Here is an 84,440-nt window from a genome sequence, read left to right as displayed (position 1 = left end):
GGCACTGTTGCAAAGTTAGCGATGAGGCAGCCTTTTGTCTTATTCAAAGGCCTTACATTTCAAAAACTCTGCTTACCAGGCGCATTTCGCCCAGGGGATCACCATAATAAAATGCTGAGGCCTGGCCTTTGCGTAGTGCACGCATCACCTCAATACCTTTGATGGTGGCGTAAGCCGTCTTCATGGATTTAAATCCCAGCGTGGCGCCGATTATCCGTTTCAGTTTGCCATGATCGCATTCAATCACGTTGTTCCGGTACTTAATCTGTCGGTGTTCAACGTCAGACGGGCACCGGCCTTCGCGTTTGAGCAGAGCAAGCGCGCGACCATAGGCGGGCGCTTTATCCGTGTTGATGAATCGCGGGATCTGCCACTTCTTCACGTTGTTGAGGATTTTACCCAGAAACCGGTATGCAGCTTTGCTGTTACGACGGGAGGAGAGATAAAAATCGACAGTGCGGCCCCGGCTGTCGACGGCCCGGTACAGATACGCCCAGCGGCCATTGACCTTCACGTAGGTTTCATCCATGTGCCACGGGCAAAGATCGGAAGGGTTACGCCAGTACCAGCGCAGCCGTTTTTCCATTTCAGGCGCATAACGCTGAACCCAGCGGTAAATCGTGGAGTGATCGACATTCACTCCGCGTTCAGCCAGCATCTCCTGCAGCTCACGGTAACTGATGCCGTATTTGCAGTACCAGCGTACGGCCCACAGAATGATGTCACGCTGAAAATGCCGGCCTTTGAATGGGTTCATGTGCAGCTCCATCAGCAAAAGGGGATGATAAGTTTATCACCACCGACTATTTGCAACAGTGCCCAAAAAATTAACTACCTGAGGAAAATTGATCCTTTTGTGTTTGAAGAACTGTTGCTGGAAGGATTTGAAGCGCATGGCTTCAGAACCATCAGAAACAAACGCTATACCGGCGATGGAGGCATTGACGGCCAGGTAATAATAGGAAAATATCGCTATCTTATTCAGGCTAAACGCTATCGCGGCCATATTGCTTTACAGCACGTACAGGAGTTCGAGAAGTTGCTTAAACGTCATAACTGTCGCGGTCTGTTTTGCCATACCGGGAAAACCGGCGCAGGTTCAAAATCTGTCAGTATTGCCAGTGAACGGATGGAGATTATCAGCGGCCAGCGCCTGATAGATTTGCTCACGCCCGGCAGCTCCTTCACTATCGCAACCGCCCCGCAGACGATGATGAAGCGTACCGCAGCAACACTAGAAACGAGCACCATTGTTAAAGATGCCGGTAAAGAAAATCGATACCATGAGAGTTAATTAAATGAAGTCAGTAACTATAGAAGCAAAAACATTTGCTGAAATGTTAGGAATAACAGAAGGTGAGTTAATCTTTGCCATTAAGAAAACTGGCACATTCAAAAACAAGACCATCCCACAACCTCATGAGCCACATAAATCAAATAATAGATTTTTATATTCAGACGTAATGAGGTTTATAGAATCACTAAAAGACAAAGAGAACCGGTAATGACTCCAACTTACTGATAGTGTTTTATGTTCAGATAATGCCCGATGACCTTGTCATGCAGCTCCACCGATTTTGAGAACGACAGTGACTTCCGTCCCAGCCTTGCCAGATGTTGTCTCAGATTCAGGTTATGTCGCTCAATGCGCTGAGTGTAACGCTTGCTGATAACGTGCAGCTTTCCCTTCAGGCGGGATTCATACAGCGGCCAGCCATCCGTCATCCATACCACGACCTCAAAGGCCGACAGCAGGCCCAGAAGACGCTCCAGCGTGGCCAACGTGCGTTACCTAACAATAAACCTGTTTAAATATCCAGATAAAAACATTCAATCTGGGTCAAATGAGTGATACAGTTTCACCCATAAGACCCAATGGAGGCAATATGTCTGAATTTGAATTACTGGCGCAGGATCTGCTTGAGAAAGCAGAAGCGGAAGAACAACTGCGACAGGAAAATGATAAAAAGCTGCTCGGGCAGGTGCTGGAAATCTATGACCAGAAGTACGTGGCTGAACTGCTTAGAAAAGTTGGTAAAAATGAGTGGAGTCGCGAGACTCTTAATCGCTGGATTAATGGTAAGTGCTCACCTAAGACGCTGACGTTAGCCGAAGAGGAACTTCTACGAAAAATGCTTCCGGAAGCGCCTGCACATCACCCTGACTATGCCTTCCGGTTTATTGACCTGTTTGCTGGGATTGGAGGTATACGGAAGGGCTTCGAAACCATCGGTGGCCAGTGCGTTTTTACCAGTGAATGGAATAAAGAGGCTGTGCGCACATATAAAGCTAACTGGTTTAACGATGCTCAGGAACACACTTTCAATCTAGATATTCGGGAAGTCACGCTCAGTGATAAACCTGAAGTACCTGAAAACGATGCCTATGCTTACATTAATGAGCATGTGCCGGATCATGATGTACTTCTAGCAGGTTTCCCCTGTCAACCGTTCAGCCTTGCGGGCGTAAGCAAGAAAAACTCGCTCGGGCGCGCGCATGGTTTCGAATGTGAGGCTCAGGGAACGCTTTTCTTCGATGTGGCGCGTATTATCCGCGCAAAAAAACCTGCCATCTTTGTTCTTGAAAACGTTAAAAACCTGAAGAGCCATGACAAGGGTAAAACCTTTAAAGTCATCATGGATACCCTCGACGAACTTGGCTATGAAGTTGCGGATGCAGCTGAGATGGGCAAAAACGATCCTAAAGTTATCGACGGAAAACACTTTTTACCTCAGCACCGAGAACGTATCGTTTTGGTCGGTTTCCGCCGTGATCTGAACATTCACCAGGGCTTTACCCTGCGCGATATTAGTCGTTTTTATCCGGAACAGCGTCCGTCATTTGGCGAACTGCTGGAACCCGTGGTTGACAGCAAATATATACTGACGCCGAAACTCTGGGAGTATCTCTATAACTACGCCAAAAAGCACGCAGCTAAGGGTAACGGATTCGGTTTTGGCCTCGTTAATCCTGAAAATAAAGAAAGCATTGCCCGTACGCTTTCTGCTCGCTATCACAAAGACGGGTCTGAAATTCTGATAGACCGTGGCTGGGATATGGCCACAGGTGAAACAGACTTCGCGAACGAAGAAAATCAGGCGCATCGGCCCCGCAGGCTGACTCCGCGAGAGTGCGCGCGCCTTATGGGTTTTGAAAAAGTAGATGGCAGGCCTTTTCGCATTCCTGTGTCAGACACTCAGTCGTACAGGCAGTTCGGTAACTCCGTAGTGGTGCCCGTGTTTGAAGCCGTAGCCAAACTGCTTGAACCTTATATCCTGAAAGCGGTTAATGCCGATTCGTGCAAGGTTGAACGAATCTGATCGCTCCTCCCGGTATTTATGCCGGGAGATAATCTATGGAATATCTGCGTAAAGCCCTGTCAGCTCAGCAATAAACGCACCTAGCGTCATTAGCTCAGCTCTCACCGCCTCCGGGTATTTTTTGTGCAGAGATGATGGCACGACCAATCTGACACCCGACTCCCGCATCTCCCGATATTGAGCCAGAGAAACTCCCTCCTGGAGTGTAAACAGATGCACCTGATGAATTTTATCGGCCTCATTCAGTATCTGACGCCAGCGATCCTTACAGGTAGTCTTGACTGCCAGCATGCGCAGATTTTCTACGGGAAACTCAGTATCGTGGTAAGCCCCTGCGGAAGGGAAAAGGAAATCGGGTTTTTTATTACCTTCTGTGATGGCCTGCGTCGCAAAGTGTCGCAGGCCGTGCTCAATGAATAGATGCTCCAGGTGCAGTTCCAGCGACTTCCCGGCTCTGGATTTACGGCGATTGCTGACAGAATTGGCCAGCGCAATAAATTCATCCACAGAGCCAAATCCTTTCCGGATGATATCCAGAACATGCAGTTCCTCAACCAATAGAAATATGTCGTACTCCACGCGCCGGCGGTCAAGAAGTTGCTCATCCGGATCAAGGGAATTTTTCACATAATGGCTGGCTGCATACTGAATAATTTCACTTCCCGACGGAAAGCGCAGGTGCCAGTCTTCAGGTAGAATATATTTATGATTTACTGGCGCTTGCTGTAGAGATAGTCCGCCTAGAATCTGTCCTGCGGGGCCGGATATAAGCGCTCCGGGTATAACTTCACCAATAGCGGTCTCAATGACGTCCTCTTCATCAGTGCTGGCGCATACCCAAATATTTACTTCCTTACAGTCCCCCCCTTGCTCATCAAGCTTGAAAGCCAGGAGCGTCAGAGCCCCTGTATTTTCAGGATCCTGAAGTGGGCTGCCTCTACCCCAGCGGGTAATCCTTTTTTCATTCCGGGTTTTACCAAAATGACGGCTGTTATAATAAATTGCCCTGGCTTCGCTGTCAGGGCAATCATGCGATGACACATGTGCGGTGAGAAAAACCGAAGGGTTCAGTTCACGGGTATGGTTGATAGACGGAAAGAGTTTTTCAACGATACCTGAAGGGATATAAAGCCCTACCTGGTGACCACCTGTTGCGCCGGTATCGTTGGCGGAAAGGCGTTTGATGTAGACGAAGTAATTCTCACATGCGATCTCAAGTAGCCAGTTGTGGAAAACCGACATAAGCATCCCCTGTTACCCTGAAACTCTACTCACCATTTTTTCATGATTATATACAAACAGTGTCATTTTCAGAAGACGACTGCACCAGTTGATTGGGCGTAATGGCTGTTGTGCAGCCAGCTCCTGACAGTTCAATATCAGAAGTGATCTGCACCAATCTCGACTATGCTCAATACTCGTGTGCACCAAAGCGAGGTGAGCATGGCGACGGAGGCTCTGTTGCAAAGATTGGCGGCAGTCAGAGGTAGGCTGTCGCTCTGCGCCGATCAGGCGGCTGCTGCGAAATGGTGGTTGAGCATGCCCATGGCCTCCGTCAGCGCCGAGGGCCCAATGCCAAAAGCTCTCTCCACAAGGCGCACCTCGCCCCTGATGCCGGGCTGCAGGCACCAGGGGCGAGCCTGTCCTTTGCGCAGGGCTCGCATGACTTCGAATCCCTTGATCGTGGCATAGGCCGTGGGGATCGATTTGAAACCGCGCACCGGCTTGATCAGTATCTTGAGCTTTCCGTGATCGGCCTCGATCACGTTATTGAGATACTTCACCTGCCGGTGGGCCGTCTCCCGGTCCAGCTTTCCTTCGCGCTTCAATTCGGTGATCGCTGCACCATAGCTCGGCGCTTTGTCGGTATTGAGCGTGGCAGGCTTTTCCCAGTGCTTCAGGCCTCGCAGGGCCTTGCCCAGGAACCGCTTCGCTGCCTTGGCGCTGCGGGTCGGCGACAGGTAGAAATCGATCGTGTCGCCCCGCTTGTCGACTGCCCGGTACAGGTAGGTCCACTTGCCCCGCACCTTGACGTAGGTTTCATCCAGGCGCCAGCTCGGATCAAAGCCACGCCGCCAGAACCAGCGCAGCCGCTTCTCCATCTCCGGGGCGTAGCACTGGACCCAGCGATAGATCGTCGTATGGTCGACCGAAATGCCGCGTTCCGCCAGCATTTCCTCAAGGTCGCGATAGCTGATCGGATAGCGACAATACCAGCGCACCGCCCACAGGATCACATCACCCTGGAAATGGCGCCACTTGAAATCCGTCATCGTTCCGTCCGTCCAATCTCCGCCAAGCATGCTCAAGCTTCACGATTTTTGCAACAGAGCCCACACGAGTATTGAGCATAGTCGAGATTGGTGCAGATCACTTCTGATATTGAACTGTCAGGAGCTGGCTGCACAACAGCCATTACGCCCAATCAACTGGTGCAGTCGTCTTCTGAAAATGACATTTGGTATCTCTCATAAACGGATGTTTTTGAGAGAACTATCTTCGGCCTTCACACGCACGAAAGGCGGCGAAGCTCCGCCGTTAATCCGTCCGCCGGAGATCTCGCCCAGGCAGGCTGAAGGCCGAGCAAGCCTGACAGGCCCGAAAAGCCCGGCACGGGCGTCGGCGGCGATGACGGCGGCGGCATTATCCAGGGTTGATGATGGAAGTGGAGGATATCGACAACCTCTCGCGCAACCAAGACATCGCGGTCGGACTGCAAGTGATCTTGAAGCCACGGGCCCGTCCCACCCCGACATGGACCTCGATGCCCGAACGGACGTTAGATTTCGAGTTCTAGGCGTTCTGCGATGAAGGTTGGATCCCAGCCGGGATTGAAAGTGTCGACGTGGGTGAATCCGAGCCGCTCGTATAGGCCACGCAGGTTCGGGTGGCAGTCGAGCCGCAGCTTGGCGCACCCCTGCGTTCGCGCGGCATGGCGGCAAGCCTCGATCAGCGCGGAGCTGACACCCCGGCCCGCATGTGTCCGTCGCACCGCGAGCTTGTGCAGATATGCGGCCTCCCCCTTGAGGGCGTCGGGCCAGAACTCGGGATCCTCGGCCGACAAGGTGCAACAGCCGACGATGCCGTCGCTGCAACTCGCGACTAGGAGCTCGGATCTCAGGACGAAGGTCTCCGCGAATGTCCGGTCGATCCGCGCGACGTCCCAGGCGGGCGTTCCCTTGGCGGACATCCACGCCGCAGCGTCGTGCATCAGCCGCACAACCTCGTCGATATCACCCGAGCAGGCGACCCGAACGTTCGGAGGCTCCTCGCTGTCCATTCGCTCCCCTGGCGCGGTATGAACCGCCGCCTCATAGTGCAGTTTGATCCTGACGAGCCCAGCATGTCTGCGCCCACCTTCGCGGAACCTGACCAGGGTCCGCTAGCGGGCGGCCGGAAGGTGAATGCTAGGCATGATCTAACCCTCGGTCTCTGGCGTCGCGACTGCGAAATTTCGCGAGGGTTTCCGAGAAGGTGATTGCGCTTCGCAGATCTCCAGGCGCGTGGGTGCGGACGTAGTCAGCGCCATTGCCGATCGCGTGAAGTTCCGCCGCAAGGCTCGCTGGACCCAGATCCTTTACAGGAAGGCCAACGGTGGCGCCCAAGAAGGATTTCCGCGACACCGAGACCAATAGCGGAAGCCCCAACGCCGACTTCAGCTTTTGAAGGTTCGACAGCACGTGCAGCGATGTTTCCGGTGCGGGGCTCAAGAAAAATCCCATCCCCGGATCGAGGATGAGCCGGTCGGCAGCGACCCCGCTCCGTCGCAAGGCGGAAACCCGCGCCTCGAAGAACCGCACAATCTCGTCGAGCGCGTCTTCGGGTCGAAGGTGACCGGTGCGGGTGGCGATGCCATCCCGCTGCGCTGAGTGCATAACCACCAGCCTGCAGTCCGCCTCAGCAATATCGGGATAGAGCGCAGGGTCAGGAAATCCTTGGATATCGTTCAGGTAGCCCACGCCGCGCTTGAGCGCATAGCGCTGGGTTTCCGGTTGGAAGCTGTCGATTGAAACACGGTGCATCTGATCGGACAGGGCGTCTAAGAGCGGCGCAATACGTCTGATCTCATCGGCCGGCGATACAGGCCTCGCGTCCGGATGGCTGGCGGCCGGTCCGACATCCACGACGTCTGATCCGACTCGCAGCATTTCGATCGCCGCGGTGACAGCGCCGGCGGGGTCTAGCCGCCGGCTCTCATCGAAGAAGGAGTCCTCGGTGAGATTCAGAATGCCGAACACCGTCACCATGGCGTCGGCCTCCGCAGCGACTTCCACGATGGGGATCGGGCGAGCAAAAAGGCAGCAATTATGAGCCCCATACCTACAAAGCCCCACGCATCAAGCTTTTGCCCATGAAGCAACCAGGCAATGGCTGTAATTATGACGACGCCGAGTCCCGACCAGACTGCATAAGCAACACCGACAGGGATGGATTTCAGAACCAGAGAAAGAAAATAAAATGCGATGCCATAACCGATTATGACAACGGCGGAAGGGGCAAGCTTAGTAAAGCCCTCGCTAGATTTTAATGCGGATGTTGCGATTACTTCGCCAACTATTGCGATAACAAGAAAAAGCCAGCCTTTCATGATATATCTCCCAATTTGTGTAGGGCTTATTATGCACGGCTTACAGCAGGCAAAATTTAACCAGAAAAAAGCCGCTGAATTACTGGGGCTGACTTACCATCAGCTTCGCGCTTTGCTGAAAAAACACCAGATTTAACGCACATTTGCAGATGTCATATTGGCGGATTTGACGCATAACCCCATCAGGGTTTACCATGACGCCATTACTGTATAAAAAAACAGGTACAAATATGGCTCTGGCACTCGTTGGCGAAAAAATTGACAGAAACCGTTTCACCGGTGAGAAAATTGAAAATAGTACATTTTTTAACTGTGATTTTTCAGGTGCCGACCTGAGCGGCACTGAATTTATCGGCTGTCAGTTCTATGATCGTGAAAGCCAGAAAGGGTGCAATTTTAGTCGTGCGATGCTGAAAGATGCCATTTTTAAAAGCTGTGATTTATCCATGGCGGATTTTCGCAATGCCAGTGCGCTGGGCATTGAAATTCGCCACTGCCGCGCACAAGGCGCAGATTTCCGCGGCGCAAGCTTTATGAATATGATCACCACGCGCACCTGGTTTTGTAGCGCATATATCACGAATACCAATCTAAGCTACGCCAATTTTTCGAAAGTCGTGTTGGAAAAGTGTGAGCTGTGGGAAAACCGTTGGATGGGTGCCCAGGTACTGGGCGCGACGTTCAGTGGTTCAGATCTCTCCGGCGGCGAGTTTTCGACTTTCGACTGGCGAGCAGCGAACTTCACACATTGCGATCTGACCAATTCGGAGTTGGGTGACTTAGATATTCGGGGCGTTGATTTACAAGGCGTTAAGCTGGACAACTACCAGGCGTCGTTGCTCATGGAGCGGCTTGGCATCGCGGTGATTGGTTAGCATTCACGGAGCGGTAAGTACCGCTCCCGCCCTTATACAATAGTGTCCGCCCTTGCCTTAAAAGTCACTTTCGACGCACAGAGCGTAAACGTTAGAGGGTTCCGGTCCCCCCATCAGAACACCAGACCTGACCAGACGTATAGCTGTTCTCCCGAGCGGCCAGGGTGACATAAAGCGGCGCGATTTCCACCGGTTGACCAGGGCGTCCCAGCGGCGCATTTGCCCCAAATTTCTCCACCTTTTCCTGCGGTTGACCACCACAGCACTGCAGTACAGTCCAGTATGGACCCGGCGCGACGGCATTGACACGGATCCCTTTCGGGGCCAGCTGTTTCGCCAGCGATTTAGTAAATGCCACGATAGCTGCTTTAGTCTGAGCATAATCAAGCAAGATTTCACTTGGCTCATAAGCCTGTACGGAGGAGGTATTAATTATCACGCTGTCTGGTGAAAGATGGGGTATGGCCGCTTTGGTGATCCAAAACATAGCGTAAACATTGGTTTTGAATGTTGCGTCGAAGTCTTCTGTGGTGAGTTCCTCAATTGACTCACAAAATTGCTGACGACCCGCATTATTGACGAGGATATCCAACCCTCCCAGTCCTTTTACCGCCTGTGTTACCAGATGACCGCAAAAAGCCTCATCACGGATATCGCCGGGGATGGCCAAAACATTTCTGCCTGCTTTTTTTATCAGATCGACCACTTCACGCGCATCGTCTTCTTCTTCAGGTAAATAGTTAATCGCAACATCAGCGCCTTCACGAGCATAGGCAATAGCAACAGCACGACCAATCCCTGAATCCCCACCGGTAATTAATACCTTGCGCCCATTCAGGCGACCGCTTCCCTGATAGCTGTCTTCTCCATGATCGGGGCGCGGTTGCATTTTCCCCGCCAGCCCGGGAAAGGGCTGCTGCTGCTGTTGAAAAGGCGGCGCCGGAAAACGCGCAGAATTGGTTTTATTGATGGTCTTTTTTTCCTTGTTTAAGCCAGCCATTCAATTACCTCTCATTATTTATCACAAAGACTAATAATCGTAGACCAAAATGAATGGTATGACCTATATTATCCAGCTACACTTAATTTTCTCGGAATATTACCCTCCCTACTTTCCTCTACCGTTGCGCTTATATCCCCACCAACGTTAGATTTAATTTAAAAAATATTATTTGAGACTTATCCAGTTCGCAGTGTTAATAAATAGCAACCACACTTAACATCTCAATCTGGGGTATAGGAAGTATAAACCACCTTTTTGCTCCTCATCCGAAGTATCTTACCTGAAATTCCCTCACTCGTTTACCGCTCAAGCCCCAATTTTAACTGCCGGTCCAGCCTAAACCGCTCTAATAAGGTTCGATTTGGCGGTAAAATCTCTAGCCTGATAGCTCGAGAGATACAAACTGCCCCACCGCCCCGTTTAAAAGTTGGCAGTGTTGAGCAGTGTTGGATTTGGGGTCGTCAGTCAAAGAGACGACTCTGTGATGGATCGAACAGGCTGGGAGTCAGTGGCGGCGCTCGTTCTGGTGGCAGCTCACGCTGCTTGGCGGCATTCGCCTTGGCTGTTTTCTGTTTCAGATGCTTGAGAATCTGCTCAATGACCTTCGGATCTTCGATGCTGGCAATCACTTTGACGTGACCGCCGCAGTGTTCGCAGACTTCAATATCAATATTGAAGACTCGCTTGAGGCGTTGCATCCAGGTCATGGCGCGGTGGCGCTCTGCAGGACTCTTGTCACGCCAGTTAGTATCGAGACCTTCCGATTTGTCGGGCTTCTTGCCCCGCTTGGCGGGTGTTACTTGAACTCGGTGTTTGCTGTTCGGTGCAAAGACGCCGTGGAAGCGTGTGAGGTTGACTCGCGGCTTAGGTACCAACGCAGCGAGTTTGGCGATGAAGTCCAGCGGCTCGAAGATCACATGGGTGGTGCCATTGCGGTACGGAGTTTTGAGCTCGTAACGCACCTGCCCATTGGCGGTTAATGCCAGACGTTTTTCTGAAACCGCTGGCCGACTAATGTAGCGACACAAGCGCTCAAGCTTATCCCGCTGATGCGCTTCGGCCATCACACCGGCGTGTAGCGAGAAACCAGCATGGTTGGCTACTCGACTGCTTGAGTCGGCTTTATCCTCACGCCCTGGCAAGGTTTGCAGGGTGAAGACTTTGCGCCCTTGCTGGGGGCCGACGGCAATGCGATACGTAACCGAAGCACCATGTAATTGAGTCAGCGTATCGTCTTCGCCCTCTTCCAGTGTCAACCACGTATTCTCGGCATCACGCTCCAAAATCCCACGCTTTTCCATGCAGCGAGCGATGCGATGGCTGAGGGTGTGAGCGAGCGTATTCAGCTCATCGTAAGTGGGTGCCTTGACACGATGGAAGCGTTGCTTGCCATAGTCATCTTCGGCATAGACACCATCGAGAAACAGCATGTGGTAGTGGACATTGAGATTTAGCGCGGAGCCAAAGCGTTGGATAAGAGTCACTGAGCCAGTTTGTGCAGAGGCTTTGGTGTAACCGGCTTTTTTGATCAGATGAGTTGAGAGTGTACGATAGACGATACTCAAGACCTGGCCCATCAGCTGGGGATGGCGAGCCAGCAAAAAGCGTAGCTGGAAAGGAAAGCTGAGCACCCACTGGCGAATGGGCTCCTTGGGGAAGACTTCGTCTATCAGCAGCGCCGCACTCTCGGCCATCCGGCGGGCACCGCAGCTAGGGCAAAAGCCGCGTCGTTTACAGCTGAAGGCGACCAGACGCTCGTGATGACAATCCTCGCAGCGAACCCGCATGAAACCATACTCCAGACGGCCACATTGGAGGAGGTCGTTGAATTCTTGTTGGATGTAGCGAGGCAGGTGTTGACCTTGGGCTTCGAGTGAGGCTTTGAAGGCTGGGTAGTGCTGCTCAACCAGCTGGTAGAGCAGCGTCTGGTCGGGTTGGTGGCGTTCGTAACCGTTTGTTTGAGTGGGCGATTGACTCGCCGTGGCGTTCCTTGCCAGCGACATGGGTATCCTCCGCTGATACTGTGGTTATGTACAGTATCAGCGGCTTGCGTTCAGACGTCCAGTCTGGCCCTAGACATCGCTAAATGCTTAACCCGCAATAGCCCTCACGAGTTGTTATCAGCCACTACCGGTTGAGCGAGAAGGTTTTGGGTTCAGGGTGCTATTGCTCCACCAATCACAATACTGAAGCCCCAACTGTTATCAGTTGGGGCTTTTTCTTGTCTGTTTGCGGCGGTTGCGTTTTATCGGTAGTCGTCGAGCTCTGCACCATCCCACATAAGAGCTTAACGGTGCGATCTTCAACGCCATCACACAAAACTTTCTTTTTCACGCACAGTCAACTTATTGGATGTTTTATTAACAACCCAAAAGGAGATATTTAGCGGGCGGCCGGAAGGTGAATGCTAGGCATGATCTAACCCTCGGTCTCTGGCGTCGCGACTGCGAAATTTCGCGAGGGTTTCCGAGAAGGTGATTGCGCTTCGCAGATCTCCAGGCGCGTGGGTGCGGACGTAGTCAGCGCCATTGCCGATCGCGTGAAGTTCCGCCGCAAGGCTCGCTGGACCCAGATCCTTTACAGGAAGGCCAACGGTGGCGCCCAAGAAGGATTTCCGCGACACCGAGACCAATAGCGGAAGCCCCAACGCCGACTTCAGCTTTTGAAGGTTCGACAGCACGTGCAGCGATGTTTCCGGTGCGGGGCTCAAGAAAAATCCCATCCCCGGATCGAGGATGAGCCGGTCGGCAGCGACCCCGCTCCGTCGCAAGGCGGAAACCCGCGCCTCGAAGAACCGCACAATCTCGTCGAGCGCGTCTTCGGGTCGAAGGTGACCGGTGCGGGTGGCGATGCCATCCCGCTGCGCTGAGTGCATAACCACCAGCCTGCAGTCCGCCTCAGCAATATCGGGATAGAGCGCAGGGTCAGGAAATCCTTGGATATCGTTCAGGTAGCCCACGCCGCGCTTGAGCGCATAGCGCTGGGTTTCCGGTTGGAAGCTGTCGATTGAAACACGGTGCATCTGATCGGACAGGGCGTCTAAGAGCGGCGCAATACGTCTGATCTCATCGGCCGGCGATACAGGCCTCGCGTCCGGATGGCTGGCGGCCGGTCCGACATCCACGACGTCTGATCCGACTCGCAGCATTTCGATCGCCGCGGTGACAGCGCCGGCGGGGTCTAGCCGCCGGCTCTCATCGAAGAAGGAGTCCTCGGTGAGATTCAGAATGCCGAACACCGTCACCATGGCGTCGGCCTCCGCAGCGACTTCCACGATGGGGATCGGGCGAGCAAAAAGGCAGCAATTATGAGCCCCATACCTACAAAGCCCCACGCATCAAGCTTTTGCCCATGAAGCAACCAGGCAATGGCTGTAATTATGACGACGCCGAGTCCCGACCAGACTGCATAAGCAACACCGACAGGGATGGATTTCAGAACCAGAGAAAGAAAATAAAATGCGATGCCATAACCGATTATGACAACGGCGGAAGGGGCAAGCTTAGTAAAGCCCTCGCTAGATTTTAATGCGGATGTTGCGATTACTTCGCCAACTATTGCGATAACAAGAAAAAGCCAGCCTTTCATGATATATCTCCCAATTTGTGTAGGGCTTATTATGCACGCTTAAAAATAATAAAAGCAGACTTGACCTGATAGTTTGGCTGTGAGCAATTATGTGCTTAGTGCATCTAACGCCTGAATTAAGCTGCGCCGCGAAGCGGCGTCGGCTTGAATGAACTGTTAGACATCATTGGCGTGGAGCCGAGCAGACTGGCGGCTTCGTGCTTCACAAAGTAAATGAACGCAGTCAACTGATCAGCGCGTGAGGCCAAGCAATCCATCCCTTGTCCAAGGTAAGCCTGCTGGGCTTCAAGCAGCACGGGCTGATGTTGGACGGGCAGGCGTTCCATTACCCAGTTGGCAGCTACATCCTTCGGCGCGATCTTGCCGGTTGCTGCGCTGTACCAAATGCGAGACAAAGTAAGCACTACATTCCGCTCGTCGCCTGCCCAATCCGGTTGTGAGTTCCATAGTTTCAAGGTGTCGGCCAGTGCTTTGAATAGATCGCTTTCCGGGACTGAGTTGAAGAAATCTTCCGCGGCCGAACCTGCCAAGGCAAGGCTGTGTTGCCTTGCTTTAGTTAGCAGAATAGCCAGATCAACATCGGTTGTCGCGGGCTCGAAGATGCCCGCAAGAATGTCCTTGCGCTGCCACTCCCCGAATTGCAGTTCCCGTCTGGCTGGATAACGCCAAGGAACAACATCGCCGTACACGACGATGGTAACTTCCAAGGCACGGAGAGCTTCACTTTGGCCGGGAGAAGCGGAAACTTCCAGGAAATCTACGAACAGAGCCTGCCGCACAGTCTCATCGAGCTGTGCAGTCACAGTAACCAGCAAATCAATATCACTGCATGGCTTCAGGCCACCGTCGAGTGCAGAGCCGTACAAATGCACGGCCAGCAACGTCGATCCCAGATGATGCTCGATGACGTTGAGTGCCTGTGATAGCTGTACCGAAATCTCGGCGGGCACTGCGTTGCTCATGATGTCTAACTCCCAATTTGTGTAGGGCTTATTATGCACGCTTAAAAATAATAAAAGCAGACTTGACCTGATAGTTTGGCTGTGAGCAATTATGTGCTTAGTGCATCTAACGCCGCTAAGCAGCGGCACATTTTGCGTTTTGAGCGCAGCGAAGCAAAATGTGTCCGATGGCTTGGATGGTTAACCCCTTTGCCAGATTTGATAGCGATAATTTATATTTGAATGAAATTCCTGCTCGAACACCACATTGAACTCTTTGGGGATTTCCGGAAAGAAAACATTGCCCTCTGGCTCGGAATCTATTGTCGAGATATGTAGCGTGTCGGCATGGGCGATCAGACTCTTGTAGATCTCTCCACCACCAGAAACAACAACATGGTTCGTAAGAGTCTTTAGCTCCCTCATTGCTGCTTCTATAGATGGAAACACAACCACATCATCGTTAGTAGCTACCGATCCTGAGCGGCTGACAACTGCATACTTTCTATTTGGGAGAGCCCCCATTGCCTCAAATGTTTTACGGCCGACTAAGAGCCATTGATTGTAAGTTATTGCTTTAAAAAGCAGCTGCTCACCTTTAGCGTTCCACGGGATATCCGAGCCGCAGCCAATAACCCCATTTCTTGCTTTTGCAGCCATTAGTGATATTTTCACGATACTCCTTTGGGTTAACGCCGCCATAAACGGCGACAGGGTGGCGCGCCTATTGCGCATAAAATGGCGAAGCCATGCGCAACAGGCGCGGAATCTCTGGCGTCCGGTTTGATGGCTTTGTTATGCAAAGGACTAGTCTTCAATGACGTGTAAACCACGGCGCTTTAAGTCCTCCAACGAATCCAACATTCCCCTTATTAATTCAACAGGATGCCCCTCCCAGTCTTCAACAACGCCAACAATTCTCAAGGGTTCGCAGGTTCTATAGGACTGTGTTGGATTACCGGGAAATCTTTTGTTCGTAAGATTCGGATCGTCTTCGAACGGTCCTGTTGGCTCAACTATGTATATGTAGCCGCGACCCTCGAGGCCAGACAGTGACATAGCAAGTTCAGCTCCCCAAACTGCTGGCTCCATCAAGGCTGAAAAGTAGATGTGCTTAAGAATACGACCGTCCTCGAAATGAGAGATGAACCCTGTGGTTAGCAAGTCACCAATCGCCAAATTGGCTTTGGTTCCATGATAGAACGGTCCTTGCACCTGCTTGTAATTATCATGAGAGATGGGAATCCAATCTTTTACCATTTTAAGACCCTTAATTGTTGGGATTTGGCTGCATAACGTTTGACATGAGGGGCGGCCAAGGGCGCCAGCCCTTGGACGTCCCCCTCGATGGAAGGGTTAGGCATCACTGCGTGTTCGCTCGAATGCCTGGCGTGTTTGAACCATGTACACGGCTGGACCATATGGGGTGGTTACGGTACCTTGCCTCTCAAACCCCGCTTTCTCGTAGCATCGGATCGCTCGCAAGTTGCTCGGCGACGGGTCCGTTTGGATCTTGGTGACCTCGGGATCATTGAACAGCAACTCAACCAGAGCTCGAACCAGCTTGGTTCCCAAGCCTTTGCCCAGTTGTGATGCATTCGCCAGTAACTGGTCTATTCCGCGTACTCCTGGATCGGTTTCTTCTTCCCACCGTCCGTCCCCGCTTCCAAGAGCAACGTACGACTGGGCATACCCAATCGGCTCTCCATTCAGCATTGCAATGTATGGAGTGACGGACTCTTGCGCTAAAACGCTTGGCAAGTACTGTTCCTGTACGTCAGCAAGTGTCGGGCGTGCTTCTTCTCCGCCCCACCACTCGACGATATGAGATCGATTTAGCCACTCATAGAGCATCGCAAGGTCATGCTCAGTCATGAGGCGCAGTGTGACGGAATCGTTGCTGTTGGTCACGATGCTGTACTTTGTGATGCCTAACTTTGTTTTTGCGTTGCTCATGATGTCTAACTCCCAATTTGTGTAGGGCTTATTATGCACGCTTAAAAATAATAAAAGCAGACTTGACCTGATAGTTTGGCTGTGAGCAATTATGTGCTTAGTGCATCTAACTTTGTTTTAGGGCGACTGCCCTGCTGCGTAACATCGTTGCTGCTCCATAACATCAAACATCGACCCACGGCGTAACGCGCTTGCTGCTTGGATGCCCGAGGCATAGACTGTACAAAAAAACAGTCATAACAAGCCATGAAAACCGCCACTGCGCCGTTACCACCGCTGCGTTCGGTCAAGGTTCTGGACCAGTTGCGTGAGCGCATACGCTACTTGCATTACAGCTTACGAACCGAACAGGCTTATGTCCACTGGGTTCGTGCCTTCATCCGTTTCCACGGTGTGCGTCACCCGGCAACCTTGGGCAGCAGCGAAGTCGAGGCATTTCTGTCCTGGCTGGCGAACGAGCGCAAGGTTTCGGTCTCCACGCATCGTCAGGCATTGGCGGCCTTGCTGTTCTTCTACGGCAAGGTGCTGTGCACGGATCTGCCCTGGCTTCAGGAGATCGGAAGACCTCGGCCGTCGCGGCGCTTGCCGGTGGTGCTGACCCCGGATGAAGTGGTTCGCATCCTCGGTTTTCTGGAAGGCGAGCATCGTTTGTTCGCCCAGCTTCTGTATGGAACGGGCATGCGGATCAGTGAGGGTTTGCAACTGCGGGTCAAGGATCTGGATTTCGATCACGGCACGATCATCGTGCGGGAGGGCAAGGGCTCCAAGGATCGGGCCTTGATGTTACCCGAGAGCTTGGCACCCAGCCTGCGCGAGCAGCTGTCGCGTGCACGGGCATGGTGGCTGAAGGACCAGGCCGAGGGCCGCAGCGGCGTTGCGCTTCCCGACGCCCTTGAGCGGAAGTATCCGCGCGCCGGGCATTCCTGGCCGTGGTTCTGGGTTTTTGCGCAGCACACGCATTCGACCGATCCACGGAGCGGTGTCGTGCGTCGCCATCACATGTATGACCAGACCTTTCAGCGCGCCTTCAAACGTGCCGTAGAACAAGCAGGCATCACGAAGCCCGCCACACCGCACACCCTCCGCCACTCGTTCGCGACGGCCTTGCTCCGCAGCGGTTACGACATTCGAACCGTGCAGGATCTGCTCGGCCATTCCGACGTCTCTACGACGATGATTTACACGCATGTGCTGAAAGTTGGCGGTGCCGGAGTGCGCTCACCGCTTGATGCGCTGCCGCCCCTCACTAGTGAGAGGTAGGGCAGCGCAAGTCAATCCTGGCGGATTCACTACCCCTGCGCGAAGGCCATCGGTGCCGCATCGAACGGCCGGTTGCGGAAAGTCCTCCCTGCGTCCGCTGATGGCCGGCAGCAGCCCGTCGTTGCCTGATGGATCCAACCCCTCCGCTGCTATAGTGCAGTCGGCTTCTGACGTTCAGTGCAGCCGTCTTCTGAAAACGACAAACAGCCAGAAAGGCTGTTACAGGCGATTTGATCTGCAACCTATTGGTTAAATTAATGTATCAAAAACGATGGTTTTTGTGACAGTCTTGAAAAGTCCTGACTTCTCCCGAAAAATGACTCCCCTCATGTAACAAAACTCGTTACTGTATCAACATAACAATAACCCCATAACTAATTAGCGAGAAAAGAATGAAAATCGGCTATGCACGTAAATCTACGCATCTTCAGGATGTGGCGCACCAGGTTGACGAACTAACAAAAGCTGGATGTGAGCAAATCTATCAGGATCAGACCTCACGTAGCGGCCCCAAGCGCGACAAAAAAGGTGCGCCGGAACTGGAGAACTGCCTGAAAGCATTGCGCGAGGGAGATACCCTAGTAGTTTGGGCACTAGATCGGCTCGGCGGTTCATTGGGTCAAGTCATTACTTTACTCGACGACCTGAAGAAACGCGGAATAACTTTCATAGCCATCAAGGACAGAATAGACACAAATGCGCCAGTTATAGGGGAAATCTATACTCATCTGATGGCGATATTCTCTAGCTTTGAACGCAACCGCAATATTGAAAGAACGCGCTCAGGCCTTGCAGCTGCACGCGCAAGGGGCCGTGTGGGAGGGAGAAAACCGTCACTTTCTGAAGAAGATGTTAAACAAATTAGAATCTTACTTGCTGATCCTGAAATGACAGTTGGTGCAGTTGCTAAGCGCTTCAACGTTTCTCGCATGACTATTTATCGCTACACCACAAAATCATGAATGACCGCAGCATGGCGGTTTTATTTTCTTATGCCCGTCAGGGCATGGAAGGCGACCACGCCGGACTTAAACGGGCACCGGCCGCAAATCGCCGGAAACCGCAACGCTGACCGTATCGCCCGGCCCAGCCCCTCCCTGCAAAGCCATAACCCAGCCCGCCGCCACGCAGCTGCCGCACGTCCCCCACGGTGGTGCGCAGTGGGCGCCGCGCGCCTGCGCGCGGGAACGGCGGCCCGCCTTCGGGTCGCGGCGCCGTACTGCGCGTTAGCGGCCGCACGCGGCCGGTTACGGGGGACACTACGCCATACGACCAGCGACCCGCTGAGCTGCACAATCCACGGATAACACAAGCTACATACATGTCGATATGGGAATCGGCCCACCTTGCCGGGCTGCGTAATTGCATCGGACTTGACTACCCATTTGCATTTTACTTGGTGACCGTTTGCAGATGGCACTGTTGCAAATAGTCGGTGGTGATAAACTTATCATCCCCTTTTGCTGATGGAGCTGCACATGAACCCATTCAAAGGCCGGCATTTTCAGCGTGACATCATTCTGTGGGCCGTACGCTGGTACTGCAAATACGGCATCAGTTACCGTGAGCTGCAGGAGATGCTGGCTGAACGCGGAGTGAATGTCGATCACTCCACGATTTACCGCTGGGTTCAGCGTTATGCGCCTGAAATGGAAAAACGGCTGCGCTGGTACTGGCGTAACCCTTCCGATCTTTGCCCGTGGCACATGGATGAAACCTACGTGAAGGTCAATGGCCGCTGGGCGTATCTGTACCGGGCCGTCGACAGCCGGGGCCGCACTGTCGATTTTTATCTCTCCTCCCGTCGTAACAGCAAAGCTGCATACCGGTTTCTGGGTAAAATCCTCAACAACGTGAAGAAGTGGCAGATCCCGCGATTCATCAACACGGATAAAGCGCCCGCCTATGGTCGCGCGCTTGCTCTGCTCAAACGCGAAGGCCGGTGCCCGTCTGACGTTGAACACCGACAGATTAAGTACCGGAACAACGTGATTGAATGCGATCATGGCAAACTGAAACGGATAATCGGCGCCACGCTGGGATTTAAATCCATGAAGACGGCTTACGCCACCATCAAAGGTATTGAGGTGATGCGTGCACTACGCAAAGGCCAGGCCTCAGCATTTTATTATGGTGATCCCCTGGGCGAAATGCGCCTGGTAAGCAGAGTTTTTGAAATGTAAGGCCTTTGAATAAGACAAAACGCTGCCTCATCGCTAACTTTGCAACAGTGCCCGCTCAGCTGGTTGGTAACTATTTTCAACCCGGACTCCAGATCACCTGGGCCAGCTTCAAGGCAGCGCCGCAGATACTCTGACCGATTACCACCTGAAACCAGGTCTATATAGGCCAAAAGTTCATCTGATACTTTTGCGGTTATTGTTGGCATTCAGTCCTCACTTTGTGCATTTTTTAAACGAAAAAAGGGTGTCTAATACGGTGAAATCATAGTATTACCAAAGTAATAAATAAAAAATGTTTTAAATCAGTAAGTTAGATTAGATTTGTAATACCTGGGTAATACCGCAGCATGGTTAAATTTGGTTTTTTTTCTTTTAAATCAGTGAGATAGCGTGATTTATCACGCTGCGTTAGGTGTATAGCAGGTTAAGGGATAAAAAATCATCTTTTTTTGGTAGGGCGATCTCCGTAGGTTAAGGGTCATTTGGCTAAAAAGCGTCCTATTCTTTGATGGTCATGCTTGCATGACCATCTGAGCAACCAAAAACTACAGATAAACTACAGATAAACTACAAAAAACGTTTTGCCTTAGTGTTGGAAGACTACAAATAGACTACAATAAAACTACAAAGAAACTACAAAAAACGTGACAGACTACAAATAGACTACAAGAAAACTACAGATAAACTACAAAACTCGATTGACCCCTTCTTACGAGTGTTGTAGAGTCATTTTCATACAACGGAGGGGGTTATGAATAAACCAGCAGATCTGAAACCCCGCAACTTATCGGCTGCTGTCAGATTGCGCCTAAATGAAATCGAGAACTGGCTGGACAGAGGGCTAACGCGGCATGAAATTGCTGAAATCCTCGACAGCGAATACAGCTTTTCGGTAACAGCCAAAGGGCTTGAGATGGCACTGTATAGAACGCGGCAAAACCGAAAAAATGTATTGCACAATACACATGATAAGAGTAGCGCGAAGGGTGCAGCGGAAAGTGTATTGCACAATACACAACCGTCTGAGCCTGAAGCGCAGGAAAGTGAAAAAGCAGAGAGTCCCGGCATTATTGATAAAGAATTCTTCAATAAAATCGGTGAGAATTTCGACCCTAAGAAGTTCAACAAAAAATTCTGAGGTGATTTATGAAAGTAGCGGTAATTAATTACAGTGGCAGTGTTCGTAAAACCTTAATTTCATCTTACCTGTTAGCCCCGCGGCTGACTGGTGCAAAGTTCTATGCGGTAGAGACTATCAACCAGTCTGCTTCCGATCTGGGTATTGAAAATGTGACCAGTTTTAAAGGTGACGACTTCTCACGTTTGATTGAGGGGTAATGACTCCAACTTACTGGTAGTGTTTTATGTTCAGATAATGTCCAATGACTTTGTCATGCAGTTCTCCCTTCAGGCGTGATTCATAAAGCGGCCAGTCATCCGTCATCCATACCACGACCTCAAAGGCCGACAGCAGGCCCGGAAGACGCTCCAGCGTGGCCAGAGTGCGTTCACCGAAGACGTGCGCCACAACCGTCCTCCGTATCCTGTCATACGCGTAAAACAACCAGCGCTGGCGTGATTTAGCGCCGACGAACCCCACTGTTCGTCTATTTCCGCGCAAACAATGACGTCACTGCCCGGTTGTATGCGTGAGTTTACCGACTGCGGCCTGAGAGGCGGTGTAAGTGAACTGTAGCTGCCATGTTTTACGGCAGTGAGAGCAGAGATAGCGCTGATGTCCGGCAGTACTTTTACCGTTACGCACCACGCCTTCAGTAGCTGAGCAGGAGGGACAAGTGATGGAGATGGAAGCCACTGGAGCACCTCAAAACCACCATCATACACTAAATCAGCAAGTTGGTAGCATTACCCAGAACTGGACAGAATAGGCTGTATGTCTAACTTCTGGCCACAGATATAATCGAGCCAGCAGTGCTCGCCGCAGCCGAGCGACAGGGCGAAGCCCCGAGTGAGCGAGGAAGCACCATGGAACAGTACTCATAAATTCTGCATACGCTCAATGCCTGCAAAATCACCTCCCATAGGGGTTATCCACTTATCCACGGGGATATTTTTATAAGATCTTTTTAAATAGTTGTTAGATTTTTATTTTTAGAATGCCCACAGGCCTTTATCCATGCGGGTTCCAGAGAGGGATCTGTGACAAAACGCCCTTTCAGTGTGACAAATCACCCTCAAATAGCCGCCATTTCTGTGACAAGTTGCCCTTAACCCTGTGACAAATTGCCCTCAGGAAGCGTTGCTTTTCACAAAGTTATCCATCCCTGTTGACTCTGTTTTATGAAGTGTGACAATCTTAAAGTCTGTCACACTTCGCATGGACCTGTCATGGCGGAAATAGCGGTTATAAACCATAAAAAACGTAAAAATAGCCCGCGGATTGTCCAGTCTAACGAGCTGACTGAGGCGGCATATAGTCTCTCCAGGGATCAAAAGCGTATGCTGTATCTGTTCGTTGACCAGATCAGAAAATCCGACGGCTCCCTGCAGGAACATGACGGCATCTGCGAAATTCACGTTGCTAAATACGCTGAAACATTCGGGCTGACCTCCGCTGAAGCCAGTAAGGATATACGACAGGCTTTAAAAGGTTTTGCGGGTAAGGAAGTGGTTTTCTATCGCCCTGAAGAGGATGCCGGCGATGAAAAAGGGTATGAATCCTTTCCCTGGTTTATTAAACGTGCGCACAGCCCATCCAGAGGGCTTTACAGCGTACATATCAACCCATATCTGATTCCCTTCTTCATCGGGTTACAGAACCGGTTTACGCAGTTCCGGCTCAGTGAAACAAAAGAGATTACCAATCCGTACGCCATGCGTTTATACGAATCTCTGTGCCAGTACCGTAAACCTGATGGCTCAGGTGTCGTGTCCCTGAAAATCGACTGGATCATGGAACGCTACCAGCTACCTCAAAGTTACCAGCGTATGCCGGACTTTCGCCGCCGTTTCCTGCAGGCAAGTGTTGACGAGATCAACAGCCGGACACCAATGCGCCTTTCTTACATCGAGAAAAAGAAAGGCCGCCAGACGACGCATATCGTATTTTCCTTCCGTGATATAACCTCCATGACGATTGAATAGTTGAGGGCTATCTGTCACAGATTTAAGGGTGGTTCGTCACATTTGATCTGGAAAGTTGAGGGTGATTTGTCACAGTTTTGCTGTTCCCTCCCTGGCATCCTGCGCTTACTCATAGTTTTTTTGGCTGTAACCGGTAGTGGAGCCAGAATTGAGGGCAATTTGTCACCCTATCCTGAGGGTAGTTTGTCACACTAGATTTTCTCCCTCTTCCCGGGTAATGGTGCCAACTTACTGATTTAGTGTATGATGGTGTTTTTGAGGTGCTCCCGTGGCTTCCATCTCCATCACTTGTCCCTCCTGCTCAGCTACTGAAGGCGTGGTGCGTAACGGTAAAAGTACTGCCGGACATCAGCGCTATCTCTGCTCTCACTGCCGTAAAACATGGCAGCTACAGTTCACTTACACCGCCTCTCAGGCCGCAGTCGGTAAACTCACGCATACAACCGGGCAGTGACGTCATTGTTTGCGCGGAAATAGACGAACAGTGGGGTTCGTCGGCGCTAAATCACGCCAGCGCTGGTTGTTTTACGCGTATGACAGGATACGGAGGACGGTTGTTGCACACGTCTTCGGTGAACGTACTATGGCCACGCTGGAGCATCTTCTGAGCCTGCCGTCGGACTTTCAGGGCGCGTGGTTCCTTTTAAACACCAGCTCTGTATCTCTTTTAAAGATCCTTCAATAAATCCTGTAAACACATAACCTGTTCATCGCCTGCCCTGTGGACAGGCTCGGGAGAATGCCCGCCCTTGCAGCGACCTGACGGTCGCGCCGGTTCGGCAACACCTGAGAGAGCTCCCATCGCTCCGCGACGGGCCCCGACCGGAGAATTAAATTAGTTACAGCATTCAAAAAACAAATCATCATAAAACCAGCGCCGGTTTGCCAGCCAGGAGCCCCTCCCCACCACTGAAAAGCGCCGCCGCCCCCGGCCGAAGGCCGGGAGTAGTGTCGCTTTTAATGATGGGTGTTGTAACTACTCTTCTTCATCGCTGTCGGTGGAGCTGCGGTCAGTTGTCTGGTACACGCTCGTAAGCGGCCCTGCGGCCCGCTAACGCGGAGATACGCCCAGGCTGCGGCTGTCCTTGCCGGGACCACTCCGACCGCGTACAGAGGCATCTGAGACGTTTTTAGCGGGTATAGCTTTGCAGCTACCGTGTTAAGTTCCCTGGTGTCGCTGAGATAGTTGATGAACATCCCCCTAAGCGTCAGCAGCAAGCTGCCGCCGCTAAGGCCCCGGAAATCACGCCCTTTACGTCGTAAACGCCGTAAAGCCCGCTCACCGGGGTTAAAAGGGATTACTTTGACTTCTTCATTGCTGTTAGCGGGTTAAGGCTAATCAGGGCAGGGGGTAGGGTGGCAGAATTTATAGCCCGGCAACCGGCTACGCCGGGCTTTCGGCGCCATTTCACTCCACAGACACATGTAACCTCATCTGGCGCCTCCATGCCGCTGACGCGGCATCCAGAAGTTTCCCGATGCTGTAAGTCTTAACGTCTGCTTTGTGCCAGGAGCGGACATTGACTTGCTCCCGTGTTGCTGAGGCATTTACTTTTTCGGCGAAATTTTGCGGCGCAGGTAATTCGCCGACAGCGCCGCAATAAGGCCACACAGGCTCATCAGCAGCCAGGCTGCATGGAAGGATTCGGGTGCAGCAGCTTTACCGCTTAGAGCAACAAAAAGCGCAATGCCGATCGCCGCACCAATCTGGCGTGAGGTGTTGATCAGCCCTGTTCCTGTCGAATACATATGGGCCGGAAGCCCGGAAACCGCACCTGCCATAAAGCCCGTCTGCGCGATACCCGCACCGAGTCCGGTCATAATCAGTCCGGGCAAATAGTTCAGTAACCAGGCATTATCGGTATGGTCGCTGAGCGTTAAAAACCACCAGAGTCCACTCAGGAAGTACAGTACGGAGCCTGCGACAGCAAGGTTCTGTGGAGTGGCCTTTACCCTCCCGATAAGCAGCGAGGCGACAACGGCGGTGCCGGGTCCCGCAGCAAAAGCAAGACCTGCCTGTGCGGCGGTCAGGTGCCATGCCTGGGTCAGAAACATCGTGCCGCCAAGTAACATAACGGCAAAACTCATATAAAAACATCCCATGCCTATTGTTGCCGTTGTGAAAGTCCGGGAATGGAACAGACTCAGGTCGAGAAGAGGACGGGAGGATTTCAGGCAGTGGTACACAAATACCGTCAGAACGACGATGGCTCCCATACTTCCCGCGAAAATAGCGGCTTTGTGGGTGGCCCATTCCGAAGTATGAGCTATGGTGGCGGTGAGGAGAGCTATTCCTGACGTCAGGAGTACGCTTCCAGCAATATCGGGGGCAGGCCCGGTATGCGGTGCACTTTCTTTCAGGTATCGAGTACAGATGAGAGCCCCAATCGGGGAGCCCGCAGAATTCGGAAAAAATCGTACGCTAAGGTTTTCCGGGCATCCGTAAGGGCCGAAACTTCCCGTCTTCCAGTCTGCGGCTCTGCCGCCAGACGTAATCGCCGGTTAGGTTGATGTGCTCCCAGCCCAGCGGCGACAGGAATTGCAGCAGCTCGCCGTCCACCGGCTTGCCGGCCTCGACCAACCCCTGGGTGGCGCGTTCCAGGTACACCGTGTTCCACAGCACGATAGCCGCCGTCACCAGGTTGAGGCCGCTGGCCCGGTAGCGCTGCTGCTCGAAGCTCCGATCCCTGATTTCCCCAAGGCGGTTGAAGAACACCGCCCTGGCCAGCGAGTTGCGCGCCTCACCTTTGTTCAGGCCGGCATGCACGCGGCGGCGCAGTTCAACACTTTGCAGCCAGTCCAGGATGAACAGCGTGCGCTCGATCCGGCCCAGCTCGCGCAGGGCCACGGCCAGTCCGTTCTGGCGCGGGTAGCTGCCGAGCTTGCGCAGCATCAGCGAGGCGGTGACGGTGCCCTGCTTGATCGAGCTGGCCAGGCGCAGGATGTCGTCCCAGTGGGCACGCACGTGCTTGATGTTCAGGGTGCCGCCGATCAGCGGGCGCAACGTCGGGTAGGCTTGCACGCCCTGCGGCACGTACAGCTTGGTTTCGCCGAGGTCGCGGATGCGCGGCGCGAAGCGGAAGCCTAGCAGGTGCATCAGGGCAAAGACGTGATCGGTGAAGCCGGCCGTGTCGGTGTAGTGCTCCTCGATCCGCAGGTCGGACTCGTGGTACAGCAGGCCGTCGAGCACATAGGTGGAATCGCGGACGCCGACATTCACCACGCGGGTGCTGAACGGCGCGTACTGGTCGGAGATATGGGTATAGAACAGCCGTCCCGGCTCGCTACCGTACTTCGGGTTGACGTGCCCGGTGCTCTCGCCCCGGCCACCCGCGCGGAAGCGCTGGCCATCGGAGGATGAGGTCGTGCCGTCGCCCCAGTGGGCGGCAAAGGCGTGGCGATACTGGTGGTTGACCAGCTCGGCCAAGGCCGCCGAATAGGTTTCGTCGCGGATGTGCCAGGCTTGCAGCCAGGACAGCTTGGCGTAGGTCAGGCCGGGGCTCGACTCGGCCATCTTGGTCAGCCCGAGGTTGATCGCATCACCGAGGATTGCGGACAGCAGCAACGTCCTGTCTTTGGCCTCGGCCCCGTCCTTCAAGTGGGTGAAGTGGCGGCTGAAGCCCGTCCAGTCGTCCACGTCCATCAGCAGTTCGGTGATCTTGATGCGCGGCAGTAACTGGCTGGTTTGGTCGATCAGCGCCTGCGCCCGATCCGGCACCGCCGCATCCAGCGGGGTGATTTTCAGCCCTGACTCGGTGAGGATGGCATCGGGCAGCTCGTTGTCCTTGGCCAGGCGGGTGACGGTGGCCAACTGCTCGTCCAGCAGCTGCAAACGCTCTTCCAGGTACTGGTCGCTGTTCGGGTTGATCGCCAGGGGCAGGGCCTGCTCGCGCTTGAGTGCGGCGAACTTCTCGGCCGGCAGCAGGTAGTCGTCGAAGTCGCGGAACTGCCGCGAGCCCTTGACCCAGATGTCGCCGGAGCGCAGGGCGTTCTTCAGCTCGGACAGGGCGCAGATTTCGTAGAATTTCCGGTCGAGGCCTTCCGGGGTGATCACCAGCGGCTTCCAGCGCGGCTTGATGAAGGCCGTGGGTGCATCGGCCGGCACCTTGCGCAGGTTGTCGGCGTTCATCTCACGCAGGGTCTGCACGGCTGCCAGCACGCCTTGCGCGGCCGGCCCGTGCTGTTCCCCAACTTTTCGCTCGGCGAAGAGTATGAACATGCGCCGCCGGCGACGAATCGCCAAATCTCACCGTATCTCCCGAGCGGACGATTTCGCACCGGTCTGCCCGTCGAAGGGCTTGCGATCGAACGGGGCGACCTTTTCTATGCATGTCCGCGAGCCAGCGTCTTTTATGGCACGGCGCTCGACGCCGACCTTCGGACGCGCGGCGTAAGCACGCTTGTCATGGCCGGGATAAGCACCACCGGCGTTGTTCTTTCAAGCGTCGCCTGGGCTAGTGATGCGGACTACGACGTGCGTTTGGTCCAGGACTGCTGCTACGACCCGGATCGGGATGCCCACGAAGCTCTGTTGCGTTCCGGGTTCGGCGGACGTGTACAGGTCGTGTAATTTTCGGGCCTCGCATGATCGCGGCCATAGCCGCAGGTGGATTGGTGCGAGGCAGGGCCAGTCCAAGTCAGGGTGCGGTCATCGCGGCGCCTGCAACTCTCAAAAACCCATCGCCGTAGCGGAGGTCTTGTAATCGCATGTCATTACGCACGCCCGATTTATTGTTCACAGCGATAGCACCTGCCATTTGGGGCAGCACCTACATTGTCACCACCCAATACCTGCCGAACTTCTCACCGATGACGGTCGCGATGCTGCGGGCGTTGCCGGCGGGTTTATTGCTCGTGATGATCGTCCGACAGATTCCAACGGGAATCTGGTGGATGCGCATCTTCATCCTCGGCGCACTTAATATTTCGCTATTCTGGAGCTTGTTGTTTATTTCGGTCTACCGCCTGCCGGGCGGGGTCGCGGCGACGGTAGGCGCTGTGCAGCCGCTGATGGTCGTGTTCATCTCTGCCGCTCTGCTAGGTAGCCCGATACGATTGATGGCGGTCCTGGGGGCTATTTGCGGAACTGCGGGCGTGGCGCTGTTGGTGTTGACACCAAACGCAGCGCTAGATCCTGTCGGCGTCGCAGCGGGCCTGGCGGGGGCGGTTTCCATGGCGTTCGGAACCGTGCTGACCCGCAAGTGGCAACCTCCCGTGCCTCTGCTCACCTTTACCGCCTGGCAACTGGCGGCCGGAGGACTTCTGCTCGTTCCAGTAGCTTTAGTGTTTGATCCGCCAATCCCGATGCCTACAGGAACCAATGTTCTCGGCCTGGCGTGGCTCGGCCTGATCGGAGCGGGTTTAACCTACTTCCTTTGGTTCCGGGGGATCTCGCGACTCGAACCTACAGTTGTTTCCTTACTGGGCTTTCTCAGCCCGGGGACCGCCGTGTTGCTAGGATGGTTGTTCTTGGATCAGACGCTGAGTGCGCTTCAAATCATCGGCGTCCTGCTCGTGATCGGGAGTATCTGGCTGGGCCAACGTTCCAACCGCACTCCTAGGGCGCGTATAGCTTGCCGGAAGTCGCCTTGACCCGCATGGCATAGGCCTATCGTTTCCACGATCAGCGATCGGCTCGTTGCCCTGCGCCGCTCCAAAGCCCGCGACGCAGCGCCGGCAGGCAGAGCAAGTAGAGGGCAGCGCCTGCAATCCATGCCCACCCGTTCCACGTTGTTATAGAAGCCGCATAGATCGCCGTGAAGAGGAGGGGTCCGACGATCGAGGTCAGGCTGGTGAGCGCCGCCAGTGAGCCTTGCAGCTGCCCCTGACGTTCCTCATCCACCTGCCTGGACAACATTGCTTGCAGCGCCGGCATTCCGATGCCACCCGAAGCAAGCAGGACCATGATCGGGAACGCCATCCATCCCCGTGTCGCGAAGGCAAGCAGGATGTAGCCTGTGCCGTCGGCAATCATTCCGAGCATGAGTGCCCGCCTTTCGCCGAGCCGGGCGGCTACAGGGCCGGTGATCATTGCCTGGGCGAGTGAATGCAGAATGCCAAATGCGGCAAGCGAAATGCCGATCGTGGTCGCGTCCCAGTGAAAGCGATCCTCGCCGAAAATGACCCAAAGCGCGGCCGGCACCTGTCCGACAAGTTGCATGATGAAGAAGACCGCCATCAGGGCGGCGACGACGGTCATGCCCCGGGCCCACCGGAACGAAGCGAGCGGGTTGAGAGCCTCCCGGCGTAACGGCCGGCGTTCGCCTTTGTGCGACTCCGGCAAAAGGAAACAGCCCGTCAGGAAATTGAGGCCGTTCAAGGCTGCCGCGGCGAAGAACGGAGCGTGGGGGGAGAAACCGCCCATCAGCCCACCGAGCACAGGTCCCGCGACCATCCCGAACCCGAAACAGGCGCTCATGAAGCCGAAGTGCCGCGCGCGCTCATCGCCATCAGTGATATCGGCAATATAAGCGCCGGCTACCGCCCCAGTCGCCCCGGTGATGCCGGCCACGATCCGCCCGATATAGAGAACCCAAAGGAAAGGCGCCGTCGCCATGATGGCGTAGTCGACAGCAGCGCCGGCCAGCGAGACGAGCAAGACCGGCCGCCGCCCGAAACGATCCGACAGCGCGCCCAGCACAGGTGCGCAGGCAAATTGCATCAACGCATACAGCGCCAGCAGAATGCCATAGTGGGCGGTGACGTCGTTCGAGTGAACCAGATCGCGCAGGAGGCCCGGCAGCACCGGCATAATCAGGCCGATGCCGACAGCGTCGAGCGCGACAGTGCTCAGAATTACGATCAGGGGTCTGTTGGGTTTCACGTCTGGCCTCCGGACCAGCCTCCGCTGGTCCGATTGAACGCGCGGATTCTTTATCACTGATAAGTTGGTGGACATATTATGTTTATCAGTGATAAAGTGTCAAGCATGACAAAGTTGCAGCCGAATACAGTGATCCGTGCCGCCCTGGACCTGTTGAACGAGGTCGGCGTAGACGGTCTGACGACACGCAAACTGGCGGAACGGTTGGGGGTTCAGCAGCCGGCGCTTTACTGGCACTTCAGGAACAAGCGGGCGCTGCTCGACGCACTGGCCGAAGCCATGCTGGCGGAGAATCATACGCATTCGGTGCCGAGAGCCGACGACGACTGGCGCTCATTTCTGATCGGGAATGCCCGCAGCTTCAGGCAGGCGCTGCTCGCCTACCGCGATGGCGCGCGCATCCATGCCGGCACGCGACCGGGCGCACCGCAGATGGAAACGGCCGACGCGCAGCTTCGCTTCCTCTGCGAGGCGGGTTTTTCGGCCGGGGACGCCGTCAATGCGCTGATGACAATCAGCTACTTCACTGTTGGGGCCGTGCTTGAGGAGCAGGCCGGCGACAGCGATGCCGGCGAGCGCGGCGGCACCGTTGAACAGGCTCCGCTCTCGCCGCTGTTGCGGGCCGCGATAGACGCCTTCGACGAAGCCGGTCCGGACGCAGCGTTCGAGCAGGGACTCGCGGTGATTGTCGATGGATTGGCGAAAAGGAGGCTCGTTGTCAGGAACGTTGAAGGACCGAGAAAGGGTGACGATTGATCAGGACCGCTGCCGGAGCGCAACCCACTCACTACAGCAGAGCCATGTAGAGGGGTCTGACGCTCAGTGGAACGAAAACTCACGTTAAGCAACGTTTTCTGCCTCTGACGCCTCTTTTAATGGTCTCAGATGTCCTTTGGTCACCAGTTCTGCCAGCGTGAAGGAATAATGGCCGAGCATATTGATATGTCCGTGGCAAAGCGGGGAGAGGCGTGCGATATCTTCATCATTCAGTGTTTCACCCTGCGCCCGGAGATGATCCAGGGCTGCCTGCATATAAATAGTGTTCCATAACACGACGGCGTTAGTGACCAGCCCCAGTGTGCCCAGTTGATCTTCCTGACCGTCGGTATATCGTTTTCTTATCTCACCTTTTTGACCGTGACAGATGGCTCTGGCAACGGCATGGCGACTTTCTCCCCGATTAAGCTGGGTCAGAATGCGCCGGCGGTAATCTTCATCATCAATATAATTAAGCAGATACAGCGTTTTGTTGATGCGCCCCACTTCAATGATTGCCTGAGTCAGTCCGGAAGGACGTTCACTTTTCAGCAATGAACGGACCAGCACTGAAACCTGTACTTTGCCCAGCTTCAGGGAGCCAGCGGTCCGGATCATTTCGTCCCACTGAAGGACTATTTTTCGGGGATCTGATTGCCCTCTGGCAATATCATTCAGCACGCCATAGTCGGCATCATGGTCCATTCGCCAGAAAACCGAAGCACCGGCATCAGCCAGGCGTGGAGAAAACTGGTATCCCAGCAGCCAGAAAAGGCCAAAGACAAGTTCGCTGGCACCTGCTGTATCGGTCATAATTTCGGTTGGATTCAGCCCGGTCTCCTGTTCCAGAAGACCTTCCAGCACAAAGATAGAGTCCCTCAGCGTCCCCGGTATAACGATGCCATGAAAGCCGGAATACTGATCGGACACAAAGTTGTACCAGGTGATCCCTCTGTTATTACCAAAGTATTTGCGGTTCGGTCCGGCATTGATTGTTCTGACTGGCGTAACAAAGCGCATTCCATCTGCAGATGCCACTTCTCCTCCACCCCATATCTGTGCCAGTGGCAGCGTTGCCTGAAAATCAACCAGTCTGGCATTAGCGCTGGTGATAGTTTCAGCCCGCAGATAGTTCGCTTTTGTCCAGTTCAGCCGGTGTCGGGTCAGTGCAGGAACATTTGATCTGATCAGTGGTTCCAGACCGATATTGCAGGCTTCAGCCATCAGCACGGCGCTGATGCTGACGGGCAGATCATCAACTCTGGCACTGGCTTCACTAGCATGGAAAAACTCATCAGCAAATCCGGTATGGGCGTTAATTTCGAGCAGCAACTCCGTTAAATCCACCGGAGGGAGTAGATCACTGATCATTTTGCTCAGTCGTTTCAGACTGTCCGGCTCATCAAGACTGGCGAGGGGAGAAATTGTCAACCGGGGCTTCGGGCCAGAAACATCGAGTTCGACAGCCTCATTTTCGCAAAGACGTGCAGCAACCTGTCTGTAACGACTATCAAGCTGATGACCCAGAGATTTTATTGCTTCCTGCGGGTCTGTCGGGTGCCCCAAAGAACGATAAACCTTAATCCGGTTTGCCTGCCAGTCAGCACCCTGTAGTAATCTTGCACGAGGATCTCCCCACCGGTTACTGCCGGTAACGTAGACATCCCTCCGCCTCAGACTATCCTGCAGTTTACTGAGAAAGCAGAGCGTGTATCCCCTGCGGGTGATATGTTTTTCCTTGTTAATCACCAGCCGTTTCCATGACCGACTGATAATTTCCGTTGGTGCGTCGTCAAAAAACTGCCGCCGTGAGCTGAACTCCCGGCTGAGGTAGTCACAGGCATTCAGAGTGGTAACCCCGGCAGGTGCGGATGAAAATTTAACGGTATTCAGCAGATGGGGCAGGAAACGACGAACGCGCCCGTACTGCTCCACCATTTCTTCATGAAAATTATCGTCTGAGGGCCGGGCAATTTCACGGACAAGCGTGATGATTTCAGCCAGCTTTTGCCTTGGGATGTAGCTGAACACCTCAGCACGAATCGATTCGTCCGGTGTTTCTTCTTTCAGCAGGTACGAACATGCGCTGGCGAGCGCCAATGCAGATTTATCCAGATCCTTCAGCGAGCGGAGCCGTTTTTTCTGCCCAATCTTTCTGGCGTCACGGATGATAACGGCCAGCATGGCGTCCAGAACGTCCAATGCATCATCCAGCGCCAGCGTTTCCCATGCAAGGACAAAGGCAACCAGAACCGCCATCCTTTTCTGCGGTGACATCCTGGCAATATTGAACACCGAAGTCATACCAGCATAACGTGCGAGATTTTTCAGGCGCACAGCCGGGAGTGTACTCAGGTTTTCAGCATGCAGGCCAAAATCGTTCAGAGTTTTCCAGCGTTCAATTGCTTCATTAAACGCCGGACCACTGATGGTCACAGGGCCCTTTTTCAGTGATTCCAGTAAAGACAGGCGGCTGCAATCAGTTGGCCCCAGCAGCATCTCCAGCTGTGAACGCTGTTCGGCTGACGGTATCAGTGCCAGTTTGTTCCACAGGCGCAACGTCGCCTTTTCCCTTACCTCTGAAATCAACCGGGTCAGCGTAGTGGCTCCGGGGAGAATAATACGATGTTGCATAAGCCACCCTGTCGCCAGATCGAAAAGCAGGCCAGGACGTTCGTTGCTTATCCAGCTCCGGGTATATAAAAGACGGGTAAGGCGAAATGTCCAGGGCCAGGCAAATTCACGATACTGATAGTGCTGACGTATCAGCGCTGCATGCTCACGGCGGGTATTTTCCCTCTGACCGTATTCTGCAAGAACGGTGATATCACGAATCCCGAGCTGTCTGGCGGTAAAATGCCGGACGCCGGAAGGAATATGACCTGGGACCTACGTGCGCCCGCACCGACACCCTCACACCTTCGAGCTACTGTTGCCATTAAGGGGTCGTTTCGTGGTGCTGAATTTTGACGATCGGGGTACCGTCACCCATCGGGCGATATTGGGGGAAACCTGTACGGTGCTGGAGATGGCCGCAGGAACCTGGCATGCCGTGCTGTCGCTGGATACCGGTGGCATAATTTTTGAAGTAAAACACGGTGGCTATCAACCCGTGGCTGCCGATGACTATGCGCACTGGGCTCCAGCGGAAGGAGAACCAGGAACCACGGAGCTTATGGCCTGGTATGCGCAAGCGCAGGTGGGCGACAGCACTTTTGCCGTCTAAGGCGATAAACAAAAACGGAATGAGTTTCCCCATTCCGTTTCCGCTATTACAAACCGTCGGTGACGATTTTAGCCGCCGACGCTAATACATCGCGACGGCTTTCTGCCTTAGGTTGAGGCTGGGTGAAGTAAGTGACCAGAATCAGCGGCGCACGATCTTTTGGCCAGATCACCGCGATATCGTTGGTGGTGCCATAGCCACCGCTGCCGGTTTTATCCCCCACAACCCAGGAAGCAGGCAGTCCAGCCTGAATGCTCGCTGCACCGGTGGTATTGCCTTTCATCCATGTCACCAGCTGCGCCCGTTGGCTGTCGCCCAATGCTTTACCCAGCGTCAGATTCCGCAGAGTTTGCGCCATTGCCCGAGGTGAAGTGGTATCACGCGGATCGCCCGGAATGGCGGTGTTTAACGTCGGCTCGGTACGGTCGAGACGGAACGTTTCGTCTCCCAGCTGTCGGGCGAACGCGGTGACGCTAGCCGGGCCGCCAACGTGAGCAATCAGCTTATTCATCGCCACGTTATCGCTGTACTGTAGCGCGGCCGCGCTAAGCTCAGCCAGTGACATCGTCCCATTGACGTGCTTTTCCGCAATCGGATTATAGTTAACAAGGTCAGATTTTTTGATCTCAACTCGCTGATTTAACAGATTCGGTTCGCTTTCACTTTTCTTCAGCACCGCGGCCGCGGCCATCACTTTACTGGTGCTGCACATCGCAAAGCGCTCATCAGCACGATAAAGTATTTGCGAATTATCTGCTGTGTTAATCAATGCCACACCCAGTCTGCCTCCCGACTGCCGCTCTAATTCGGCAAGTTTTTGCTGTACGTCCGCCGTTTGCGCATACAGCGGCACACTTCCTAACAACAGCGTGACGGTTGCCGTCGCCATCAGCGTGAACTGGCGCAGTGATTTTTTAACCATGGGATTCCTTATTCTGGAAGATACGAAATAACAACAACATGAATAGTCCCTAAATTCCACGTGTGTTTTTTATTAGCTTCAAAAATCACTATTTCACGAAGAATTTAGACTGCTTCTCACACATTGTAACATTATTTACAACCACCTTTCAATCATTTTTGATAAATCATTGATTTCATCTTTGCTGCAATGATACTTAATAAACTCTGCAAGTTATCCACAGAGCAACACTCAATTTTATTGATGATATTCTTATTATACCAGACATTTTTCATACACTCCCTTGTACGGATAGTTTTCCGACAACTTCATGATTACATATCTTGCGGTTTTGATTATTTTTGCTGCAAGAAATACATACTTCAAACGAAAGGTCTTTATTTGCTGTCTGTATTCTGAAGAGTCCAAGGAATCAAACTTGAACAACAAAAATAGGTTATATGAAAGCATCATCATTTGAAACACGGCTTCATTCGCCCAAAATGACTTTAGCAAGAGATGACCCACCGCCATGTCGTATTTGGCTTCTTTGATATAGTTTTCAGCATTACCACGCTTTTCATAGTATATAACTACTTTTTCAGAAAGCAAGGTAGTATTTGTTACAAAGAAAAAGTAGTCGTATTCGGAACCTTCTAAAAGTGATAATTGTGCTCTTTCTTTTTCTGGTTTCAGTACGCGAGATACGACAAATCTTCTGTCTTTTTCCCATTTAACTAATTTTGTATACAGTTCTGTAGTTTCTCTACCTTCTTCTCCTTTAACGAATACAATTGATGAATTCGTTGCTTGTGAGGTGAGTGTAGAATAACTTTTGGCTTTAATTAAATATTTGCATCCAAGAGATTCTATCGTTTCGATAATTTTTTCATCAAAGTAGCCACTATCCATTCGAAATAAAATTTCTAAATCGTCTGATTTGATGTTAGCAACAATTTCTTTGATCATTTCCGCAGCACCGTTTGCAGTGTAAGTATTGCCACTTCTTACAAATCCGGTAACATATGCTTTTAATTCGTCGCAAAATGCAAATTGGATATTGTAGCATCGGTTTCCCAGTTTCTTAGGATTATATCCTTTTGACGCACCTTCTTGATGACCTTCTACGTTAATTACACTACTATCAATATCAATCGTAATGGATGTCAATTTACTTTTAGTGAGCAGTTTTTTAAAGACTTTAAAATTAATGTCTCTAAACATTTGGGTTGTCTTGAAGTTGAAGTTTCCTAGAAACCGTGACACTGTTTCAGGTTCTTTTACGGAAATATCAAACTCGTTGACGAGGGGATCATTTTGAAGTAGCTTTAGACGTTCTAACTTATCAATGCCAATGAAGTGACCGCAGAGCATGGTCTTTATATGATTCATCTTGATTTTATTTGTTGAGTCATTATCAAATACGAGGTCATTTTCAATAAAATCAAAAATCCCATTGCTTTTTGCATTCTCAAGGAGCAGAAAAAGACCTGCATTTGATGTTAGATTCTTAGCTTTGAAATCAATTTTATTAATCATAATTAGAACCCCTTTTTACTACTTTTCTTACTATTATTTTACCATATATCGAGTCATAAAAGCTGATAATTTAACATATTTTTGAGCACTTTTCTTTCACCCAATGGGTGAAAGCTGAATTTCGAAGGAATGCATATTTATCAAGGCTTTGATTATGCTTTTTGAAGTACTGACGTAGAATCTAGGTATGATTCATATCGGTGAGGAAGGTGCCCAGAAAACGGACACATCCAATTTGCAGGGCAATGCCCAGACGGTTGTGATCACCTCTGCTTTTTCCGATAAATTCCTTGTCTGCTTCATCAAGGTGAAAATATCGTGCCAGCTGAAGCTCATCCGGTTCACCGGTGAATCTGCCATAGCTTTCAGTCTGCTCAGTGGTCAGAAAGTCAACGGGCATATCGGCCTCCCTGCCTGACGGGCATTTAGTAACATTTTTCCAACCGTACGAAATGTTATAAATTATCGGACATCGTAAAACTGTTACATTAATATGTCTATTAAATCGTAAATTTGTAATAATAGACATGAGTTGTCCGATATTCGATTTAAGGTACATTTTTATGCGACTTTTTGGTTACGCTCGGGTCTCAACCAGTCAGCAGTCTCTTGATCTTCAGGTCAGAGCACTCAAAGACGCAGGTGTGAAAGCAAACCGTATATTTACCGATAAGGCATCCGGCAGTTCAACAGACCGGGAAGGGCTGGATTTGCTGAGGATGAAGGTGGAGGAAGGTGATGTCATTCTGGTTAAGAAGCTCGACCGTCTTGGCCGCGACACTGCCGATATGATCCAACTGATAAAGGAATTTGACGCTCAGGGCGTGGCAGTCCGGTTCATTGATGACGGGATCAGTACCGACGGTGATATGGGGCAAATGGTGGTCACCATCCTGTCGGCTGTGGCACAGGCTGAACGCCGGAGGATCCTAGAACGCACGAATGAGGGCCGACAGGAAGCAAAGCTGAAAGGAATCAAATTTGGCCGCAGGCGTACCGTGGACAGGAACGTCGTGCTGACGCTTCATCAGAAGGGCACTGGTGCAACGGAAATTGCTCATCAGCTCAGTATTGCCCGCTCCACGGTTTATAAAATTCTTGAAGACGAAAGGGCCTCGTGATACGCCTATTTTTATAGGTTAATGTCATGATAATAATGGTTTCTTAGACGTCAGGTGGCACTTTTCGGGGAAATGTGCGCGGAACCCCTATTTGTTTATTTTTCTAAATACATTCAAATATGTATCCGCTCATGAGACAATAACCCTGGTAAATGCTTCAATAATATTGAAAAAGGAAGAGTATGAGTATTCAACATTTTCGTGTCGCCCTTATTCCCTTTTTTGCGGCATTTTGCCTTCCTGTTTTTGCTCACCCAGAAACGCTGGTGAAAGTAAAAGATGCTGAAGATCAGTTGGGTGCACGAGTGGGTTACATCGAACTGGATCTCAACAGCGGTAAGATCCTTGAGAGTTTTCGCCCCGAAGAACGTTTTCCAATGATGAGCACTTTTAAAGTTCTGCTATGTGGTGCGGTATTATCCCGTGTTGACGCCGGGCAAGAGCAACTCGGTCGCCGCATACACTATTCTCAGAATGACTTGGTTGAGTACTCACCAGTCACAGAAAAGCATCTTACGGATGGCATGACAGTAAGAGAATTATGCAGTGCTGCCATAACCATGAGTGATAACACTGCTGCCAACTTACTTCTGACAACGATCGGAGGACCGAAGGAGCTAACCGCTTTTTTGCACAACATGGGGGATCATGTAACTCGCCTTGATCGTTGGGAACCGGAGCTGAATGAAGCCATACCAAACGACGAGCGTGACACCACGATGCCTGCAGCAATGGCAACAACGTTGCGCAAACTATTAACTGGCGAACTACTTACTCTAGCTTCCCGGCAACAATTAATAGACTGGATGGAGGCGGATAAAGTTGCAGGACCACTTCTGCGCTCGGCCCTTCCGGCTGGCTGGTTTATTGCTGATAAATCTGGAGCCGGTGAGCGTGGGTCTCGCGGTATCATTGCAGCACTGGGGCCAGATGGTAAGCCCTCCCGTATCGTAGTTATCTACACGACGGGGAGTCAGGCAACTATGGATGAACGAAATAGACAGATCGCTGAGATAGGTGCCTCACTGATTAAGCATTGGTAACTGTCAGACCAAGTTTACTCATATATACTTTAGATTTGAAATGTAAGGCCTTTGAATAAGACAAAAGGCTGCCTCATCGCTAACTTTGCAACAGTGCCTCTCGATAGGTATAGTGTTTTGCAGTTTAGAGGAGATATCGCGATGCATACGCGGAAGGCAATAACGGAGGCAATTCGAAAACTCGGAGTCCAAACCGGTGACCTGTTGATGGTGCATGCCTCACTTAAAGCGATTGGTCCGGTCGAAGGAGGAGCGGAGACGGTCGTTGCCGCGTTACGCTCCGCGGTTGGGCCGACTGGCACTGTGATGGGATACGCGTCGTGGGACCGATCACCCTACGAGGAGACTCTGAATGGCGCTCGGTTGGATGACAAAGCCCGCCGTACCTGGCCGCCGTTCGATCCCGCAACGGCCGGGACTTACCGTGGGTTCGGCCTGCTGAATCAATTTCTGGTTCAAGCCCCCGGCGCGCGGCGCAGCGCGCACCCCGATGCATCGATGGTCGCGGTTGGTCCGCTAGCTGAAACGCTGACGGAGCCTCACGAACTCGGTCACGCCTTGGGGGAAGGGTCGCCCGTCGAGCGGTTCGTCCGCCTTGGCGGGAAGGCCCTGCTGTTGGGTGCGCCGCTAAACTCCGTTACCGCATTGCACTACGCCGAGGCGGTTGCGGATATCCCCAACAAACGATGGGTGACGTATGAGATGCCGATGCTTGGAAGAAACGGTGAAGTCGCCTGGAAAACGGCATCAGAATACGATTCAAACGGCATTCTCGATTGCTTTGCTATCGAAGGAAAGCCGGATGCGGTCGAAACTATAGCAAATGCTTACGTGAAGCTCGGTCGCCATCGAGAAGGTGTCGTGGGCTTTGCTCAGTGCTACCTGTTCGACGCGCAGGACATCGTGACGTTCGGCGTCACCTATCTTGAGAAGCACTTCGGAGCCACTCCGATCGTGCCAGCACACGAAGCCGCCCAGCGCTCTTGCGAGCCTTCCGGTTAGAGGCCGTCGACAATGATAATCTGGATCAACGGACCTTTCGGCGCCGGAAAGACGACTCTCGCTGAGCGGCTGCGCGATCGGCGTCCGAAATCGCTGATCTTTGACCCTGAGGAAATCGGGTTCGTGGTGAAAGAAACGGTCCCCATACCAGCGAGCGGAGACTATCAGGATCTCCCCTTGTGGAGGGGACTTACGATCGCTGCGGTCAGCGAGATTCGCAGGAATTACTCGCAGGACATCATCATCCCAATGACGCTCGTGCACCCGGACTATCAGAGGTGGCTCGGGAAATCTGCACAGCGGTGATAAGTGGAATTTCTGCCTGACTTCGGCTTAGATGCCGGGAACAGGAGATACCATGACAAGACGACCGCGCCGGAACCACAGCCCGGCTTTCAAGGCAAAAGTGGCGCTCGCCGCGATCCGAGGTGAGCAGACGCTGGTGGAATTGTCCCAGCAGTTCGACGTGCATGCCAACCAGATCAAACAGTGGAAAGACCAGCTCCTTGATGGGGCGACAGGCGTTTTCGGCGATGAAGCGAAGGCGGAACCGGCAGGTCCAACCGTCGATGTCAAAACGCTGCACGCCAAAATAGGCGAACTGACATTGGAGAATGATTTTTTAGCCGGAGCGCTCGGCAAAGGGCACTGTTGCAAATAGTCGGTGGTGATAAACTTATCATCCCCTTTTGCTGATGGAGCTGCACATGAACCCATTCAAAGGCCGGCATTTTCAGCGTGACATCATTCTGTGGGCCGTACGCTGGTACTGCAAATACGGCATCAGTTACCGTGAGCTGCAGGAGATGCTGGCTGAACGCGGAGTGAATGTCGATCACTCCACGATTTACCGCTGGGTTCAGCGTTATGCGCCTGAAATGGAAAAACGGCTGCGCTGGTACTGGCGTAACCCTTCCGATCTTTGCCCGTGGCACATGGATGAAACCTACGTGAAGGTCAATGGCCGCTGGGCGTATCTGTACCGGGCCGTCGACAGCCGGGGCCGCACTGTCGATTTTTATCTCTCCTCCCGTCGTAACAGCAAAGCTGCATACCGGTTTCTGGGTAAAATCCTCAACAACGTGAAGAAGTGGCAGATCCCGCGATTCATCAACACGGATAAAGCGCCCGCCTATGGTCGCGCGCTTGCTCTGCTCAAACGCGAAGGCCGGTGCCCGTCTGACGTTGAACACCGACAGATTAAGTACCGGAACAACGTGATTGAATGCGATCATGGCAAACTGAAACGGATAATCGGCGCCACGCTGGGATTTAAATCCATGAAGACGGCTTACGCCACCATCAAAGGTATTGAGGTGATGCGTGCACTACGCAAAGGCCAGGCCTCAGCATTTTATTATGGTGATCCCCTGGGCGAAATGCGCCTGGTAAGCAGAGTTTTTGAAATGTAAGGCCTTTGAATAAGACAAAAGGCTGCCTCATCGCTAACTTTGCAACAGTGCCCTTCACCTGCCGGTGGGCCGTCTCCCGGTCCAGCTTTCCTTCGCGCTTCAATTCGGTGATCGCTGCACCATAGCTCGGCGCTTTGTCGGTATTGAGCGTGGCAGGCTTTTCCCAGTGCTTCAGGCCTCGCAGGGCCTTGCCCAGGAACCGCTTCGCTGCCTTGGCGCTGCGGGTCGGCGACAGGTAGAAATCGATCGTGTCGCCCCGCTTGTCGACTGCCCGGTACAGGTAGGTCCACTTGCCCCGCACCTTGACGTAGGTTTCATCCAGGCGCCAGCTCGGATCAAAGCCACGCCGCCAGAACCAGCGCAGCCGCTTCTCCATCTCCGGGGCGTAGCACTGGACCCAGCGATAGATCGTCGTATGGTCGACCGAAATGCCGCGTTCCGCCAGCATTTCCTCAAGGTCGCGATAGCTGATCGGATAGCGACAATACCAGCGCACCGCCCACAGGATCACATCACCCTGGAAATGGCGCCACTTGAAATCCGTCATCGTTCCGTCCGTCCAATCTCCGCCAAGCATGCTCAAGCTTCACGATTTTTGCAACAGAGCCCACACGAGTATTGAGCATAGTCGAGATTGGTGCAGATCACTTCTGATATTGAACTGTCAGGAGCTGGCTGCACAACAGCCATTACGCCCAATCAACTGGTGCAGTCGTCTTCTGAAAATGACATTTGGTATCTCTCATAAACGGATGTTTTTGAGAGAACTATCTTCGGCCTTCACACGCACGAAAGGCGGCGAAGCTCCGCCGTTAATCCGTCCGCCGGAGATCTCGCCCAGGCAGGCTGAAGGCCGAGCAAGCCTGACAGGCCCGAAAAGCCCGGCACGGGCGTCGGCGGCGATGACGGCGGCGGCATTATCCAGGGTTGATGATGGAAGTGGAGGATATCGACAACCTCTCGCGCAACCAAGACATCGCGGTCGGACTGCAAGTGATCTTGAAGCCACGGGCCCGTCCCACCCCGACATGGACCTCGATGCCCGAACGGACGTTAGATTTCGAGTTCTAGGCGTTCTGCGATGAAGGTTGGATCCCAGCCGGGATTGAAAGTGTCGACGTGGGTGAATCCGAGCCGCTCGTATAGGCCACGCAGGTTCGGGTGGCAGTCGAGCCGCAGCTTGGCGCACCCCTGCGTTCGCGCGGCATGGCGGCAAGCCTCGATCAGCGCGGAGCTGACACCCCGGCCCGCATGTGTCCGTCGCACCGCGAGCTTGTGCAGATATGCGGCCTCCCCCTTGAGGGCGTCGGGCCAGAACTCGGGATCCTCGGCCGACAAGGTGCAACAGCCGACGATGCCGTCGCTGCAACTCGCGACTAGGAGCTCGGATCTCAGGACGAAGGTCTCCGCGAATGTCCGGTCGATCCGCGCGACGTCCCAGGCGGGCGTTCCCTTGGCGGACATCCACGCCGCAGCGTCGTGCATCAGCCGCACAACCTCGTCGATATCACCCGAGCAGGCGACCCGAACGTTCGGAGGCTCCTCGCTGTCCATTCGCTCCCCTGGCGCGGTATGAACCGCCGCCTCATAGTGCAGTTTGATCCTGACGAGCCCAGCATGTCTGCGCCCACCTTCGCGGAACCTGACCAGGGTCCGCTAGCGGGCGGCCGGAAGGTGAATGCTAGGCATGATCTAACCCTCGGTCTCTGGCGTCGCGACTGCGAAATTTCGCGAGGGTTTCCGAGAAGGTGATTGCGCTTCGCAGATCTCCAGGCGCGTGGGTGCGGACGTAGTCAGCGCCATTGCCGATCGCGTGAAGTTCCGCCGCAAGGCTCGCTGGACCCAGATCCTTTACAGGAAGGCCAACGGTGGCGCCCAAGAAGGATTTCCGCGACACCGAGACCAATAGCGGAAGCCCCAACGCCGACTTCAGCTTTTGAAGGTTCGACAGCACGTGCAGCGATGTTTCCGGTGCGGGGCTCAAGAAAAATCCCATCCCCGGATCGAGGATGAGCCGGTCGGCAGCGACCCCGCTCCGTCGCAAGGCGGAAACCCGCGCCTCGAAGAACCGCACAATCTCGTCGAGCGCGTCTTCGGGTCGAAGGTGACCGGTGCGGGTGGCGATGCCATCCCGCTGCGCTGAGTGCATAACCACCAGCCTGCAGTCCGCCTCAGCAATATCGGGATAGAGCGCAGGGTCAGGAAATCCTTGGATATCGTTCAGGTAGCCCACGCCGCGCTTGAGCGCATAGCGCTGGGTTTCCGGTTGGAAGCTGTCGATTGAAACACGGTGCATCTGATCGGACAGGGCGTCTAAGAGCGGCGCAATACGTCTGATCTCATCGGCCGGCGATACAGGCCTCGCGTCCGGATGGCTGGCGGCCGGTCCGACATCCACGACGTCTGATCCGACTCGCAGCATTTCGATCGCCGCGGTGACAGCGCCGGCGGGGTCTAGCCGCCGGCTCTCATCGAAGAAGGAGTCCTCGGTGAGATTCAGAATGCCGAACACCGTCACCATGGCGTCGGCCTCCGCAGCGACTTCCACGATGGGGATCGGGCGAGCAAAAAGGCAGCAATTATGAGCCCCATACCTACAAAGCCCCACGCATCAAGCTTTTGCCCATGAAGCAACCAGGCAATGGCTGTAATTATGACGACGCCGAGTCCCGACCAGACTGCATAAGCAACACCGACAGGGATGGATTTCAGAACCAGAGAAAGAAAATAAAATGCGATGCCATAACCGATTATGACAACGGCGGAAGGGGCAAGCTTAGTAAAGCCCTCGCTAGATTTTAATGCGGATGTTGCGATTACTTCGCCAACTATTGCGATAACAAGAAAAAGCCAGCCTTTCATGATATATCTCCCAATTTGTGTAGGGCTTATTATGCACGCTTAAAAATAATAAAAGCAGACTTGACCTGATAGTTTGGCTGTGAGCAATTATGTGCTTAGTGCATCTAACGCTTGAGTTAAGCCGCGCCGCGAAGCGGCGTCGGCTTGAACGAATTGTTAGACATTATTTGCCGACTACCTTGGTGATCTCGCCTTTCACGTAGTGAACAAATTCTTCCAACTGATCTGCGCGGGAGGCCAAGCGATCTTCTTCTTGTCCAAGATAAGCCTGTCTAGCTTCAAGTATGACGGGCTGATACTGGGCCGGCAGGCGCTCCATTGCCCAGTCGGCAGCGACATCCTTCGGCGCGATTTTGCCGGTTACTGCGCTGTACCAAATGCGGGACAACGTAAGCACTACATTTCGCTCATCGCCAGCCCAGTCGGGCGGCGAGTTCCATAGCGTTAAGGTTTCATTTAGCGCCTCAAATAGATCCTGTTCAGGAACCGGATCAAAGAGTTCCTCCGCCGCTGGACCTACCAAGGCAACGCTATGTTCTCTTGCTTTTGTCAGCAAGATAGCCAGATCAATGTCGATCGTGGCTGGCTCGAAGATACCTGCAAGAATGTCATTGCGCTGCCATTCTCCAAATTGCAGTTCGCGCTTAGCTGGATAACGCCACGGAATGATGTCGTCGTGCACAACAATGGTGACTTCTACAGCGCGGAGAATCTCGCTCTCTCCAGGGGAAGCCGAAGTTTCCAAAAGGTCGTTGATCAAAGCTCGCCGCGTTGTTTCATCAAGCCTTACGGTCACCGTAACCAGCAAATCAATATCACTGTGTGGCTTCAGGCCGCCATCCACTGCGGAGCCGTACAAATGTACGGCCAGCAACGTCGGTTCGAGATGGCGCTCGATGACGCCAACTACCTCTGATAGTTGAGTCGATACTTCGGCGATCACCGCTTCCCTCATGATGTTTAACGCCTGGCACAGCTGCCGACAAAATTGGCGCTTGTTTTGCCGGCTTTTTGGCAAAACAAGTGACACTTTTGGCGGTCAGTTGCTGCCACTTGTTAACCCTTTTGCCAGATTTGGTAACTATAATTTATGTTAGACACGAAGTCTTGGCTAAAAACTGGCCTAAAACTACTGGGGATTTCTGGAAAATAGACATCACCTTCTGGCTCAATGTCGATTGTTGAAATATGTAAAGTATCAACTTTATCGATCAGGCTTTTGTATATTTCACCACCACCAGACACAATCACATGATCCGTTATCGTCTTCAGATGATTTAGCGCTTCATCGATAGATGGAAATACCAATACATTCTCATCACTGGAAGTGAAGCTTGAACGAGTTACAACGGCATATTTTCGGTTGGGTAAAGCCCCCATTGACTCGAAAGTCTTTCGGCCTACCAAAAGCCACTGATTATAGGTAATCGCTTTGAAGAGTAATTGTTCCCCTTTGGCACTCCATGGAATATCTGGGCCATTTCCGATAACTCCATTCTTCGAAATTGCTGCCATTAGTGATAGTTTCACGATACTTCCTTAGGGGTTAACTTTGTTTTAGGGCGACTGCCCTGCTGCGTAACATCGTTGCTGCTCCATAACATCAAACATCGACCCACGGCGTAACGCGCTTGCTGCTTGGATGCCCGAGGCATAGACTGTACAAAAAAACAGTCATAACAAGCCATGAAAACCGCCACTGCGCCGTTACCACCGCTGCGTTCGGTCAAGGTTCTGGACCAGTTGCGTGAGCGCATACGCTACTTGCATTACAGTTTACGAACCGAACAGGCTTATGTCCACTGGGTTCGTGCCTTCATCCGTTTCCACGGTGTGCGTCACCCGGCAACCTTGGGCAGCAGCGAAGTCGAGGCATTTCTGTCCTGGCTGGCGAACGAGCGCAAGGTTTCGGTCTCCACGCATCGTCAGGCATTGGCGGCCTTGCTGTTCTTCTACGGCAAGGTGCTGTGCACGGATCTGCCCTGGCTTCAGGAGATCGGAAGACCTCGGCCGTCGCGGCGCTTGCCGGTGGTGCTGACCCCGGATGAAGTGGTTCGCATCCTCGGTTTTCTGGAAGGCGAGCATCGTTTGTTCGCCCAGCTTCTGTATGGAACGGGCATGCGGATCAGTGAGGGTTTGCAACTGCGGGTCAAGGATCTGGATTTCGATCACGGCACGATCATCGTGCGGGAGGGCAAGGGCTCCAAGGATCGGGCCTTGATGTTACCCGAGAGCTTGGCACCCAGCCTGCGCGAGCAGCTGTCGCGTGCACGGGCATGGTGGCTGAAGGACCAGGCCGAGGGCCGCAGCGGCGTTGCGCTTCCCGACGCCCTTGAGCGGAAGTATCCGCGCGCCGGGCATTCCTGGCCGTGGTTCTGGGTTTTTGCGCAGCACACGCATTCGACCGATCCACGGAGCGGTGTCGTGCGTCGCCATCACATGTATGACCAGACCTTTCAGCGCGCCTTCAAACGTGCCGTAGAACAAGCAGGCATCACGAAGCCCGCCACACCGCACACCCTCCGCCACTCGTTCGCGACGGCCTTGCTCCGCAGCGGTTACGACATTCGAACCGTGCAGGATCTGCTCGGCCATTCCGACGTCTCTACGACGATGATTTACACGCATGTGCTGAAAGTTGGCGGTGCCGGAGTGCGCTCACCGCTTGATGCGCTGCCGCCCCTCACTAGTGAGAGGTAGGGCAGCGCAAGTCAATCCTGGCGGATTCACTACCCCTGCGCGAAGGCCATCGGTGCCGCATCGAACGGCCGGTTGCGGAAAGTCCTCCCTGCGTCCGCTGATGGCCGGCAGCAGCCCGTCGTTGCCTGATGGATCCAACCCCTCCGCTGCTATAGTGCAGTCGGCTTCTGACGTTCAGTGCAGCCGTCTTCTGAAAACGACAGGCGCGGCACGGGAATCAAGGCATTGCGATTCTCGAAAATAGTTCTTGAAATTCTATTCTTGATTGCACATCATCTCAACGAGTTTCGATAAGAAAGGATGCGCATGCGACCGTCTGTTGTGCTTGACATGAAGCGAAGCGCAGTGCGTGAAGCGGTAGGCCGCTTTCGCGCCGCGAACCCGCGCGTCTTCGGCTCGGTGCTGCATGGCACCGACCGGGATGGCAGCGACCTCGACCTGTTGGTCGATGCGCTGCCCGGTGCCACGTTGTTGGACTTGGGCGATTTGGAAGAAGAACTGAAATCGCTGCTCGGCGTTGACGTCGATCTGCTGACTCCCGGCGACCTGCCGCCGAAGTTCCGGGCCAAGGTGCTCGCGGAGGCGCAACCGATATGAGCGAGAACCGCCTGCCCGATTACCTCGACCACATTCAGCAGGCCGCAACCGATGCGCGCAGCTTCGTGGAAGGGATGGCCAAGGACGACTTCTTGGCCGACAAGCGCACCCAGCAGGCCGTCATCATGAGCCTGATCGTCATCGGCGAGGCGGCCACAAAGGTGATGGATGGCTACGTCGAGTTCACCCAGGCGCATGCCGACGTGCCGTGGCGCAGCATGCGCAATATGCGTAATCGCATGGCTCACGGCTATTTCGACATCAACCTCGATGTGGTGTGGGAGACGGTACAGGAATGGCTGCCGGCGTTGCTCCAGCAATTGCCCGCCGTGCGTCAGGATGCCGACGATGAAGACCGTAACGACAACTGTGAAAGAGGGATCTCCGATGACTGTTGAATCGAGAATATTTTCTGTAGCCGAGTATGTTCAGCCGTCCGAAGGCGAGCCTATTCGTTCCGTTGTGCTTGAAACCCGAGACTCAATTATCGTGGTTTGGCATGTCCATCCCGGGCAGGAAATTGCGGCTCACATTCATCCTCACGGCCAAGACACGTGGACTGTTTTGTCGGGAATGGCTGATTACTTTCAGGGCAATGGGATTGTTCGTGCCCTCAGGGAAGGTGAGATAGCCGTGGCAAGACCGGGCCAAGTGCACGGGGCGCGAAATACAGGTACCGAGCCATTTGTGTTAGTCTCGGTTGTGGCATCAGCCAATGCCGGTTTCGTATTGGCTGAGCGATAGAGCCCAATCTCTGGAGTTGGTCCAATGAGCGGTCGGGGAGATAGGTAACAGACATGCAGCGGACACGGCTGCTAAACCAGGTCGCAAACCTCCTTGCGTCGCAGCGTGCCGCAAGCGACGCGATCAATCGAATGGGGTCGGCATGAGACTGAACACCATCCAGTTCCCGACCGCGTAGCCGCCTGTCCTGCCGATCAGGTCTTGACCATCGACGCCTGGGATCAGTCCTGAATGTTCTTGGAGACCACTACGTTATGAGCCGCAGCCGCCGCAAAACACCCATCGTCGGGCACACGACCTGCGGCAGCGAGCGCGAGGACAAGAAGCTCTGGCATCAGCGCTGGCGCACCCGTGAGCGCACGGCGCTGACCAGCGCGTCGCCCGAAGCCCTGAGCGCCCATCTGCCCCTGCTGGAAAACCAGGCCAGCAGCGTCTGGTCGATGGGCAAGGATGGCCGCTCCTACTGGCCCGTCAAGCGCCAGGCCGCCACGGCGGATCGCATCGCCAATCACAAGGGACGCAACCCGCAAGAACGCGCCTCCCTGAAAAAGCGCCTGCTTACACTGTGATTCCTTCAAAATATCTCAACGAAATTTCCCGACACCTGTTTAAGCTATCTTGCTGATATTTCTGTTTTTCGATTTTTGCCGGCGCGATGCCGGCGACGTTGGCCAGCTGCCCCGGGCGCGATACTGAGATCAGTTTCTTTGAACAAAAAAACCGCCTTTTGGCGGTCAGTATTCAGTAGCTGGAACGGTAGTCTCTCCCCCGATTCCAGCGGTCTTGCCAGTGTTCGAGGAATGATTCAGCGAGCTTAGGCATGTTCCAGATCACCACCGCATTCTCCGAGTTTTTCGTTTCGGCCGCTTTGGTGAAATTAAAGCTGCCAGTTTCAACGGTCACATTATCCACGATGATCACCTTGTCATGCTGGATAGGGAAATCACTGTCAGTACGCAAAGGGATGCCGCTGTTCGCTATGTAGTTCATGGCCGCAATGCTGGCGCGCCCCGTATTGCCCCTTTCATCAATTACGATTTTCACATCAACTCCCCGTTTTTTGGCTGCTACCAGTGCTTTCATAATATCCGGGGCGGTAAAAGAATAAGCCATCATCCGTATCGAGGTTTTTGCGGAGTCAATGGCGCTCAGGACGAGAACGCGGGCGCTTCCTTCAGGCGAGTAGCCAACCTGAACGGATGGTTCCACCGCAAAGGCGGGCAGGGCGGCTGTCGTAAATGCTGCGGCCAGAAGCCAGGTTGCTAAGTTTTTCATTACAGGCTCCCGTTCACACACTGCATTTTATATTCAGGGTCAAAATAAATTTCTTTGATTTTCCGCTTTTCCATATGCACCACAACGTCAATGGTGGAGTAGAGCATTCGCATAATATCGCTCATATCGAGCATACGGCCGATAGGGGTCGCCTTGATAAGCAGCCCAATACGGTTAAAGGCATCGCGCGCAGAGTTAGCGTGCGTTGACATAACACCGCCTGGATGGCCGGTATTAAGTGCTTTAAGATAATCCCACGCAGCATCATCCCTAAGCTCAGTCATGATGATACGGCCCGGTGTCAGACGCATACAGGCTCGCAGGGCATCAGTGGCGCTGACGCGGCCGATCTTTCCTGCATCGCCGTACATCATATAAACGGCTTCTACAACGTGATCGACCGTGACTTCGTGAACGTCTTCTAAAATAATTACACGCTCGTCTTTATGTAGCGATTTTAACAGCGCGCGCGTGAGTACCGTTTTCCCCGACCCGGTTTCACCGCAGATCACGATAGTGCGTTTCTTCTCAACGGCGGTTTGCAGGAATGCGGGCCATTTTTCGCTGCTGTGCAGCTCTTTAAGGAAAAAATCATCATCCGTTAGGCTTTGCTTGCTGCCGGTAATCTTCCGGCAGTCACTGAAAATCCCCTCGCTGGTCAGCTGCTCCAGATTTTTATCGGCCGCCAAATCCTTACGAAACGCTACGGCCGTTGTACCGTCAATCACCGCAGGGGGCAGACAGATAACGCCCCTGATCCCGCCAGGCAGGATCACGTCATTAATGGCCTGCATGGTCAGCTTGTTGCTGCTCACCAACGATTTAGCAAGGTTCCTAATAAAATCTGCCGTAATTGCCGCGTTCTGCACAACCCTGCGGCCGCTGAACGTATCACAGATAACTTCCTGAAAGCAGTTAATGCGAATTTCAAAAACAGTAGGATCTTCTAAATACTCGCGCAGTGGGCCAAGTTGATAGAAAGCTGCATCAGTCATGATTACTCCTGAAGAAAAGCGGGCGCTAAGCGCCCACTTTTTTAGTTGTCTGCGAGCGTATAAACGCCGCTGAAATCGAGGTCGCGGGCAACAAAAATGCTCACCGCATCACCCTGCTGATCGTAGAGGGTAGGGGGGATAGACATGTAAGAGCGAAGTGCTTCAGACGCCAGCTGCTCACCGCTGTTTTCTGTGCTGTTGTACTGAATGTTATTACTCTGCGTCTGGTTAACCAGCGCCGTTAAGGTGTCAGAGAACAACGAAATCATGATCGCACCACGCAGACGCTCCCACATATGGGTATCCACCTGGCCCGGAATCCCCGCGCTGCCGAGTGAGTTCGTTCCGGCACTGTCAATATTAACGATTGTCCCGTCCTGGTCATTGCGGATACGCTCCCAGAGAACAAACACGCGCGCCTGGCCGTCTTTGATACCACCGGTAATCTGCCCGTCAACCCATGAGCCTTTATCAATCAGCCTAACGAGTCCATCAGCTGAGTAAACGTCCTGTGAAACCCGGCAGGAAACCTGACCCGGAACAGTGGTATCCAGCTCGGTGCCGGTACCACAGGGGATCATTTTGCCTTTCGGAACAGTCAGGCTGGGATTAGCCATGACTCCAGCGCGGCTAGCCTTCAGCCTTGCAGGAGTCAGGTTTTTAGCGAGTGCTGAACTACCTTCGCTTGTTTCGTTGTCCTGGGGCTGCACTCCGGGACTATTGCTTGTAGCCGCCTGATTAGTCTGGGCCAGCTCGCCGCCCAGACGACGCTGCATAGCCAGTTCTTCAGGCGAAGGTTCTTTACGCTTATTAGAGGTACGCGCGCCGGTATTGCTGCTGCCCGCATCTGCATCTGCCTGTGCGGCAGCCTGCACAGCACGGGCATCAGTGGCGCTATTCTGCGCAGTTGCAGGTTTATTAACATCAGGATCGCTGTTAAAGCTGTAGTTTGGCAGTGTATTGGCCTGTTGCGCTTTACCACCGTCTTTATCAGCTTCAGCTTTAGCCGGGGCGCGAATTTTACCCATGACCGTAATCCCGATGAATACCAAAGCAAGCAGCGCCATCAGTATGACAAAGGCTTTCATACCAGGAGCCGAACGGCGGTTACTGCCTTTAAATCCGCCACGCTCGCTTTCAAATTCACCGTCTCCTGTGTTTTCATCGAGTTCCTGATCTACATCGACACTTTTACGGGCCATCAGTTATCCTCCCCAATTTGAACCCTGCGCACATCCGGGGAAGCCGTACCGGTTGCTACCGCACCGGCGCCCGGCGCGAAATTATTATTACGAACGCCAACGACTTTATCGCCCAGACGAATACGCCACTCTTTAGCGACGGTTTCCACCTCGATGATGTTGCGGTTCTCACCCACAACATGAGAGTTAGGCAGCGTTTCTTTGCCACTGGCCGAGATCATGTAGACCTGCGGTAACTCCGCATTGGCCGGAAACTCAAACCGGGTAAAGCGGTAGTTATCCCAGACGTGAACCGGCTGGATGCTGCGCATTTCAGGCTGTTCGCTCATTACGTACTGATAGTTCTTCGCCCCCGCAAAAGCCGTCTGCTTCAGCTTCTGCGTAATGCGTTTTTTATCAGCCGCGCTTTTGGCTTTTTCCTGCTGCTCAAACGGATATTCATAGGTCAGCTGAAGAACGGCCTGGCGCACAGCCCACGGCGTTTCAATAAAGGATTTTGATACCGTACCGTCTGCATTTTTCTTCGTTTCTTCACCGATGAAATGGAGGACGATGTTATAGGTGCGCTTATCGGTGACGATCACCAGGTTGGTATCACTCATGGCCTGTTTCGGCTTCACAAAAAAATGGTTCATTTTGTGCGCAAACGTCCAGCTTTCAGAATCGCCAAAAGCATGAGTGATATAGGTTTCGTCAGGCGCGACAACAATGTGGGTAGCCACACCGGCGATAGCGTCAATTTTGACCACATTAACAGGGTTATAAACAACGCTTTTAATGCGATAGTCATAAGGAGAATTGCGGCCAACCTCAAGCGCCATAACGTTAGTGGCCGCGCCTCCCAGGACTGACAAAACGACTGCTGAAAGAAGTAGGGGTCGGTTCCGGCTGAGGGCGAAATGACACCCTAAGCTTTCGGTTCCTTGGGCCAAAGATATTCGCCAGTCAGTAGAATGTGCGCCCAGCCCAATGGGGATATGTGGGGAAGAAATTCAGGGGGAACATCCAACCCTTCGTTCCGCCGCTCCGTGACGGCATGACCAAGATGGACGGTATTCCAGTAAATGATCACCGCAGTCAATAAATTGAGCCCAGCGATTCGGTAGTGCTGCCCCTCTGTCGTGCGATCGCGAATTTCCCCCTGCCTCCCGATACGGAGCGCATTTTTGAGCGCATGGTGGGCCTCTCCCTTGTTAAGACCGATCTGAGCACGCCGCTGCATGTCCGTATCCAGGATCCACTCAATAATGAAAAGGGTCCGTTCAATACGACCAACTTCACGAAGCGCAACTGCAAGGTTGTTTTGTCGTGGGTAAGAAGCGAGCTTGCGCAGGAGTTGGCTGGGCCTGATTTTGCCAGCGGTCATCGTCGCGGCACAACGGAAAATATCAGGCCAGTTCGCAACGATAAGATCCTCCCGGGCTTTTCCACCTACCAACTTGCGTAACTCCCTGGGGGTCGTATCGGGATTAAATACGTACAACCGCTTCGATGGCAGATCCCTGATTCGCAGAACGAGATTGTAGCCGAGCAGGCTACTGGCTCCGAACAAATGGTCGGTGAATCCTGCTGTATCGGCATACTGTTCGCGAACATGGCGACCGACCTCGTTCATCAGTAGTCCATCGAGAATATACGGTGCCTCGCTCACGGTCGCCGGGATCGACTGACAAGCGAATGGCGCGAACTGGTCGCTTACGTGAGTATACGCTTTGAGGCCGGGAACAGAACCATATTTGGCATTGACCATGTTCATGGCTTCGCCATGCCGCGCTGTCGGGAAAAACTGACCATCGCTCGATGCTGACGTGCCCATCCCCCAGACGCGTGACATCGGCAGTTTACCCTGCGCGGCCACCACAATTGCCAATGCCTGGTTCATGGCTTCGCTTTCAACATGCCAGCGGGCAAGGCGTGAGAGCTGCCAGTAATCATGCGTGTTTGTAGCTTCCGCCATCTTACGCAGGCCCAGATTGAGCCCTTCAGCGAGCAGGACGTTGAGCAGACCGATCCGGTCGCGACATGGAGCCCCGGTTCTCAGATGGGTAAACGCATCTGTGAAACCAAGGGCTGCATCAACTTCAAGCAGCATGTCGGTAATCCGAACGGACGGCATTCGGCGATACAGATCCAGTATGAGTGCCTCGGCACCATCCGGCACGTCTGCTGTCAACCTGTCGATCCGCAACGTTCCATCTTCTATGCTACCGTGCGGAATAGTGCCGTTACGGGCAGCCCGGGCCAGCCGCTTAAGAGCGATCGTGAGTCGCGCCTTTCTGTCTGCCAGCCAATCCTGTGGGTTGGAAGGCACGGCCAGTTTTGCATTTTCCTGCGCCGCGATCATCGGCACCAGTACCTGCTTGAGGTCACCATAGCGGCGCGAATGAGCGAGCCAGACATCTCCGGAACGAAAAGCATCCCGGAGGTGAAAGAGTACCGCCACTTCCCAAAGACGGGTATCTCCTTTTTCCTGAGCTCGTAAATGACGGTTCCATTTGGAGTTGGGCCGCAGGAAACGCCTTTCTGGCGATGCAACACCTTTCATCTCTCCGATCGACAAAGCTGCTGCTACCAATGGTCCGGCGACCGGCGCGGCTTCGAGCTTCAGACAGCGCAACATGCGGGGCGCATAACGACGAAAGCGATGGTATCCCTGCCCGACATATGCAAGAGGCTCATCGGCTAGCGTGTTGCTGAGTTGAGTCCCTGTCGCTACCAGTTGAGCGAGCCGGTCCCATGCAACCGAACTGGCGACAGCCATCTCCAGCGGGGTTCCGTCACTGCGGGCCTCAAGCAACGAAGCTCCCAGCGCGGTGAAGGTACGGATCGTATCCGTGAGTGTGGCTTTAGAGCCGGAAATTGTTTCGTCATGCTGGCGCTTCGCTTCCCGCCAGGTTTTTCCTACGATCCTGTCATGGGTTTCGACTATGGCATCAGCAATCGCCGCTTCCCACTCCACAACACAGACGGCAAGGATCGCCCAGCGGCGGTCCGAAGTGATGTCACGCAAACCGTCGGTGAAGTAGCGTTCACCCTGCCGACGCAGCCGGGCAATGCGATGGGCAGGTATGCTGGCCAAAGCACTATGATTGATATTCAGGGTACGCAGAAATTCGAGCCTGTCGAGCAAACGGTTAGCAGCAGCCGAGTTGTTACCAACCTCGAAGTTGCGAAGCCAGATGAAACGACTGATATTGCCGGCGAGCATTTCACTCAGAAGTTTGTCCAGGTGATCGCGAACATCCGCTGTTAAATTTTCCGCAATCCGCGTTTCAATCCGCCGCTCAGCGGCGACCAGAGCATCCGCGCACAAGCGCTCGATTGTCGATACTGCGGGCAGAATGGTGGAAGTTTCCCGACACCGCACAATAAAACGATGAGCAAGATCCTCGTTTGATCTGGCATCTTCGGCCTGGCCGAAAGTCCACTCACGCAGATCACGGGCACCACGGCCCGTGAAGGTCTTGTAGCCGTAAATTTCGCGCAGCGTGTCCATGTGCTGCTGACGGGTTTGGCGCCGTGTGGCATAAGTGAGAAGCGCATCAGCCGGAACTCCAAGCTGAGCACCGACGAAGGAAAGGACTTCACGCGGGATCATCTCACCAGGAGCCAGTGCACGGCCCGGATATCGTAAGGCACAAAGTTGCAGGGCAAAGCCAATCCTGTTTTCCGGTCTGCGGCGCTGCCTAATGTTTTCCAGGTCATCATCGCCCAGCGTGTAGAACTTCAGTAGCGACAGTTCGTCCGTGGGCAGATCGAACAGCGCTGCTCGCTGCCGTTCGGTGAAAATATGGCGTCGTGACATACAAATTCGTCCCTTTTGAAGTATAGTCTGTTTTGGACAACAGCCAGCCCATATAAATCAGGGCGTTCCGATACAAAAATCCAGGAGGGTTCAATTGGGACATCGTGCCGCCATTTACTGCCGGGTTTCAACAGCGGATCAGTCTTGTGAACGCCAGGAATTTGATCTGCGAGCCTTCGCCGGCCGTGCCGGCTACGACGTGGTGGGAATATTTAAGGAAACAGGTTCAGGAACTAAACTCGACCGGGCCGAGCGAAAGAAAGTCCTGGCGCTTGCCCAGTCCAGACAAATTGATGCAATCCTGGTCACTGAGCTTTCCCGGTGGGGGCGCTCGACGCTCGATCTGCTCAATACGCTACGTGAACTGGAGAACTGGAAGGTTTCCGTGATAGCCATGAATGGAATGGCGTTCGATCTTTCGTCGCCGTATGGACGAATGCTGGCGACGTTTCTTTCCGGCATTGCGGAGTTTGAGCGGGATCTCATCAGCGAGCGGGTCAAGTCAGGCCTTGCTGTTGCGAAGGCACGTGGTAAGAGGCTTGGTCGTCAGGCCGGAGTGCGACCAAAATCAGACCGACTTTTGCCTAAGGTGGTTGCGATGAGGGCCGAGGGACGCAGCTATCGCTGGATCGCACGCGAGCTCGGTATCAGCAAGAATACCGTCGCTGACATCGTGCAACGACACAGAGCTAACGCTTAGGGTGTCATTTCGCCCTCAGCCGGAACCGACCCCATGCAGAGCTCGCATTGCCTGCTGAGATTCGGTTCTGGGCTGCACGAAACGCATAGATGGACGTGATGCTGCTTCACAGATAGCTTCAGCATCAACGAAGTCATTTTTGTTGCTTTTAACGAATGGGCGGACAAATTGCGGTGATATCAGCTTTGGAAAATGCCCTAACTCTTCCAGCTTGCGTGCCATAAAGTGAGAACCGCCACAGGCTTCCATCGCGATGGTTGTTGCCGGGCATGTCGCCAGAAATTCGATTAGCTTTGGTCGGGTGAATTTTTTACGGTAAACGGCCTTCCCACGATGATCCTGACAATGAATATGGAAAGAGTTCTTACCCAGATCGATACCAATAAGCGCAATGTTTTCCATGATGGTTCTCCGAATGAAAGCCTGTCCTCAGCATAGTACTGGGAAGGAGGGAGTGACCATCTCATTAAATAAAGCACGCTAAGCCGGTTGCAGCGGTCGTAGCGGCCTGAACTTGCCCGCGCCGATCTTGGCGCTGCTGCGCCAGAGGTAATCGCCGGTGAGGTTGATGTGCTCCCAACCGAGCGGCGACAGGTACTGCAACAGCGCGTCATCAACGGCATGGCCGTTGCCACGCAGCGCGTGCGCAGCCCGTTCCAGATAGACCGTGTTCCACAACACGACGGCAGCCGTTACCAGATTGAGGCCGCTAGCCCGGTAGCGCTGCTGCTCGAAACTGCGGTCGCGGATTTCACCCAGGCGGTTGAAAAACACTGCCCTGGCCAGCGCATTGCGCGCCTCGCCCTTGTTCAGGCCGGCATGCACGCGGCGGCGCAGTTCCACGCTTTGCAGCCAGTCCAGGATGAACAGCGTGCGCTCGATGCGGCCCAGCTCGCGGAGCGCCACGGCCAGGCCGTTCTGGCGTGGGTAGCTGCCGAGCTTTCGGAGCATCAGGGAGGCCGTCACCGTGCCCTGCTTGATCGAGGTGGCCAGCCGCAGGATTTCGTCCCAATGGGCGCGGACGTGCTTGATGTTGAGCGTGCCGCCGATCATGGGTTTCAGCGCGTCATAGGCGGCGTCGCCCTTCGGGATGTAGAGCTTGGTGTCGCCCAGGTCGCGGATGCGCGGCGCGAAGCGGAAGCCCAGGAGGTGCATCAGGGCGAAGACGTGATCGGTGAAGCCCGCCGTGTCGGTGTAATGCTCCTCGATCCGCAAGTCGGACTCGTGGTACAGCAGGCCGTCGAGCACGTAGGTCGAATCGCGCACGCCGACGTTCACGACCTTGGTGTGAAATGGCGCGTACTGGTCAGAAATGTGGGTGTAGAACGTCCGCCCTGGGCTGCTCCCGTATTTCGGGTTGATGTGGCCGGTGCTCTCGGCCTTGCTGCCGGTGCGGAAGTTCTGGCCGTCCGACGATGAGGTGGTGCCGTCGCCCCAGTGCTCGGCGAAGGGATGGCGGAACTGTGCGTTGACCAGATCGGCCAGCGCCGCCCCGTAGGTTTCGTCGCGGATGTGCCAGGCTTGCAGCCAAGCCAGCTTGGCGTAGGTCGTGCCGGGGCAAGACTCCGCCATCTTGGTCAGGCCCAGGTTGATCGCGTCGGCGAGGATCGTGGTCAGCAACAGGTTCTTGTCTTTGGCCGGGTCGCCCGATTTCAGATGCGCGAAATGCCGAGTGAAGCCCGTCCATTCGTCCACCTCCAGCAGCAGTTCGGTGATCTTGACGTGCGGCAGGATCATTGCCGTCTGGTCGATCAGCGCTTGGGCGGTGTCGGGTACCGCCGCGTCGAGCGGCGTGATCTTCAAGCCTGACTCGGTGATGATGGCGTCCGGCAGCTCGTTGGCCGTCGCCATACGGTTGACGGTGGCAAGCTGTGTTTCCAGCAGCGTCAGCCGGTCGTTCAGGTACCGGTTGCAGTCGGTGGCCACGGCCAGCGGCAATTCGCTGGCCTGCTTGAGGCTGGCGAATTTCGCGGGCGGCACCAGGTAGTCCTCGAAGTCCTTGAACTGGCGCGACCCCTGCACCCAGATGTCGCCGGAACGCAACGCGTTCTTCATCTCCGACAGCGCGCACAGTTCGTAGTAGCGCCGGTCGATGCCGGTGTCGGTCATGACCAGCTTCTGCCAGCGCGGCTTGATGAACTCGGTCGGCGCGTCGGCGGGCACCTTGCGGGCGTTGTCGCTGTTCATGCCGCGCAGCACCTCGATGGCGTCGAGCACGTCCTTCGCGGCGGGAGCGGCCCGCAGCTTGAGCACGGCAAGGAATTCCGGCGCGTAGCGGCGCAGCGTGGCGTAGCTTTCGCCGATGCGGTGCAGGAAATCGAAGTCCTCGGGCTGCGCAAGCTTCTGCGCTTCGGTGACGCTCTCGGCGAAGGCATCCCAGGACATGACGGCCTCGATGGCGGCGAACGGATCGCGGCCCGCCTGCTTGGCCTCGATCAGCGCCTGGCCGATGCGGCCGAACAGCCGCACCTTGGCGTTGATCGCCTTGCCGGACGCCTGGAATTGCTGCTGATGCTTGTTCTTGGCGGCGTTGAACAGCTTGCCCAGGATGCGGTCGTGCAGGTCGATGATTTCGTCGGTGACGGTGGCCATGCCCTCGATGGCAAGCGCCACCAGGGTGGCATAGCGTCGCTGCGCCTCGAACTTGGCCAGGTCGGCGGGCGTCATCTGGCCACCCTCACGGGCGATCTTGAGCAGGCGGTTCTGGTGCACCGACCGCTCGATGCCAGAAGGCAGGTCGAGCGCCTGCCACGCTTTGAGGCGTTCGATGTGTTCCAGCATGTGCCGCGAATTCGGTTTGACGGGCGATTGGCGCAGCCAGGCCAGCCAGGTCGTTTTGCCGTTGTCCCGACGCTTGAGCAGATCGTCGAGGCGGCGGCGATGCGCGTCCGACAGCGGTTCGGCCAAGGCATCGTAGATGCGCCGGTTGGCGCGGGTGATTGCTTCGGCGCTCGCCCGCTCGACGGCGTTGAGGGCAGGCAGAATGACCGACTGCTGCCGCAGGTGCTCGATCAAGGTGCTGGCCAGCACGATGCCCTTGTCGGTCTGCAAGGCCATCTCGGTCAGCAACTGGACGGCCTGCCGGTAGTGGCCCATGGTAAAGGGCTGGAAGCCGAACACCGTTTGCAGTTCGACCAGGTGCTCGCGCCGGGTCTGCTCCCGCTGCCCGTATTCGTCCCAGCTTTCGACGCTGACCTTGAGCTGGTCGGCGACCAGTTTCAACAAGGGCGGAAACGGCGGCTCATCGACGCCCAGGATGACACCAGGAAAGCGCAGGTAACAGAGCTGCACGGCGAAGCCCAGCCGGTTGGCCGGGCCGCGCCGCTGCCGGATGATGGAGAGGTCGGTTTCGCTGAACGTGTAGTGACGGATCAACTCATCCTTGGTGTCCGGCAACGCCAGCAGGCTTTCGCGCTCGGCGGCGGACAGGATTGAACGACGTGGCATATTTACTGATCCGTTCTCAAGTATTGATACAGGGTTTCGCGACTGATTCCGAATTCACGAGCCAGCTTGGTCTTTTGCTCGCCAGCCTCGACACGTTGGCGCAGTTCGGCAATACGCTCAGACGACAGGGATTTCTTCCTGCCACGGTAGGCCCCGCGCTGCTTGGCGAGCGCGATGCCCTCGCGCTGCCGCTCGCGGATCAAGGCGCGTTCGAACTCGGCGAACGCGCCCATTACCGACAGCATCAGGTTCGCCATCGGCGAGTCCTCGCCGGTGAAGGTCAAATGCTCCTTAAGGAACTCGATGCGTACGCCGCGCTGGGTGAGGCCCTGCACCAGGCGGCGCAGGTCGTCGAGGTTGCGCGCCAGACGATCCATGCTGTGCACCACGACCGTGTCGCCTTCGCGCACGAAGGCGAGCAGCCGTTCCAGTTCGGGCCGCCGTGTGTCCTTGCCCGACGCCTTGTCGGTGAACACTTTATCCACCTGGATCTGTTCGAGCTGCCGTTCTGGGTTCTGGTCGAAGCTGCTGACGCGGACGTAACCGATGCGCTGACCGTGCAAGGTATCCTCCTGAGGGAAATGTGTCAGGAAGAAATCTATGACCCTTGACGGCGTATGTCAATCAATTCGGAAGGCAACTCTATTCTGACGATTTAGCGCCGGATGGTCTGACGCCAAGTTAGGGTATGCCTCAATCTGACGGCTGCGAACCGCCAGGGACAGGCGCAATGTCAGATTCTGTCGCGGCCTTGGCGCGTGCCTGGAAGCGTTCATAGCAATCCAGCCCGCAGAAATGTTCGACGTATTCCGCGCCTTCCGGGGTGAAGGCGGCATCGAGCGGAATTTCTTTGCAGCATACGCAGCAGGTGGTGCAACTGGCAGTGTTCGGGGCGTTTGCGTTCATGGTGGTACTCCTCCAGATTGGTAGCGAAGCTCAAAGCTGCCCACTCTCGGCTGGCTGGGAAGCGGTCATGATCTTCCCTTGAAGGCCCGCAGCAGCCGCGTCACAGACAGGACAAACAAGCCGGTCAGCGTGAGGGCTGCAATACCCCAGTGCTCCCCGATGAACGCGCCGGCCGTCGTGCCGGCTAGCACAATGGCGAGAATCGGCAAATGGCAGGGACAGGTGAGCACGGCCAGCGCGCCCCACAAGTAGCCGGTGATCGGTTTGTGCGTCTCAGACGGCAAGTGCTCTGGGCTGTTCATGGCAGACTCTCCGCGTGCTGTGCCGGTTCGGTTGGCATGGCGGCCAGTTGCATTTCGAGGCTGGCCAGGGCCTCGCGCCGACGCTCGACGAGTTGCCGCAACACGGCAAGCTGCGCAGACGCACCGTCACCGTCCGCAGCATCCAGCGCCCGGCACAGCCGCGCCAGTGCGTCCAGGCCGATACCCGCTTCGAAGGCAGCCCGTACAAAGCGCAGCCGTTGCAACGCGGTGTCATCGAACAAGCCGTAGCCGCCCGTGGTGTACGCGACCGGCCGTAGCAATCCGCGCAGCAGGTAGTCGCGCACGATATGCACGCTCACCCCGGCATCAAGGGCCAGCCGGGACACTGTGTAGGCGCTCATTGAACACCTCCTTTTCCTCATCCGGCGCAGCACGAAAGCTGCTTCACGTCCTTGCTGAAGGTCTGCGCCGCGAGCTTCAGCCCTTCGACCATGGTCAGGTAGGGGAACAATTGGTCGGCCAGTTCCTGCACGGTCATACGGTTGCGAATGGCGAGCACCGCCGTCTGGATCAGTTCACCCGCTTCCGGGGCCACCGCTTGCACGCCGATGAGCCGTCCGCTACCTTCCTCGATGACCAGCTTGATGAAGCCGCGTGTGTCGAAGTTGGCAAGCGCACGCGGCACGTTATCCAGTGTTAGCAGGCGACTGTCGGTCTCGATCCCGTCGTGATGTGCTTCCGCCTCGCTGTAGCCCACGGTGGCGACCTGCGGGTCGGTGAACACCACGGCCGGCATTGCGGTCAGGTCCAGGGCCGCATCGCCGCCAGTCATGTTGATCGCCGCACGAGTGCCGGCCGCTGCCGCCACATAGACGAACTGCGGCTGGTCGGTGCAGTCGCCGGCCGCGTAGATGTTCGGGCTACTGGTGCGCATGCCCTTGTCGATGACGATGGCCCCCTGCGCATTGACGGCTACCCCCGCCGCTTCCAATGCCAGGCTGCGCGTGTTCGGTGTCCGGCCGGTGGCGACCAGCAGCTTGTCGGCGCGCAATTCACCGTGCGTGGTGGTCAGCACGAATTCACCGTCCATATGGGCGACCTGGCTGGCTTGCGTGTGCTCCAGCACCTCGATGCCCTCGGCACGGAAAGCGGCTGTCACCGCCTCGCCGATGGCCGGGTCTTCACGGAAGAACAAGGTATTGCGCGCCAGGGCCGTGACCTTGCTGCCCAGCCGGGCAAAGGCTTGCGCCAGCTCCAGCGCCACCACCGACGAGCCGATTACGGCAAGGCGTTCGGGAATGGTGTCGCTCGCCAGGGCCTCGGTGGAAGTCCAGTAGGGTGACTCTTTCAAGCCCGGAATCGGCGGGACCGCCGGGCTGGCACCCGTGGCGACCAGGCAGCGGTCGAACATCACGACGCGCTCGCCACCCTCGTTCAAACTAACGATAAGGCTCTGGTCGTCCTTGAAACGCGCTTCACCGTGCAGAACGGTGATGGCTGAATTGCCGTCCAGGATGCCTTCGTACTTGGCATGACGGAGTTCTTCGACACGGGCCTGCTGCTGGGCCAGCAGCCGCTCGCGCAAGATCGTCGGCGGTGTGGGTGGCATGCCGCCGTCGAATGGGCTTTCCCGGCGCAGATGGGCGATGTGGGCGGCGCGGATCATGATCTTGGACGGCACACAACCGACGTTGACGCAGGTGCCGCCGATGGTGCCGCGCTCAATCAGCGTGACCTGCGCGCCTTGCTCGACGGCCTTCAGTGCTGCCGCCATCGCGGCTCCACCGCTACCAATGACGACGACCTGCAACGGGCGTTCGTTGCCACTGGGCTTATCAGCGGCCCCTATCCAGCCGCGCATCTTGTCGAGCAGGCCGGCGCGGTTGTCCGTCGGTGGCGCATCGGCAAGCGTTGCCTCGTAGCCCAGTCCGGCCACGGCGGTAGTCAGCGCATCCGATGACGTGCCCGCCTCAATGGCGAGTTGCGCTGTGCCCTTCGGATAGGACACCAGCGCCGATTGCACGCCGGGCACTTTCTCCAAGGCTTCCTTGACGTGAGCCGCGCACGAGTCGCAGGTCATCCCGGTGATTTTCAGGGTGGTCATGTATTTTTCCTTTTCTGTGGTGGCTACGGCTGTTGCCGTCAGCCACGTTGTTCTGGCAATTCACAGCTGTCCGGCCCGCAGCGGCGATGTGCTGGCGAGATGAAATCCCAGACCGACACCCCAACCATCAAGGCCAGGCCGACATAGAGCAGTCCACCGCTCTGCCAGCCGTAAGCCCGCATTAAAAACACCGCTGCCAGCACCAAGATCGGGCCTATCGTGCCGAGCGCCGTGCGTCGCCACTGTCGATGATTGAGCCAAGCGATAGCATTGGCGAGTAACGCGATGCCGGCGAACATCGGCAGCAGGATGCCAATGAATAGCCCCTCGTACTGGCTCAAGAAGCCCAGTCCGATGGCCGCGCCAAAGCTGGCGATGGCAGGAAAACAGGCGGCGCAGCCCATCGCGGAAACGACGCTGCCGAGCGCGCCGGTTTTGCCAGCGATGCGCGTGATGAGTCCCATGTGTCGCTCCCGAGTTCGGTTAACGGATCAGCGTTTGAGGCTGGACGGATAGCCCGCGTCCTCGGTCGCCTTGGTCAACTTCTGGACGTTGGTCTTGGCATCGTCGAAGGTGACGACGGCCTGGCGCTTGTCGAAACTTACGTCGGTCTTGCTCACGCCCTCAACCTTGGAAAGCGCGTGCTTGACAGTGATCGGGCAAGAGGCGCAGGTCATGCCAGGCACGGACAGCGTGACGGTCTGGGTGGCGGCCCACACGGGGGCAACAACGGCAGCGAGGGCGAGGGCGGCAAACAGTTTTTTCATGATGAACTCCTGTGATTAATAGAAAAATGGCATGACGTAGGGAAATCCGAGCGAGACCAGGACCAGCGCGGCCACGATCCAGAAAATGAGCTTGTAAGTAGCTCGCACTTGGGGAATCGCGCAGACCTCACCCGGTTTACAGGCTTGCGCCGGGCGGTAGATGCGCCGCCAGGCGAAAAACAGCGCGACCAGCGCTGCGCCGATGAAGAACGGGCGATAGGGTTCCAGCACCGTCAGGTTGCCGATCCATGCCCCGCTGAACCCCAAGGCGATCAAAACCAGCGGCCCCAGGCAGCAGGCCGACGCAAGAATGGCGGCCAGCCCACCGGCGAAGAGCGCGCCGCGCCCGTTTTGTGGTTCAGACTTTTGTGGTTCAGACATACGCTTGTCCTTTCAAATTTGGTTTGGATAGCTTAAGCTTACTTCCGTAGTTATGTACGGAGTCAAGCGATATGCAAATTAATTTTGAGAATCTGACCATTGGCGTTTTTGCCAAGGCGGCCGGGGTCAATGTGGAGACCATCCGGTTCTACCAGCGCAAGGGCCTGCTGCCGGAGCCAGACAAGCCCTATGGCAGCATTCGCCGCTATGGCGAGGCGGATGTAACACGAGTGCGGTTCGTGAAATCGGCCCAGCGGCTGGGCTTTAGCCTGGACGAAATCGCCGAGCTACTGCGGCTGGAGGATGGCACCCATTGCGAGGAAGCCAGCGGCCTGGCCGAGCACAAGCTCAAGGATGTGCGCGAGAAGATGGCCGACTTGGCACGCATGGAGGCCGTGCTGTCTGAACTGGTGTGCGCCTGCCATGCGCGGAAAGGGAACGTTTCCTGCCCGCTGATTGCGTCACTGCAAGACGGAACGAAGCTCGCTGCATCGGCGCGGGGGAGTCACGGGGTGACTACGCCTTAGCGTGCTTTATTTTCCGAATTCTGAGACGACCCCTATCAGTCCATCATGGCGAGCCACCTGCTGGCTATCAGCGATAAAAAATGGCGGTACGCGTTTTACGTCGCCCCGGACGAGGCGAAAAAGCGCGCCCTGAAGATTATTTTCGACAGCATCGCCAGCGTGATCGTGAAAAACCAGCATGTGCAACTGGAGGCAAAACACCGCGACGTCTTCCGCTTTTACACCCTCGATGAACTGAAAAACCTGGAGCTGGACAACTATGCGTAAAACCACCCTTCTGGTGCTGGCCGCCGCCCTCTGCGTGCCCGCGTTCGCCACCGCCGCGCCCGTCCTGACGGCGGGTTTTTCGCCGTCTGACGGGCGCCCTGCTCTTGAAATCGTGCTCGGCGCCATAAACAACGCCAGGCAGAGCATTGACGTCGCGGCCTACAGCTTCACCAGTAAGCCGGTCGCGACGGCGCTCGCCGGTGCTAACCGGCGCGGCGTGGCCGTGCGCGTGGTGGCCGACGAAAAGGCGAACAGCGACCGCTACACCGCCGTGACGTATCTGATAAACCAGGGCGTGCCGGTGCACCTTAACGGCCGTTACGCCATCATGCACAACAAGTTTATGGTGATCGACGGCAAAAACGTCCAGACCGGGTCGTTTAACTACACGGCAAGCGCCGTTTCACGCAACGCGGAAAACGTGCTGCTGATCGAGGATGCGCCGCAGCTGGCGGAGACGTACCAGCGAGAATTTAACCGCCTGTGGGATGAGGGCACCCCGCTGAATGCCCTGTACTGAATCAGCCCCGTCTGCGGACGGGGCTTTTTTTTTTACTCCACTTCCAGCCAGGCTTTGCGCCCTTCAAGATGCAGCGCTTTCAGCATGGCGATCACGTCTTCTGCTGAACGTCCGCCATAGTTGAGACGGGTCTGCTCCCCTTCAAACTCCACCACGATAATGGTGTCCAGCGTCACCGACAGCAGCTCGCGGAGATCACGTAGCGTCTGCCCTGTACTGCGTGAATGCATGCACTGGGTTATCCGGTTGGCCGCCTCCTGGCACAATCCCTCTACGGCCTCGCGATATGCCAGACGCTGATCGAGGTTGCCATCGATGTCGCTGATCAGTTTAACCACCGCCGTTTTGACGGTTTTGATTTCAGGAAATTTCGTTTTTGGGGAGCCTGACTGCTCCAGCGGGGATACGCTGGTCGCCGGTGCAGCTTTAGGGGCGGTTGTCGGGGTGTGCAGGTTCATCGTCATGGTCGTTTCTCCGTCAGTGTGAATTTCGTCTTCGTATCGCCTGACGGTTCGGCCTGCCCGGAGTCGTTCTGGTCAGCAAGGGCGCGCAGCGTGCCATTTACCCTTGCTGACCAGGTTGTGACGGGGGACGATTACCGGAAGCTGATACGCAGGAGAAAGGCATCACAGGAGAAAATGACGATGTGCACACCCGGACTTACCGCCCCTTTAGCTGCGGCGGCGAAAGCCGTTACGTCATTTTTTACGTAAGACATCGCGCCGTTACGTATCCCAGATACGTAACGGCTGCCGCCTGAAAAAGGGTTCATTTTTTTTGAATCTGTCCTGTTTTTTTTCCCGTGCCGGCATCAGCTGCAGGACGTCCTGCAGCTGATGCCGGCCGCGTTACAGAATTATAAAAAACAGTGACTTATATAATTCCCTCCCTGATTCTCTCTCTTTCAAAAATTCTGAAGCCCTGCACCGCAGGGCTCCAGCTGTCAGCAGTCCATCAGCCAGCGGTGCGCTTTTGAGGCCGCTGCCGCCGCTTTAAAGATGTAGCGCTTGTCTCCCTTCAGGGCTTTCAGCCAGGACGCGATATAGCTTTCATGCTGCACCTCTCCCGTAATTCCCAAATCCGCCATCAGAAACGCGCTGCCCAGCTCGGCGATCAGTTCCTCAAACGCATACGCCTCAGAGCCAAACTTATTGCCTTTTTCACGATTGAGGCGGGACGCTGCCCCCGTCCAGTGAACCAGCTCATGCAGGCCGGTGGCGTAGAAGTTCGCCGCGTCCGCGAAGCGGAACCGCTCTGGCAGGACGATTTCATCGGTGGCCGGACGATAGAACGCCTTTACGCCCTGCTCGGTGATTTTTGCCCCGCTCCGGGTCATGAGTGCTTCCGCCTGCGGCAGCGGATCGAAACCGGCAACCGGCTGCGGCACGCTCTCGATGCTCAGGCCGTCGATTTGCTCCACGTTAAACACGGTAAAGGCTTTCAGCATCGGGATTTTTTCGATTTCCCCGTCCTCGTCCTCTTTCTCCAGAGTCTTGTAAAAGATGGCCGTCGTGCCGTGTTCACCTTTACGAACCTGGCCGCCCAGCTCCTGCGCCTGTTTGTAGGTCAGCCAGCGCTCGTCCTGAAAACCCTGTTTTGCCGCACTACACCACAGCAGCATGATATTAATTCCGCTGTATGCCGTGCCGGTGCTGAAGTTGGCCGGTAATCCCGCCGCTGCGCCGTTGCGAACCCACGGGCACACCCACGGTTTAACGCCGCTTTCCAGGGCTGCAATGATGCTGTCCGTTACGGTCTGGTAAAGGTCTGTTTTGACTGCGCCAGCACGGGCTTTGCTTTTGCCCCTGGAAAATTTCGTTTTTGAGGAGCCTGACTGCTCCAGCGGGGATACGCTGGTCGCCTGTGAAGCTTTAGGGGCGGTTGTCTGAGTGTGCAGGTTCATCGTCATGGCTGTTTCTCCGTCAGTGTGAATTTCGTCTTCGTATCGCCTGACGGTTCGGCCTGCCCGGAGTCGTTCTGGTCTGCAAGGGCGCGCAGCGTGCCATTTACCCTTGCTGACCAGGTTGTGACGGGGGACGATTACCGGAAGCTGATACGCAGGAGAAAGGCATCACAGGAGAAAATGACGATGTGCACACCCGGACTTACCGCCCCTTTAGCTGCACGGGTGAAATCGCCCTTCAGCGTCCGGAGGACAGGTAAAAAAAGCACTGACGACGTCAGTGCTGCCTTTGTGGTGTGCGGTGTTACACTGCCGCAGCCGGTCAGTTCGCCCTTCCTGAATCCGGGGGCGGTTTGTTTTCGGGGACGTTCTGACCGGCACTCCCCCATCACTTGCAGAAATTTCACCGCCCTTTATGTCGCGGTAGGGATACCCGTTACCGGATACCCCCCGCACAGATCCCGGCGTGCGCGATTTACGCACCGGGCTCCTGCCTCGGGTGTCTGGCGGTGAACCGCTCCACAGGCCATGGATGAAGAACCCGAACCCTTGGTAGCCATGCGGCTGCCAGTTTGTTTGCTTTCGTCCAGGTCGTATCATCCTTCTGGCTCCTGCGCCTGAGCGCCCGGCGCCAGAGGTTTGTTACGTGTGTCCTGAACTTCTGCATGGTGGGGAAGTTGCCCGGTACCGAGTGATAGTTCAGGTATCCCTGAACCACTCTCCTGAGCCATTTTCCCTGTTCGGGGATTGAGTAATGCCAGCGCCTTCGCAGACCGTCTTTGATGGCTTTCAGAGTTGCCGTCATCCGATCCCGGCGGGTCTTTCGTATCAGCATGAACCTGCCGTTGCGATCTTTCCCGCTGATGTGCGTGAACCCGAGGAAGTTGAACGTTTCTGGTTTGCCTTTTCCCCTGATGGCACGGTTTTCGGCAGCGAAGCGGCCGAACTCCATCAGACGGGTTTTCTCCGGGTGAACCGTGAGTCCGAACTCCCTCAGTCTGCGCTGCATGGCTATACGGAAGCGCCGGGCATCGTATCGTTTGTCGAACCCGATGACGATGTCATCGGCGTATCTGACCATTACCACATTGCCTGTGGCATAGCGACGTCGCCACTGATGCGCCCACAGATCGAAGACGTAGTGGAGGTATATGTTTGCCAGCAGCGGTGAGATGACCGCACCCTGTGGGGTGCCTTCCTCCGTTGCTCGCCATTGACCCTCCTCCGACGTCCCGGCTGTGAGCCACTTACGTATGAGCCTGATTACCCTCCGGTCGCCGATCCGATGCTCTGTGAACCTGATCAGCCATTCGTGGCTCACCCTGTCAAAGAACTGACTGATGTCGGCATCCAGTACCCAGTTTACGTTAGTGCGTACCAGCCCTGTGGCCAGTGCGTCCAGTGCATCGTGCTGGCTTCGCCCGGGTCTGAACCCGTATGAGAACCCCATAAAGTCGTTTTCATAGACTGCGTTCAGGATTTTCACCAGCGCATACTGGACGATCTTGTCCTCCAGCGAGGCGATGCCGAGCGGGCGTTGTTTTCCATCCGCTTTTGGGATGTAGTGACGCCTGCCGGGCTGCGCCCTGTAGCTGCCCTGATGTAGCCTCCGGTGCAGATCTGTTATGTTGTTCTTCATGTTTCCGGCGTAGTCCATCCACCTGATGCCATCCACTCCGGCGGCCGCTTTCCTGCTCAGGGAGAGGAATGCGGCTTCCAGTGCTTCGACTGTCAGCAGGTGGAACAATGCTGTAAACCGTTCTTTCTTCCGCTGCTTCGCAGCTTCCCGCACGCGTGACAGCCTCTGTGACATGCTTTCCCGGCTCTGTGTCCGGCGCATGTGTGGCTGTTCCGCGTTCCCCTTGGCCCCGCTCCTTCGCTCCACTGACTCCGCTCCTTTCGGGTTGTTCGCCTGCTTCGCCGCTACTATGAGCGAGTCCGACTTCTCCTCTCCGTACATCACCGGCTATGACTCCTCGTCTTCCCGGTGCGGGCCATCTCCGACACTGGCAGATGGTCAGAGGGGAGATCTCCCGGTTCCCGCGTAGAGATCGTATTGACATGCCAGGGTCTCAGACCCCGCCGGGTCCATGTGGCACTCGCAGTATCGCACCCTATGATGTTGCCTTCCGTTAACAGTACAACGTCGGCACCCGGTAATTTAATATACATTTCGTGGCTCAATGGCTGGCCTGTCAACACCCCTGTCAACGCTTCGCCCCATACCTCGCGGTATGCAACGCATGACTCGGGGACCTTGTGGATTGCTGGTCCTTCAATGGTCGGGGACTTTCACCCCTTGATCTCTACCGGTCTCCCGGCGCACACTGTATGTATAACCAGTAAAATTAGAGTGTCAGGAGGAAAGATGAAACTACAACTTTTCAGCACCGGGAAAGAACTCCCGCCACAGGCCCATCCATTGTTTGCCGATCTGGCCAGCTGCGGTTTTCCCAGCCCTGCTGCTGACTATGTCGAGTCCGATCTGGATCTCCATGATTACTGCATACGGCATCCGAGCGCGACGTACTACCTGCGTGCCAGCGGAGACAGCATGGCCGACGGCAGTCTGTACAATGGCGATCTGCTGGTTGTGGACAGTGCTGAAAAGCCGCGGCACGGCGATATCGTTGTCGCCAGCATGCAGGGGGAGTTTACGGTGAAACGGCTTCTGCTGACGCCGCGACTGACGCTGCAGCCCATGAATGCCTCCTGGTCGCCGATTTATCCTGATCCCGACGAGCTGGATATCTTTGGCGTCGTCACGCATATCATCCACCGCCCGAGGGAGATGTACTGATGTTTGCCCTGGCCGATGTGAACAGCTTCTATGCCAGCTGTGAACGTGTTTTCCGCCCGGATTTGAAAGGAAAGCCGATAGTCGTCCTGAGCAACAACGACGGGAATGTAATCGCTCGCAGTGCCGAGGCGAAGCCCTGGATCAAAATGGGAACTCCGTGGTTTCAGATAAAAAACGAAAGATACCCGGAAAAAATATATGCGTTTTCAAGTAATTATGAACTTTACGCCTCGATATCGGCGCGCGTGATGAACTGCCTGGAGGAACTGGCCCCCAGGGTGGAACAGTATTCAATTGATGAGATGTTCCTCGACCTGACCGGCGTGGAGCACTGTATGGGGCTTGAGGACTTCGCCCGGCAGCTGCGTCAGCAGGTGTATGACTGTACCCGCCTGACCATTGGCGTGGGCGCCGGACCAACGAAAACCCTCGCAAAATCAGCCCAGTGGGCCTCAAAAGAGTGGAAACAGTTTCATGGCGTACTCGCTCTGACCAGGGGAAATCCGCAAAGGACGCGGAAACTGCTTTCACTGCAGCCGGTTGAAGAAATCTGGGGGGTGGGTAACCGTATTGCACGCAAGCTAAATGTGCTGGGCATAAAAACCGCGCTCGATCTGGCTCTGACGAACCCGGCCTTCATCCGCAAAAATTTTTCTGTCGTCCTTGAGCGAACGGTACGGGAACTGAACGGGGAAAGCTGCCTTTCGCTTGAGGAAGCCCCTCCGACGAAACAGCAAATTGTCTGCAGCCGCAGTTTTGGCGTGAAGATCACGGAGTACGAGTCACTCCGTCAGGCTATCTGTCAGCACGCAGAGCGGGCCTCTGAAAAACTGCGTAAAGAGCACCAGTATTGCCGGCATATTTCCGTTTTCATCAAAACGTCTCCGTTCGCCATTAAAGAGCCTTACTACGGCAACGTGGCTACGGAAAAACTTCTTACACCCACTCAGGACACCAGGGACATCATTGCAGCCGCTACAACGGCTCTGGAGCGTATCTGGAGGGATGGGCACCGGTATGCCAAAGCCGGAGTTATGCTGAATGACTTCACCGGCTCCGGAGTTTCGCAGCTGCAACTGTTCGACGAACGCCCGCCACGCCCTCACAGTGCTGAGCTGATGAGGGTTCTGGACGGGATCAACAACTCAGGGCTGGGTAAAGTATGGTTTGCGGGGCGGGGTATGGCCCCGGAATGGCAGATGAAACGGGAGATGCTTTCTCCTGCTTATACGACACGATGGTCAGATATTCCTGCAGCGAAACTGGCGTGAAACCATGGCGATTTCACCGTGAAATTCTCAACCTAAACTGCCTAATTACAATAAGTTAGATGTGAAATCGCCATGGCGAAATTATTGACTCAAATTTCTGTCAAGGACTTCGTTGATAGCCTTGTCCAGTTCATCCTGAATCACTTTTGACATACGGCTAAACTCATAAGTCAGCGTGCGCCCTTTCACACGCTTACGCGCGAACTTGTCCTTTTCTTCAAAAGACCAGAGTGGGGAAACCACTGACTTTTCCTTGGGAGATGGATCTATCAATGCCTGAGATGCCTGAGAAATCAGCTTCAGAATACTGGCTTTCTGTTCGTCTTCTGGTCGCTCGCCATCACTCAAAATTGCATCGAGCTGAGCTGATACAGACTGAATGAGTTCTTCAGGCGTTAATCCCTTTTCACCGAGTTTTTCATTAACTTCTAAAAGAAGTTTATAATCACTAAACGATAGCTCCGACTGAACCGGGAACAGAGAAATTAAGTCTTGCGGTACGGCCGCCGCCTGCAGCGCCCTGGTAACTTTAGCCTGAGATAATCCCTCCAGTTCAGCAATTTCCTTTTGATTAAATCCGGACTCTTTAAGAGCGATCAATCTCAGACCAATCTCCCGAAGATTATGTTCTTTAGCTGTCTGGATATCTTTAGCCAGTTGGCGAGCTTCATCAGCTGATAAATGTTCTTCGGTAACCATTACATCAAGGCCTGTACGGACAAAAATTGCTGAGGCTCGCCGTCTTGAACCATCCAGTATCTCAATCCTTTCACTTTGCTTAATACCAATACAGGGAAAGAACTGCTGAAACTTAATCGTCTGGATAATGGATTTCAGAGACTCCCTGGTCAGTGCAAGTTGATCTCTTCCATTGTTTTCCTGGTTTACGAAGGTCTTACTTTCAACTTCAGATGCAGGCACCCGAACAAACCTGAACGTTACCTTCCTGCCGGTTTTTAAGGTAAATACCTGACTTCTACCGGTGTCAGCCATTTCGAGCATTGACGCCTGAGTATTTAACTGTCTGCCGATGGTTTTTCTTTTCTCATTCGACATCACATACCTCCGTTAGTACGAATGAACTCGATGCGATCAAAGACTGCCTTCGCAAAGTCTTCCGCTGCTGATTTTGCGCTTTTTAGTGCCTCTGTACTTCCATCATAGGTTGCTGGATTTGCTGAAATAACTGTGTCAAAAGTCTCCCCACAACGTTCGAAACCATCCAGTCTTGGCAGAACCATGTCTAGCATATCGGCACCGAAAACCTCTTTGGCCTGACTATGGCAAATTTTGTGATCAGACTTGTTCAGGATCTTGGACATGAAGCCGACATTACCGATGAGATTGCAGGTGTGCCCATCCATTTCGATGGAATCTATGAGGGCAGGGAGGCTGGCCACAAACTTCAGGGAAGAATGAAAATCAACCGTCGCCGGTGGAAGAGGGGTCAACATCAGGTCTGCCGCCCCAATGCAGTTTTTCAGGAACGCATCAAGGTGAGGACCACTATCAAGGAAAATAAAGTCGTAGTCATGCTGGAGCTTGTCGATAATGTTCTCTTTAAGCACCGCATGAATATTTTTCCCTGGCAGATGTTCTTCACACAATCCCTTCCAGCCTTCAGCAAGGAATGCATCGTCAATGGAAGCGGGGATTACATCAACACCAGGGATAATAGACGGTACTATAAAATCGGAAAGTAATTCTTCACGAGACACGTTCTGGAGCATGGCCTGAGCAGCCGTATTTTCAACCAAGCCCACTGAATTCTCATGGCTCAGGAACATTGTCAGAGATGCCTGCGGATCGAAATCGATGGCCAGAATACGCAGGTCTTCGAACAGAAGCTGAGGATGAGCTCGAAAAGCATGTGATAATGAAGCGGTAGAAACTGTCTTGGAACCACCACCTTTAAGATTACATACAAAAATCGTAAAGGCTTTATCGAAGCGATCCCTGTACTTCGGTACTTTACGATGGTTATACAGATCGATGACATTCTGAATCGTCATCGCGTATTTCATCGTATTACCAGAAGGTTTCTTTTTAAAAATGTAGCCACCGGCTTCCATTTCGGACACAGCATACTCAACACTGCCTTTACTGAGCTTAGGCAGCTTATACAGAGCGGCTTTGCTGTATTCCTGATAGAACTCGGTAAGCTTCAATTCCTCTTTTTGCTGTCGGATACTTTCGCTCAAAGATGTCAGAAGCTTACCTGCACGTGTAGCGACTTTCCGTAACTGCTCAATATTGTCCATTTATCACCTCATGACGTTTTTTGTCATTTTGAACAAAAAGTGTCATGTTGCAAGAAAAAAATCATATTGTTTTGATTTCGCTCTCAACAGAAGGGGGATGAAGCTCGACGGGCGTGCTACTAAATCACACTGCAGCAACACGCAGACGCACTTTTGACCATCAACAGCAACTCATACAAAAGGGCTTTGAGAAAGGTATTCAACTTGCAAGACAGGAGAGTCATTCAGAAGGATTCTGATTTTAGTTACGACCAGTGCAATGCTGAGCCTTATGTATCAGCGCTCGCCGCAGCCATGTAACCGAGCGTAGCGAGCGAACTGGCGAGGAAGCGAAGAGGAACCGTTCCGGCAGATAGCTCTTACGCTCAGCACAAGAAGAGTTTTCCATCCTCTGTGGGAAACAGGTCAACTTTAATGGACGCTCCGGACTATGGGAAACAGGTCAACTTCGCGGACGGCCCGGACTATGGGAAACAGGTCAACTTCACGGGCGGCCGGGAGTGTGGGGAACAGGTCAACTTCGCGGACGGCCCGGATTATGGGAAACAGGTCAACTTCGCGGGCGGCCGGGACTGTGGGAAACAGGTCAACTTTGCAGACGGCCCGGACTGTGGGAAACAGGTCAACTTCGCGGGCGGCCGGGAGTGTGGGGAACAGGTCAACTTCGCGGACGGCCCGGACTAAGGGAAACAGGTCAGCTTCTCGGACGGCCCGGACTATGGGAAACAGGTCAACTTCTCGGACGGTCGGGAGTGTGGGAAACAGGTCAACTCCGCGTACGGCCCGGACTGTGGGAAACAGGTCAACTTTGCAGACGACCGGGACTGTGGGAAACAGGTCAACTTTGCAGACGACCGGGACTGTGGGAAACAGGTCAACTCCGCAGACGGCCCGGACTGTGGGAAACAGGTCAACTACGCAGACAGCCGCGATTGCGGGAAACAGGTCAAGTTAGGCAAGCACTATGGGAAACACAGCAAGTTCAGTATCCCCCCATATGTCAGCAACAAACTAAGGGGGGAGGAAATAAAAATTACAGACTATTGTTTTTTATCAAGAAAATTAAACAGCAAGCGACCATCTTCTTCAGTGGTATATGTTACCTTTAATGGCGTCTTCTCATTAATTTTCTTCAGAGCAGGTTCCAGGAAGGTACGCTTCATTTCAGCAATATTGTTTTTCTGCGAGGCAGGGAGCATAAACCTTTCACATAACCAGTCATGTGTGGTGATCCAGACACCAGTGCTCCGGAACTGACACAGGCTTTCATAAAGCCGGATGACACGAACACTATTAAGCTGGCCACAGTCATAGAGAGAATAGGTAGTGAACTGGGAGGTTAAGCCGACCAGGAATGGCATGACCTTGTAGTTAAATTCAATCTGCCAGGAACCCCGGCCTCGCTTCATTCCTGCTTCAGCCAGCCACGGACGTTTAACTTCTTCAAACTCACCTTCTTTTGGATAAAAGGTAACCGTTGATTCGCCCAGAGCATTTACCCCAGCCTTCACATCACGACTGGCGACAGACGTAGCGACATTGAAGTATTTGACGTAATCGGAAACGCTGATTTTGAAGAGCGGCAATACGTCAGAGTCATCTTCCTGGCTGTCATTAAAATAGGCCTGCATGAGGCATAACCACAGCACACGTTTTGCCTGAAGAGGCAGGTAATATGCAGCTTCGGTCAATTCGTTAGATTGCTTTATACTGGCGCGTTTTTTAAACGTTTTAGTAGCTGGCAAGAGTGCTTGAGTATCCATTTCAATGCCTATGGGTAAATTTTTACCCACCCATAATGACAGTGAAAACAGAAATTGCAAGCTATCGCGATACTTATCCACCGGAAAAATCTGCACTTTATCCACAAGTGGATAATTGAGAACTGAACTTGACCTCTTTCCCATAGCTTGTTGATGCGTATCCCATAGCTTGTTGACACAAAACCCACTGATACGTGATTAATTTCCCATATTATGTTTACCAGTTGCCCATACAGGCCCCCTCTCAGGCCGCACTGTACGCGGCTTTCAGGCTCCCTAAAAGATGTAAAATAAAGAAAAAGAATAAAAAAGTACTTTATAAAAATATGCCCGTGGATAAGTGGATAACCCCGAGGAGAGGTGATTTTTCAGGCATTGAGCGTAAGCAGAATTTATAAGTTTTGTTCCCTGGTGCTTCCTCGCTCACTCGGGGCTTCGCCCTGTCGCTCGACTGCGGCGAGCACTGCTGGCTCGATCATATCCGTGGCCGGAAGATACTACTCCTCCCCCGAGTCGCTCTCCAGAGCCGGCTACAGCGAGACAACCCGCACGAAGATTTCTATCGTCCCTGCAGACATATTCGAATCGTTTTTATTAACCCTGGCTTCCGTCGTGACAGAACACTACGTCCTGTAAAAGGGGGACTAAGGCCCCTGAATCACACACCTGAAATTAATAATGCGGAGTTTTACGATAATGTCATTGCTGGAAACTTTCCTGACCGCTTCTCAGGGGGCAACAATCCTGTTCCTTGCCATGCTGATCTACTGGCAAAAGCGATAAATCCAAGCGGGCTGGCCTTTGGCCAGCTTCGCTGTATAAGGGGAAAAATGCGGCATATCCAGACATTTCACTAGGCAATTTGAATTCAGATATCTATGCTTGGGATCCGGTCAACAGGAGGTAACAAGATGAAACTTGAAACTATACAGATAGATAATACCGTAAGGAGTGGTCTTAATTCTTTCACTGACGGGGTGATTATTCGTGATACAAAGGTATTGATCACGCTCAATCTCCCGGATGGACAGAAAACCACTATTGAGGGGGAATGGCGGCATATGTCGGACGCCAACAGGTTGTCAGAACGTATTACGATGCTTCAGCATGCGATCTATGAGCAGTATGAGGAATACAGAGCAGATATTCCCGTCAGCTGGTCCAGATAACGTCTGACAGACCTCCCCGGCGAGCAGGACGTTCGCCAGCATCATTCTCCTAAGTACTTAAATATTCCCTTTCAGCATGGCTACCGCATCCGCTTCGGGCATCTGAAACTGAACTCGATGCCGCGCAGCAACATCAAGTGCGAACACCTTCGTATAGACTTCCGTCGAGCTAATCGATTTGTGGCCCATCAGGCTCTGCAAAACCTTCAGTGGTATGCCGGCATACAGCATATGCATCGCGTAGGAGTGGCGGAACGTATGCGGGGTGACCGGCACCGAGAATGTCACCCCGTCGACGGCGGCCGCTTCAACCGCTTCGCCAATCCAGGTCCGTACTGTCCGGTCGGTGATGTCCCAGATGCGGGCTTTCTCTGTTCTGCCGGTACGCTTGTTGCGTCTTTCCAGCGGAATTTTCAGGGTGGCCACCATCATCTGCAGCTGGCTGACGTAGTGGTGATCGGAAAGCGGAACCAGACGATGAGCCTGGCTACCGGCGGGAGCTCGGCCGGCTGTCCTGGCCGCTTTTTCGGTGCGCTGCTTAAGCGTGGCCAGCTGCACGAACGGATACGGTGGCACCAGCGAAAAATCCCCCCGGGTCAGCGCCAGCGCCTCGTTGATACGTGCGCCGGTGTTCCAGAGGGTTGCCAGCAGCATCTTGCGGTGCAAATCGGGCACATAATGGAGCAGGGCGCTGACTTCCGGTGCCAGCAGGTATTTCGGTAGTTCATCTTGAACGAGCGCCATCTGGCGCAGGGCCAGCGCGGCGGGATAGTCAATGGCCACCGGCATTTGCGCCGGCTGCTGCGGGTGAGAATATGATAAGAGGCCGCTCATTGGTTTGACATTCCATCAGGTATCACTAATTGATTCCACTCCCTGTTGCGGGTAGCTTCAGCAGCGCGCAGGGCTCTTTCGCGCCTCCAGACTTTACGAAACACGGAAACTGCAGACCATTCATCATGACCTGTAAGACGTGTTTCGGGCATCCCGGTTGCCTTGCGCAGACGGACGGCAAGAATGACAGCGTTGATGCCCAAGCGCGTGAACTGATACTGCCGTTCCCTGAAATAGTCCTTATGCCAAGGAGGGTCGGAGTATTCGGCGGCATATGCAATTGCCCTGTGGGCCTCATCCTGGAGCACCGGCAGTTCACGGATGCGATACATAAGACGTGGCTCTAAAGTCCGCCAGTCACCGGAGACATCGATCAGATTCAGTTCAGGGTAATTCGTGACAGCTTTTCTCTCAGGCTGGGGGGCATCATCATCCTGGCCGTCATCCGTCACAACCCGGAAACAACCCTCAGCATACCGTTCAAGCATGAATACCAACTCGGTGGCAATGTAATGCAGTTCCTTTTTCATTTTATCTTCTGACGCCTGTCTCTCACGCTTAAGCGTGAAATAATGTGTCAGCCAGATGCCAGTGAGTGTTATACCCCCAGTAAGCAGGCCAGTGATAAGCCCGGTTGCCACGTTTCCCCAGATCCCCGCCCCTTGATTAATCAGCTGTACGGAAACCGGATGGGATGTCGCAGCAACTATACTCTCAGTTGCGGCCTGTATATCAGTCATTGATCATTTACCCCTTTATATTCCTGAGAAATCCCGCCCTCTGTCCGTAGTCAGCGGCCGGCAGCCAGCTCTTCAGCCAGTTTCACAAACCTTTTGTGCTCAGTCTGCAGGTAATGGCTGTAAATCCGGGCATCACGTTCTGTCAGTCCGGATGGATTGCCGGTGAAGTAACGTTGCAGCACCGCAATACAGTGATTGTAGGTATCGAGATCATATTCCCAGTTTCCCAGCTCACCGGCCGCATCCAGTTCCTGGCGAAACTGCTCGTATTTACGGAGCAGAATGCCAAGACCTAATTCTGTTGCAGCATAAAGATTATTTTCTCCTGGCGCGGAAATCGCATTACGGATTTTTTCAAAAGCATAACTGAAATCATTTCTCTCATTGAATGCAGTAAACATGTCCTTTCCTCAGTTGAATAGTTAGCCGTGCAATTTTACCACACCTCAATCATCGTCAGATGAGTGCCACTCTGTCGCGACAGTGACTTTCACGAGAGTGATTTTCACATACTAAAATAATAAGCAGCCATATAACAACGTAATTAAATTACCTGACGGCCGCTCTGGCCGGATCCGACTTTTATGTTATTCCACAGTTTCCGGAAGTGTACCACGCACACGGAATAACCACAGCGCCCTTTCAGGGTGGTGAGCGGCCGGTCACGGGGCAGGGGAGGGGCACAACATATATGGTCACTGACAGCTGGAAACACCGCTACATCTTGTGTTTCCGGGCCGCTGCGCGCCGGCGGGGCTGAATCAGATCCGGAACTCAGGGTTTTCGGATCTGCGTGGAAATGAGAAGAGGCAGGCGTTGCTGTAGCAAAACAGTCATCACGGTCATTAATTAATGATGTATCACAATTTTAGGAATCAAAACAAATTGATTAATGGATAACAATAAAATGCTAGGTTAGCATGAAGAGCAAAACAAACATGCAAGGAACGATGATGCTCAGCCAGCTTAACCTGCGTTTTCATAAAAAGCTGATCGAGGCGCTGAAAGTGCGCGCCGGCCGCGAAAATACTTCGGTCAACGCCCTGGCCGAACGCTTCCTCGATGACGGCCTGAAAACGGTCGCGCCCGGCGACGGGTATTTTCAGCTCATTGCCGATCCGGAGGCCACGGTCCGGCAGCTGTACCGGCATATCATTCTGGGCCAGACCTTCGGCACGTCAGCGCTCTCCCGCGACGAACTGCGCTTTGTCCTGGTTCACGCCAGGGAGGCCTTCCTGCGCGGGCATAACAGGCTGGCCACACTCCCGGCCCTGGACACGCTGCTGGACATCACCGGCAACCTGCTGGCCTGGCAGGTGGAGCACGATCGCCCTGTGGACGGTCACTACCTGAAGGGGATTTTCCGCCTGGCCGGGAAAAACTGGACGGAAGAGTTTGACGCCTTCCGGGCAGCGCTGCGCCCCGTGGTGGATCAGATGTATGCCGAACACCTCCTGCGTCCGCTCGAGAGCGACTGTTTTGGCCTGGCGGAGGTGCCGGACGCGGTGCTGGCAGAAATCTTCACCCTGCCGCGGCTGAAGGCCGTTTTCCCGCTGATGCTGCGCGGGCTGGACTGGAGCGGGGAGAAGGCCCGAGATCTGGCTCAGGAGCTGCGCCCGGTTATTTCTGCCGTCACGGAAACCATTGAGGCCGGCACGCTGCGCCTGGAGATCCGCGTTGACGGCCTGCGCCCTGGAGAACGCCCGGGGGCCTGGTACACCACGCCCCGTCTGCATCTGCTGATCACCGGACAGGACTTCGTGGTGCCATACGGCTGGGAAACGTTCTCCGAACTGCTGGGACTGTTCAGCCTGTACGCACGACATCCGGAAGCCCTGGCGCACGGTCACCAGGGGGAGCGCGTGATGTTCTCCCCGCCCGGGCATGTCACGCCGGAGGGATTTTTCGGTATCGACGGCCTGCGGATTTTTATGCCGGCGGAGGCCTTTGAGACGCTGGTCCGGGAGCTCGCCACGCGGTGTCAAGAAGGCCCGCTGGCGGAGGCCCTGACCGGGCTGCGCTACCTGTACGGAGATCTGTAATATGAAAATACTGAGGCAGCTGTGGAACCAGAAAGGGCTTGATGCTGCAGTTGAAGATGTACCTGAGGATCGATACGGTTTCGGTAATATCGCAGAAAATATATCCCGTTCCATCCTTACTCTTCCTCAGGAGGCTTCAAATGTTGTCGGAATAGAAGGTGCATGGGGATCGGGTAAAACAAGCCTCCTTAATCTGATCCTGAGAAACCTTGCCCTGAACAAAGATGCTCACACGCATGTGCTGCATATTTCTCCCTGGCTGAGTGGTGGCAGTCCGGTTGAAGCGCTCTTTCTTCCGGTTGCCACGGTTATCCAGCAGGAAATGGAAAAACGCTATCCCCCGAAGGGCTTCAAAAAGCTCTGGCGTAAATATCTGTTGTCACCGGAAGCTCAAAAAGTGATTGAGTATGCTCAGGATACTTCATCGCGCGTCCTTCCACTGGTTCAGTATATCGGACAGTTTTCCAGCATTATTAACTGGATAGCAGGCGGAATAAAGGTATTTTCAGACAGCCGTCTGGCTGTTGATCAGAAAACCACGACAAAGCTTCGGGCTGAAATTGCAGGACAACTGGTGAATCTGGATCTGAAGTTCATTGTTGTCATGGATGATCTGGACCGGCTGGAGCCATCCCAGGTGGCGGAAGTGTTCAGGCTTGTGCGTGCAGTAGCCGATCTGCCCCGCTTTACCCATATTCTCTGTTATGACAGGCAGATTATCACTCATGCCGTTGAACATGCGCTGAATATCGAAGATGGCAGCCGTTACCTCCAGAAAATCATTCAGCTTAGTTTTAAATTACCCCGACCTGAAGCCTTTGATTTACGTAATGAATTTCGCCAGCGGGCTGAGGCTCTATATCAGCAAATTAATAATCAACCGCCAGACTCTGGAATGGTAAGGGATCTCGTCGCGGTGACTGATACCTATGGTGCGGCACTTTCGACGCCACGGGAAATCCATCAGGCCATTAATTCCCTGATTTTTCTTTATCCGGGGATGCGGGATTTTGTTTATTTCCCTGATTTGTGCCTGCTTCAGCTTATACGGGTGACAAACCCGGCTCTGTATGACTGGACAGAGCATTACCTGACAGAACGGTCCGTGATTGAAGCCGGTCAGGGTATGCTTTCAGACGGAGAGAAAGCAGACTTCCGAGAGGGGCTTATCAGATGTATGAAGACGTTCAGGGCATCAAATGCAGACTCGTTTCTGACACTTGCAGACTGGATCCCTGGTATCAGTGGACATAATGATGAATATCTGAATCTTTTTGAGCCCGTCAGTGAGGATTTTCGTCATATCCAGACGACTGGTAAACGACTCAGCAGCCTGACGCACTGGCGATATTATTTTGCCTTCTCCTCTCCACAGAATGTTCTGCCACCTGAATTCTTCAGACAGCTTTTTGAGCAGGCTGGCGTATCGGAAAAACAGCAGCAGCTTTCTGAATTGCTGCTCTCAAAAATCAACAGTGTGGGCAGTCTGTCCGGAACCTGGTTTGAACATATACTTAGCAGACTGACTCCGGGCCTGATAAGAGAACGCAATTTCGAAGAGTGCGCAGGACTGGTTCATTTTTTCTTCGATCACACCGATGAGGTGAGCACTCGCTTCAGTATCCGTAACCCATGGTTTTCCCTGCGTGAAATGGCCATTAATGAGGTTGTACGGCATCTGCTGAAGCATATGCAGGATATTGATGAGACCAGAACGATCACGCTTATGGAAAAGCTGATCGTTACGGGTGCTTCGCCGTTCTGGATAGCCGATTTTATGCGGGATCTTATCTGGGAACACGGACTTGCTCAGAATACAGTACCTTCGCCTTCAGACGCTCTTTTCAGTCGCGATATTACGGAACGGTTGCGTGACAGGTTTGCTGAACGTATGAATCAGCCAGAACTTCAGCAACAGCTTCTCCTGCGCAAGTCTCTTCTCGGGTATCTCTACGCCTGGAGAGACATGAGTTCAGGTGAAACCGTGAAGCAATGGGTCAGAGAAGTTACTACCACTGATGAAGGACTTGTTGACCTGTTGATACGATTACAGACCAGTGTCTTCAGCTCCCACCGAGGGGCATATCGCCGGATTGCGCGTGACCAGGTCAGTCCGTTCTTTGATGACTGGCCAGCAGTCGAAGAGAAGTTGAAGGTTATGCTGTCCGGCAACGAGCTGACTCCGGAGCAGGAAGCACTCAAAACAGCGCTGGAAAATGACGACTGACCAAAAATTAAGGCCGCTTAGCGGCCTTTTTCTTACTAAATGAAGGGGATCAGGCGCTTAATGCTTTATCCTTGTCAAAAGGAACACCGGCATACGTAAGCTCACTCAGCAGTTTGCGTTTCCATCCACCATGCTCATCAAGCTCGGTATAGAGAACCCCGGCAAGATCTGAAGGGATTTCGATATCTCCCTTCCTGAGTACGAGTACTTTCCCGCGTCCAAGCTTCCCGGCGAAATATCCTAGCTCATACAGGACATTCTGGCGTGCACGCAGACGTGTGCTTTCAGATGCCAGAGCACTGCCGCTATCGTCGGGTGTCATCAGCACGATGGCAAAACTGACATCCCCTGACTCCGCTTCAAATTTCTCTATAATCGTCCTGGATCCGTCAGGACGTTCAGAAAGAATGATTTCCTCAAGCCCTATCCGGGATATAAAACGGGCAACAGACTGAAGGGCATCATTATCATGACCATGAACAATAAAAATTTTTCGGGAGGCCGGACGAAACACTGCAGGTTCGGGATCGTGTTGGTTTTCCACATACAACTGGTAATCGCGCACGAACGGGACAACTAATGATGACGTGAATTTTCGAATGGATTCAATAATGTTTCGATCATAGAAAAATGTATGACAGAAATTAAAGGAAAAATTGTTATCGGCTGCCATTTTCTCGATCAGCAGCAACTTCAGGCCCAAAATATCAGCGGGCTCATCAGGCCACTGTAGTACAGCGGAACCAGCCATGCTGGATTCAGTATCTTCACTCCTGGACAGAAAGGTATCAAGTTCAACATTGCGGGTCAGATGTGCATTAACTGACTGCAGATTCTCTGAGTTCAACAGCCGGGCCAATTGCTTGAGAGGCTGCTGGTAGTTCTGAACGTCAGCGCGCTGAAGGTCGAATACGCAATTTTTAAGTGACTGAAAGATATCAATTGCCATCCTGCCCGCTCTCCTGTCTTTGTTGTTCTGCACTGTCCAGAATCTGTTGGCGCAGATTTTCTTTCATGTGTTCGATTAATTGGCTGACCATCGGATTAGTAGCATAACCAGAAGTGCGTTCGTGCACCATGGAATAGGCTTCCTGAATCGCGTTCTCTATGCTGACAGGATCGTTAGCATCGAAGTGGACATCATAACTTCCGTTTAATGCCTCTGTTGCTCTCTCAACTTCTTTTAGCTGTTTCTGCATTTTGTCTAAACCTTTGATTTTGACGCTCATAACAACCTCCGGACTAAGCGAGATGTATCAACCTTTATAGATAGCACGTTGGAGATGAGGGGTAAGGGATATCACTCAAATTCCATGCAATTTCATTAAGATCCGACTTCACCAGAAATCGGATCCCGGGAGGAGAAAAGAGGGATTATTGCAGGATAATCATAAAAAATAGCAGATTGTTGAGATGAGAAGATTATTGATGATTTAGCAACAATCATAATAATTATACACATTTCAGCACAAATCAGAAAGACCATGCGAAGGTGCAGAGTCTTATTGTATTGTAGGCCTGCACAGTACGCTAATACATAACACAAGTGAGGGAGCATGAACTTTGATGCCGTACAGGTTGATATAAACGATATTCTTTCAGTTAACAGACGCTACGTTATTCCCCGAAATCAGCGGGACTTCAGCTGGGAAAAACTTCAGCTTGATGAGTTCTGGGATGATATCAAAAGAAATGTTCAGTACGAGAACGGGAGCTTCAGCCATGCTGAGTACTTCCTCGGGACAGTCGTTTTGTCTGGCACAACCGACAGTTCAATGCTGGAAATTATTGATGGTCAGCAACGTCTTTCCGTTATAACTATTCTGATATCACTCATTTCAAGAAAGCTCAGATCTCTCAACTATATAGAGAGCTCGGATGATATAGTTAATACCTATCTTGTGTCAAAAGCATCCATCATCTCAGCGAAAGCACATCTCACAGAAAAAATATCTAAAAGCAACGGCCGTGATTTTTTTAAACTTAAATGTCAGTCGAAAGAAGATTGCAATCCAAAGGTTAAATCTGATGAAGACGAAAAGATAAACTACGCCTACACTTACTTTGAAAAAAAATTAGAGAAACAGGAAGCATGTAAATTACTAAATAAAAGCAAAAAAGGTGTAAAGTATTCAGAGGAAGAATATATTCAGTGTCTCGATGCAATACTAAAGATGATAACATCTTATCTTAAGGTTGTCCGTATACTAGTTCCATCTACTGATGATGCTTACGACGTATTCGAGGTTCTGAATGCAAGAGGCATCAGCCTGAGTTCGATTGACTTGATAAAAAATAAGATTTTGCAGTACTGTTCCCAAGAAACAGATATGTATCCTGAAGACACTGCCAAAAAACAATGGACAGCAATTGAAAACGGACTTATAGAGCTGAAAAGTAAAATAACTATGTCTGATTACATCAGAATATGGTGGATGTCCAATTTTGGATATATTGGAGAAGATCAGTTATATCGTTCATTCAAGAAAAAAATAGCTGATAAAAGCGCGACCGTCACACCGGAATCATTTTTAAGTCAAATGGAAAAAGATTCATCGCTCTTTTTTAAAATATGTGAACCACAAGAGAGTGACTGGCCAGGCCTGAATCAGAAAAAAATATACAGAATCCTGCGAAATCTTATCACATTTAACGTAACCATTCAGAGGCCTCTGGTACTGGCATTACTCAGAGTACGAGAAAATAAATCCACAGCTAAATATCTT

The 84,440-nt window shown here is 53.8% G+C and carries 82 protein-coding genes and 13 pseudogenes; 39 read left to right on the top strand and 56 right to left on the bottom strand.

Going from position 1 to position 84,440, the window contains the following annotated elements:
• Positions 1-52 precede the first annotated feature (52 nt).
• Positions 53-757 carry an IS6-like element IS26 family transposase gene (locus ACQG2G_RS23060; protein ID WP_001067855.1) on the bottom strand — a complete coding sequence of 235 codons (705 nt, stop codon included), beginning with the start codon at positions 755-757 and terminating at the stop codon, positions 53-55.
• A gap of 24 nt (positions 758-781) precedes the next feature.
• On the opposite strand from ACQG2G_RS23060, the gene ACQG2G_RS23055 reads away from it, so the two are divergent.
• Both ACQG2G_RS23055 and ACQG2G_RS23050 read left to right on the top strand, forming a co-directional pair.
• Positions 782-1,294 (top strand): restriction endonuclease, encoded by a 513-nt coding sequence (locus ACQG2G_RS23055; protein WP_071549088.1) that lies wholly within the window; start codon positions 782-784, stop codon positions 1,292-1,294.
• A gap of 4 nt (positions 1,295-1,298) precedes the next feature.
• On the top strand, positions 1,299-1,505 hold the full coding sequence (locus ACQG2G_RS23050) for a hypothetical protein (RefSeq protein ID WP_001749967.1): 207 nt from the start codon (positions 1,299-1,301) through the stop codon (positions 1,503-1,505).
• 10 nt (positions 1,506-1,515) lie between these two features.
• On the opposite strand, the pseudogene ACQG2G_RS23045 reads toward ACQG2G_RS23050, so the two are convergent.
• Positions 1,516-1,788: pseudogene (locus ACQG2G_RS23045) on the bottom strand (IS1 family transposase); the annotation flags it as partial.
• Between the two features lie 98 nt (positions 1,789-1,886).
• Between ACQG2G_RS23045 and ACQG2G_RS23040 the strand changes: the two are divergent.
• On the top strand, positions 1,887-3,320 hold the full coding sequence (locus ACQG2G_RS23040) for a DNA cytosine methyltransferase (RefSeq protein ID WP_001288432.1): 1,434 nt from the start codon (positions 1,887-1,889) through the stop codon (positions 3,318-3,320).
• A gap of 33 nt (positions 3,321-3,353) precedes the next feature.
• Here ACQG2G_RS23040 and ACQG2G_RS23035 read toward each other — a convergent pair whose 3' ends face one another.
• The 5 genes from ACQG2G_RS23035 to ACQG2G_RS23015 all read right to left on the bottom strand — a co-directional run bounded on the left by ACQG2G_RS23035 (position 3,354) and on the right by ACQG2G_RS23015 (position 7,908).
• Positions 3,354-4,562 carry a type II site-specific deoxyribonuclease gene (locus ACQG2G_RS23035; RefSeq protein ID WP_001749969.1) on the bottom strand — a complete coding sequence of 403 codons (1,209 nt, stop codon included), beginning with the start codon at positions 4,560-4,562 and terminating at the stop codon, positions 3,354-3,356.
• Between the two features lie 266 nt (positions 4,563-4,828).
• Positions 4,829-5,593 carry an IS6-like element IS6100 family transposase gene (locus ACQG2G_RS23030; RefSeq protein ID WP_001389365.1) on the bottom strand — a complete coding sequence of 255 codons (765 nt, stop codon included), beginning with the start codon at positions 5,591-5,593 and terminating at the stop codon, positions 4,829-4,831.
• A 506-nt stretch (positions 5,594-6,099) separates the two neighbouring features.
• Positions 6,100-6,600, bottom strand: coding sequence for a GNAT family N-acetyltransferase (locus tag ACQG2G_RS23025; RefSeq protein ID WP_000376623.1), 501 nt, complete (start codon positions 6,598-6,600; stop codon positions 6,100-6,102).
• A 127-nt stretch (positions 6,601-6,727) separates the two neighbouring features.
• Entirely contained in the window at positions 6,728-7,567 is an 840-nt protein-coding gene (sul1, locus tag ACQG2G_RS23020) for a sulfonamide-resistant dihydropteroate synthase Sul1 (protein WP_000259031.1), read from the bottom strand.
• Positions 7,561-7,908, bottom strand: a complete 348-nt coding sequence (locus ACQG2G_RS23015; RefSeq protein ID WP_000679427.1) for a quaternary ammonium compound efflux SMR transporter QacE delta 1 — start codon at positions 7,906-7,908, stop codon at positions 7,561-7,563. The genes sul1 (ACQG2G_RS23020) and ACQG2G_RS23015 overlap by 7 nt, the downstream gene beginning before the upstream one ends.
• A gap of 25 nt (positions 7,909-7,933) precedes the next feature.
• Between ACQG2G_RS23015 and ACQG2G_RS23010 the strand changes: the two are divergent.
• Positions 7,934-8,044 (top strand): annotated as a pseudogene (locus ACQG2G_RS23010) (helix-turn-helix domain-containing protein); the annotation flags it as partial.
• Positions 8,045-8,138: 94 nt separating this feature from the next.
• Positions 8,139-8,783, top strand: a complete 645-nt coding sequence (locus tag ACQG2G_RS23005; RefSeq protein WP_001749994.1) for a quinolone resistance pentapeptide repeat protein QnrB6 — start codon at positions 8,139-8,141, stop codon at positions 8,781-8,783.
• Between the two features lie 91 nt (positions 8,784-8,874).
• On the opposite strand, the gene ACQG2G_RS23000 is transcribed toward ACQG2G_RS23005, so the two are convergent.
• The 8 genes from ACQG2G_RS23000 to ACQG2G_RS22965 all read right to left on the bottom strand — a co-directional run bounded on the left by ACQG2G_RS23000 (position 8,875) and on the right by ACQG2G_RS22965 (position 16,226).
• A complete protein-coding gene (locus ACQG2G_RS23000) occupies positions 8,875-9,783 on the bottom strand; it encodes an SDR family oxidoreductase (protein ID WP_001749993.1) in 909 nt (302 codons plus the stop codon).
• Positions 9,784-10,247: 464 nt separating this feature from the next.
• Positions 10,248-11,789: an IS91-like element ISCR1 family transposase gene (locus tag ACQG2G_RS22995; protein WP_000050481.1), complete on the bottom strand. Its 1,542-nt coding sequence runs from the start codon at positions 11,787-11,789 to the stop codon at positions 10,248-10,250.
• A 404-nt stretch (positions 11,790-12,193) separates the two neighbouring features.
• Positions 12,194-13,033 carry a sulfonamide-resistant dihydropteroate synthase Sul1 gene (gene sul1, locus ACQG2G_RS22990; RefSeq protein ID WP_000259031.1) on the bottom strand — a complete coding sequence of 280 codons (840 nt, stop codon included), beginning with the start codon at positions 13,031-13,033 and terminating at the stop codon, positions 12,194-12,196.
• Positions 13,027-13,374 carry a quaternary ammonium compound efflux SMR transporter QacE delta 1 gene (locus ACQG2G_RS22985; protein WP_000679427.1) on the bottom strand — a complete coding sequence of 116 codons (348 nt, stop codon included), beginning with the start codon at positions 13,372-13,374 and terminating at the stop codon, positions 13,027-13,029. Before ACQG2G_RS22985 ends, sul1 (ACQG2G_RS22990) begins: the two co-directional genes overlap by 7 nt.
• Positions 13,375-13,490: 116 nt before the next feature.
• Positions 13,491-14,336, bottom strand: coding sequence for an ANT(3'')-Ia family aminoglycoside nucleotidyltransferase AadA16 (locus ACQG2G_RS22980; protein ID WP_001749984.1), 846 nt, complete (start codon positions 14,334-14,336; stop codon positions 13,491-13,493).
• 180 nt (positions 14,337-14,516) lie between these two features.
• The gene (gene dfrA27 / locus ACQG2G_RS22975) at positions 14,517-14,990 is read right to left on the bottom strand and encodes a trimethoprim-resistant dihydrofolate reductase DfrA27 (RefSeq protein ID WP_001749985.1); all 474 of its coding nucleotides are present in this window, start codon (positions 14,988-14,990) and stop codon (positions 14,517-14,519) included.
• 132 nt (positions 14,991-15,122) lie between these two features.
• The gene (locus ACQG2G_RS22970; RefSeq protein WP_001749986.1) at positions 15,123-15,575 is read right to left on the bottom strand and encodes an NAD(+)--rifampin ADP-ribosyltransferase Arr-3; all 453 of its coding nucleotides are present in this window, start codon (positions 15,573-15,575) and stop codon (positions 15,123-15,125) included.
• 96 nt (positions 15,576-15,671) lie between these two features.
• Complete coding sequence (locus tag ACQG2G_RS22965; protein ID WP_063840321.1) at positions 15,672-16,226, bottom strand: fluoroquinolone-acetylating aminoglycoside 6'-N-acetyltransferase AAC(6')-Ib-cr5; 555 nt, start codon at positions 16,224-16,226, stop codon at positions 15,672-15,674.
• A 291-nt stretch (positions 16,227-16,517) separates the two neighbouring features.
• On the opposite strand from ACQG2G_RS22965, the gene intI1 (ACQG2G_RS22960) reads away from it, so the two are divergent.
• The 5 genes from intI1 (ACQG2G_RS22960) to ACQG2G_RS22940 all read left to right on the top strand — a co-directional run bounded on the left by intI1 (ACQG2G_RS22960) (position 16,518) and on the right by ACQG2G_RS22940 (position 21,052).
• Positions 16,518-17,531 carry a class 1 integron integrase IntI1 gene (intI1, locus tag ACQG2G_RS22960; RefSeq protein ID WP_000845048.1) on the top strand — a complete coding sequence of 338 codons (1,014 nt, stop codon included), beginning with the start codon at positions 16,518-16,520 and terminating at the stop codon, positions 17,529-17,531.
• A 392-nt stretch (positions 17,532-17,923) separates the two neighbouring features.
• Complete coding sequence (locus tag ACQG2G_RS22955; RefSeq protein WP_001749988.1) at positions 17,924-18,493, top strand: recombinase family protein; 570 nt, start codon at positions 17,924-17,926, stop codon at positions 18,491-18,493.
• A 516-nt stretch (positions 18,494-19,009) separates the two neighbouring features.
• Positions 19,010-19,714 carry an IS6-like element IS26 family transposase gene (locus ACQG2G_RS22950; protein ID WP_001067855.1) on the top strand — a complete coding sequence of 235 codons (705 nt, stop codon included), beginning with the start codon at positions 19,010-19,012 and terminating at the stop codon, positions 19,712-19,714.
• A 751-nt stretch (positions 19,715-20,465) separates the two neighbouring features.
• Entirely contained in the window at positions 20,466-20,852 is a 387-nt protein-coding gene (gene stbA / locus ACQG2G_RS22945) for a plasmid stabilization protein StbA (RefSeq protein WP_001039463.1), read from the top strand.
• A gap of 8 nt (positions 20,853-20,860) precedes the next feature.
• Entirely contained in the window at positions 20,861-21,052 is a 192-nt protein-coding gene (locus ACQG2G_RS22940) for a hypothetical protein (RefSeq protein ID WP_000861580.1), read from the top strand.
• Between the two features lie 10 nt (positions 21,053-21,062).
• Here ACQG2G_RS22940 and ACQG2G_RS22935 read toward each other — a convergent pair.
• Positions 21,063-21,530 (bottom strand): annotated as a pseudogene (locus ACQG2G_RS22935) (IS1 family transposase).
• A gap of 533 nt (positions 21,531-22,063) precedes the next feature.
• On the opposite strand from ACQG2G_RS22935, the gene repE reads away from it, so the two are divergent.
• Together repE and ACQG2G_RS22925 are read left to right on the top strand one after the other, a co-directional pair.
• Positions 22,064-22,819, top strand: a complete 756-nt coding sequence (gene repE / locus ACQG2G_RS22930) for a replication initiation protein RepE (RefSeq protein ID WP_000807690.1) — start codon at positions 22,064-22,066, stop codon at positions 22,817-22,819.
• 268 nt (positions 22,820-23,087) lie between these two features.
• Positions 23,088-23,444, top strand: a pseudogene (locus ACQG2G_RS22925) (IS1 family transposase); the annotation flags it as partial.
• 923 nt (positions 23,445-24,367) lie between these two features.
• Here ACQG2G_RS22925 and ACQG2G_RS22920 read toward each other — a convergent pair.
• Positions 24,368-24,907 carry a hypothetical protein gene (locus ACQG2G_RS22920; protein ID WP_426769501.1) on the bottom strand — a complete coding sequence of 180 codons (540 nt, stop codon included), beginning with the start codon at positions 24,905-24,907 and terminating at the stop codon, positions 24,368-24,370.
• A 334-nt stretch (positions 24,908-25,241) separates the two neighbouring features.
• A pseudogene (locus tag ACQG2G_RS22915) lies at positions 25,242-26,993 on the bottom strand (Tn3-like element TnAs1 family transposase); the annotation flags it as partial.
• Positions 26,994-26,996: 3 nt separating this feature from the next.
• Here ACQG2G_RS22915 and ACQG2G_RS22910 point away from each other — a divergent pair.
• Together ACQG2G_RS22910 and ACQG2G_RS22905 are read left to right on the top strand one after the other, a co-directional pair.
• Positions 26,997-27,389: a cysteine hydrolase family protein gene (locus tag ACQG2G_RS22910; protein WP_001351729.1), complete on the top strand. Its 393-nt coding sequence runs from the start codon at positions 26,997-26,999 to the stop codon at positions 27,387-27,389.
• A gap of 137 nt (positions 27,390-27,526) precedes the next feature.
• Positions 27,527-28,411, top strand: a complete 885-nt coding sequence (locus tag ACQG2G_RS22905) for a DMT family transporter (RefSeq protein ID WP_000058717.1) — start codon at positions 27,527-27,529, stop codon at positions 28,409-28,411.
• Between the two features lie 31 nt (positions 28,412-28,442).
• Here the strand turns inward: ACQG2G_RS22905 and tet(A) are convergent, their stop codons facing one another.
• The gene (gene tet(A), locus ACQG2G_RS22900) at positions 28,443-29,642 is read right to left on the bottom strand and encodes a tetracycline efflux MFS transporter Tet(A) (RefSeq protein WP_000804064.1); all 1,200 of its coding nucleotides are present in this window, start codon (positions 29,640-29,642) and stop codon (positions 28,443-28,445) included.
• 105 nt (positions 29,643-29,747) lie between these two features.
• On the opposite strand from tet(A), the gene tetR(A) reads away from it, so the two are divergent.
• Complete coding sequence (gene tetR(A) / locus ACQG2G_RS22895; RefSeq protein ID WP_000164043.1) at positions 29,748-30,398, top strand: tetracycline resistance transcriptional repressor TetR(A); 651 nt, start codon at positions 29,748-29,750, stop codon at positions 30,396-30,398.
• 117 nt (positions 30,399-30,515) lie between these two features.
• Here the strand turns inward: tetR(A) and ACQG2G_RS22890 are convergent.
• Positions 30,516-33,266: pseudogene (locus ACQG2G_RS22890) on the bottom strand (Tn3-like element Tn3 family transposase); the annotation flags it as partial.
• Positions 33,267-33,330: 64 nt separating this feature from the next.
• On the opposite strand from ACQG2G_RS22890, the gene ACQG2G_RS22885 reads away from it, so the two are divergent.
• Positions 33,331-33,624 (top strand): WbuC family cupin fold metalloprotein, encoded by a 294-nt coding sequence (locus ACQG2G_RS22885; RefSeq protein WP_116961751.1) that lies wholly within the window; start codon positions 33,331-33,333, stop codon positions 33,622-33,624.
• A 46-nt stretch (positions 33,625-33,670) separates the two neighbouring features.
• Here ACQG2G_RS22885 and ACQG2G_RS22880 read toward each other — a convergent pair whose 3' ends face one another.
• The 3 genes and pseudogenes from ACQG2G_RS22880 to ACQG2G_RS22870 form a co-directional block, all read right to left on the bottom strand.
• Positions 33,671-34,546: an extended-spectrum class A beta-lactamase CTX-M-15 gene (locus ACQG2G_RS22880; RefSeq protein WP_000239590.1), complete on the bottom strand. Its 876-nt coding sequence runs from the start codon at positions 34,544-34,546 to the stop codon at positions 33,671-33,673.
• A 255-nt stretch (positions 34,547-34,801) separates the two neighbouring features.
• Positions 34,802-36,064 carry an IS1380-like element ISEcp1 family transposase gene (locus ACQG2G_RS22875; RefSeq protein ID WP_000608644.1) on the bottom strand — a complete coding sequence of 421 codons (1,263 nt, stop codon included), beginning with the start codon at positions 36,062-36,064 and terminating at the stop codon, positions 34,802-34,804.
• A gap of 193 nt (positions 36,065-36,257) precedes the next feature.
• Positions 36,258-36,464 (bottom strand): annotated as a pseudogene (locus ACQG2G_RS22870) (DUF4158 domain-containing protein); the annotation flags it as partial.
• A gap of 163 nt (positions 36,465-36,627) precedes the next feature.
• Here ACQG2G_RS22870 and ACQG2G_RS22865 point away from each other — a divergent pair.
• The 6 genes and pseudogenes from ACQG2G_RS22865 to ACQG2G_RS22840 all read left to right on the top strand — a co-directional run bounded on the left by ACQG2G_RS22865 (position 36,628) and on the right by ACQG2G_RS22840 (position 40,642).
• Entirely contained in the window at positions 36,628-37,185 is a 558-nt protein-coding gene (locus tag ACQG2G_RS22865; protein ID WP_001235713.1) for a recombinase family protein, read from the top strand.
• Between the two features lie 182 nt (positions 37,186-37,367).
• On the top strand, positions 37,368-38,228 hold the full coding sequence (locus ACQG2G_RS22860; RefSeq protein WP_000027057.1) for a broad-spectrum class A beta-lactamase TEM-1: 861 nt from the start codon (positions 37,368-37,370) through the stop codon (positions 38,226-38,228).
• Positions 38,229-38,369: 141 nt separating this feature from the next.
• The gene (aac(3)-IIe, locus tag ACQG2G_RS22855) at positions 38,370-39,230 is read left to right on the top strand and encodes an aminoglycoside N-acetyltransferase AAC(3)-IIe (RefSeq protein WP_000557452.1); all 861 of its coding nucleotides are present in this window, start codon (positions 38,370-38,372) and stop codon (positions 39,228-39,230) included.
• 12 nt (positions 39,231-39,242) lie between these two features.
• Complete coding sequence (locus ACQG2G_RS22850) at positions 39,243-39,536, top strand: AAA family ATPase (RefSeq protein WP_000587836.1); 294 nt, start codon at positions 39,243-39,245, stop codon at positions 39,534-39,536.
• A 52-nt stretch (positions 39,537-39,588) separates the two neighbouring features.
• Positions 39,589-39,852, top strand: a pseudogene (locus ACQG2G_RS22845) (transposase); the annotation flags it as partial.
• A gap of 85 nt (positions 39,853-39,937) precedes the next feature.
• Positions 39,938-40,642 (top strand): IS6-like element IS26 family transposase, encoded by a 705-nt coding sequence (locus ACQG2G_RS22840; RefSeq protein ID WP_001067855.1) that lies wholly within the window; start codon positions 39,938-39,940, stop codon positions 40,640-40,642.
• A gap of 52 nt (positions 40,643-40,694) precedes the next feature.
• Here ACQG2G_RS22840 and ACQG2G_RS22835 read toward each other — a convergent pair.
• From ACQG2G_RS22835 to dfrA15, 6 genes and pseudogenes are all read right to left on the bottom strand, one after another.
• Positions 40,695-41,189 (bottom strand): annotated as a pseudogene (locus tag ACQG2G_RS22835) (IS6-like element IS6100 family transposase); the annotation flags it as partial.
• A gap of 506 nt (positions 41,190-41,695) precedes the next feature.
• The gene (locus ACQG2G_RS22830; RefSeq protein ID WP_000376623.1) at positions 41,696-42,196 is read right to left on the bottom strand and encodes a GNAT family N-acetyltransferase; all 501 of its coding nucleotides are present in this window, start codon (positions 42,194-42,196) and stop codon (positions 41,696-41,698) included.
• A gap of 127 nt (positions 42,197-42,323) precedes the next feature.
• Positions 42,324-43,163: a sulfonamide-resistant dihydropteroate synthase Sul1 gene (gene sul1, locus ACQG2G_RS22825; RefSeq protein ID WP_000259031.1), complete on the bottom strand. Its 840-nt coding sequence runs from the start codon at positions 43,161-43,163 to the stop codon at positions 42,324-42,326.
• Positions 43,157-43,504, bottom strand: a complete 348-nt coding sequence (locus ACQG2G_RS22820) for a quaternary ammonium compound efflux SMR transporter QacE delta 1 (protein WP_000679427.1) — start codon at positions 43,502-43,504, stop codon at positions 43,157-43,159. The genes sul1 (ACQG2G_RS22825) and ACQG2G_RS22820 overlap by 7 nt, the downstream gene beginning before the upstream one ends.
• Before the next feature lie 116 nt (positions 43,505-43,620).
• Positions 43,621-44,459 (bottom strand): annotated as a pseudogene (gene aadA1 / locus ACQG2G_RS22815) (ANT(3'')-Ia family aminoglycoside nucleotidyltransferase AadA1).
• 101 nt (positions 44,460-44,560) lie between these two features.
• The gene (dfrA15, locus tag ACQG2G_RS22810) at positions 44,561-45,034 is read right to left on the bottom strand and encodes a trimethoprim-resistant dihydrofolate reductase DfrA15 (RefSeq protein WP_001355915.1); all 474 of its coding nucleotides are present in this window, start codon (positions 45,032-45,034) and stop codon (positions 44,561-44,563) included.
• 156 nt (positions 45,035-45,190) lie between these two features.
• Between dfrA15 and intI1 (ACQG2G_RS22805) the strand changes: the two genes are divergently transcribed.
• The 5 genes from intI1 (ACQG2G_RS22805) (at position 45,191) to ACQG2G_RS22785 (ending at position 48,114) form a co-directional block, all read left to right on the top strand.
• Positions 45,191-46,204: a class 1 integron integrase IntI1 gene (gene intI1, locus ACQG2G_RS22805; RefSeq protein WP_000845048.1), complete on the top strand. Its 1,014-nt coding sequence runs from the start codon at positions 45,191-45,193 to the stop codon at positions 46,202-46,204.
• Between the two features lie 306 nt (positions 46,205-46,510).
• Positions 46,511-46,801 carry a nucleotidyltransferase family protein gene (locus ACQG2G_RS22800; RefSeq protein ID WP_001247892.1) on the top strand — a complete coding sequence of 97 codons (291 nt, stop codon included), beginning with the start codon at positions 46,511-46,513 and terminating at the stop codon, positions 46,799-46,801.
• Complete coding sequence (locus ACQG2G_RS22795; RefSeq protein WP_001293886.1) at positions 46,798-47,199, top strand: HepT-like ribonuclease domain-containing protein; 402 nt, start codon at positions 46,798-46,800, stop codon at positions 47,197-47,199. The genes ACQG2G_RS22800 and ACQG2G_RS22795 overlap by 4 nt, the downstream gene beginning before the upstream one ends.
• Positions 47,189-47,545 (top strand): cupin domain-containing protein, encoded by a 357-nt coding sequence (locus ACQG2G_RS22790; protein WP_000215515.1) that lies wholly within the window; start codon positions 47,189-47,191, stop codon positions 47,543-47,545. The genes ACQG2G_RS22795 and ACQG2G_RS22790 overlap by 11 nt, the downstream gene beginning before the upstream one ends.
• A gap of 254 nt (positions 47,546-47,799) precedes the next feature.
• Positions 47,800-48,114 carry a hypothetical protein gene (locus tag ACQG2G_RS22785; RefSeq protein ID WP_000091613.1) on the top strand — a complete coding sequence of 105 codons (315 nt, stop codon included), beginning with the start codon at positions 47,800-47,802 and terminating at the stop codon, positions 48,112-48,114.
• 172 nt (positions 48,115-48,286) lie between these two features.
• On the opposite strand, the gene ACQG2G_RS22780 is transcribed toward ACQG2G_RS22785, so the two are convergent.
• Genes ACQG2G_RS22780 through ACQG2G_RS22760 form a run of 5 tightly spaced genes read right to left on the bottom strand, consistent with a single transcriptional unit; the run spans position 48,287 to position 54,822 of the window.
• Positions 48,287-48,820: a phospholipase D family protein gene (locus ACQG2G_RS22780; protein WP_000792636.1), complete on the bottom strand. Its 534-nt coding sequence runs from the start codon at positions 48,818-48,820 to the stop codon at positions 48,287-48,289.
• Positions 48,820-49,815, bottom strand: a complete 996-nt coding sequence (locus tag ACQG2G_RS22775) for an ATPase, T2SS/T4P/T4SS family (protein WP_000128596.1) — start codon at positions 49,813-49,815, stop codon at positions 48,820-48,822. The genes ACQG2G_RS22780 and ACQG2G_RS22775 overlap by 1 nt, the downstream gene beginning before the upstream one ends.
• A 41-nt stretch (positions 49,816-49,856) precedes the next feature.
• A complete protein-coding gene (gene virB10 / locus ACQG2G_RS22770; protein ID WP_033547518.1) occupies positions 49,857-51,017 on the bottom strand; it encodes a type IV secretion system protein VirB10 in 1,161 nt (386 codons plus the stop codon).
• A complete protein-coding gene (locus tag ACQG2G_RS22765) occupies positions 51,017-51,871 on the bottom strand; it encodes a TrbG/VirB9 family P-type conjugative transfer protein (RefSeq protein ID WP_353059683.1) in 855 nt (284 codons plus the stop codon). Before ACQG2G_RS22765 ends, virB10 begins: the two co-directional genes overlap by 1 nt.
• A gap of 53 nt (positions 51,872-51,924) precedes the next feature.
• Entirely contained in the window at positions 51,925-54,822 is a 2,898-nt protein-coding gene (locus ACQG2G_RS22760) for a Tn3-like element Tn5403 family transposase (RefSeq protein ID WP_000091108.1), read from the bottom strand.
• A 94-nt stretch (positions 54,823-54,916) separates the two neighbouring features.
• Here ACQG2G_RS22760 and ACQG2G_RS22755 point away from each other — a divergent pair, with 94 nt between their 5' ends.
• Positions 54,917-55,522, top strand: a complete 606-nt coding sequence (locus ACQG2G_RS22755; RefSeq protein ID WP_000509966.1) for a recombinase family protein — start codon at positions 54,917-54,919, stop codon at positions 55,520-55,522.
• 27 nt (positions 55,523-55,549) lie between these two features.
• Here ACQG2G_RS22755 and ACQG2G_RS22750 read toward each other — a convergent pair.
• The 10 genes and pseudogenes from ACQG2G_RS22750 to merT all read right to left on the bottom strand — a co-directional run.
• Positions 55,550-55,924, bottom strand: a pseudogene (locus ACQG2G_RS22750) (IS110 family transposase); the annotation flags it as partial.
• Positions 55,925-56,002: 78 nt separating this feature from the next.
• Complete coding sequence (locus tag ACQG2G_RS22745) at positions 56,003-58,969, bottom strand: Tn3 family transposase (RefSeq protein ID WP_001138070.1); 2,967 nt, start codon at positions 58,967-58,969, stop codon at positions 56,003-56,005.
• Between the two features lie 2 nt (positions 58,970-58,971).
• Complete coding sequence (locus ACQG2G_RS22740; protein WP_003124096.1) at positions 58,972-59,532, bottom strand: recombinase family protein; 561 nt, start codon at positions 59,530-59,532, stop codon at positions 58,972-58,974.
• A 130-nt stretch (positions 59,533-59,662) separates the two neighbouring features.
• On the bottom strand, positions 59,663-59,875 hold the full coding sequence (locus ACQG2G_RS22735) for a DUF3330 domain-containing protein (protein WP_000993245.1): 213 nt from the start codon (positions 59,873-59,875) through the stop codon (positions 59,663-59,665).
• A 65-nt stretch (positions 59,876-59,940) separates the two neighbouring features.
• Positions 59,941-60,177: a broad-spectrum mercury transporter MerE gene (gene merE / locus ACQG2G_RS22730; protein ID WP_001087807.1), complete on the bottom strand. Its 237-nt coding sequence runs from the start codon at positions 60,175-60,177 to the stop codon at positions 59,941-59,943.
• On the bottom strand, positions 60,174-60,539 hold the full coding sequence (merD, locus tag ACQG2G_RS22725; protein WP_001277466.1) for a mercury resistance co-regulator MerD: 366 nt from the start codon (positions 60,537-60,539) through the stop codon (positions 60,174-60,176). Before merD ends, merE begins: the two co-directional genes overlap by 4 nt.
• 17 nt (positions 60,540-60,556) lie before the next feature.
• Positions 60,557-62,242: a mercury(II) reductase gene (merA, locus tag ACQG2G_RS22720; RefSeq protein ID WP_000209296.1), complete on the bottom strand. Its 1,686-nt coding sequence runs from the start codon at positions 62,240-62,242 to the stop codon at positions 60,557-60,559.
• A 38-nt stretch (positions 62,243-62,280) separates the two neighbouring features.
• Positions 62,281-62,706, bottom strand: coding sequence for an organomercurial transporter MerC (gene merC, locus ACQG2G_RS22715; protein WP_000522996.1), 426 nt, complete (start codon positions 62,704-62,706; stop codon positions 62,281-62,283).
• A gap of 27 nt (positions 62,707-62,733) precedes the next feature.
• Entirely contained in the window at positions 62,734-63,009 is a 276-nt protein-coding gene (gene merP, locus ACQG2G_RS22710; protein WP_000732275.1) for a mercury resistance system periplasmic binding protein MerP, read from the bottom strand.
• A 15-nt stretch (positions 63,010-63,024) separates the two neighbouring features.
• Positions 63,025-63,390 (bottom strand): mercuric ion transporter MerT, encoded by a 366-nt coding sequence (gene merT, locus ACQG2G_RS22705; RefSeq protein ID WP_004200999.1) that lies wholly within the window; start codon positions 63,388-63,390, stop codon positions 63,025-63,027.
• 71 nt (positions 63,391-63,461) lie between these two features.
• Here merT and merR point away from each other — a divergent pair, with 71 nt between their 5' ends.
• The 3 genes and pseudogenes from merR to ACQG2G_RS22690 all read left to right on the top strand — a co-directional run bounded on the left by merR (position 63,462) and on the right by ACQG2G_RS22690 (position 64,704).
• Positions 63,462-63,917 carry an Hg(II)-responsive transcriptional regulator gene (gene merR, locus ACQG2G_RS22700; RefSeq protein ID WP_001166628.1) on the top strand — a complete coding sequence of 152 codons (456 nt, stop codon included), beginning with the start codon at positions 63,462-63,464 and terminating at the stop codon, positions 63,915-63,917.
• Positions 63,918-63,950: 33 nt separating this feature from the next.
• Positions 63,951-64,184 (top strand): annotated as a pseudogene (locus tag ACQG2G_RS22695) (MobC family replication-relaxation protein); the annotation flags it as partial.
• Positions 64,177-64,704 carry a phospholipase D family protein gene (locus ACQG2G_RS22690; RefSeq protein WP_001776119.1) on the top strand — a complete coding sequence of 176 codons (528 nt, stop codon included), beginning with the start codon at positions 64,177-64,179 and terminating at the stop codon, positions 64,702-64,704. The pseudogene ACQG2G_RS22695 and the gene ACQG2G_RS22690, both read left to right, overlap by 8 nt.
• 32 nt (positions 64,705-64,736) lie before the next feature.
• Here ACQG2G_RS22690 and ACQG2G_RS22685 read toward each other — a convergent pair whose 3' ends face one another.
• The 3 genes from ACQG2G_RS22685 to ltrA form a co-directional block, all read right to left on the bottom strand.
• Positions 64,737-65,168: a hypothetical protein gene (locus ACQG2G_RS22685; protein WP_426769491.1), complete on the bottom strand. Its 432-nt coding sequence runs from the start codon at positions 65,166-65,168 to the stop codon at positions 64,737-64,739.
• A 479-nt stretch (positions 65,169-65,647) separates the two neighbouring features.
• Positions 65,648-66,613, bottom strand: a complete 966-nt coding sequence (locus ACQG2G_RS22680; RefSeq protein WP_001776122.1) for an ArdC family protein — start codon at positions 66,611-66,613, stop codon at positions 65,648-65,650.
• 469 nt (positions 66,614-67,082) lie between these two features.
• On the bottom strand, positions 67,083-68,570 hold the full coding sequence (ltrA, locus tag ACQG2G_RS22675) for a group II intron reverse transcriptase/maturase (RefSeq protein WP_004178082.1): 1,488 nt from the start codon (positions 68,568-68,570) through the stop codon (positions 67,083-67,085).
• Between the two features lie 405 nt (positions 68,571-68,975).
• Here ltrA and umuD point away from each other — a divergent pair, with 405 nt between their 5' ends.
• Positions 68,976-69,407 (top strand): translesion error-prone DNA polymerase V autoproteolytic subunit, encoded by a 432-nt coding sequence (gene umuD, locus ACQG2G_RS22670; protein WP_000776034.1) that lies wholly within the window; start codon positions 68,976-68,978, stop codon positions 69,405-69,407.
• Entirely contained in the window at positions 69,407-70,678 is a 1,272-nt protein-coding gene (locus ACQG2G_RS22665) for a Y-family DNA polymerase (protein ID WP_004118291.1), read from the top strand. The genes umuD and ACQG2G_RS22665 overlap by 1 nt, the downstream gene beginning before the upstream one ends.
• Before the next feature lie 81 nt (positions 70,679-70,759).
• On the opposite strand, the gene ACQG2G_RS22660 is transcribed toward ACQG2G_RS22665, so the two are convergent.
• Complete coding sequence (locus tag ACQG2G_RS22660; RefSeq protein WP_000064120.1) at positions 70,760-71,734, bottom strand: ParB family protein; 975 nt, start codon at positions 71,732-71,734, stop codon at positions 70,760-70,762.
• On the bottom strand, positions 71,734-72,939 hold the full coding sequence (locus tag ACQG2G_RS22655) for an AAA family ATPase (RefSeq protein ID WP_000368714.1): 1,206 nt from the start codon (positions 72,937-72,939) through the stop codon (positions 71,734-71,736). The genes ACQG2G_RS22660 and ACQG2G_RS22655 overlap by 1 nt, the downstream gene beginning before the upstream one ends.
• Positions 72,940-73,353: 414 nt before the next feature.
• On the opposite strand from ACQG2G_RS22655, the gene ACQG2G_RS22650 reads away from it, so the two are divergent.
• Positions 73,354-73,623, top strand: coding sequence for a hypothetical protein (locus tag ACQG2G_RS22650; RefSeq protein WP_000339857.1), 270 nt, complete (start codon positions 73,354-73,356; stop codon positions 73,621-73,623).
• A 356-nt stretch (positions 73,624-73,979) separates the two neighbouring features.
• Here ACQG2G_RS22650 and ACQG2G_RS22645 read toward each other — a convergent pair whose 3' ends face one another.
• On the bottom strand, positions 73,980-74,846 hold the full coding sequence (locus ACQG2G_RS22645; RefSeq protein ID WP_004118283.1) for a replication initiation protein: 867 nt from the start codon (positions 74,844-74,846) through the stop codon (positions 73,980-73,982).
• Between the two features lie 534 nt (positions 74,847-75,380).
• Between ACQG2G_RS22645 and ACQG2G_RS22640 the strand changes: the two genes are divergently transcribed.
• Positions 75,381-75,485 (top strand): hypothetical protein, encoded by a 105-nt coding sequence (locus tag ACQG2G_RS22640; RefSeq protein ID WP_032409716.1) that lies wholly within the window; start codon positions 75,381-75,383, stop codon positions 75,483-75,485.
• A 128-nt stretch (positions 75,486-75,613) separates the two neighbouring features.
• Entirely contained in the window at positions 75,614-75,871 is a 258-nt protein-coding gene (locus tag ACQG2G_RS22635; RefSeq protein ID WP_000764642.1) for a hypothetical protein, read from the top strand.
• Between the two features lie 57 nt (positions 75,872-75,928).
• On the opposite strand, the gene ACQG2G_RS22630 is transcribed toward ACQG2G_RS22635, so the two are convergent.
• The 4 genes and pseudogenes from ACQG2G_RS22630 to ACQG2G_RS22615 form a co-directional block, all read right to left on the bottom strand.
• Positions 75,929-76,705 (bottom strand): site-specific integrase, encoded by a 777-nt coding sequence (locus tag ACQG2G_RS22630; protein ID WP_000015958.1) that lies wholly within the window; start codon positions 76,703-76,705, stop codon positions 75,929-75,931.
• Positions 76,702-77,445 carry a hypothetical protein gene (locus ACQG2G_RS22625; protein WP_000129823.1) on the bottom strand — a complete coding sequence of 248 codons (744 nt, stop codon included), beginning with the start codon at positions 77,443-77,445 and terminating at the stop codon, positions 76,702-76,704. Before ACQG2G_RS22625 ends, ACQG2G_RS22630 begins: the two co-directional genes overlap by 4 nt.
• Before the next feature lie 50 nt (positions 77,446-77,495).
• On the bottom strand, positions 77,496-77,846 hold the full coding sequence (locus tag ACQG2G_RS22620) for a hypothetical protein (RefSeq protein WP_000493378.1): 351 nt from the start codon (positions 77,844-77,846) through the stop codon (positions 77,496-77,498).
• Positions 77,847-77,989: 143 nt separating this feature from the next.
• Positions 77,990-78,238, bottom strand: a pseudogene (locus tag ACQG2G_RS22615) (hypothetical protein); the annotation flags it as partial.
• 160 nt (positions 78,239-78,398) lie between these two features.
• On the opposite strand from ACQG2G_RS22615, the gene pifC reads away from it, so the two are divergent.
• Positions 78,399-79,487 (top strand): transcriptional repressor PifC, encoded by a 1,089-nt coding sequence (pifC, locus tag ACQG2G_RS22610; RefSeq protein WP_104453461.1) that lies wholly within the window; start codon positions 78,399-78,401, stop codon positions 79,485-79,487.
• Position 79,488: 1 nt separating this feature from the next.
• Complete coding sequence (locus ACQG2G_RS22605; RefSeq protein WP_104453460.1) at positions 79,489-81,714, top strand: KAP family P-loop NTPase fold protein; 2,226 nt, start codon at positions 79,489-79,491, stop codon at positions 81,712-81,714.
• A 49-nt stretch (positions 81,715-81,763) separates the two neighbouring features.
• Here the strand turns inward: ACQG2G_RS22605 and ACQG2G_RS22600 are convergent, their stop codons facing one another.
• On the bottom strand, positions 81,764-82,663 hold the full coding sequence (locus tag ACQG2G_RS22600; protein ID WP_032650492.1) for a TIR domain-containing protein: 900 nt from the start codon (positions 82,661-82,663) through the stop codon (positions 81,764-81,766).
• Complete coding sequence (locus ACQG2G_RS22595; RefSeq protein WP_045324939.1) at positions 82,653-82,943, bottom strand: hypothetical protein; 291 nt, start codon at positions 82,941-82,943, stop codon at positions 82,653-82,655. Before ACQG2G_RS22595 ends, ACQG2G_RS22600 begins: the two co-directional genes overlap by 11 nt.
• Positions 82,944-83,270: 327 nt before the next feature.
• Here ACQG2G_RS22595 and ACQG2G_RS22590 point away from each other — a divergent pair.
• Positions 83,271-84,440: DUF262 domain-containing protein (locus ACQG2G_RS22590; protein WP_426769488.1), on the top strand; the 1,170-nt coding region annotated here is incomplete at its 3' end.

This window comes from Enterobacter cloacae complex sp. 382A5, from assembly GCF_050031095.1.
In the GTDB taxonomy this organism is placed as follows: domain Bacteria; phylum Pseudomonadota; class Gammaproteobacteria; order Enterobacterales; family Enterobacteriaceae; genus Enterobacter; species Enterobacter cloacae.
The sequence above is the reverse complement of the archived record's forward strand: the minus strand, read 5'-3'. Positions and strand labels throughout refer to the sequence as shown.

Coding starts and splice junctions, on each gene's coding strand:
- ACQG2G_RS22785 (WP_000091613.1), top strand. CDS start 47,800: ATGAGCCGCAGCCGCCGCAAAACACCCATCGTCGGGCACACGACCTGC.
- merD (WP_001277466.1), bottom strand. CDS start 60,539: ATGAGCGCCTACACAGTGTCCCGGCTGGCCCTTGATGCCGGGGTGAGC.
- ACQG2G_RS22745 (WP_001138070.1), bottom strand. CDS start 58,969: ATGCCACGTCGTTCAATCCTGTCCGCCGCCGAGCGCGAAAGCCTGCTG.
- repE (WP_000807690.1), top strand. CDS start 22,064: ATGGCGGAAATAGCGGTTATAAACCATAAAAAACGTAAAAATAGCCCG.
- ACQG2G_RS22880 (WP_000239590.1), bottom strand. CDS start 34,546: ATGGTTAAAAAATCACTGCGCCAGTTCACGCTGATGGCGACGGCAACC.
- sul1 (WP_000259031.1), bottom strand. CDS start 7,567: ATGGTGACGGTGTTCGGCATTCTGAATCTCACCGAGGACTCCTTCTTC.
- ACQG2G_RS22680 (WP_001776122.1), bottom strand. CDS start 66,613: ATGACGATGAACCTGCACACTCAGACAACCGCCCCTAAAGCTTCACAG.
- ACQG2G_RS22980 (WP_001749984.1), bottom strand. CDS start 14,336: ATGAGCAACGCAGTGCCCGCCGAGATTTCGGTACAGCTATCACAGGCA.
- virB10 (WP_033547518.1), bottom strand. CDS start 51,017: ATGGCCCGTAAAAGTGTCGATGTAGATCAGGAACTCGATGAAAACACA.
- intI1 (WP_000845048.1), top strand. CDS start 45,191: ATGAAAACCGCCACTGCGCCGTTACCACCGCTGCGTTCGGTCAAGGTT.
- ACQG2G_RS22645 (WP_004118283.1), bottom strand. CDS start 74,846: ATGGGAAAGAGGTCAAGTTCAGTTCTCAATTATCCACTTGTGGATAAA.
- ACQG2G_RS22800 (WP_001247892.1), top strand. CDS start 46,511: ATGCGACCGTCTGTTGTGCTTGACATGAAGCGAAGCGCAGTGCGTGAA.
- merE (WP_001087807.1), bottom strand. CDS start 60,177: ATGAACAGCCCAGAGCACTTGCCGTCTGAGACGCACAAACCGATCACC.
- ACQG2G_RS22650 (WP_000339857.1), top strand. CDS start 73,354: ATGGACGCTCCGGACTATGGGAAACAGGTCAACTTCGCGGACGGCCCG.
- sul1 (WP_000259031.1), bottom strand. CDS start 13,033: ATGGTGACGGTGTTCGGCATTCTGAATCTCACCGAGGACTCCTTCTTC.
- ACQG2G_RS23025 (WP_000376623.1), bottom strand. CDS start 6,600: ATGGACAGCGAGGAGCCTCCGAACGTTCGGGTCGCCTGCTCGGGTGAT.
- ACQG2G_RS22850 (WP_000587836.1), top strand. CDS start 39,243: ATGATAATCTGGATCAACGGACCTTTCGGCGCCGGAAAGACGACTCTC.
- ACQG2G_RS22860 (WP_000027057.1), top strand. CDS start 37,368: ATGAGTATTCAACATTTTCGTGTCGCCCTTATTCCCTTTTTTGCGGCA.
- ACQG2G_RS23030 (WP_001389365.1), bottom strand. CDS start 5,593: ATGACGGATTTCAAGTGGCGCCATTTCCAGGGTGATGTGATCCTGTGG.
- sul1 (WP_000259031.1), bottom strand. CDS start 43,163: ATGGTGACGGTGTTCGGCATTCTGAATCTCACCGAGGACTCCTTCTTC.
- ACQG2G_RS22955 (WP_001749988.1), top strand. CDS start 17,924: ATGAAAATCGGCTATGCACGTAAATCTACGCATCTTCAGGATGTGGCG.
- ACQG2G_RS22735 (WP_000993245.1), bottom strand. CDS start 59,875: ATGAACGCAAACGCCCCGAACACTGCCAGTTGCACCACCTGCTGCGTA.
- umuD (WP_000776034.1), top strand. CDS start 68,976: ATGAAACTACAACTTTTCAGCACCGGGAAAGAACTCCCGCCACAGGCC.
- ACQG2G_RS22660 (WP_000064120.1), bottom strand. CDS start 71,734: ATGTCGAATGAGAAAAGAAAAACCATCGGCAGACAGTTAAATACTCAG.
- merP (WP_000732275.1), bottom strand. CDS start 63,009: ATGAAAAAACTGTTTGCCGCCCTCGCCCTCGCTGCCGTTGTTGCCCCC.
- ACQG2G_RS22920 (WP_426769501.1), bottom strand. CDS start 24,907: ATGAGTTTTGCCGTTATGTTACTTGGCGGCACGATGTTTCTGACCCAG.
- ACQG2G_RS22875 (WP_000608644.1), bottom strand. CDS start 36,064: ATGATTAATAAAATTGATTTCAAAGCTAAGAATCTAACATCAAATGCA.
- ACQG2G_RS23050 (WP_001749967.1), top strand. CDS start 1,299: ATGAAGTCAGTAACTATAGAAGCAAAAACATTTGCTGAAATGTTAGGA.
- ACQG2G_RS22690 (WP_001776119.1), top strand. CDS start 64,177: ATGCGTAAAACCACCCTTCTGGTGCTGGCCGCCGCCCTCTGCGTGCCC.
- ACQG2G_RS22970 (WP_001749986.1), bottom strand. CDS start 15,575: ATGGTAAAAGATTGGATTCCCATCTCTCATGATAATTACAAGCAGGTG.
- ACQG2G_RS22685 (WP_426769491.1), bottom strand. CDS start 65,168: ATGACGATGAACCTGCACACCCCGACAACCGCCCCTAAAGCTGCACCG.
- ACQG2G_RS23060 (WP_001067855.1), bottom strand. CDS start 757: ATGAACCCATTCAAAGGCCGGCATTTTCAGCGTGACATCATTCTGTGG.
- merA (WP_000209296.1), bottom strand. CDS start 62,242: ATGACCACCCTGAAAATCACCGGGATGACCTGCGACTCGTGCGCGGCT.
- ACQG2G_RS22995 (WP_000050481.1), bottom strand. CDS start 11,789: ATGTCGCTGGCAAGGAACGCCACGGCGAGTCAATCGCCCACTCAAACA.
- stbA (WP_001039463.1), top strand. CDS start 20,466: ATGAATAAACCAGCAGATCTGAAACCCCGCAACTTATCGGCTGCTGTC.
- ACQG2G_RS22790 (WP_000215515.1), top strand. CDS start 47,189: ATGACTGTTGAATCGAGAATATTTTCTGTAGCCGAGTATGTTCAGCCG.
- ACQG2G_RS22605 (WP_104453460.1), top strand. CDS start 79,489: ATGAAAATACTGAGGCAGCTGTGGAACCAGAAAGGGCTTGATGCTGCA.
- ACQG2G_RS22940 (WP_000861580.1), top strand. CDS start 20,861: ATGAAAGTAGCGGTAATTAATTACAGTGGCAGTGTTCGTAAAACCTTA.
- ACQG2G_RS22950 (WP_001067855.1), top strand. CDS start 19,010: ATGAACCCATTCAAAGGCCGGCATTTTCAGCGTGACATCATTCTGTGG.
- merR (WP_001166628.1), top strand. CDS start 63,462: ATGCAAATTAATTTTGAGAATCTGACCATTGGCGTTTTTGCCAAGGCG.
- merC (WP_000522996.1), bottom strand. CDS start 62,706: ATGGGACTCATCACGCGCATCGCTGGCAAAACCGGCGCGCTCGGCAGC.
- ACQG2G_RS22905 (WP_000058717.1), top strand. CDS start 27,527: ATGTCATTACGCACGCCCGATTTATTGTTCACAGCGATAGCACCTGCC.
- ACQG2G_RS22640 (WP_032409716.1), top strand. CDS start 75,381: ATGCGGAGTTTTACGATAATGTCATTGCTGGAAACTTTCCTGACCGCT.
- ACQG2G_RS22620 (WP_000493378.1), bottom strand. CDS start 77,846: ATGTTTACTGCATTCAATGAGAGAAATGATTTCAGTTATGCTTTTGAA.
- ACQG2G_RS22820 (WP_000679427.1), bottom strand. CDS start 43,504: ATGAAAGGCTGGCTTTTTCTTGTTATCGCAATAGTTGGCGAAGTAATC.
- ACQG2G_RS22795 (WP_001293886.1), top strand. CDS start 46,798: ATGAGCGAGAACCGCCTGCCCGATTACCTCGACCACATTCAGCAGGCC.
- ACQG2G_RS22595 (WP_045324939.1), bottom strand. CDS start 82,943: ATGAGCGTCAAAATCAAAGGTTTAGACAAAATGCAGAAACAGCTAAAA.
- ACQG2G_RS23040 (WP_001288432.1), top strand. CDS start 1,887: ATGTCTGAATTTGAATTACTGGCGCAGGATCTGCTTGAGAAAGCAGAA.
- ACQG2G_RS22985 (WP_000679427.1), bottom strand. CDS start 13,374: ATGAAAGGCTGGCTTTTTCTTGTTATCGCAATAGTTGGCGAAGTAATC.
- ACQG2G_RS22635 (WP_000764642.1), top strand. CDS start 75,614: ATGAAACTTGAAACTATACAGATAGATAATACCGTAAGGAGTGGTCTT.
- ACQG2G_RS22665 (WP_004118291.1), top strand. CDS start 69,407: ATGTTTGCCCTGGCCGATGTGAACAGCTTCTATGCCAGCTGTGAACGT.
- ACQG2G_RS22830 (WP_000376623.1), bottom strand. CDS start 42,196: ATGGACAGCGAGGAGCCTCCGAACGTTCGGGTCGCCTGCTCGGGTGAT.
- ACQG2G_RS22655 (WP_000368714.1), bottom strand. CDS start 72,939: ATGGACAATATTGAGCAGTTACGGAAAGTCGCTACACGTGCAGGTAAG.
- ACQG2G_RS22630 (WP_000015958.1), bottom strand. CDS start 76,705: ATGAGCGGCCTCTTATCATATTCTCACCCGCAGCAGCCGGCGCAAATG.
- ACQG2G_RS22760 (WP_000091108.1), bottom strand. CDS start 54,822: ATGTCACGACGCCATATTTTCACCGAACGGCAGCGAGCAGCGCTGTTC.
- ACQG2G_RS23035 (WP_001749969.1), bottom strand. CDS start 4,562: ATGTCGGTTTTCCACAACTGGCTACTTGAGATCGCATGTGAGAATTAC.
- intI1 (WP_000845048.1), top strand. CDS start 16,518: ATGAAAACCGCCACTGCGCCGTTACCACCGCTGCGTTCGGTCAAGGTT.
- ACQG2G_RS23055 (WP_071549088.1), top strand. CDS start 782: ATGATAAGTTTATCACCACCGACTATTTGCAACAGTGCCCAAAAAATT.
- ACQG2G_RS22840 (WP_001067855.1), top strand. CDS start 39,938: ATGAACCCATTCAAAGGCCGGCATTTTCAGCGTGACATCATTCTGTGG.
- pifC (WP_104453461.1), top strand. CDS start 78,399: ATGCTCAGCCAGCTTAACCTGCGTTTTCATAAAAAGCTGATCGAGGCG.
- ACQG2G_RS23000 (WP_001749993.1), bottom strand. CDS start 9,783: ATGGCTGGCTTAAACAAGGAAAAAAAGACCATCAATAAAACCAATTCT.
- ACQG2G_RS22600 (WP_032650492.1), bottom strand. CDS start 82,663: ATGGCAATTGATATCTTTCAGTCACTTAAAAATTGCGTATTCGACCTT.
- merT (WP_004200999.1), bottom strand. CDS start 63,390: ATGTCTGAACCACAAAAGTCTGAACCACAAAACGGGCGCGGCGCGCTC.
- ACQG2G_RS22625 (WP_000129823.1), bottom strand. CDS start 77,445: ATGACTGATATACAGGCCGCAACTGAGAGTATAGTTGCTGCGACATCC.
- ACQG2G_RS23005 (WP_001749994.1), top strand. CDS start 8,139: ATGGCTCTGGCACTCGTTGGCGAAAAAATTGACAGAAACCGTTTCACC.
- ACQG2G_RS22775 (WP_000128596.1), bottom strand. CDS start 49,815: ATGACTGATGCAGCTTTCTATCAACTTGGCCCACTGCGCGAGTATTTA.
- ACQG2G_RS22865 (WP_001235713.1), top strand. CDS start 36,628: ATGCGACTTTTTGGTTACGCTCGGGTCTCAACCAGTCAGCAGTCTCTT.
- ACQG2G_RS23015 (WP_000679427.1), bottom strand. CDS start 7,908: ATGAAAGGCTGGCTTTTTCTTGTTATCGCAATAGTTGGCGAAGTAATC.
- ACQG2G_RS22780 (WP_000792636.1), bottom strand. CDS start 48,820: ATGAAAAACTTAGCAACCTGGCTTCTGGCCGCAGCATTTACGACAGCC.